This window comes from Flavobacterium sp. Leaf82, from assembly GCF_001422725.1.
In the GTDB taxonomy this organism is placed as follows: domain Bacteria; phylum Bacteroidota; class Bacteroidia; order Flavobacteriales; family Flavobacteriaceae; genus Flavobacterium.
Genome location: NZ_LMMA01000005.1, coordinates 1 through 115,343 on the forward strand (window position 1 = coordinate 1; position 115,343 = coordinate 115,343).

Annotated in this window: 109 protein-coding genes, 5 tRNA genes and 1 riboswitch (1 of these 115 running past the window's edge); of the genes, 44 read left to right on the top strand and 70 right to left on the bottom strand. The window is 33.4% G+C overall.

Features of this window, described 5'->3' with window-relative positions; genetic code table 11:
- Positions 1-163: 163 nt before the first annotated feature.
- The 3 genes from ASF10_RS05485 to ASF10_RS05495 all read right to left on the bottom strand — a co-directional run bounded on the left by ASF10_RS05485 (position 164) and on the right by ASF10_RS05495 (position 1,192).
- The gene (locus ASF10_RS05485) at positions 164-580 is read right to left on the bottom strand and encodes a helix-turn-helix domain-containing protein (RefSeq protein WP_056246468.1); all 417 of its coding nucleotides are present in this window, start codon (positions 578-580) and stop codon (positions 164-166) included.
- Between the two features lie 83 nt (positions 581-663).
- Positions 664-924 carry a hypothetical protein gene (locus tag ASF10_RS05490; protein ID WP_055091915.1) on the bottom strand — a complete coding sequence of 87 codons (261 nt, stop codon included), beginning with the start codon at positions 922-924 and terminating at the stop codon, positions 664-666.
- A gap of 194 nt (positions 925-1,118) precedes the next feature.
- Positions 1,119-1,192, bottom strand: a tRNA-Met gene (locus ASF10_RS05495).
- 154 nt (positions 1,193-1,346) lie between these two features.
- Between ASF10_RS05495 and ASF10_RS05500 the strand changes: the two genes are divergently transcribed.
- Positions 1,347-1,739, top strand: a complete 393-nt coding sequence (locus ASF10_RS05500) for an START-like domain-containing protein (protein ID WP_026984135.1) — start codon at positions 1,347-1,349, stop codon at positions 1,737-1,739.
- A 54-nt stretch (positions 1,740-1,793) separates the two neighbouring features.
- A complete protein-coding gene (locus ASF10_RS05505) occupies positions 1,794-2,633 on the top strand; it encodes an aminotransferase class IV (protein WP_056246471.1) in 840 nt (279 codons plus the stop codon).
- On the opposite strand, the gene ASF10_RS05510 is transcribed toward ASF10_RS05505, so the two are convergent.
- The 8 genes from ASF10_RS05510 to ASF10_RS05540 all read right to left on the bottom strand — a co-directional run bounded on the left by ASF10_RS05510 (position 2,630) and on the right by ASF10_RS05540 (position 9,785).
- On the bottom strand, positions 2,630-3,190 hold the full coding sequence (locus ASF10_RS05510; RefSeq protein ID WP_055091943.1) for a YqgE/AlgH family protein: 561 nt from the start codon (positions 3,188-3,190) through the stop codon (positions 2,630-2,632). The two genes, ASF10_RS05505 and ASF10_RS05510, sit on opposite strands and share 4 nt — an antisense overlap.
- Positions 3,191-3,318: 128 nt before the next feature.
- Positions 3,319-3,591: an HU family DNA-binding protein gene (locus ASF10_RS05515; protein WP_017498096.1), complete on the bottom strand. Its 273-nt coding sequence runs from the start codon at positions 3,589-3,591 to the stop codon at positions 3,319-3,321.
- 169 nt (positions 3,592-3,760) lie between these two features.
- Positions 3,761-4,708, bottom strand: a complete 948-nt coding sequence (gene fmt / locus ASF10_RS05520) for a methionyl-tRNA formyltransferase (RefSeq protein WP_056246475.1) — start codon at positions 4,706-4,708, stop codon at positions 3,761-3,763.
- Positions 4,708-6,603 carry an ATP-dependent DNA helicase RecQ gene (locus ASF10_RS05525; protein ID WP_056246478.1) on the bottom strand — a complete coding sequence of 632 codons (1,896 nt, stop codon included), beginning with the start codon at positions 6,601-6,603 and terminating at the stop codon, positions 4,708-4,710. Before ASF10_RS05525 ends, fmt begins: the two co-directional genes overlap by 1 nt.
- Before the next feature lie 64 nt (positions 6,604-6,667).
- Positions 6,668-7,201 carry an AAA family ATPase gene (locus tag ASF10_RS05530; RefSeq protein WP_056246480.1) on the bottom strand — a complete coding sequence of 178 codons (534 nt, stop codon included), beginning with the start codon at positions 7,199-7,201 and terminating at the stop codon, positions 6,668-6,670.
- A gap of 386 nt (positions 7,202-7,587) precedes the next feature.
- Positions 7,588-8,238, bottom strand: a complete 651-nt coding sequence (locus ASF10_RS05535; protein WP_056246483.1) for a hypothetical protein — start codon at positions 8,236-8,238, stop codon at positions 7,588-7,590.
- A 353-nt stretch (positions 8,239-8,591) separates the two neighbouring features.
- Positions 8,592-8,849, bottom strand: a complete 258-nt coding sequence (locus ASF10_RS24150; RefSeq protein WP_131726510.1) for a hypothetical protein — start codon at positions 8,847-8,849, stop codon at positions 8,592-8,594.
- 18 nt (positions 8,850-8,867) lie between these two features.
- Positions 8,868-9,785 (bottom strand): carboxylesterase family protein, encoded by a 918-nt coding sequence (locus ASF10_RS05540; protein WP_056246485.1) that lies wholly within the window; start codon positions 9,783-9,785, stop codon positions 8,868-8,870.
- Between the two features lie 288 nt (positions 9,786-10,073).
- On the opposite strand from ASF10_RS05540, the gene ASF10_RS05545 reads away from it, so the two are divergent.
- From ASF10_RS05545 to ASF10_RS05560, 4 genes are all read left to right on the top strand, one after another.
- Positions 10,074-10,370, top strand: coding sequence for a DUF493 family protein (locus ASF10_RS05545; protein ID WP_055091902.1), 297 nt, complete (start codon positions 10,074-10,076; stop codon positions 10,368-10,370).
- 3 nt (positions 10,371-10,373) lie between these two features.
- Positions 10,374-11,096, top strand: coding sequence for a DUF4290 domain-containing protein (locus tag ASF10_RS05550; protein ID WP_056246488.1), 723 nt, complete (start codon positions 10,374-10,376; stop codon positions 11,094-11,096).
- 94 nt (positions 11,097-11,190) lie between these two features.
- Positions 11,191-12,504 carry a UDP-N-acetylglucosamine 1-carboxyvinyltransferase gene (gene murA / locus ASF10_RS05555; protein ID WP_056246489.1) on the top strand — a complete coding sequence of 438 codons (1,314 nt, stop codon included), beginning with the start codon at positions 11,191-11,193 and terminating at the stop codon, positions 12,502-12,504.
- A 176-nt stretch (positions 12,505-12,680) separates the two neighbouring features.
- Positions 12,681-13,556, top strand: coding sequence for a cation diffusion facilitator family transporter (locus tag ASF10_RS05560; RefSeq protein ID WP_056246492.1), 876 nt, complete (start codon positions 12,681-12,683; stop codon positions 13,554-13,556).
- Positions 13,557-13,973: 417 nt separating this feature from the next.
- On the opposite strand, the gene ASF10_RS05565 is transcribed toward ASF10_RS05560, so the two are convergent.
- From ASF10_RS05565 to ASF10_RS05575, 3 genes are all read right to left on the bottom strand, one after another.
- The gene (locus ASF10_RS05565) at positions 13,974-16,463 is read right to left on the bottom strand and encodes a DUF5686 and carboxypeptidase regulatory-like domain-containing protein (protein WP_056246495.1); all 2,490 of its coding nucleotides are present in this window, start codon (positions 16,461-16,463) and stop codon (positions 13,974-13,976) included.
- A 70-nt stretch (positions 16,464-16,533) separates the two neighbouring features.
- Positions 16,534-16,947: a type II 3-dehydroquinate dehydratase gene (aroQ, locus tag ASF10_RS05570; protein ID WP_056246497.1), complete on the bottom strand. Its 414-nt coding sequence runs from the start codon at positions 16,945-16,947 to the stop codon at positions 16,534-16,536.
- A gap of 120 nt (positions 16,948-17,067) precedes the next feature.
- Positions 17,068-17,625 (bottom strand): porin family protein, encoded by a 558-nt coding sequence (locus ASF10_RS05575; RefSeq protein WP_056246500.1) that lies wholly within the window; start codon positions 17,623-17,625, stop codon positions 17,068-17,070.
- A gap of 570 nt (positions 17,626-18,195) precedes the next feature.
- On the opposite strand from ASF10_RS05575, the gene ASF10_RS05580 reads away from it, so the two are divergent.
- The 4 genes from ASF10_RS05580 to ASF10_RS05595 all read left to right on the top strand — a co-directional run bounded on the left by ASF10_RS05580 (position 18,196) and on the right by ASF10_RS05595 (position 22,181).
- Positions 18,196-18,774: a porin family protein gene (locus ASF10_RS05580; protein WP_056246773.1), complete on the top strand. Its 579-nt coding sequence runs from the start codon at positions 18,196-18,198 to the stop codon at positions 18,772-18,774.
- Between the two features lie 183 nt (positions 18,775-18,957).
- Positions 18,958-19,521: a porin family protein gene (locus tag ASF10_RS05585; protein WP_056246502.1), complete on the top strand. Its 564-nt coding sequence runs from the start codon at positions 18,958-18,960 to the stop codon at positions 19,519-19,521.
- Between the two features lie 79 nt (positions 19,522-19,600).
- Positions 19,601-20,497 (top strand): site-specific tyrosine recombinase XerD, encoded by an 897-nt coding sequence (gene xerD / locus ASF10_RS05590; RefSeq protein ID WP_056246505.1) that lies wholly within the window; start codon positions 19,601-19,603, stop codon positions 20,495-20,497.
- 163 nt (positions 20,498-20,660) lie between these two features.
- Entirely contained in the window at positions 20,661-22,181 is a 1,521-nt protein-coding gene (locus tag ASF10_RS05595) for a sensor histidine kinase (RefSeq protein WP_056246508.1), read from the top strand.
- 75 nt (positions 22,182-22,256) lie between these two features.
- On the opposite strand, the gene rny is transcribed toward ASF10_RS05595, so the two are convergent.
- The 3 genes from rny to ASF10_RS05610 form a co-directional block, all read right to left on the bottom strand.
- Positions 22,257-23,819: a ribonuclease Y gene (gene rny, locus ASF10_RS05600; protein WP_055091880.1), complete on the bottom strand. Its 1,563-nt coding sequence runs from the start codon at positions 23,817-23,819 to the stop codon at positions 22,257-22,259.
- Between the two features lie 209 nt (positions 23,820-24,028).
- The gene (locus ASF10_RS05605) at positions 24,029-24,322 is read right to left on the bottom strand and encodes a cell division protein ZapA (protein WP_056246511.1); all 294 of its coding nucleotides are present in this window, start codon (positions 24,320-24,322) and stop codon (positions 24,029-24,031) included.
- A gap of 6 nt (positions 24,323-24,328) precedes the next feature.
- A complete protein-coding gene (locus tag ASF10_RS05610; RefSeq protein ID WP_056246514.1) occupies positions 24,329-24,619 on the bottom strand; it encodes a hypothetical protein in 291 nt (96 codons plus the stop codon).
- A gap of 179 nt (positions 24,620-24,798) precedes the next feature.
- On the opposite strand from ASF10_RS05610, the gene ASF10_RS05615 reads away from it, so the two are divergent.
- The 3 genes from ASF10_RS05615 (at position 24,799) to ASF10_RS05625 (ending at position 29,818) form a co-directional block, all read left to right on the top strand.
- Positions 24,799-26,493 (top strand): M23 family metallopeptidase, encoded by a 1,695-nt coding sequence (locus ASF10_RS05615; RefSeq protein ID WP_056246775.1) that lies wholly within the window; start codon positions 24,799-24,801, stop codon positions 26,491-26,493.
- An 11-nt stretch (positions 26,494-26,504) separates the two neighbouring features.
- A complete protein-coding gene (locus tag ASF10_RS05620; RefSeq protein WP_056246518.1) occupies positions 26,505-28,964 on the top strand; it encodes a carboxypeptidase-like regulatory domain-containing protein in 2,460 nt (819 codons plus the stop codon).
- 131 nt (positions 28,965-29,095) lie between these two features.
- Positions 29,096-29,818, top strand: a complete 723-nt coding sequence (locus tag ASF10_RS05625; protein WP_056246520.1) for a hypothetical protein — start codon at positions 29,096-29,098, stop codon at positions 29,816-29,818.
- A gap of 471 nt (positions 29,819-30,289) precedes the next feature.
- On the opposite strand, the gene ASF10_RS05630 is transcribed toward ASF10_RS05625, so the two are convergent.
- The 5 genes from ASF10_RS05630 to ASF10_RS05650 form a co-directional block, all read right to left on the bottom strand.
- Positions 30,290-30,991 carry a DUF2971 domain-containing protein gene (locus ASF10_RS05630; protein ID WP_056246522.1) on the bottom strand — a complete coding sequence of 234 codons (702 nt, stop codon included), beginning with the start codon at positions 30,989-30,991 and terminating at the stop codon, positions 30,290-30,292.
- Between the two features lie 125 nt (positions 30,992-31,116).
- Complete coding sequence (locus ASF10_RS05635) at positions 31,117-32,946, bottom strand: ABC transporter ATP-binding protein (RefSeq protein ID WP_056246526.1); 1,830 nt, start codon at positions 32,944-32,946, stop codon at positions 31,117-31,119.
- Between the two features lie 193 nt (positions 32,947-33,139).
- Positions 33,140-34,867 carry a phospho-sugar mutase gene (locus ASF10_RS05640; protein ID WP_056246528.1) on the bottom strand — a complete coding sequence of 576 codons (1,728 nt, stop codon included), beginning with the start codon at positions 34,865-34,867 and terminating at the stop codon, positions 33,140-33,142.
- A gap of 130 nt (positions 34,868-34,997) precedes the next feature.
- Complete coding sequence (locus ASF10_RS05645) at positions 34,998-35,954, bottom strand: glycosyltransferase family 2 protein (protein WP_056246530.1); 957 nt, start codon at positions 35,952-35,954, stop codon at positions 34,998-35,000.
- Positions 35,955-35,962: 8 nt separating this feature from the next.
- On the bottom strand, positions 35,963-36,496 hold the full coding sequence (locus tag ASF10_RS05650; RefSeq protein ID WP_056246535.1) for a DUF4199 domain-containing protein: 534 nt from the start codon (positions 36,494-36,496) through the stop codon (positions 35,963-35,965).
- A 248-nt stretch (positions 36,497-36,744) separates the two neighbouring features.
- Here ASF10_RS05650 and ASF10_RS05655 point away from each other — a divergent pair, with 248 nt between their 5' ends.
- Both ASF10_RS05655 and ASF10_RS05660 read left to right on the top strand, forming a co-directional pair.
- Positions 36,745-36,999 (top strand): type B 50S ribosomal protein L31, encoded by a 255-nt coding sequence (locus ASF10_RS05655; RefSeq protein ID WP_029272307.1) that lies wholly within the window; start codon positions 36,745-36,747, stop codon positions 36,997-36,999.
- 677 nt (positions 37,000-37,676) lie between these two features.
- Entirely contained in the window at positions 37,677-38,852 is a 1,176-nt protein-coding gene (locus ASF10_RS05660) for a GlmU family protein (protein WP_056246538.1), read from the top strand.
- A gap of 213 nt (positions 38,853-39,065) precedes the next feature.
- Here the strand turns inward: ASF10_RS05660 and ASF10_RS05665 are convergent, their stop codons facing one another.
- Positions 39,066-39,509 carry a PepSY-like domain-containing protein gene (locus ASF10_RS05665; RefSeq protein WP_056246541.1) on the bottom strand — a complete coding sequence of 148 codons (444 nt, stop codon included), beginning with the start codon at positions 39,507-39,509 and terminating at the stop codon, positions 39,066-39,068.
- 244 nt (positions 39,510-39,753) lie between these two features.
- Here ASF10_RS05665 and ASF10_RS05670 point away from each other — a divergent pair, with 244 nt between their 5' ends.
- The 3 genes from ASF10_RS05670 (at position 39,754) to ASF10_RS05680 (ending at position 44,202) form a co-directional block, all read left to right on the top strand.
- A complete protein-coding gene (locus tag ASF10_RS05670; protein ID WP_056246544.1) occupies positions 39,754-41,388 on the top strand; it encodes an ABC-F family ATP-binding cassette domain-containing protein in 1,635 nt (544 codons plus the stop codon).
- A 209-nt stretch (positions 41,389-41,597) separates the two neighbouring features.
- Entirely contained in the window at positions 41,598-42,749 is a 1,152-nt protein-coding gene (locus ASF10_RS05675) for a porin (protein ID WP_056246546.1), read from the top strand.
- A gap of 22 nt (positions 42,750-42,771) precedes the next feature.
- On the top strand, positions 42,772-44,202 hold the full coding sequence (locus ASF10_RS05680) for an anion permease (RefSeq protein WP_056246549.1): 1,431 nt from the start codon (positions 42,772-42,774) through the stop codon (positions 44,200-44,202).
- Here the strand turns inward: ASF10_RS05680 and ASF10_RS05685 are convergent.
- A complete protein-coding gene (locus tag ASF10_RS05685; protein WP_241774912.1) occupies positions 44,199-44,510 on the bottom strand; it encodes a GNAT family N-acetyltransferase in 312 nt (103 codons plus the stop codon). The two genes, ASF10_RS05680 and ASF10_RS05685, sit on opposite strands and share 4 nt — an antisense overlap.
- Positions 44,511-44,798: 288 nt before the next feature.
- Here ASF10_RS05685 and ASF10_RS05690 point away from each other — a divergent pair, with 288 nt between their 5' ends.
- Positions 44,799-45,458, top strand: coding sequence for an alpha/beta hydrolase (locus tag ASF10_RS05690; RefSeq protein ID WP_056246552.1), 660 nt, complete (start codon positions 44,799-44,801; stop codon positions 45,456-45,458).
- Positions 45,459-45,744: 286 nt separating this feature from the next.
- On the opposite strand, the gene ASF10_RS05695 is transcribed toward ASF10_RS05690, so the two are convergent.
- Positions 45,745-46,260, bottom strand: a complete 516-nt coding sequence (locus ASF10_RS05695) for a hypothetical protein (protein ID WP_056246554.1) — start codon at positions 46,258-46,260, stop codon at positions 45,745-45,747.
- Positions 46,261-46,427: 167 nt separating this feature from the next.
- Between ASF10_RS05695 and rpmH the strand changes: the two genes are divergently transcribed.
- Positions 46,428-46,589: a 50S ribosomal protein L34 gene (gene rpmH, locus ASF10_RS05700; RefSeq protein WP_008464848.1), complete on the top strand. Its 162-nt coding sequence runs from the start codon at positions 46,428-46,430 to the stop codon at positions 46,587-46,589.
- Positions 46,590-46,734: 145 nt separating this feature from the next.
- The gene (gene carB / locus ASF10_RS05705) at positions 46,735-49,590 is read left to right on the top strand and encodes a carbamoyl-phosphate synthase large subunit (RefSeq protein ID WP_056246557.1); all 2,856 of its coding nucleotides are present in this window, start codon (positions 46,735-46,737) and stop codon (positions 49,588-49,590) included.
- A gap of 91 nt (positions 49,591-49,681) precedes the next feature.
- Here carB and yiaA read toward each other — a convergent pair whose 3' ends face one another.
- The 5 genes from yiaA to ASF10_RS05730 form a co-directional block, all read right to left on the bottom strand.
- Complete coding sequence (yiaA, locus tag ASF10_RS05710) at positions 49,682-50,077, bottom strand: inner membrane protein YiaA (protein WP_055091841.1); 396 nt, start codon at positions 50,075-50,077, stop codon at positions 49,682-49,684.
- A gap of 169 nt (positions 50,078-50,246) precedes the next feature.
- Positions 50,247-50,783 carry a DUF4252 domain-containing protein gene (locus ASF10_RS05715; protein ID WP_056246559.1) on the bottom strand — a complete coding sequence of 179 codons (537 nt, stop codon included), beginning with the start codon at positions 50,781-50,783 and terminating at the stop codon, positions 50,247-50,249.
- Between the two features lies 1 nt (position 50,784).
- Positions 50,785-51,312: a DUF4252 domain-containing protein gene (locus ASF10_RS05720; RefSeq protein ID WP_056246562.1), complete on the bottom strand. Its 528-nt coding sequence runs from the start codon at positions 51,310-51,312 to the stop codon at positions 50,785-50,787.
- A 16-nt stretch (positions 51,313-51,328) separates the two neighbouring features.
- On the bottom strand, positions 51,329-51,817 hold the full coding sequence (locus ASF10_RS05725) for a hypothetical protein (RefSeq protein ID WP_056246565.1): 489 nt from the start codon (positions 51,815-51,817) through the stop codon (positions 51,329-51,331).
- Positions 51,804-52,313, bottom strand: a complete 510-nt coding sequence (locus ASF10_RS05730; RefSeq protein ID WP_056246568.1) for an RNA polymerase sigma factor — start codon at positions 52,311-52,313, stop codon at positions 51,804-51,806. Before ASF10_RS05730 ends, ASF10_RS05725 begins: the two co-directional genes overlap by 14 nt.
- A 247-nt stretch (positions 52,314-52,560) precedes the next feature.
- Between ASF10_RS05730 and ASF10_RS05735 the strand changes: the two genes are divergently transcribed.
- Positions 52,561-54,024 carry a S41 family peptidase gene (locus ASF10_RS05735; RefSeq protein ID WP_056246571.1) on the top strand — a complete coding sequence of 488 codons (1,464 nt, stop codon included), beginning with the start codon at positions 52,561-52,563 and terminating at the stop codon, positions 54,022-54,024.
- 85 nt (positions 54,025-54,109) lie between these two features.
- Here the strand turns inward: ASF10_RS05735 and ASF10_RS05740 are convergent, their stop codons facing one another.
- From ASF10_RS05740 to ASF10_RS05775, 8 genes are all read right to left on the bottom strand, one after another.
- The gene (locus tag ASF10_RS05740) at positions 54,110-55,141 is read right to left on the bottom strand and encodes a YncE family protein (protein ID WP_056246574.1); all 1,032 of its coding nucleotides are present in this window, start codon (positions 55,139-55,141) and stop codon (positions 54,110-54,112) included.
- 4 nt (positions 55,142-55,145) lie between these two features.
- Positions 55,146-56,999 (bottom strand): TonB-dependent receptor plug domain-containing protein, encoded by a 1,854-nt coding sequence (locus tag ASF10_RS05745; RefSeq protein ID WP_056246577.1) that lies wholly within the window; start codon positions 56,997-56,999, stop codon positions 55,146-55,148.
- A 26-nt stretch (positions 57,000-57,025) separates the two neighbouring features.
- Positions 57,026-57,240, bottom strand: a riboswitch (cobalamin riboswitch).
- 67 nt (positions 57,241-57,307) lie between these two features.
- Positions 57,308-57,841 (bottom strand): alpha-ribazole phosphatase, encoded by a 534-nt coding sequence (gene cobC, locus ASF10_RS05750; RefSeq protein WP_056246578.1) that lies wholly within the window; start codon positions 57,839-57,841, stop codon positions 57,308-57,310.
- Complete coding sequence (locus ASF10_RS05755; RefSeq protein ID WP_056246581.1) at positions 57,826-58,623, bottom strand: adenosylcobinamide-GDP ribazoletransferase; 798 nt, start codon at positions 58,621-58,623, stop codon at positions 57,826-57,828. The genes cobC and ASF10_RS05755 overlap by 16 nt, the downstream gene beginning before the upstream one ends.
- Before the next feature lie 257 nt (positions 58,624-58,880).
- Positions 58,881-59,312 (bottom strand): IS200/IS605 family transposase, encoded by a 432-nt coding sequence (gene tnpA / locus ASF10_RS05760; protein ID WP_056246584.1) that lies wholly within the window; start codon positions 59,310-59,312, stop codon positions 58,881-58,883.
- Positions 59,313-59,355: 43 nt separating this feature from the next.
- Positions 59,356-61,035, bottom strand: coding sequence for a nicotinate-nucleotide--dimethylbenzimidazole phosphoribosyltransferase (gene cobT / locus ASF10_RS23885; RefSeq protein ID WP_082472387.1), 1,680 nt, complete (start codon positions 61,033-61,035; stop codon positions 59,356-59,358).
- Positions 61,036-61,085: 50 nt separating this feature from the next.
- Positions 61,086-61,595: a bifunctional adenosylcobinamide kinase/adenosylcobinamide-phosphate guanylyltransferase gene (gene cobU, locus ASF10_RS05770; RefSeq protein WP_056246587.1), complete on the bottom strand. Its 510-nt coding sequence runs from the start codon at positions 61,593-61,595 to the stop codon at positions 61,086-61,088.
- Between the two features lie 208 nt (positions 61,596-61,803).
- Complete coding sequence (locus ASF10_RS05775) at positions 61,804-62,166, bottom strand: DUF5522 domain-containing protein (RefSeq protein ID WP_056246590.1); 363 nt, start codon at positions 62,164-62,166, stop codon at positions 61,804-61,806.
- 172 nt (positions 62,167-62,338) lie between these two features.
- Here ASF10_RS05775 and ASF10_RS05780 point away from each other — a divergent pair, with 172 nt between their 5' ends.
- The 4 genes from ASF10_RS05780 to ASF10_RS05795 all read left to right on the top strand — a co-directional run bounded on the left by ASF10_RS05780 (position 62,339) and on the right by ASF10_RS05795 (position 65,946).
- The gene (locus ASF10_RS05780) at positions 62,339-63,481 is read left to right on the top strand and encodes an ABC transporter substrate-binding protein (protein ID WP_056246594.1); all 1,143 of its coding nucleotides are present in this window, start codon (positions 62,339-62,341) and stop codon (positions 63,479-63,481) included.
- Between the two features lie 5 nt (positions 63,482-63,486).
- Positions 63,487-64,515 carry an iron ABC transporter permease gene (locus tag ASF10_RS05785; protein WP_241774913.1) on the top strand — a complete coding sequence of 343 codons (1,029 nt, stop codon included), beginning with the start codon at positions 63,487-63,489 and terminating at the stop codon, positions 64,513-64,515.
- A 145-nt stretch (positions 64,516-64,660) separates the two neighbouring features.
- Complete coding sequence (locus ASF10_RS05790) at positions 64,661-65,074, top strand: GxxExxY protein (protein ID WP_056246600.1); 414 nt, start codon at positions 64,661-64,663, stop codon at positions 65,072-65,074.
- 95 nt (positions 65,075-65,169) lie between these two features.
- Positions 65,170-65,946, top strand: a complete 777-nt coding sequence (locus tag ASF10_RS05795) for an ABC transporter ATP-binding protein (RefSeq protein ID WP_056246603.1) — start codon at positions 65,170-65,172, stop codon at positions 65,944-65,946.
- Here ASF10_RS05795 and ASF10_RS05800 read toward each other — a convergent pair.
- From ASF10_RS05800 to ASF10_RS05810, 3 genes are all read right to left on the bottom strand, one after another.
- Positions 65,943-66,434, bottom strand: coding sequence for a hypothetical protein (locus tag ASF10_RS05800; protein WP_056246606.1), 492 nt, complete (start codon positions 66,432-66,434; stop codon positions 65,943-65,945). The genes ASF10_RS05795 and ASF10_RS05800 overlap by 4 nt on opposite strands.
- 482 nt (positions 66,435-66,916) lie before the next feature.
- A complete protein-coding gene (locus tag ASF10_RS05805; RefSeq protein ID WP_056246610.1) occupies positions 66,917-67,372 on the bottom strand; it encodes a tRNA (cytidine(34)-2'-O)-methyltransferase in 456 nt (151 codons plus the stop codon).
- A 106-nt stretch (positions 67,373-67,478) separates the two neighbouring features.
- On the bottom strand, positions 67,479-68,063 hold the full coding sequence (locus tag ASF10_RS05810) for a pseudouridine synthase (protein ID WP_056246614.1): 585 nt from the start codon (positions 68,061-68,063) through the stop codon (positions 67,479-67,481).
- Between the two features lie 140 nt (positions 68,064-68,203).
- Between ASF10_RS05810 and ASF10_RS05815 the strand changes: the two genes are divergently transcribed.
- The 3 genes from ASF10_RS05815 (at position 68,204) to ASF10_RS05825 (ending at position 73,198) form a co-directional block, all read left to right on the top strand.
- Positions 68,204-68,581, top strand: a complete 378-nt coding sequence (locus ASF10_RS05815) for a hypothetical protein (protein WP_056246617.1) — start codon at positions 68,204-68,206, stop codon at positions 68,579-68,581.
- Positions 68,582-68,726: 145 nt separating this feature from the next.
- Positions 68,727-69,479, top strand: coding sequence for an SDR family NAD(P)-dependent oxidoreductase (locus ASF10_RS05820; RefSeq protein WP_056246624.1), 753 nt, complete (start codon positions 68,727-68,729; stop codon positions 69,477-69,479).
- Between the two features lie 299 nt (positions 69,480-69,778).
- Entirely contained in the window at positions 69,779-73,198 is a 3,420-nt protein-coding gene (locus tag ASF10_RS05825; protein ID WP_056246626.1) for a T9SS-dependent choice-of-anchor J family protein, read from the top strand.
- Positions 73,199-73,258: 60 nt separating this feature from the next.
- Here ASF10_RS05825 and ASF10_RS05830 read toward each other — a convergent pair whose 3' ends face one another.
- From ASF10_RS05830 to ASF10_RS05850, 5 genes are read right to left on the bottom strand one after another with little or no spacing between them, the layout of a single operon-like run.
- Positions 73,259-73,780 (bottom strand): MepB family protein, encoded by a 522-nt coding sequence (locus ASF10_RS05830; protein ID WP_056246630.1) that lies wholly within the window; start codon positions 73,778-73,780, stop codon positions 73,259-73,261.
- A 51-nt stretch (positions 73,781-73,831) separates the two neighbouring features.
- Positions 73,832-75,808 (bottom strand): hypothetical protein, encoded by a 1,977-nt coding sequence (locus ASF10_RS05835; protein WP_056246632.1) that lies wholly within the window; start codon positions 75,806-75,808, stop codon positions 73,832-73,834.
- Positions 75,805-76,356 (bottom strand): RNA polymerase sigma factor, encoded by a 552-nt coding sequence (locus ASF10_RS05840; protein ID WP_056246634.1) that lies wholly within the window; start codon positions 76,354-76,356, stop codon positions 75,805-75,807. Before ASF10_RS05840 ends, ASF10_RS05835 begins: the two co-directional genes overlap by 4 nt.
- 51 nt (positions 76,357-76,407) lie before the next feature.
- Positions 76,408-76,809 carry a hypothetical protein gene (locus ASF10_RS05845; protein WP_056246637.1) on the bottom strand — a complete coding sequence of 134 codons (402 nt, stop codon included), beginning with the start codon at positions 76,807-76,809 and terminating at the stop codon, positions 76,408-76,410.
- Between the two features lie 7 nt (positions 76,810-76,816).
- A complete protein-coding gene (locus ASF10_RS05850) occupies positions 76,817-77,692 on the bottom strand; it encodes a protease complex subunit PrcB family protein (protein WP_056246639.1) in 876 nt (291 codons plus the stop codon).
- A 208-nt stretch (positions 77,693-77,900) separates the two neighbouring features.
- Here ASF10_RS05850 and rmuC point away from each other — a divergent pair, with 208 nt between their 5' ends.
- The 4 genes from rmuC to ASF10_RS05870 all read left to right on the top strand — a co-directional run bounded on the left by rmuC (position 77,901) and on the right by ASF10_RS05870 (position 81,145).
- Positions 77,901-79,277: a DNA recombination protein RmuC gene (gene rmuC, locus ASF10_RS05855; RefSeq protein ID WP_056246642.1), complete on the top strand. Its 1,377-nt coding sequence runs from the start codon at positions 77,901-77,903 to the stop codon at positions 79,275-79,277.
- A gap of 36 nt (positions 79,278-79,313) precedes the next feature.
- On the top strand, positions 79,314-79,862 hold the full coding sequence (locus tag ASF10_RS05860; protein WP_056246644.1) for an acyl-CoA thioesterase: 549 nt from the start codon (positions 79,314-79,316) through the stop codon (positions 79,860-79,862).
- A 29-nt stretch (positions 79,863-79,891) separates the two neighbouring features.
- A complete protein-coding gene (locus ASF10_RS05865; RefSeq protein ID WP_056246648.1) occupies positions 79,892-80,287 on the top strand; it encodes a VOC family protein in 396 nt (131 codons plus the stop codon).
- 288 nt (positions 80,288-80,575) lie between these two features.
- The gene (locus ASF10_RS05870; RefSeq protein WP_056246651.1) at positions 80,576-81,145 is read left to right on the top strand and encodes a YceI family protein; all 570 of its coding nucleotides are present in this window, start codon (positions 80,576-80,578) and stop codon (positions 81,143-81,145) included.
- A gap of 3 nt (positions 81,146-81,148) precedes the next feature.
- Here ASF10_RS05870 and ASF10_RS05875 read toward each other — a convergent pair whose 3' ends face one another.
- A complete protein-coding gene (locus tag ASF10_RS05875) occupies positions 81,149-82,060 on the bottom strand; it encodes a TIGR01777 family oxidoreductase (protein WP_056246652.1) in 912 nt (303 codons plus the stop codon).
- Positions 82,061-82,158: 98 nt separating this feature from the next.
- Here ASF10_RS05875 and ASF10_RS05880 point away from each other — a divergent pair, with 98 nt between their 5' ends.
- Positions 82,159-82,821 carry a TetR family transcriptional regulator C-terminal domain-containing protein gene (locus ASF10_RS05880; RefSeq protein ID WP_056246655.1) on the top strand — a complete coding sequence of 221 codons (663 nt, stop codon included), beginning with the start codon at positions 82,159-82,161 and terminating at the stop codon, positions 82,819-82,821.
- Positions 82,818-84,122, top strand: coding sequence for an ABC1 kinase family protein (locus ASF10_RS05885; RefSeq protein ID WP_056246657.1), 1,305 nt, complete (start codon positions 82,818-82,820; stop codon positions 84,120-84,122). Before ASF10_RS05880 ends, ASF10_RS05885 begins: the two co-directional genes overlap by 4 nt.
- A gap of 917 nt (positions 84,123-85,039) precedes the next feature.
- Here ASF10_RS05885 and ASF10_RS05890 read toward each other — a convergent pair.
- The 3 genes from ASF10_RS05890 to ASF10_RS05900 form a co-directional block, all read right to left on the bottom strand.
- Entirely contained in the window at positions 85,040-86,362 is a 1,323-nt protein-coding gene (locus tag ASF10_RS05890) for a peroxiredoxin family protein (RefSeq protein ID WP_056246661.1), read from the bottom strand.
- A 133-nt stretch (positions 86,363-86,495) separates the two neighbouring features.
- Positions 86,496-89,609, bottom strand: coding sequence for an FISUMP domain-containing protein (locus tag ASF10_RS24070; RefSeq protein WP_117611355.1), 3,114 nt, complete (start codon positions 89,607-89,609; stop codon positions 86,496-86,498).
- A gap of 407 nt (positions 89,610-90,016) precedes the next feature.
- Positions 90,017-90,232: a hypothetical protein gene (locus ASF10_RS05900; protein WP_056246665.1), complete on the bottom strand. Its 216-nt coding sequence runs from the start codon at positions 90,230-90,232 to the stop codon at positions 90,017-90,019.
- Between the two features lie 84 nt (positions 90,233-90,316).
- On the opposite strand from ASF10_RS05900, the gene ASF10_RS05905 reads away from it, so the two are divergent.
- Entirely contained in the window at positions 90,317-90,700 is a 384-nt protein-coding gene (locus ASF10_RS05905) for a hypothetical protein (RefSeq protein ID WP_056246668.1), read from the top strand.
- A gap of 183 nt (positions 90,701-90,883) precedes the next feature.
- Here ASF10_RS05905 and ASF10_RS05910 read toward each other — a convergent pair whose 3' ends face one another.
- The 8 genes from ASF10_RS05910 to ASF10_RS05945 all read right to left on the bottom strand — a co-directional run bounded on the left by ASF10_RS05910 (position 90,884) and on the right by ASF10_RS05945 (position 98,401).
- Positions 90,884-92,179: a cryptochrome/photolyase family protein gene (locus ASF10_RS05910; RefSeq protein ID WP_056246671.1), complete on the bottom strand. Its 1,296-nt coding sequence runs from the start codon at positions 92,177-92,179 to the stop codon at positions 90,884-90,886.
- Positions 92,180-92,302: 123 nt separating this feature from the next.
- Complete coding sequence (locus ASF10_RS05915) at positions 92,303-92,764, bottom strand: SRPBCC family protein (protein WP_056246674.1); 462 nt, start codon at positions 92,762-92,764, stop codon at positions 92,303-92,305.
- A gap of 133 nt (positions 92,765-92,897) precedes the next feature.
- A complete protein-coding gene (locus ASF10_RS05920; protein WP_056246679.1) occupies positions 92,898-93,338 on the bottom strand; it encodes a sterol desaturase family protein in 441 nt (146 codons plus the stop codon).
- A 147-nt stretch (positions 93,339-93,485) separates the two neighbouring features.
- Positions 93,486-94,325, bottom strand: coding sequence for a phytoene/squalene synthase family protein (locus tag ASF10_RS05925; protein ID WP_056246683.1), 840 nt, complete (start codon positions 94,323-94,325; stop codon positions 93,486-93,488).
- Positions 94,326-94,329: 4 nt separating this feature from the next.
- Positions 94,330-95,796: a phytoene desaturase family protein gene (locus tag ASF10_RS05930; RefSeq protein ID WP_056246686.1), complete on the bottom strand. Its 1,467-nt coding sequence runs from the start codon at positions 95,794-95,796 to the stop codon at positions 94,330-94,332.
- A 38-nt stretch (positions 95,797-95,834) separates the two neighbouring features.
- The gene (locus ASF10_RS05935) at positions 95,835-96,734 is read right to left on the bottom strand and encodes a MerR family transcriptional regulator (protein ID WP_055091763.1); all 900 of its coding nucleotides are present in this window, start codon (positions 96,732-96,734) and stop codon (positions 95,835-95,837) included.
- Positions 96,735-96,809: 75 nt separating this feature from the next.
- The gene (locus tag ASF10_RS05940; RefSeq protein ID WP_056246688.1) at positions 96,810-97,769 is read right to left on the bottom strand and encodes an ion channel; all 960 of its coding nucleotides are present in this window, start codon (positions 97,767-97,769) and stop codon (positions 96,810-96,812) included.
- Between the two features lie 131 nt (positions 97,770-97,900).
- Entirely contained in the window at positions 97,901-98,401 is a 501-nt protein-coding gene (locus tag ASF10_RS05945; RefSeq protein ID WP_241774915.1) for a tetratricopeptide repeat protein, read from the bottom strand.
- Positions 98,402-98,700: 299 nt separating this feature from the next.
- Here ASF10_RS05945 and ASF10_RS05950 point away from each other — a divergent pair, with 299 nt between their 5' ends.
- The 4 genes from ASF10_RS05950 (at position 98,701) to ASF10_RS05965 (ending at position 102,918) form a co-directional block, all read left to right on the top strand.
- A complete protein-coding gene (locus ASF10_RS05950; protein WP_056246692.1) occupies positions 98,701-99,492 on the top strand; it encodes an alpha/beta hydrolase in 792 nt (263 codons plus the stop codon).
- 20 nt (positions 99,493-99,512) lie between these two features.
- Positions 99,513-100,526 carry an alpha/beta fold hydrolase gene (locus ASF10_RS05955; protein WP_198529567.1) on the top strand — a complete coding sequence of 338 codons (1,014 nt, stop codon included), beginning with the start codon at positions 99,513-99,515 and terminating at the stop codon, positions 100,524-100,526.
- A gap of 30 nt (positions 100,527-100,556) precedes the next feature.
- A complete protein-coding gene (locus ASF10_RS05960) occupies positions 100,557-101,573 on the top strand; it encodes an MBL fold metallo-hydrolase (RefSeq protein WP_056246695.1) in 1,017 nt (338 codons plus the stop codon).
- Between the two features lie 364 nt (positions 101,574-101,937).
- Positions 101,938-102,918: a hypothetical protein gene (locus ASF10_RS05965; protein WP_056246697.1), complete on the top strand. Its 981-nt coding sequence runs from the start codon at positions 101,938-101,940 to the stop codon at positions 102,916-102,918.
- A 25-nt stretch (positions 102,919-102,943) separates the two neighbouring features.
- Here the strand turns inward: ASF10_RS05965 and ASF10_RS05970 are convergent, their stop codons facing one another.
- The 6 genes from ASF10_RS05970 to ASF10_RS05995 form a co-directional block, all read right to left on the bottom strand.
- Positions 102,944-104,608: a serine hydrolase domain-containing protein gene (locus ASF10_RS05970; protein WP_056246700.1), complete on the bottom strand. Its 1,665-nt coding sequence runs from the start codon at positions 104,606-104,608 to the stop codon at positions 102,944-102,946.
- 76 nt (positions 104,609-104,684) lie between these two features.
- On the bottom strand, positions 104,685-105,497 hold the full coding sequence (locus tag ASF10_RS05975; RefSeq protein ID WP_056246703.1) for a helix-turn-helix domain-containing protein: 813 nt from the start codon (positions 105,495-105,497) through the stop codon (positions 104,685-104,687).
- Between the two features lie 366 nt (positions 105,498-105,863).
- Positions 105,864-105,936: transfer RNA gene (locus ASF10_RS05980), tRNA-Lys, on the bottom strand.
- 18 nt (positions 105,937-105,954) lie between these two features.
- Positions 105,955-106,037, bottom strand: a tRNA-Leu gene (locus ASF10_RS05985).
- A 44-nt stretch (positions 106,038-106,081) separates the two neighbouring features.
- Positions 106,082-106,154, bottom strand: a tRNA-Lys gene (locus ASF10_RS05990).
- A 39-nt stretch (positions 106,155-106,193) separates the two neighbouring features.
- Positions 106,194-106,266 (bottom strand) — tRNA-Lys (locus ASF10_RS05995).
- Between the two features lie 127 nt (positions 106,267-106,393).
- On the opposite strand from ASF10_RS05995, the gene ASF10_RS06000 reads away from it, so the two are divergent.
- On the top strand, positions 106,394-106,912 hold the full coding sequence (locus tag ASF10_RS06000; RefSeq protein WP_056246706.1) for a shikimate kinase: 519 nt from the start codon (positions 106,394-106,396) through the stop codon (positions 106,910-106,912).
- Here ASF10_RS06000 and ASF10_RS06005 read toward each other — a convergent pair.
- Positions 106,904-107,404, bottom strand: a complete 501-nt coding sequence (locus ASF10_RS06005; RefSeq protein ID WP_056246709.1) for a phosphoribosyltransferase domain-containing protein — start codon at positions 107,402-107,404, stop codon at positions 106,904-106,906. The two genes, ASF10_RS06000 and ASF10_RS06005, sit on opposite strands and share 9 nt — an antisense overlap.
- A 94-nt stretch (positions 107,405-107,498) precedes the next feature.
- Entirely contained in the window at positions 107,499-107,888 is a 390-nt protein-coding gene (locus ASF10_RS06010; protein WP_056246712.1) for an RNA-binding S4 domain-containing protein, read from the bottom strand.
- Positions 107,889-107,967: 79 nt separating this feature from the next.
- Here ASF10_RS06010 and ASF10_RS06015 point away from each other — a divergent pair, with 79 nt between their 5' ends.
- Complete coding sequence (locus tag ASF10_RS06015; protein ID WP_056246715.1) at positions 107,968-109,143, top strand: FKBP-type peptidyl-prolyl cis-trans isomerase; 1,176 nt, start codon at positions 107,968-107,970, stop codon at positions 109,141-109,143.
- 197 nt (positions 109,144-109,340) lie between these two features.
- Here the strand turns inward: ASF10_RS06015 and ASF10_RS06020 are convergent, their stop codons facing one another.
- The 4 genes from ASF10_RS06020 to ASF10_RS06035 all read right to left on the bottom strand — a co-directional run bounded on the left by ASF10_RS06020 (position 109,341) and on the right by ASF10_RS06035 (position 112,832).
- Entirely contained in the window at positions 109,341-110,294 is a 954-nt protein-coding gene (locus ASF10_RS06020; protein ID WP_056246718.1) for a transketolase family protein, read from the bottom strand.
- Positions 110,295-110,368: 74 nt separating this feature from the next.
- Positions 110,369-111,220 carry a transketolase gene (locus tag ASF10_RS06025; RefSeq protein WP_056246722.1) on the bottom strand — a complete coding sequence of 284 codons (852 nt, stop codon included), beginning with the start codon at positions 111,218-111,220 and terminating at the stop codon, positions 110,369-110,371.
- Positions 111,221-111,473: 253 nt separating this feature from the next.
- On the bottom strand, positions 111,474-111,794 hold the full coding sequence (locus tag ASF10_RS06030) for a hypothetical protein (RefSeq protein ID WP_056246725.1): 321 nt from the start codon (positions 111,792-111,794) through the stop codon (positions 111,474-111,476).
- 177 nt (positions 111,795-111,971) lie between these two features.
- Positions 111,972-112,832: a polysaccharide deacetylase family protein gene (locus tag ASF10_RS06035; RefSeq protein ID WP_056246728.1), complete on the bottom strand. Its 861-nt coding sequence runs from the start codon at positions 112,830-112,832 to the stop codon at positions 111,972-111,974.
- Positions 112,833-113,284: 452 nt separating this feature from the next.
- Here ASF10_RS06035 and tgt point away from each other — a divergent pair, with 452 nt between their 5' ends.
- Together tgt and ASF10_RS06045 are read left to right on the top strand one after the other, a co-directional pair.
- Positions 113,285-114,415, top strand: a complete 1,131-nt coding sequence (gene tgt, locus ASF10_RS06040; RefSeq protein WP_055091740.1) for a tRNA guanosine(34) transglycosylase Tgt — start codon at positions 113,285-113,287, stop codon at positions 114,413-114,415.
- An 89-nt stretch (positions 114,416-114,504) separates the two neighbouring features.
- On the top strand, positions 114,505-115,343 hold the 5' portion of the coding sequence (locus ASF10_RS06045; RefSeq protein WP_056246729.1) for an LptF/LptG family permease. 250 nt of this gene lie beyond the right edge of the window; only the first 839 of its 1,089 coding nucleotides appear in the window; its start codon is at positions 114,505-114,507; its stop codon lies off the right edge, out of view.

The window sequence follows — 115,343 nt, forward strand, 5'->3', positions numbered from 1 at the left end:
ATTTGAAAATAATTTATTTTTATAGCTAAATACTTATAATTTATCTAGTTAATCGAAGAAATAAAAAGCCAAAAGATTCCTGAATTGTGATTTATAAGGTAAAAAAAAACGCAAAGTCATTTGACTTTGCGTTTTACAAGGATAGATTTTTAGAGACCAGAATTTATTTTGCTTGTAATAATTTTTCTAAATATTCAATTTTATCTTTTTCGGATTGCAACAAACGTTCGTAAAGTTTTTTATTTTCTTCAACAGATTCCATTAATTTATCTAATGGATTAAAAGTGCAATGATTTGCATGATTGACTAAACCATTAGCAGTACTGTTATCATTAAAAGTATTAAAATAACTAACCATACTTTCTTCAGAGAAATTTTTAATTGCTTCAACACTAACACCAAGTGCTTTTGCTACTTCTACAAGTCTTTCCTCTTCTATGGTTTCGCTGTTTTCTATTGCAGATACAGTTTGTTGAGATATTCCTAAAGCTTGTGCCAAAGCTTCTTGCTTCATGTCTTTCAGTTCACGAATACGGCTAATTTTTCGTCCTATATGATTTTGTTTTGTTACTGTGCTCATAGCTCAAAGATATTCAAAATTCTTTAAAATTTTTCTTATTTGGTAAAACACATTTCTGTATCTGTAAAATACTTTTTAAAATTTTAAAGTTTCTCTTCTTCTAAACCATCAACAGCAGAAATCTGATCCAGTATATTGGTTTGATTCGGCGAAATATAGTTTTTTACTTCGCTTGGAGTTTCTTTCTTAAAAAGAATATCTAATGCATTGTACAGTTTTAATAAAACATCTCTGTCTTCTTTTTGGATATCTAAAGCAGTATTAAAATTAAAAACATAGTTATTCGAATTTCGTACTTCTACTTTTATCGTTTTTGATGTGATTTTAAATTTGACTATATCCATATTTATAAGGTGTTAACTTTTTTGCTTTTTTGAATATGATACTTATTAGATGCTTTAATAAGTATTAAAGATATTTAATTATTTAGAGTTACAACTTAATTATTTAAAGTTCTTAACTGTAATTTTTTAGACAATGAGTAATTATTCTCAATAAAAAACCCCTAATCAATTGATGATTAGGGGTTTGTTTTTTGTAGCGAGGACGGGAGTTGAACCCGTGACCTCAGGGTTATGAATCCTGCGCTCTAACCAACTGAGCTACCTCGCCAAGATTGCAAGTGAACCGTGTTCCTCATTGCGGGTGCAAAGATAGAAATATTATTAAAGCTTCCAAGAATAAATTGAAGAAAAAAAAATATTTTTAAAAATGCATTGTTTTTGGACATATATTCTTATATTTCCAAAAAAATTAAAAGTAGCACATGGATCCAAAAATACGTTACGAAATCGAGTTTCCCATAAATTCTTCGCCGCAATTATTATATCAATATATATCAACGCCTTCAGGATTGTCAGAATGGTTTGCAGACAATGTAAACTCAAGAGGCGAATTCTTTACTTTTATCTGGAATGACTCGCAGGAAAAAGCGCGTTTAGCTTCTAAAAAAACAGGAGAGAAAGTTAAATTCAAATGGGTAGATGAAAGCAGCAAGGATACAGAATATTTTTTTGAACTTCATATTTTAGTCGATGAGTTGACTAAAGATGTGTCATTAATGGTGGTTGATTTCGCAGAAAAAGAAGAAGTAGGAGAGGCTAAACAATTGTGGGAGAATCAGATCTCTGACCTGAAACATCTTATAGGATCTGTTTAGTAAAATTCTATTTTATACCTTATATTTGCCCTGAACAAAATTCAGGGTTTTTTTATGATCAATTTTAACGGAAACATAGCAGCGCAAGACGATAATGTATTAACTCAAAATCGTGCTTTTTTGTATGGAGATGGAGTTTTTGAAACACTTAAAATAGTTAATAATAAAATCTTGTTTCTTGAGGATCATTATTTTAGGTTAATGGCTTCGATGCGTGTCGTGAGAATGGAAATCCCGATGAACTTTACAATGGAATTCTTCGAAGAGCAGGTTTTAAGCCTGGTAAACCAAAAAGGTATTTCTGGATCAGCAAGAGCCCGAATCACTGTTTTTAGAAACGATGGAGGTTTATATTTGCCAAAAACCAATGAAGTATCTTATTTAATTCATGCAACCTCGCTTGAAAGCACAAATTATGCTATAAATACAAATGAATACGAAGTAGATTTGTATAAAGACTTCTATGTGACCAAACAGTTATTATCATCTATTAAAACAACTAATAAAATGATAAACGTTACCGGAAGCATTTTTGCTCACGAAAATGGTCTTGCTAATTGCATTTTAGTAAATGATACTAAAAATGTTGTAGAAGCATTACAAGGTAATTTATTTATGGTTGTGGGTAAAAAGCTAATTACGCCACCAATTTCTGAGGGTTGCCTTAATGGTATTATGCGCAAGCAAATATTAGCTCTTGCTAAAAAACTAGAAGGCATAGAAGTACTTGAAGAAATAATTTCGCCATTTGATTTACAAAAAGCTGACGAATTATTTCTGACAAATGTAATCACGGGGATACAACCGATAACTAAGTATCGAAAAAAGGAGTTTACAAACGATCTGGCGCATTTATTAGTGCAGAAACTAAATGAATCCATTTCTGAAAATTAATTCAGATATGGATTTTCAGGTGCATTCGACCATATAACATAATCTCCGCCGAGCTCAATAATTTGCTCTTTCCAAAAATGGGTGGTCGATTTACCGATAATTTTGTTTTTATAACTATTATCAGTAATGATCCAGGAGTTTCCCTGCATTTCATTCTCAAGCTGATTTTCGTCCCAACCGGTATAACCTAAGAAAAAGCGAATATTGTTTTTACCAATAGATCCGTCGTTTATTAAGTCTTTAGTCGATTCAAAGTCACCTCCCCAATAAATACCGTTAGAAATCTCAACACTATTTGGTATCAACTCCGGTATATTATGAATAAAATAAAGGTTGTCCTGTTCTACCGGGCCTCCGTTATATATTTTGAAACTGGCTTCAATTTCAGGTATCAAATCATTAATAGTATACTTTAAAGGCTTATTAATGATGAAACCTATTGATCCTTCTTTGTTATGGTCTGCTAATAAAATTACCGATCTATTAAAAGATAAATCTCCAATTATAGAAGGCTCGGCAATAAGCAGGTGTCCTTTTTTTAATTTTTCTGAAATCATACGGCTACAATTTTTATTAAATTTAATCATAAAATTTTTAAAAACCCAAATAAAATCGATAAACCGCACAAAAAAACCCTCCATGAGGAGGGTTTTAATTATATTATAAGTTTAGAGAACTTTCTTACTTAGTTCACTGCACCTTCTAATTCAGCTCCAGCTTTGAATTTAACTACATTTTTAGCAGCGATTTGAATAGTTTTTCCAGTTTGAGGGTTTCTTCCGTCTCTTGCAGCTCTAGCAGATACTGACCAAGATCCAAAACCTACTAATGAAACTCTACCACCTTTTTTCAAAGTAGCTCCTACGTTTCCTAAAAATGACTCTAAAGCTAATTTTGCCGCAGCTTTTGTAATTCCTGCATCAGCAGCGATAGCATCGATTAATTCTGATTTGTTCATAATAATTAGTTATTAATTGTTGGTTAAAAAAAATTGTTAATACACAAATTTAGTAGGAAATCCGTTCCTTGCAAGTGTTTTCTTTAATTTTAGCAAAAATTGTTAATAACTTGCTTTTTTTGTTCATAACGCAAGTCGTTAATCTACACAAACCCCTGTTTTACTGACGTTAATAGACCTTTGCACTATCAGAAAAAGTTATACCGTTTAGCAATTCCGCTACTTGCATTCTCTTTTTTCCGGGTAACTGCAAACTTATTAGTTGAATGAAACCATTTTTGACCGCAATTTTGATTTCTTTTTTGCTGCTAATCAAACTTCCAGCCTCATAAGAATGTGCTTCGTCTATTAATTTTGCCTCATATATTTTGATGCTTAATTCTTCGTTTTTGTCTTTTAGAAAACACCAGGAAGCAGGATATGGACTTAAACCTCTAATTAGATTATTGATTTCGTCTCCGGATTTTGTCCAGTCGATCTTACAATTTTCCTTATTTAATTTATAGGCTGTCTTAATTTCGGCATCATCTTCCTGAATGGTTGTTGTTACATTTCCGTTTTCAATAACTTTTAAAGTATTAATTACGGTTTCGCTTCCTAATGACATTAATCGATCGTGCAATTGTCCCGCGTTTTCTTCCGGTTCAATAGCAATTTCCGAATTTAAGATCATCGCACCGGTATCGATTTTGTCATCAATAAAGAAAGTGGTAACGCCTGTTTTGGTTTCTCCATTAATAATTGCCCAGTTAATAGGCGCAGCACCGCGATAATTGGGTAAAAGAGAAGCGTGAAGATTAAAGGTTCCTAATTTTGGCATTTCCCAAACTAATTTTGGCAACATTCTAAAAGCAACTACTATTTGTAAATTGGCATTTAGTGTTTTTAGTTCAGCAAGAAAACCTTCGTCTTTTAAATTTGTAGGCTGTAATAAAGTAAGATTGTTTGCCAAAGCATATTCTTTTACTGCCGAATATTTTATTTTTTGTCCGCGTCCCGCCGGTTTGTCTGCGGCTGTAATTACGCCAACAACATCATATTTGTTTTTAATAATGGTGTCCAGAATGCCTACGGCGAATTCCGGAGTTCCCATAAATATAATTTTCAATTTTTCCATTATAGTTTTAAAGTGTATTTATTATTTGCCTGAATGGTTATATAATTGTTCTCCAGTAATTCCTGAAGTGCCAAAATTACATCATTCGTATCTAATTTTATTTGAGTCTGAATTTCTCTTGATGTCAAAGCAGCATTTTTTAATACTTGCAGAATTTTATCAGCAATTGAATCCGCTTCGGTTATTTTGCCTTTTTGCGTAATGCAATAAGAGCAAACGCCACAATTTTGGGTTGTTTCTTCGCCAAAATAATCCAAAACCAGTCTGTTCTTGCACGTTTTGTTGTCCTTTATATAGTAGAGCACAGATAAAAGCTGTTCTTTTTTAAGCTGATTCTGTTTTTCCAGATATTTTGCAACTCGGTTTATTGTAAGATCATCTTCGCGAACTTCATTAAATAATATAGTCGCGTCATTATTTTTTGATTTATAATCGATGATTTCTTTTTCTTTTAATTTTTCTAAAACAGCAGAAACCTGTTCTTCGGTACGATTGGATTTTTTTGCAATTAGCGAAATATTAAAAGGTGTTTTCATTTCGTAAATTCCGGGATAGGTTCTTAAAATCGCCAGAATAACTTCTTCGTCATTAGAATTCAGACTCATGTATCTGATAACTTCTTTTGATTCGATTAAAAACTGCATCGTAATTTTTTCTGAAAATTCCTGAGACATCGTAATAATTCCCTGCTGATTCAAAAATTGTAACGCATTATATGTTTTGAGGGTAGGGAAGTCATACTTCTGGCAAAAATGATTTAGTTTAAACGAAAATGAATCATCTAAACCTTCGCCATAAGCAATCTGAAAATAATTGCAAAGCTTCACATACATGGTATTCAGAAACTTTTTATCCGGTAAAATGCTTAAAAATTGTTGCTCAGACTGCATACTGTCTGATGAATTGGTCAATACAACAGAGAAAGCTTTCTCGCCGTTTCGTCCCGCTCTTCCGGATTCCTGATAATAATTTTCTATGTTTTCCGGAAGCTGGGTATGAATAACTGTTTTTACATTGTCTTTGTCAATTCCCATTCCAAACGCGTTTGTGGCTACAATAACCTGCGCTTGTTCAGACATCCATAATTGCATGTTTTTGTCTTTTTCTTTAGCCGAAAGGCCACCGTGATAATAGGTAGCTTTGAATCCTAGAGATTGCAATTGCGTCGACATGTTCAGGCACGATTTTCTATTTCGTACATATATAATAGAAGGCTGCGGGTTTTTCTTTAAAATTTGTTCTGTTCGGTACAATTTGTCTTCGACTTCAAAAACCATGTACGCAATATTTTTTCTTTCAAAAGATTGCTGGAAAAGTACCGGATCTTTCAAGCCTAATTCTGTTTTGATATCTTCAATAACTCGTGGAGTTGCCGTAGCAGTCAAAGCTAAAAACGGAATTTTAACGAAGTATTTTTTAAGTTCTGAAATCTTTAAATACGCCGGACGAAAATCATGTCCCCATTGCGAAACACAATGCGCTTCGTCAATTGCAATTAAATTTATAGGAAGATTTTTAATGCGTTCCAAAATCCAGTCAGACTGAAGTCGCTCCGGAGAAAGATATAAAAACTTATAATTACCAAACTGGCAATTGTCCAGAAGATCGATAATTTCTTCAGTATGGATTCCGCCAGTCAAAGCAATGGCTTTAATATCGCGTTTTTGCAAATTTGCCACCTGATCTTTCATCAAAGCGACCAAAGGTGAAACAACCAGGCAAATACCTTCCTGCATCATTGCCGGAACCTGAAAACAAATCGATTTTCCGCCACCTGTTGGAAGCAATGCAAAAGTATCCTTACCGTCTAAAACCGAGTCAATAATCTCCATTTGCAACGGTCTGAAACTTTCGTGTTTCCAGTATTTTAAAAGAATTTCCTGAGCTTCTGGCATTGGTCTCGTTTTAAAGTTAAAAAATTTAGAAATCAGTTTCTAGTTTTACAACTTTAAAACAGGTCTAAATTTTATCTAAGATATAAAGAATTCTGTTCTCAACGGTATCTTTAGGCACTTCAATTAAGTCGTAACCGTATTTTTGATACGTTTGAACAAGGTGTTTCTGGATTGTTAATGCCTGTTCAAAATTTTCGTAACGCTCTGTATCGCATTCGTAAATTTCTTCCCAAGGCGGTAAAATAAAAGTTTTGGTATATTTAAAATCCTCACAAGCTTTTGTGAAATGTGCAGGATAATCATCGCCAATATAATCCATATATGCTACAACATCCGGGATTCCGCGATCTATAAAAACTACATTATCCGGTTCTTCAAGAGCATCTTCAAATTGTTTAATGCGTCCTTCCAGCAGCATTTCGCTAAACAATAATGGTTGTTCGAGAAACAATTGATCGATACCTCGTTGTTGTGCTTCGAGAGTAACTTGTCTTGAAATTTCAGGGTAACAACAGTAGCCACGAGCTACTAATTCGTTGATAAGAGTAGATTTTCCCGTTCCCGGGCCACCAATGAGAACTATGATTTGTTTTTGCACTTTCTTAAAATAAAGCGCAAATTTACCTAAACTTATTCGTATTTAAAAAGATTATTTTACGTTGAGCGAATGATTTCGCAATTTTAGGTAATATCGTTTGTTGTTTCGGTTAAAACTTTGGCGCTATATTGCTTCAACTGGACTAAAGTCCAGCCCTACAATATTTGCCAAGCCTATGGCATTTTTTCGTTTGAGTTCCAGAGGAACAATTCATTTTGTAGAGCTGGACTAAAGTCCAGCCCTACAATATTTACCGCGCCTATGGCTCTTCTTCATTTGAGTTCCAGAGTAACAATTCATTTTGTAGAGCTGGACTTTAGTCCAGTTTAGGCAGTATTTAAGTTTTTTAATTCCATCTAACAAGATATTTTAAAATATTATAACTGCTAAGGTTTTTTCTCTTTAAATATAATCTTTAAATCAGAGTATAAATAAGTTCCAATAATTCCAAGTATTAGAATTGCTATTAGAAAGCCTCCTTCTGGGATAATTAAAAAAATAGTCAGTAATATTAATGCAAAACAAAATGGGTAAGTAAATAATCTTGTTAGTGTTTTAGATTTAGACCATTCTCTTTCTTGTTTGTCTTCAGTTTTGATGCCAAGTGTTTTGTAAAACTCATTTAATTGCTCTTTTTTTTCATATCTAAATATTTTATTGCTGACCAAATAACAAACAAAAGTTAAAAAGAGAAAAGCACTTATGCAGGCTAAGGAACGCTTGAACTCAAAATCAGTAAAAGCTTTTAAGAGTAAAGGAAAGAAGTAGAATAAGGGAAATAATAATTGTGAAAATTTGGCAATTGGATTTAATTTTTCACTTGTTTTTATAAGTTTGTTTTCTGAATTAAATTCAAAAGTAAAAATAGGATAGTATATGCCTGTCATATTTGTTCTTTGCCAGACTTTAATTGTATTTTCTTTAATTTCTCCAAATGATTTATACTGCTTTGTAGTTGAGTAAAGAAAATGATTCTTGATAGTGTCCTCTTTTTTGACTTCTATCAACTTTTGAATATCTGACTTAGTTATTTCCATTTTTCTAATATAGAGATTACTCACAAAATAAATATTTCCCAGAACCCGCACTTTTCTTTTCCGAAGGAATAATAATATGCTATTCAAACTTTTTTCCTTTCAAAACATCATTTACAAAATCTAATACATATTGTTGTCCCTGATGAAAAAGATAACCTGAGAATTCATGTCCGCCACTGGACTAAAGTCCAGCTCTACAAAATGAATCGTTCCTCTGGAACTCAAACGACAAAATGCCATAGGCATGGCAAATATTGTAGAGCTGGACTTTAGTCCAGTTTAAGCAATATTTAAGTTTTTAATTCCATCGAACGAGATATTTAAAACGATAATGTGTTAGGGTAATATGGTTTTTATTTAGGATAATTATAGAGCATATAACATGTAAATAAAACCATTGAAATGAAGGAAACCAGAGATCCGTATAAAATTCCCCAACCTGCATGACTTAGATTGGTATTTCTGTTTTTGAAGAAAAATTTAATTGCCAATCCAATTATTATTCCCGAAAAGCAAATAATACAAGCGGGACTAAAATTATCAAAAAGTTTTAGGTTTACGATAATTAAATAGTGAATTATAAGAGTGATTATAAAAGATATACTTTTCATTTTTACTTAGGATTTTCTTTACTCACAAAACAAATATTTCCCAGAACCTGCACCTTTCTTTTCCGAAGGAATAATAATATGCGATTCAAACTTTTTTCCTTTCAAAACATCATTTACAAAATCTAATACATATTGTTGTCCCTGATGAAAAAGGTAACCTGAGAATTCATGACCACCGCCACAAAAAGTGATCAGTTCAATATCTTTATGAAAATCATTCATATGATTGTAAACGGCATAAGATCCAAAAAGAATCAACCAACCCGATGCATTTGTTGGGCAAGAACGATGTGAACCTGCATTGTATGGAACTGTATCATCGTTATTTCCGTGTGACAATAACATTGGGATTGCTTTTTCTTTTGTAATTAAATTAATATCCTGAATTGCGCCTGATCCTCCAATAAAACCAGCATATTTAAAAGTTGAAGGCAGATTGTTTTTGTATAAATTCATGAGTTTATAATCCCAAAAGGAGGCGTGAAAACCAATTTCTGCACCTGCGCTAATTCCGGAAATGAATATTTTTGAAGTATCAAGATTATATTTATTTGCGTTTTCGATCAAAAACGAAGTCGCTTGCCACATATCGCTAACACCAATTTGAATTGCTTTTATCTTTTCGGGTAAAGTTCCTTTGCAGCCAAAATCTTTTCCTTTCATATATAAACTGTACGAAATACTCGCAACGGCATATCCATTTTTTGCCATGAAAATCCCAAAGTCTTTTTCGCTGGTACGTTCTCCGCCAGAAAATCCTCCACCAAAAGCAAAAATAATCAACGGAATTTTCTCGCTCGTTTTTTTTTGAGGTAAATATAAATCCAGGTCCAGTTTGATTGTATCATTCTGAAAATAAGTCATCGTCTTGATTTCCTGTGCCTGAATATTGTGAAAAGTGAGAATAGTAAAAAGTAAGAGGATAATTTTTTTCATTGTGGTGTAATTTAATCTCGCAATCCCAATAGCTATTGGGAGCAAAGACGCAAAGTTTTTCAAATATAAAAGTTTGCTATGGATTTCTCTAATTTACACTAATTTTTAATTTCTTTACTTGAACTAAATGGTATGAAAAATAAAAATTTGATTGGTAATTTTTAATTAGTGAAAATTAGTGGAATCCTTGGTGAAAAAATAATCATTATTTCCTTCTAAAAAATCTAAAATCTAAACTCTAAAATCTAAACTCAAAACCGTATATTTGCCTTCTATTTTAATGTGCAAATGGAGAACGATAAAGAAAAAAACACCGCCGAATTTTACGAAAGATTAAAGGTAGAGCTGGATAACTCAAATACTTGGCCTGCAGAATATTTGTATAAATTTATAGTGCCTACGGTCGACGATAATGTCGAGCGAGTTGAAAAAGCTTTTGACAGTATGGGCGCGGTTATTAAAACAACAAAATCTAAAACAGGAAAATTTACCAGTGTTTCTGTAGATGTTACAATGCATAGTGCTGACCAGGTTATTAGCAAATACAAAGAAGTTTCTACTATAGAAGGTATAGTTTCATTATAAATTATGGTCGAAAAATATAAAAAAGAAGTCGCGAATGACGTTGTTTTTAACTTAGAATATAATTCTGAAAGACAGCGCTTACTTATTCCGGAATATGGTCGTCATTTGCAAAAACTGATCGATCAGGCAACTCATATTGAAGATGATGAAACGCGCAATAAAGCTGCGAAATACATTATTCAGGTTATGGGAAGTCTGAATCCGCATTTGCGTGATGTACCGGATTTTCAACATAAATTATGGGATCAGCTTTTTATAATGTCTGATTTTAAATTGAATGTAGAATCACCATATCCAATTCCGTCAAGAGATGTATTGCAACTAAAACCAGATGTTTTACAGTATCCACAAAACTTTCCAAAATACAGATTTTATGGTAACAATATCAAATATATGATTGATGTTGCCAATAAATGGGAAGAAGGCGAAATGAAAAATGCATTGGTATTGGTAATTGCCAACCATATGAAAAAATCATATTTAAGCTGGAACAAAGACACGGTAAAAGATGATGTTATTTTCGAGCATTTATTTGAATTGTCAGGAGGAAAAATCAATTTATTGCAAAGCACAGAAGAGCTTTTAAATACAACTGATTTATTGCGTACCAACAAACGTATGTCAAACAAAATCACGCCTCCGGGACAGCCAAAAATTCAAAGCAACAAAAACAATAAAGGCCCGGGAAAACCAAAACCATTTCAAAAAAACAATAATCAGAAGTAAATAAAAAAGAGGCTAAGATGATAAGGAACTAAGACGCTATGATATTTAGCTTAGAACCTCAGAATCTCAGAACCTCAGAACCTAAAAGAGATCTATGGGAATTTTTAAAATCGAAGGAGGAATTCCTTTAAAAGGAGAAATCACTCCGCAAGGAGCAAAAAATGAGGCATTACAAATTTTATGTGCCGTGCTTCTAACGGGGGATAAAGTAAAAATTAATAATATTCCCGATATTATTGACATCAATAAATTAATCACATTGTTGGGTAATTTAGGCGTTAAAATTCAACGAAATGAACCGGGTTCGATTACGTTTCAGGCTGATGAAGTTAATGTTGGATATTTAGAAACCGAAGCTTTCAAAAAAGAAGGCGGGGCACTTCGTGGTTCTATTATGATTGTTGGACCATTATTGGCTCGTTTCGGAAAAGGGTATATTCCTAAACCGGGAGGAGATAAAATTGGACGTCGTAGATTAGATACTCACTTTGAAGGTTTTATTAACCTTGGAGCAAAATTCAGATACAATAGAGAAGATCACTTTTACGGAGTAGAATCTCCTGCAGAAGGATTACAAGGAACAGATATGTTGCTTGATGAAGCATCTGTAACCGGAACTGCAAATATTGTTATGGCAGCTGTTTTGGCAAAAGGAAAAACTACGGTTTACAACGCAGCTTGCGAACCTTACCTGCAACAATTGTGTAAAATGTTGAACTCAATGGGAGCAAACATTACAGGAGTTGGGTCTAATTTATTAACAATCGAAGGTGTTGAAAGCCTTGGTGGTTGTGAGCATACCATTCTTCCGGATATGATCGAAATTGGTTCTTGGATTGGTCTTGCGGCTATGACAAAAAGCGAAATCATGATCAAAAATGTAAGTTGGGAAAACTTAGGTTTAATCCCAAATACTTTTAGAAAATTAGGAATTACAATCGAAAAACGTGGTGATGATATTTATATTCCTGCTCACACAGATGGATATGAAGTAAAAACCGATATTGATGGTTCTATTTTAACAATCGCAGATGCGCCTTGGCCAGGATTTACGCCTGACTTATTAAGTATTGTTTTGGTTGTGGCAACACAAGCAAAAGGCGATGTTTTGATTCACCAGAAAATGTTCGAAAGCCGTTTGTTTTTCGTGGATAAATTAATCGATATGGGAGCAAAAATTATGTTATGTGATCCGCACAGAGCAGTGGTTATGGGACATAATTTCGAATCTCAATTAAAAGCAACAACAATGTCATCTCCTGATATTCGTGCGGGAATCTCATTATTGATTGCTGCACTTTCAGCAAAAGGAACAAGTACAATTCAAAATATTGAGCAAATTGACCGTGGATACGAACGTATCGACGAGCGTTTGAGAGCAATTGGAGCTAAAATCGTAAGAGCTTAAAAACTTAGCCACGAATTACACCAATTTACACGAAAAGAAATGTTTTTAAGTAGACTATTTTTAGCGTAATTAAGGTTTGTGTGATTCTAGTTTTTTTAAAGATTATCTAATTTGTGATAATTCGTGCAATTCGTGGCAAAAAAATATAATATAAATGTCGTGCTAAAAATTCGCAAATGACAGATGAACAAAAAGCTGTAAAAGCTACTATATTCAGTATAGTTGGGAACACCTGCTTAGCCTTGATAAAAGGTTTGGCAGGTTTTTTTGGCAATTCTTACGCCTTAATTGCAGATGCGATAGAATCAACAGCAGATATATTTTCTTCGTGTTTGGTTTTATTCGGTATTAAATATTCGAATAAGCCCGCAGATGAAAATCATCCTTACGGCCACGGTCGTGCAGAACCATTAATTACCTTTTTGGTTGTTGGATTTTTAATCACTTCGGCAACAATTATTGGTTACGAAAGTATTGCTAATATTCAGGCTCCGCATGGATTGCCAAAATCATGGACTTTGTATATCCTGGGTGCCATTATTATCTGGAAAGAATATTCGTTTCGTTTGGTAATGAAACGCAGTAAAGAGACCAATAGCTCCTCTCTGGCGGCAGATGCCTGGCATCATCGCAGTGACGCTATTACATCGATAGCAGCATTTATTGGAATTTCGATTGCGTTAATAATGGGAAAAGGCTATGAGTCAGCAGATGATTGGGCGGCACTTTTTGCTGCTTTTTTTATCTTATACAATAGCTATAAAATTTTCAGACCTGCGCTTGGCGAAATTATGGATGAAAATTTAAATGATGATCTTGTCGAAGAAATTCGTGTTGAATCCCTAAAGGTTCCGGGTATTCTGGGAACCGAAAAATGTTTCATTCGTAAAGCCGGAATGAAATATCATGTTGATCTTCATGCTATAGTTTCAGCGCAAATTTCTGTAAAAGTAGGTCATGATTTGTCACACAGACTGCAAGATACTTTAAAAGAAAAAATACCCCAATTAGGGAATGTATTGATTCATATTGAACCAGATGATTATCATTGATTTTTGAGGTTCAAAGAGGCAAAGGTGCTGAGGTACTAAGGTACTAAGGTTTTCTTTAGCAACGATAAAAAATAAAATCCGTTTATTCTATTAGAGTAAGCGGATTATTTATTTGGGCGTTCCCTACGGTCGGGCTATCCGCTAAATTCCCAATTAACAAAATCTACGGCTAAAAAGCCTTGATTTTCTAAATCGGGAGATACCGCTTCTATCCCTAACGCAAACTCAGGGAAAGAGAAGTTTTAAGGATTTTAATTTTTTAGTTGGCGTTTAGTTTGTCACTTCGACGAAGGAGAAGTCACATATAATGATCGTCAACAGGACATTTTTTCTATTGTGATCTCTGCTTCGTAGAGATGACAAGATTGCAAAAAAATAAGACTTAGCAACTTAGAACCTTAGTGACTTAGCATCTTTCTAATTCAATACATTCAAAATTTTCATCCCCAATACAACACCATTTTGCTGAATTCCGCCTTGATACGAATGAACATAATCTAATCTGAACAATTTAAATTTACCAAATCCCAGATTGTCCAGACCAACAGTAAACTCCGTATATGGTTTCCTATCCGGAATCGCCAGAGAATGGAAGCCAATATTCATAGTCGATTTTAAGAGGTTCAATAACGGAATTTTATTAGTAATAAATCCAGTATCGTTATGTTCTAAATGCATTTCAAAATAACTATTGTTTGTGCTATTTTCATAATAAGGCATTAAATTAAAGACATTCAAATAACGATCACTTGTTCCAATATGTGTTTGGTTTCCGTTAAAATGTCTGTAATCAATAAATGAAATATTCTCCGCATTAAAGAACTTTCCTGCTCTTAAGTTCATTCCCAGGATTCCTTTATTACCTAAGGACAAATCATAAAGTACAGAAGCTCCAATGCGTTCAAACTCGTATTTTTTCTCGCTGGCTGCAAATGCTTTTTCAAAAGCTAAAAATACAGTTGGATATTTATCATCTTTAAAATTATATCTTCCGTCTGGTCTTGAAATGTATTTATTGCCAAAGTTAATTTGGGTACTTAAAGCAACTTTAAACAAATGATGAGGATCAAATGCCAGGGTCGTAAAATCATTTGGTGCTACCGGATTATTAGATGAATATGCATCATCTCTTTTAAAGAAAGAATAGTCAGTTGTATTAATAAGAGGTTTTCTTTGTTCGTAAGCTGCTTTTCCAATCAATTTTACACCATTCAAAATGTCTTGTGAATAGTTTATCTGAGCGAACTCAAGATTATATAATTTCATATAATTATCTTTAAAAAACAAAGAACTTATAGAATTGACAAGTTTGCTTATAGGTTCGAAACTATTAAACTGCGCCACTTTTGTTCCTCCTAAAACTCCAATTGTAGCGTAATTTATGTTGTTGAATTTATGACTGAATTCACCAACAACCCGAAAACCTTCATCTGAAAAACCATAATTAAAAGTTGTGCTTACAGAAGTGCTTTTGCCTTTTTCTTCATTCCATTTTTTAAAAGAGAAACCAGAATCTAAATTAAATCCCTGAACAGTATTGAAACTTAAAGAAGAGATATTCAATAAACCTTTATAATCAAAAGAATATTTTTTGAAAGTATTCTTATAATCATAACCCATCAGGATATCCGTAATTTTGAACTTATTATTTTTCGCATCTATCGAATCCGCATATTTTTGAGATTTTCTAATAGATTGCAAACTATCTTTTTTGGTATAATCCGTACTTTCTTCAATGGTTAAAGGAATTGGACGAATTTGATTCCAGAAAGCATCATCTTTTTTATTTGCATTAACTTCAAAAGCAACAATTTCATTTCCAAAAGTTTTCTTCTCAAAAGAAACAGGGAATTCATAATTTGAATAGACATAATTAAATTTTCCGGAGAATTTCACGCCAAATATACCAGCAGTAAAATCAAGTGTTTGGGCATTTTTTGTCCATATTTTATTTTGTGTATTATAGCTAAAACTTTGTTTCAGGGTCATTACTTCGGTAAACTCATTTTTCATTCGATACCCTTTTATGTCTAAATCCAGCGCATAAATTGCAAAAGTGTCGTCGACTATATAAATGTAACCTTCAAAAACGGGTTCTTTATCTCGTTTTGGAAGTACTTTGATTTTATAAACCTGTTGATTGTTAGCGTCATAAAAACTACCTTCAAGTTTGTATTTATAATAATTGAAAGCATTATCTGCGATAGGCGAAATGAGTTTAACGTCAAAGTCCAGTGTATTATCATAAAAATCATAAGTCGACAACGAAGCTGTATTGTAACTGTAGCCTTTGTTGTTTCCGGAGATTTTCGAAGCAATAATCTTCTCTTTTAATTTATTGGGCTTTTCAAAAGTAATTTTCGAGATAGTTTCAGACAAATATAAAATTCCTGTTCCGGTAGAATCCAGGTTAGAAGCCATATCATCGCCAAGATCTACTTTTTTGCCAAGGATTTTTTTTGGTAAATCCTTAACTTTAAACATTCCCTTCGAATAAAAATCTGCTGTATATCGGGCGGTTTTGTCTGAGTTGTCTTTTTTCTCTGCAATTGCATTTTTAATAATAGCATCGGCAGGATTGTTTTTAGGATCAATAACAACTTCATTTAATGCAAAGCTTTCCTCCAACATTTTTACATCCAGAGTAATTGTTTTTGAATCAGCTGAAACCGCTATTTTTTGAGTTTTGAATCCTAAATACTGAAAAGTAATTTTGTTTTTACGAACTTCTTTTACGTTAAGTTGGTATTTTCCCTGTTCGTTAGAAGTTGTTCCGCTATACGTATTTTCTTCAAAAACGGAAACAAAAGGCAGCGGATTTCCTTTTTCATCTGTTATAGTTCCCTTTATTTGGGCAAAATTTGAAATCGAAAAAAACAAAAAGGCGAGTAAAATATAGTTTTTCATGAAAAAGGTTTCTCTAACAAAAATAGAATAAGTTAAAAATGAGCTTATTAAAAATTTGTTAAAAAAAGACCTACAAGAAAGATTGAATAGCCAATTCATAACTTTTTAATCCAAAGCCCAAAATGACTCCTTTTGCGTTTCCGGACAAATATGATTGATGTCTGAAACTTTCGCGTGCATAAGTATTCGAAATATGAACTTCGATAACTGGAGTTGTAACTGCTTTCATAGCATCGCCTAAACCTATCGAGGTATGTGTGTAAGCTCCGGCATTCAAAATAATTCCGTCATAAGTAAAACCGCATTCCTGAATTTTTCCAATTAATTCTCCTTCAATATTACTTTGGTAATAAGAAAGTTCAATGTCTGGAAATTTTGTTTGCAACGTTTCAAAGTAATCTTCAAAAGTTTGACTTCCGTAAACTTCCGGTTCTCTCTTTCCTAAAAGATTCAAATTTGGTCCGTTGATAATGCAGATTTTCATATTATAATTTTGATTTATTTAAGCGTATTGGTTTTATTTTTACATTCTACAATGCATGTAAAAATAAAAAAACCGTTCTAATTAATAGAACGGTTTTTATAAAAGTATGTGATATATTTTTTAGAACATAAATCCAGCAGAAATCTGGAATACAGAGTTTTTAACATCTGCATCTTTAGAAGCTTCTGTTAATCCTAAACCATAACGTCCTTGAACAAATATGCTTTCAGTAATTTTAAATCCTAATCCGGCGTTTAAACCAAATTCAAAAGTTTCACCATTTTTAACATCAAAATCATTTCTTTCGCTTACTAAGAATGAAGCTTGTGGTCCAAGTTCTAAACTAAATGATTTAGATAAATAAAATTTAGCCATTACAGGAATAGATATATATCCTAGTTCATTTTTAACATCTTCACTTACACCGCTAAGTTTATATGATGCACCTGTAGTAGAATATAAAAGCTCTGGTTGAATAGAGAATTTTTCTAGTAATTTTACTTCGGCAACTAAACCAGCATGATAGCTAGTGATACCTTCTTTGTCTATTTGATCTGGAAAATCTCCAGTTTGGTTAGCAAAGTTAACCCCTGCTTTAACTCCAATTTTTAATAATTGTGCTTGTATTGTAGCTGAAGTTGCGATGAACAGAACAGCTGCTAAAATTATCTTTTTCATAAAAGTGTTTTTTAAAATTTGGTATTTTTTAAATGTTATTTATAGTCAAAACTACAGAATTAGGATTTTATTGTTTTATATTTTGGTTTAAATAATTACTAAATTTCTCATGTTTTTTTGTTTCTATTGCTTAATACGCTCTATTTAAGTGGATTGTTAACGCTTCAAATAACTCTGAAACAAGTTTAATTAATCAGATTTTTATTTCAAATTTATTAAAGAAATATTTTCTTTTAATAAGGATATTTTGATGTTTGATTATTTTATATATCGAATTATTTGTTGGTGAAGGTGAAATTTTAACTTCTAACAACGTCACCTTTTCATGTTTAAAAGTTGGTTTTAATTAACATTCTAATTTTATATATTCACTATAAGAAGAAGCCTTTTCCTGTTTAGGTGACGTTTTTTTGTTTTTTGTATTTGTTTGATATATAACAATTTAAAATTTTATAGTTTATTTTTAACAGGATTAAGTTTCTAATTACCACTTTATTTGTTAAAATGCAAATTATTTTTTATGAAGTATATTTTTATATTTGTTTATTAAATTTAATCAAAACAAATAAAATGAAAAAGATTATTTTATCTGCGATCGCAGTTATGGCATTTGGATTTACTAATGCGCAATCAACAAGATTTGGAGTAAAAGGAGGTCTTAACCTTTCAACAGTAGTTGGAGGAGATGTCGAAGACACTAAATCTTTGGTAGGTTTTCACGTTGGAGGTTTTGCGGAAATCAAAGTTGTTGAAAAATTCTTCATTCAACCAGAGCTTTTATACTCTGCTCAGGGAACTAAATTTGATGGTCCTTTTGGAGAAGATTTTGATACTAAATTGAACTATTTGAACATTCCGGTTTTAGCGAAATATTATATTGTTGAAAAATTCAGTGTTGAGGCAGGTCCACAATTAGGTATCTTATTATCAGCAAAAGCTGATGGTGAAGATATCAAAGATTATACAAGATCAGTAGATTTTGGTTTCAATGTAGGTGCCGGATATAATTTTACTGATAATCTTTCAATCGGTCTTCGTTATACTATTGGTTTATCTCCTATTTCTGATAAAGACATTGATAATGAAGATGATTATTATGATAGTGCAAAAAATAGTAACCTTGCATTGTCTTTGGCATACAAGTTCTAAAGATATTTAGTTTATGCAAATAGAGCCTTCCATTTGGAAGGCTTTTTTCATTATAATTAGTTAACAATAATTTTATTTTAACACAATTAATGTAACTATTAAATTATTTGTTAAAAAACAAATCCTTTTTTCTTTTCTATAGTTTTATATTTGGCTCATTAATTTTAACCATAAATAAATAAAATGAAGAAGATTATTTTATGTGCTATTGCAATAATGGCATTCGGGTTTACAAATGCTCAAAAAACTAGATTTGGAGTAAAAGGTGGTCTTAATATTGCTACTATTGGCGGTGTTGATGAAGCTAATGCATTAGTAGGTTTCCAATTAGGTGGTTTTGCTGAAATCAATATTTGGAAAAAATTATACATTCAGCCAGAACTTTTGTTTTCTGCTCAGGGAGCTAAATTTGATGGGTATGGTGCTGAGCGTGACTACACTGTAAATTTAAACTATATCAATGTTCCTGTATTAGCTAAATATTATATTACAAAACAATTTAGTGTTGAAGCTGGACCACAACTTGGATTTTTAGTTTCAAGTAAAAATATTGAAGATGAAAAATCAGTTGATGTTGCCTTTAATTTAGGAGCAGCATACAATTTTACAGATAATTTTTCTGTAGGTGCTCGTTATACTATTGGTTTATCTAATGTTTACGATTACCACGATCGTTATGATGGTTATTACTATGATAACAGATATACAAACAATGTTTTGGCTTTGACTGCTGCATATAAATTCTAATAATTTAGAATAAAACATTTCTAAAACCTTCCCTAATCCGGAAGGTTTTTTTATGCTAAAATTGTTTTACTTTGTAAGTATGAATTGGGACAGATATATAAAAGATTATCAATCGTATTTGCGTATCGAAAGGGGAATGTCTAAAAACACAATCGAAAACTACAGTTTTGATATCGAGAGATTGTGTCTTTTTTTGGAAACAAATAAAATTGAAGTTTCGCCTTTAAAAATCACTGATGAAACCGTGCAGAATTTTATCTACGCTGTTGCAAAAGAAGTAAATCCAAGATCACAAGCGAGAATTATTTCTGGTTTAAAAAGTTTTTTTAATTACCTGATTTTTGAAGATTATAGAAATGATAGTCCTCTGGAATTAATCGAAACGCCTAAAACAGGTCGTAAATTGCCGGATACATTGTCTCTTCAGGAAATTGATGTCCTTATTGCGGCAATTGATTTAAGCTCTAATGAAGGCGAACGAAATCGAGCGATGTTAGAAACTTTGTACGGTTGCGGACTTCGGGTTTCTGAATTAGTTACGCTCAAAATATCTGATTTGTTTTTTGATGAAGGGTTTATTAAAATTACCGGAAAAGGAAATAAAGAACGCTTTGTGCCCATTGGAAAACTGACTCAAAAATATATTCAGATCTATCAAAAAGAAGTTCGGGTAAGTCTGAATATTAAAAAAGGGCATGAAGATACTTTGTTTTTAAACCGAAGAGGAAATCAGCTGACACGCGCAATGATTTTTACGATTATAAAGGATTTGGCTGTCAAAATTAATTTGCACAAAAATATAAGTCCCCATACTTTGCGTCATTCTTTTGCAACACATTTACTCGAAAATGGTGCCGACTTACGATCAATTCAATTAATGTTGGGACATGAATCTATAACCACGACTGAAATTTATGTACATTTAGACAGAAGTTTCTTAAAAGAAGTGATGCATTCGTTTCATCCGCGAAAATAATTTTTAATGTAAGTATCTCATTTTAAGCGAATATTTAATATATTGTGTGATATTTTGTATTAATCAGGAAATAAAAAAAACATGAATTAGGTCTTTTTTTTATTCTTTTTTTGTTGAGATATTATTTTAAATAATTGAATCTAAATAAAAAAATAAGTGATATATGGTTTTTGATTTATATGGAAATGAGGATTGCTTAGAGGTAAATAATTTTTATAAGAAGTTGTTTGCAGAAATGCCTGATTTACTTTTTCAGTTTGTAATCGATTGCGATAATAATTATACTTTTCCGCTTGTCAGTAAATCTGCTGATGAAATTTTTGAGCTTACTGCCGAAATATTTTCTACTGATCCCAAACTTATTATTTTTGAGAGAATTCATCCTCAGGATCGGGATTTCTTTTTTGAATCTTTAGTAAAAGCCAGAAGAGAAGTAAAACCCTGGCATGTAGAGTTTAGGGCCATTTTACCTAAAAAAGGATTGCGCTGGTTTAAGGTTTCTTCTAAAACCGAATTATCCGCAGATGGTTGTGTTAGTTTTTACGGACACGTATCTGATATTACAGAACTAAAAGACAAAGAAGAGAAACTGCGAATATCCGAAGAACGCTTTCAGTTTGCCCTCGACGCATCTACTGCTGGAATTTGGGATTGGGACATGGTAACCAATACGGTTTTCTATTCTTCATTATCATTAAAGATTTTAGAATTGGATTCAAGTGATGTAATCGATGACCCCGAGCGTTGGGATAAAATTGTTCATCCGGAAGATCTTCCCAAATACTATTCAGATATTCAGGAGCATTTTGAGAATAAGATTCCTTATTACGAAAATTACCATCGGGTAATGACTTCAAGTGGTAATTATAAGTGGATTCTTGATCGTGGAAAAGTCATCAAGAGAGATGAAAATGGAAAACCATTGCGTGTAATTGGTACGCATACGGATGTTTCTTTGCAGAAGGAAAAAGAATTGGAACTTATAAAAACCATGAAATTATACAGCGATCAAAATAGCCGGCTGGTTAATTTTTCGCATATCGTTTCGCATAATCTAAATACTCAGGCAGGTAATATTAAGTCGATTCTGGATTTTATCGATGCAGATGTTGAGAAGCAGACTGTCGATGAAATGTTAGAGCATTTAAGAACTGTGTCTAATGATTTGAACGATACCATTACAAATCTAACTCAGATTGTAAAAACACAAAGTAATATAAATATTGCTGTTATCCCATTAAAGCTGTGTGATTATATTGATAAAACAATTTCAACGATTAAAGGATTTGATAAACAAAAGAATGTTCGAATCATAAATAATGTTCCTAAATATCTCACGGTCAATTTTAATCCTGCTTATATGGAAAGTGTTTTGCTGAACTTTGCAACCAATGCCATAAAATATGCGCATCCGGATCGGGACCCGATTATTGTATTTGATTTTGGAATTGAACCGGAAGGTTTTAAATCCTTAAAAATTACAGATAATGGTTTAGGAATTGATCTTGATGTTTATGGGGATTTATTGTTCGGAATGTATAAAACATTTCATAAGCATCAGGAAGCCCGCGGAATAGGATTGTATATTACCAGAAATCAAATTGAAGCTATGAAAGGAAGTATTTCTGTAGAAAGTGAAGTTGGAGTAGGGACGAGCTTTAAAATCATCTTTAATGATGTTTAAAACAATAAATGATATAAAAAGAATAAAGGCTATCTTGTTTAAGATAGCCTTTATTGTTTTTATGAGGTTTGAGAATTACTTAGCAATATTAACTGCTCTTGTTTCTCTAATTACAGTAACTTTTACCTGACCCGGATAAGTCATTTCAGTTTGAATTTTTTGTGAAATCTCGAAAGATAAGTTTGCTGCATTGTCATCAGAAACTTTTTCACTTTCTACAATTACACGAAGTTCTCTACCAGCCTGAATTGCGTATGCATTTTTTACACCGCTAAAACCATAAGCCACTTCTTCAAGATCTTTTAAACGTTGAATGTAAGAATCTAAAACCTGACGTCTTGCACCTGGTCTTGCACCAGAAATAGCATCACAAACCTGAACAATAGGAGAAAGTAATGATTTCATTTCGATCTCGTCGTGGTGAGCTCCAATTGCGTTGCAAACTTCTTCTTTTTCGCCATATTTCTCTGCCCATTGCATTCCTAATAATGCGTGAGGTAAATCACTTTCAGTATCCGGAACTTTACCAATATCGTGTAATAAACCTGCTCTTTTAGCCAGTTTTACATTTAATCCTAGTTCAGCAGCCATAATACCACAAAGCTTAGAAACCTCTCTTGAGTGTTGCAATAAGTTTTGTCCGTAAGAGGAACGGTATTTCATTCTACCAACAACTTTAATCAATTCCGGGTGTAAACCGTGAATTCCTAAGTCGATAACAGTACGTTTACCAACTTCGATAATTTCGTCGTCAATTTGTTTGGCTGTTTTAGCAACAACTTCTTCGATTCTCGCTGGGTGAATACGTCCGTCAGTTACTAATTTGTGCAATGACAAACGGGCAATTTCTCTACGAACAGGATCAAAACAAGAAAGGATAATAGCTTCTGGTGTATCATCAACAATGATTTCTACTCCGGTTGCAGCTTCAAGCGCTCTGATGTTACGACCTTCACGACCAATAATTCTACCTTTTACATCGTCAGATTCAATGTTAAAAACTGAAACGCAATTTTCAACTGCTTCTTCAGTTCCAACTCTCTGAATTGTATTAATAATAATTTTTTTAGCTTCTTGCTGAGCAGTAAGTTTTGCTTCTTCAATAGTATCCTGAATATGAGACATTGCTTTGCTTTTAGCTTCGGCTTTTAAACCTTCAACTAATTGCTCTTTTGCCTCTTCTGCAGATAGTCCTGAGATTACTTCAAGCTGTTGCAATTGACTTTTGTGTAATTTGTCAACCTCGGCTTGTTTTTTATCTAAAACTTCAATTTTATTATTGTATTCGTTTGTTTTAGCTTCAAAATCATCATTTACTTTTTTAGCTTTTGATAATTCGTTTGAAATTTGAGATTCTTTATCACGAACTCTTTTTTCTACTTCGGCTACTTTTTTATCTCTTGCAAGAATAACTTGTTCATGCTCTGATTTTAATTCAATGAATTTTTCTTTTGCCTGAAGGATTTTATCTTTTTTAATATTTTCAGCTTCTAAATTGGCGTCTTTTAATATGGAAGAAGCTTCTTTTTTTGCATTTTTGATTAAGTTAGAAATATTGCTTTTTTCGATAATTTTAGCGATTGCAAAACCTGCTGCAATCCCTATTATACCTGAAATAATGATCGTTATGATGTCCATGTTTGTTAAAATTTATATATAAAAAAAGCCTACATTAATTGCTTGAATAAACTCGTAAAGACAAGTTTTGAGCTAACTCACTGTTCAAGTTTCCCCAATAAAATCGGGGCATACTATAGTAGCGAAGATTCACTCACTTTAATTTGTTAGTGTTGAGTTTACCAATTGTGAACTAATGTAGGCAGTATCTTAGTTTCTGTAAAGAACGTTTAATTTTCGAGATATTGATCTAATAGCGAATTTAATCTTTTAATTCTTTCGATGGTTTCTTCGCCATCGATTGCGTTGTCAATTTGTTTTTGTTCTACTTGTGATGCAAATTGCAAGGCACACATAGCCAGAACATCTTGTTTATCACGAACCGCGTAACTTTCTTCGAATTGCTTGATCATAGCATCAATTTTTTTAGAAGCACTTCTAAGTCCTTCTTCCTGAGATGGTTCAACCGTTAACGGGTAAACTCTGTCTGCAATTGATATTTTAATTCTAAGCTTTCCGTCCATGTCTTTCTAGTCTGATAGTTGTGCTATACAGTAATCGATTTCGCGAATTAATGAATTTATTTTAAGCTTTGTCTCTCTCTTGTTATTGTCGCTGCCAAGCAACGAATTGGCTATCTTAAGTGTATCATATTGCTTTTTCAAAGCTTCCATTTCTTCAGATTGTTTCTGGATGATTTGCGCAGCTTTGGTTAGTTCTAATCGTAAAACCTGATTGTTTTTCTCCAGGCTCTTTGACTTCTCAAAAAGCTTTTCGACTTTATATTCAAGAGTATCAATTATTTCTGCAATTACACTCATTGTAAATCCTATTCATTACTTAATCATACAAAGTTAGTATTCCTTTTTATTAATGCAATTTTTTATCGATTTTTTTACATTAAAAATAACCAAATAAATGAAATTCAATCAATTGTATTTTTGTAGCTTTTTCCTCGTTTTTGGCTTCTTATTTTTTTATCTTAGCAAAAATGTTGCTTATGAAATTCTCACTACTCACCCTGTTTTTTTGCCCTTTTATTTTTGCACAAGCCCAATATCCCAAGGAAGATTTTCGTCCGCCACTGGATATTCCTATGCAGCTTTCCGGTAATTTTGGGGAACTGAGACCCAATCATTTTCATGCCGGTTTCGATTTAAAAACAAATCAAAGAGAAGGATTAAGCGTACATGCAATTGCTGATGGATATGTTTCGAGAATAAAAATTTCAACATTTGGTAACGGTAAATGTATTTATATTACTCATGCAAACGGATATACTTCGGTTTATGGACATTTGCAGACAACTGTAGGCGAAATTCAGGATTATGTAACTAAAACGCATTATAAAGAGCAGTCGTATGAAATTGAAATGTTTCCAAAACCTTTTGAAATTTCGGTTACAAAAGGACAAATAATTGCGCTTTCAGGAAATACTGGTTCGTCTGAAGGACCGCATTTGCATTTTGAAATTAGAGATACTAAAACCGAATTTGTAATAAATCCGATATTTTTCGGATTTGATAAAGAGATAAAAGATTCTAAAAAACCAACCGTTTCCAGTGTTTATGTTTATCCGTTAGACAATGCGACGGTTAATCAATCTAAACAGCCTTTATTGTTGAATTTAACGCTGCAAAAAGACGGAACATATTTGGCTGGAAAGGTAAAAGCAAACGGAAAAATTGGTTTCGGAATTTCTGCTGTGGATTTTGATGATGTTTCGTTTAATAAAAATGGTGTTTTTAATGTTTCAACCTTTTTTAACGGAAATCAAAATTACAACTACCAATTCAATACCTATTCATTTGATGAAATGAGGTATATAAATGCATTCATTGATTATGCTAAATATAAAAAATCAGGTCAGCGGGTTCAGAAACTTTTTATGAAAACGCCTTTTGCTTTAAGCATTGTTAAAACAGATTCGCTTCGCGGAATTATTCCGGTCGAGCCAAATCTGGCTTCTACGTACCGAATTGAAGTTTCGGATTATTTCGGGAATTTAAATTCAATTACGGTCCCAATCGAATATGATGCAGCAACTCCAATTGTCAGTGCAGAACCTGTAGTCTCAAAATATTTTATAAAATTTAATAAAGATTCTAATTTCGAAAAAGACAATATGTCCGTATTTTTTCCTGCGGGAACTTTTTATGAAGATTTCAATTTAAATTTTGATGTAAAAAATAATCGCATTTATATTCATGACGATACTGTTCCGGTTCATTCTAATTTTACCATTACAATAAAAGACAGTGTTTATCCGGAATCAGTAAGAGATAAACTTTTTATTGGAAGATTAAGTGGTAATAATGCGAGTTATAATGGTACAATAAGAAAAGGAGATGTTTTTGCCGCCAAGTCAAAAATATTAGGTCAATACGGTTTGGTTTTGGACACAATTGCGCCAACAATAAAAATTACGAGTCCCGTTGAAGGTAAATGGATAAGCGACCAGAAGAAAATTTCATTTACGATTAATGACAGTTCTTCAGGGATTAAATCCTACAATGGATATTTAAACGGAAAATGGGTTTTGTTTGAATATGAAAATAAAACCAGGAAAATCACTCACACTTTTGATGATTCAATTGTTGCCGAAGGAGCAAATGATTTAAAAATAGAAGTTGTTGATAATGTAGGTAATTCTGCTATCTTTGAAACTCATTTTTTTAGAAGTCAACAAAAATAAAACCAAAACAGTTGAATCAAAATAAGCTACTATTCGTTTTTCTTTTTTTATGCATTACTTGTGTTTCATTTGCTCAAAATGCTCATATCAAAGGTGTTATTTTAGATGATCTAAATCATCCTGTTGCTGATGTAAACGTTACTTCTTTGGGCAATAGCGCCCGATCAGATGCTAATGGGTTTTATGAAATTGATGTTCCCTCAAAGAAAAAAACTTCTTTGATTTTTACGCATGTTTCATTAAAAATGATGAGTCTTACAGTAAGTTTAAAACCAAATGAAGTTTTTGTTTTTAATCCGGTAATGAATAATTCTGAGGAGCAAATGGGAGAGGTTTTTGTTTCTTCCGGAAATAAAAAACGCGTTCAGGGAATCACAACTGTTGATGCTGCTACAATTAAAAAAATTCCCGGGGCAAATGCCGGAATAGAAAATATATTAAAAACGTTGCCCGGTGTAAATTCAAACAATGAACTTAGTACACAATATGCGGTTCGTGGCGGAAATTATGACGAAAATCTTGTCTATGTAAATGAAGTCGAAGTGTATCGCCCTTTTTTAATTCGTTCCGGGCAACAAGAAGGATTAAGTTTTACGAATACAGATCTGGTTCAGAATGTAGATTTTTCGGCTGGAGGATTTCAGGCAAAATTTGGTGATAAATTATCTTCTGTATTAGATATTACGTATAGAAAACCAACAGAGTTTGGTGCTTCCTTAGAGGCTAGTTTACTGGGCGGGAGTGTTTCTGTAGATGCCGTTTCCAAAAATAAAAAATGGTCTGCAGTTACCGGAGTTCGGTATCGAAATAATAGTCTGCTTGTAAATAGTCAGGATACACAAACGAATTATACGCCTACTTTTGCGGATATTCAGACCAATGTTAATTATGATATTTCAGATAAATGGCAAGTGAGTTTTTTAGGGAATATTTCTCAGAACAAATATTTATATCAGCCTTTAACGCGCGAAACAAAATTTGGAACTATCGATCAGCCCATGTCGCTTGCGGTTTATTATGAAGGGAAAGAACGCGATCAGTATGATACTTATTTTGGCGCCTTTAAAACCACATATAAAGCTTCGTCAAGTTTAACCTTAAAATTTATTGGATCACTTTTTCATACAATGGAAGAGGAGCATTTTGATATTTTGGCACAATATCGTTTAGGTAATGTAGGCGAGGATCAAGCAACAGAAGTTGATTTTACAAGAGGAATTGGTTCACAGCTTAATCATGCCAGAAATGATCTGGATGCTTTAATAGCAAATGCAGAAATTAAAGGATTTAAAGAATGGAAAAATGACAGCCAATTAGAATTTGGCTTAAAATATACCAGAGAATCTATTCGTGACAGAATTGTAGAGTGGGAGATGATCGATTCTGCGGGTTTTTCTATAAATCCTCCAATTGTTGTTTTACCGTCAAATAATCAGCCTTACCAACCATATACGGGACCTTTATTGCCGTATCAGGATGTTCGTGCCACAAATTATAACACGATTAACAGGTTTTCCGGATATGCACAATACAATAAAAAATCAGAGTTAGGATCTAGTCAGATTTGGTATAATCTGGGAGCACGTTTCCAGATTTGGGATGTTTCCGGAGCTGCAGTTGAAGGAAAAAATCAAATTGTTTTTAGTCCGCGTGCGCAATTTGCCATAAAACCGGATTGGGATATGGATATGGTTTTCAGACTTTCAGGCGGATTATATTATCAGCCGCCTTTCTATAGAGAACTCCGTGATCTTGATGGCGTCGTGAATCCAAATGTAAAAGCGCAGGAATCTGTACATATTGTTTTGAGTAATGATTATAATTTCAAGATGTGGAATCGTCCTTTTAAATGGGTAACAGAGTTATATTATAAATCACTTTCTGATGTAAATGTATATTCGATCGATAATGTCAGAATTCGTTACGTGGCCAATAATAATGCAACAGCTTACGCACAAGGTTTTGATTTTAGATTAAACGGAGAATTTGTACCGGGAACGGAATCATGGATTAGTTTTGGATATCTAAAAACCGAAGAAAATTATGAGAACAAAGGATATATCGCCAGACCAACAGATCAACGTTTGAAATTTGCGATGTTGTTTCAGGATTATATGCCAAATATTCCGAGTGTGAAGTTATATCTTAATTTAGTTTACAATACAGGTTTACCAGGCGGTGCTCCGGCATATTCTGACCCGTATTTGTATCAAAGCAGATTAAATGATTATCGTCGTGCAGATGTTGGTTTTGCTAAAGTTTTTGTTGATAGCAGTACGAAAGTGCCAAAAGCAAAATGGTTAAAAAACTTCAAGGAATTATCTGTTGGACTGGAAATTTTTAATCTTTTCAATAATCAGAATGCGATAACCAATACATGGGTTCGCGATGTTTATTCTAAAAATCAATACGCAATTCCAAATTACATGACTTCAAGAGTTTTTAATGTAAAGCTGAATGCGAGATTGTAAATATTGATTTCGTTTTTTTTACAATAAGAAAAGAATTATTTACGTTGAAAGTAAGATCGTAGTAAAATTCAATAAAACTAGATAATACAATCAAAAATACTATATTTGATATCCTAATATAATTAGCATACATGAAAAAATCCTTAACATATATAGCGTTGGCAATCGTTGGTACATTAGTGAGTTGTAAAGACGAAGTTCAGAAACCTAAAGTAATTTATGATGCTGCAAACAAAACAAGTGTTGTATCAAAAACAGATTCTACGCAGATTGAAATCGCAGATTTGCCAATTCAGATGGAAGGAACGAATTATTTAATTCATCCTGTAGGAGATTTACGTGTTTTTGAGAGAGGAACTAAATCACGTTACGGATCATCAAGTGTGAATGATGTGAGTTTTACAATTTCGAACTTAGGAGAGTATGAAATTACCGGTTATTTACAAAACCTAAAATTTCAAAAAGTAGATTCTGATTCTATTCGCCCTTTGACAGACAAACCGGCTTTGATTTTAACAGCCACTTATTTAAAGGCGGTTGCAGACAAAACTCAAAACCAAATTATGGTATATACTCTGGCAGATTCAGATACCAATAAAGACGGAAAAATTGATTCAGGAGATATTAAAACATTGTATTTAAGTAATATTAGCGGAGAAAATTTCACAAAAATTTCTGAAGATTTTCAGGAATTAGTAGACTGGAGTTTAGTAGAATCTAAAAGCCGTTTGTATTTTAGAACAATCGAAGATACCAACCAAAACGGACAATTTGATAAAAACGACGTTTTGCATTATAACTACATAGATTTGGCTTCTAAAAAATGGGAAGTTAAGAGTTATAAACCTATTTAAAGGTTCTAAGATTCTGAGGCACTAAGTTGCTACGGTTTTTAGTGTCAAAAGAAAAGCCCTTTAAAAAGTAATTTTTAAAGGGCTTTTCTTTTTTATAAAATCACAAACGACATTGACACAGATTGGCTAAATTCTATAAGGAAATTAGTGATTTGTCAATCTTTGGTTAGACGTACTGCAGTGAGTCTCTGCATTAAATCTTTGTCGATTTGTATGGCGCAGGTTGTAAAATTTTATCAATTTAAATATCCGTATTGTTAATCGTAGAGACGCACCGCAGTACGTCTACGCAAAGATATTCGATTCCAATCTGGACGTAAAGCCCGCTTTTTGTCATTTCCTACATAAACAAAAAATAACCGTCAGGTTCGATCGATATTGTAAGGCAGGACTTTAGCCCAGTTTAAACGAAATCAGGAATCTCTGGCAAGAAAAAACTTAGAACCTTAGTATCTGAGCACCTTAGCACCTTTATATCAATATATCGCTTTCCAGATCAGATTTTTCGATTTCAAAACCAAATCCTAAACGTTCTACTAATTCGATTACCAGTTTTTTATACCAGTTTTCAGATTTAGGATGAATGTATATCTTCTCAATTAATTGTTTAAGATCAACGTTGATTTTTAAACCGTCATTCAGTTTTAGATTACTTTTTGAAGTATCTGTAATAATACGAACTTCGCGTTCGTATTGAAAACTTTTTCGTTTAAACAAAAACGGAAAAAACAAATCATCAAACGGAATGTATTCTTTTTTATAATCGATATAATTGACTTCGCCAATATACTGATCAAAATTATTCTCTGGATTTAATGCTTTTTGCAACCTGCCAATAGTAGACTGAATCGCCAGTCCTTCGCTATTTTGTGTAAATATCTGCCACATTGCAAACGATTCATATTCGTTTATATGCCAGCTGCTTATAGCAACTTGTTCGCGATGGGTTTTGTAGTAATTTAAAAAGTCAGGATTGTCAATCGCAAGTTTTTTGATCTCTTCAAAAGTAGGTTCGCTAAATGTACCTTCATATTGATCTTCGAATTTATCAGATCGGGACATGAATAATTTTTTAGACAATAATAAATCCAGAAATTTAGACAAGTCCAGATATTTCCAAACAACTGTATCTGGATCATCAGGAAGTTTTATGTTCGGATTGTTGAGATACATTTCTTTGTGTTTTAAGATTTATTAAAAAAAGAAGCCACAGATTATAAAGATTAAATGATTTATTTCGTTAAAAAAAGAATCTGTGTTAATCTGTATAATCTGTGGCTAAAAGTATATTCTTTTATCTACGATTCAAATGATTGCATAGTAACCAATTTATTGTAGGTTCCGTTTTGTGCAATCAATTCATCATGTGTGCCTTGTTCAACGATTTTTCCTTTTTGCATTACAACTATTTTGTCAGCTTTCTGGATAGTCGAAAGTCGGTGAGCGATAACAATCGAAGTCCTGTTTTGCATCATATTTTCAAGAGCAACCTGAACAAATTTTTCGCTTTCCGTATCCAATGCTGATGTGGCTTCATCCAGAATCATAATAGGAGGATTCTTCAATACCGCACGAGCAATCGATAAACGTTGTTTTTGACCGCCTGAAAGTTTGTTTCCGCTGTCACCAATGTTTGTATAGATTCCTAAAGGCAATTCTTTTACGAATTCAAAAGCATTTGCGATTTTCAGTGCCTCGATAATTTCATCATCTGTAGCATCCAATTTTCCTAACGCAATATTAGCTTTAATAGTATCATTAAATAAAATGCTGTCCTGAGTTACTAATCCCATCAAACCGCGAAGCGATTGCAGGTTCATATCTTTAATGTTCACGTTATCAATAGAAATTGTTCCGTCGTTTACATCATAAAAACGAGTCAATAAGTTGGCAATTGTACTTTTTCCGCTTCCGGATTGTCCAACCAGAGCAACAGTCTGGCCTTTTTTAATTTGAAGCGAAAAGTCTTTTAAAACCGTTTCGTCTTCGTATTTAAAGTTAATGTTTTGAACTGTAATAGTATCATCGAAAGTTGTTTTTTCGATTGCATTTTCTTTCGATGTAATGGTATTTTCCTGTTCCAGGATTTCAAGAACACGTTCAGCAGCAGCATTTCCTCTTTTTACTCCGTAAGAAGCCTTAGAGATTGCTTTTGCAGGAGTCAGAATGTTATATGCTAAGCCCATGTAGGCAATAAATGAAGGTCCGTCAAGCGTTTTTTCGATCAAAACCATCTGACCACCGTACCAAAGTAATATTGCGATTACAGTGATTCCCATAAACTCACTTGCAGGCGAAGCTAAGTTCTGGCGATTCCCGATACTGTTTGATAATCTGAAAAAACGTTCTGTCGAATTTTGAAAAATACTGTTGAAATAATTTTCAGAATTATAACCTTTTACCACTTTCAATCCGCCAATTGTTTCTTCGATAGTTGATAAAAAACTACCTTGTTCCTGTTGTGCTTTGCTGGATTGTTTTTTTAATTGTTTTCCAATTAATGAGATAATATATCCGGAAACAGGAATAAAAATAAATACAAACAAAGTAAGTTTAGCGCTAATAATTAACATGGCGGCTATTGTAAAAATAATAGTCAAAGGTTCTTTTACAATAAGTTCTAAAATTGCCAGAAAAGAAGTCTGAACCTCATTTACATCAGCAGAAATTCTTGAAATAACATCTCCCTTTCTTTTTTCAGAATAAAAAGCAAGAGGCAATTCCAGTGTTTTTTTATAGAGTGCATTTCGCATGTCCCTTAAAACACCATTTCGTAAAAAATTGATAAAAAACATAGCTAAATAATCTGCTAAGTTTTTTAATAAAAATATCGAAATGATTAATGCAACCATTATCGAAAGTACATAACCGGGATTATTAGCGTCTGTATGTGTTGTAATGTAATAACTTAGATAGTTTTCTCCGTATTCTTTTACGTGAGTAAGTCCTTCGTAAGTTGGCATAACATAATTTTTCTTCGTTTTATCAAATAAAACCTGAAGCATAGGAATCAATGCCATGAAAGAAAGTGTACTAAAAAGTGCATATAAAACATTAAAAAAGATGTTTAAAAATGCATATTTTTTATACGGATATATAAAAGGAACTATTTTTTTGAAATTACTCATTTATTTGTAGATGTTATTTTCTGCTATAGCAATGGCTCTTTCGAGTTTTTCTAGCAATAATTTTTTCAGATTACTGAATTATTGTGAATCTAAAACTCATGCGCAATAATGGTTTAGTTTTAGTCTTAACCTAATTGTGCACACAGTGTGTGCACAATTGTAGAGGTTAATATTTTCTGTCACTCATTATTTATTACTTCAATTGCATTCCTGCAATGATATTTTGAATTTTTTCGTCTAAGAAACTTTCAGCAGCATCAAAATTAGTAACCGAATCTAATTCTGCATTTACACTAATGTAGAATTTAATTTTAGGTTCAGTTCCGCTTGGTCTTGCACAAATTTTAGAACCATCTTCAGTATAATAAATCAATACGTTAGATTTTGGGATATCCATAGTAGATTCTTCACCGCTCAATAAATTCAAAGCAATCGATGATTGATAATCTTCAACCATTATTACTCTTTGTCCGCTAATTTCTTTCAAAGGATTTTGACGTAAATCAATCATCATCTGATTAATTTCCTGCAAACCTTCCATTCCTTTTTTGGTTAACGAAACCAAGTATTCTTTGTAGAAACCGTTTTCAACATAAAGCTGTAAAAGTTCTTTGTAAACACTGCTTCCCGCTGCTTTTGCCTGAGCTGCAACTTCGCAGATTAATAAAGTTGCTGCAACAGCATCTTTATCTCTCACGGCGTCACCAACCATAAAACCAAAGCTTTCTTCACCACCTCCAATAAATTCGAGTTCCGGGAAATCTTTGATCATTTTGGCAATCCATTTAAAACCAGTCAAACCCACTTTGCATTCTACGCCATAACTTGTGGCTAATTCCATCATCATAGGCGTCGAAACAATTGTAGAACCTACGAATTGTTTTCCGTTGATTTTACCTGCCTTTTTCCATTGTTTCAATAAGAAAGAAGTCATCAAAATCATGGTCTGATTTCCGTTAAGCAAAATCATTTTACCATCGTTGTTTCTAACTGCAACACCAAGACGGTCGCAATCAGGATCTGTTCCTACAACAATATCAGAGTTTGTTTTGTCTGCCAGAGCCAGAGCCATAGTTAATGCCTCAGGTTCTTCAGGATTTGGAGATTTTACCGTTGGAAAATCTCCGTCCGGAACCGCTTGTTCCGGAACGATATGAACATTTTTGTATCCTGCCTGAGATAAAGTATCAGGCACAGATTTTATAGAAGTTCCGTGAAGCGAAGTAAAAACAATATGTAAATTATCTTTGGCTTCAGCCGGAGTATTAAAACTTGCGTTTTCGATCGATGATTTTACAAAAGCCTTGTCAATTTCAGTATCGATATATTCAATCAGACTTTCGTTTGCATTGAATTTAATCTTATCGTAGCTTAAATTTTCAATTACATTTATAATTGCAGCATCTTGTGGAGGAACAATTTGTCCGCCATCTTCCCAATACACTTTATATCCGTTATATTCCGGTGGATTGTGAGAAGCCGTAAGTACAATCCCGCATTGGCAGCCTAAATGCTTAAGAGCAAAAGACAATTCAGGCGTCGGGCGTAAATCAGAAAACAAATAAACATGAATTCCGTTTGCAGAGAAAACATCCGCAACCACTTTAGCCAGAGTGTTACTGTTATGACGACAATCATAAGCAATAACAACTTTTAAAGGTTGATTAGGGAAAACTTCATGCAAATAATCAGATAATCCCTGTGTGTTTTTTCCAAGTGTATATTTGTTGATTCTGTTGTTTCCAACGCCCATAACACCGCGCATTCCGCCAGTTCCAAATTCAAGATTTTTATAAAAACTTTCCTCAAGTTCTTTTGGCGACGTAGTCATTAATTCCTTCACCGCAGCTTGTGTATCGTTGTCAAATGTAGGGGTCAGCCATTCGTTTACAGCATTCAAAATATTAGGTGCTATATTCATCATTCGTATATTTTTTTATATTTAAATAGTAATAATTTTCAGGAGCTATTTCCTGCTATCATTCCAATCTTTTTTATTGTAGAAAAAACAATAAAAAAGGATTTTCCCTTTTATCAGGGCTAGAGCTTTGTTAAAAATTTACCTCTCGGGCTACTTTATAACGTGCTTCATTGCTTTTAGTTCTCAAAATAATTTCACCAAGAAAACCTGCCAAAAATAATTGAGTTCCTAAAATCATGGTAGTTAAAGCGATAAAAAACCATGGATTGCTGGTAATTAAGCTGTATTTCATTCCGTTGTACATATGGTACAATTTCGAAACACCAATATAACCCGCCAATAAAAATCCGATAATAAACATTAACGAACCCATTGCGCCAAATAAATGCATTGGTCTTTTTCCAAATCTTGACAAGAACCAAATCGTAATCAAATCCAGGAAACCGTTTATAAAACGCTCCATTCCAAATTTGGTTTCACCATATTTACGTGCCTGGTGAATCACTACTTTTTCACCAATTTTATTAAAACCGGCATTTTTCGCCAAAACAGGAATGTATCGGTGCATTTCGCCAGATACTTCAATGTTTTTTACAACCGTATTTTTATAAGCTTTTAATCCGCAGTTAAAATCATTTAATTCAACTCCGGAAGTTTTTCTTGCTGCCCAGTTAAAAAGTTTAGACGGAAGATTTTTTGCCACAACAGAGTCATAACGTTTCTTTTTCCATCCGGAAACCAAGTCAAATTTCTGAGCCGTAATCATATCGTATAAACCAGGGATTTCATCCGGGCTATCCTGCAAATCTGCATCCATTGTGATAATAACATCACCTTTTGCTTTTGCAAAACCAGCATGTAAAGCCTGAGATTTTCCAAAGTTCTTCATGAAACGAATTCCTTTTACATTAGGGTTTTCGTTAGAAAAACTTTCAATAATATTCCAAGAATCATCCGTACTTCCATCATCTACAAAAATGATTTCATAAGAGTAATTATTAGATTGCATCACTTTGATAATCCACGAATAGAGTTCTTTCAGTGATTCCTCCTCATTAAGAAGCGGTATAAGTATAGATAGATTCATTTATATTTTTATTCTTGTGTAGTAGTTTTGCTTTTAAAAAATGCTGCGAAAATTAATCCAAAAATTGAACTGACAACAATCGCAAAAACAGATCCTTTAAGTAATTCTATAGTAGAGTACGGATTTGTTTCTTTCATTTTTTCAATAGTTTCATTAATTGCTGAAGCCGGTGATCCAAATTTTTGCATCATAGTTGCAGTATATTTAATGATTAATTCGTTCAGAGTATCTTTTGCTGCGGGATCAATAAAATTGAATAAAATAATATTAAAAAATGTAGAAATCAGAATTCCAATTACTGCAGCTATAAAATAAGTAGTAAAAGCTTCTTTAAAAGGAAAAATACCTCTTAGGTCTCTCTTTGTTTTAGAAAGTAAAACAATACATATAGTAAGGTTGATCGCCAGACTTAAAAGTCCAATCCACCAGGAAGTGAATAAATTTAAATCAACCGCATATATAGTACTGGTAACTAATGCAGATGCAACTCCAATCATTACACCATATGTAATACCGTTCTTTTTTATAACTTCATTAATCATATTTCTATATGTTTTAAAATTAATCCACAAATATAGCAATTCCCAATATATGAGAGATAAAAAAGCTTTTTGAATTTAACTAAAAAAAAGTGAGCTAAAGATTTGTAGATTAAAAAAGAATTGTAAATTTGCAAACTGAAATAATAAAAAGTTTTAAACAAAAAAAGAGTATCCTTTGTTTACACCTTTTTCTAACCATGAAAAAGCTTCAAAATAAAAATGCTCTAAACAATAAATAAAAAGAAAAGATGAAAAAAGGAATTCACCCAGAAAATTACAGATTAGTTGCATTTAAAGACATGTCAAATGACGAAGTTTTTATCACTAAATCTACTGCAGATACAAAAGAAACAATTGAAGTTGACGGAGTTGAGTATCCAGTTGTAAAAATGGAGATTTCTAGAACATCTCACCCTTTTTATACTGGTAAATCTAAACTTATCGATACTGCAGGACGTATTGATAAATTTAAAACTAAATATGCAAAACACGTTAAAAACTAATAACTGTTTTTATTTATACAAAAGCCTTCCAATTTGGGAGGCTTTTTTTATGGAATTATAAGATTAACATCAAAGTGCACAAAGATTATTATCTGGTATTATATTTAGAAAACACATCCCCAAGCCAGTGCTATTAAGTTAAGATATTTTATATTGTGTTCCATCGGAATAACTCATCGGTAGAAAAAAAATGCATCATGAGAAACATCGTCCCATTGGACAATGTCATTAAGTTAAGCTTTTAGAAAATAAAATCCGTTTTTATCCGCGTTTTTACGAAGTAAATCTGTTTTATCCGCGTCAAAATTAGACGCTGATTTTACTGATTCGCTAAAGCGAAAACGCTGATAAAAACAGATTTTTTTAATTACTTTCTTAATTAAGCTGTTCAGTAATTTTATAGATTTCCTCTTAATTTATTGACATTGCCCGAAGCCTCGGGATGCAAAGCTTAATCTATACAAAGCTTTGCGAACTTTGTGTTTTTTTTTAATCCAATAATAAAAATCTTTGCGCACTTTGCGGTTAAATGATCATCAATTTAAAAAATGTGTTAACCAAGAAGCAATTATTTTCTTATTTTGAATAAGAGTACTTTTAATAGAACAAATAAAATATTTGTAACTTTGATCTCGATAACCAAATCAAGATTTTAACAAATTTCAAATTTCAGATTTATGAATTACATTCTTTTTGACGGTCCCGTCCGGAATGCTTTATTACCTTTTACATTTACAAGACCTGTTGCTGATATATTAATTGGAATCATGACGATTCGCCAAAAATGGGAAGCGCGTTTAGGTTCGACTATTACCACGATTACCGAAGATTACTTATCAACCAAATTTCCAATGGTTGAAATGGAAGAAAATGTCATGATCAATGCGGCGTATTTACCAAATGATACACTTGCAGAATTGGTTTCTGATTTAAAAGAAAATCAGGCAATCTTTAAAGGTGATGATGTTATTGCTTTTTTTACAACTGAAAATCAGGAAGAAGTTGATTTTGATGTGTACGAAATTATTCAGTACAACGAAGGTACTCTGACTGTAGAACATACCTGGGATATTTTCTCTAAAAATGATGCTGCAATTCGCGAAGATTTTATTTATCTGACCGAAGACAGAAAATCACAACCCATCCCAAAAAGCGTAAATGTTATTGCGCCTGAGAATATTTTTATTGAAGAAGGGGCAAAATTAGAGTATGTAACTCTTAATGCTTCGGCAGGACCTATATATATAGGTAAGAATTCTGAAATTATGGAAGGAACCGTAATTCGTGGTCCTTTTGCTTTATGCGAAAATGCTCAGGTAAAACTAAATGCTAAAGTTTACGGAGCTACAACTGTTGGTCCAGGATCAAGAATAGGCGGAGAGGTTAAAAACTCAATTCTTTTTGCGAATTCAAATAAAGGACACGATGGGTTTTTAGGAGATTCGGTTTTGGGTGAATGGTGTAATATTGGAGCTGATAGTAACAACTCGAACCTGAAAAATAATTATGAAGAAGTAAAATTATGGAGCTACAAAACAGAAGGTTTTGCTAAAACCGGACTTCAGTTTTGTGGTTTGATGATGGGAGATCATAGTAAATGCGGAATCAATACGATGTTTAATACCGGAACTGTAGTAGGAGTGAGTGCTAATATTTTTGGGAGTGGTTTTCCTCGCAATTTTGTACCAAGTTTTTCTTGGGGTGGAGCAGCAGGTTTTACAACTTATGTAACCAAAAAAGCTTTTGAAACTGCAAAATTAGTAATGGGAAGACGAAACATAGATTTCGATGACACAGAATCAGCAATATTAGAACATATTTTTGAGGAAACTAAGAAATGGAGAAAAGATTAATTTTAATTAGATAATTAGTCAATTTGAAAATTAGATAATGTAAAAAACCCGACAAGTCTTAGAATTTGTCGGGTTTTATTTTTGTTTTTTTTGCCACAGATTATAGGATTAAAAAAGATTCTTTTGAAAGGACTATAAACTCTTTTCAGAGAAATAATCAGAGAGAATCCTTTAATCTGTGGCTGAAAATCTAACGTAAGATTTTAGTCAATGCTATTTATCGATTTTAGTAAAATCTCCTTTCAGGTTAAATTTTAATTCTAAACCATTCGTAAGTTTTGCTTCATAACCAGAAGATCCTATTTCTATTTTGATTATTTTTTCTTTGCGGAAATTTGTTTTTATATACGAAGCGACTTTTTTCGGGATAATAGACGAAGGGATTTTAGAACCGTTCCCATCTACTTCTTTCCAGTTTCCTTTTTTGTCAAATTCTATTTCCGTTTTATTATCAAACTGAACTTTGTATTCTGTAGAGAGAATTTCTTTGTCTTCTAATATATAGCTCGGCTTTTTTGATCCAAAGTGAGTTTTTAAGAAAGTTTGTGCATTTGCCGGTAAAGCTTCTTTTTTTATTACAGTTTTTTGTGCGCTTGCAGAAAGTCCAAATATCAATCCTGCAATTAGGCTGGCTATTAAGTTTAATTTCGTTCTCATATTTTCCTGATTTTTAATTATTATACAAGATAAGGCTAAAATTTTAAAATATGAAAAGACTAATGGTGTTTCGTTCGTTACGATTAAGATGTAATTCAATTCGTATATTGTCTAATTAACACATTTTCAAAATTATCTAATTATCTCATTGGCACATTATCTAATTAAATCTATCTTTGCGCCTTGAAAAAACACTTGCTGAGAAGTCTAAAAATCGAAGCAGTCTAAAAATCTAAAAATCTAAATGATTACAGTTAACGATATTTCGGTTCAGTTTGGTGGAACTACATTATTTAGCGATGTTTCTTTTGCTATAAATGAAAATGATAAAATTGCCCTTATGGGTAAAAATGGTGCGGGAAAATCGACACTTTTAAAAATAATTGCAGGTCAGAGCAAACCTTCAACCGGAAGTATTTCGGCTCCAAAAGAAGCTGTTATTGCTTATTTGCCTCAGCATTTATTGACAAGAGATGGTTCTACTGTAATGGAAGAAGCATCAAAAGCTTTTGGTGAAATTTTTAAAATGAAAGCTGAAATCGACGAAATCAACGAGCAATTAACCGTTCGTACTGATTATGAAAGTGATGCTTACATGAAATTGATCGAAAGAGTTTCTGACTTAAGTGAGAAATTTTATGCCATCGAAGAAGTAAATTACGAAGCTGAAGTAGAGAAAATATTAGTTGGTTTAGGTTTTGACCGTGAGGATTTTTCACGTCAGACTTCTGAGTTTTCCGGAGGATGGAGAATGCGAATTGAATTGGCTAAAATTTTATTGCAAAAACCAGACTTAATTTTGCTGGATGAGCCTACCAACCACATGGATATTGAAAGTATTCAATGGCTTGAAGAGTTTTTGATTAATTCAGCAAAAGCAGTTGTAGTAATTTCGCATGATAGAGCGTTTGTAGATAATATTACCAATCGTACTATTGAGGTTACAATGGGAAGAATCTACGATTATAAAGCAAAATATTCTCATTATTTAGAGTTAAGAAAAGACCGTAGAGTGCATCAGCAAAAAGCTTACGATGAGCAACAAAAAATGATTGCTGATAACAGAGCTTTTATTGATCGTTTTAAAGGTACTTTTTCTAAAACAGATGCTGTTCAGTCTCGTGTTAAAATGCTTGAAAAACTGGTTATTGTACAAGTTGATGAAGTAGATAACTCAGCATTAAAATTAAAATTCCCGCCAGCAGCGCGTTCCGGACAATATCCTGTTGTGGTAAAAGAGCTTTCTAAATCATATGGAGATCATGTGGTTTTTAAAGATGCTAATATTGTGATCGAAAGAGGCGAAAAAGTAGCTTTTGTAGGTAAAAATGGTGAAGGAAAATCGACCATGATTAAAGCAATCATGAAAGAAATTGGAATCGATGAAGGAAGTGTAGAAATTGGGCATAATTCTCAAATTGGATATTTTGCACAAAATCAGGCTTCATTATTAGATGAGAATGCTACAATTTTTGAAACTATTGATAATATTGCTGTTGGAGATGTTCGTACACAAATAAAAAATATTCTTGGCGCTTTTATGTTTCAGGGAGATGATATTACGAAAAAAGTAAAAGTACTTTCAGGAGGAGAAAAAACTCGTTTGGCAATGATAAAATTATTGTTGGAACCTGTTAATTTATTGATTCTGGATGAGCCTTCGAATCACCTTGACATGAAGACTAAAGATATTATTAAAGATGCATTACGCGACTTTGACGGAACTTTGATCCTGGTTTCTCACGATCGTGATTTCCTTGACGGATTAGCAACTAAGGTATTTGAGTTTGGAAACAAACGTGTGAAAGAACATTTTGAAGATGTAGCTGGATTCCTGGCGCACAAAAAAATGGATTCTATGAGAGAGATCGAAAAGTAATTTTTTACTTTAAAAATATAAAGGTATAAGCTAGTTCTTATACCTTTTTTTTGTTTCATGAAGATTGATGATAAAATTTTATTGCAGATTTTTTTTACAATACAGCTATATTTTGCTTAATTTGGTAAGATATTTTGTAGGAGCGTGTATATTTTTAAAGCCACTTTAAAAAAATAATACGCTAAAGTCTCATTTTATTTCTGATATGTATGAATCGACCTTTCCTAATAAAAATCCTTTTTGTCTTAGTGTTTATTCCGTTTTTGATTAATGCTCAAAATGCTGAATCTCAAAAGACAGTAGATCCTGAAAGTGATATTAAATATCCTCAGTTTCAGTTTAAAGGACTTTTGCAGGCAAGGTATTTAGAAAGTTTTGGTACGAATGTAGATGTTTCAGGAGTGCAGCATTCTACTGGTGAAGTAACTCAAAGTTCGTTCGATATTAAAAGAATGCGTGTTGGTCTTAATACTAAATTAAGTGAAGCCACAGAGGTTGTGATTTTAGTAAACCTTGCTGATTTTAAATCAGATCCTAAAGGCAAAGTTCTTGAAAATGCTTATGGAAAATATACTTTCAATAAATATATAGCCTTAACAGGTGGTCAGTTTCGTCCTGCATTTGGTATCGAAGAATTAGTTCCGGTAGATATCATTAAATCATTTGATTTTTCGAATCAGTATTATGAATTTGGAAAAAATGGCTGGACAAGTTTTCAAATAGGAGCTTCTGCATCCGGAGCTTTTGATATTGGTAAAATTCCGGTGAGTTACGCAGTTTCCGTCCTGAACGGAAACGGAAAAAACCAGGAAATGGATAATGACAATGGAAAACAATATTCGACAAGATGGGTTTTTGAATTGTCAAAAGTGCGTAAAATAAATTTAGGGTTGAATGGTGGTATCGGCAAAAGATCAGATCAAAAAGTGTATGCTTTGGGCGCTGATATTACAAGCGATTTTAAGCTTACTGACCGATTTACTTTTGATTTGCAAATAGAATATAAACAAGGTACGAATCATAATTTGTATTTTTCTTTGCCTGTAGATTCCAGAACTTCAAATGTTGATGATTATCAAATGCGCGGAGTTTACTTTTTGCCTAATTTGAGATATGTTGTTGATTATAAAAAATTGACTTCGCTGGAATTGTCCTGTAGATTTGAATCTTTTGATAATAATTATAAAGTGAATTCGAATGTACGAAAAACTTACACGCCAATGGTAAGCCTTGAATTTGGTAAAGCTTATTTAGGTCGTATAGAAATGGGGTTTGAGATAGATCGATACGATAAAAACATTCCGGATACCTCATTTTATAATGATGATTTATTCTTGATTCAGTTACAACTTCGCCTTTAGTTTAATTTTAATTCTTGTTCTTATGAAAGAAGTAAAAAATCCGCAATCCCTTATAACGCTTGCAATTGGAATTGCAATTTGGTTTATTCCTGCTCCCAATGGTGTAGTAATTGAAGCGTGGCATTTATTCGCCATTTTTGTAGCTACTATTTTAGGAATTATTCTAAAGGCAGCGCCAATGGGTACGATGTGTATGATTGCCATTGCCTTAACTGCGTTCTTTCAGGTTTTAGCTCCTGGTGATGCGGGTAAGTCAATTACACTGGCATTGAGAGGTTTTGGTGATAAGGTAATCTGGCTTATTGGGATTTCGTTTTTTATTGCCAGAGGTTTTATTAAAACTGGTTTAGGAAACAGAATAGCTTTTTTGTTTATTAGGATATTCGGTAAAAGTTCGCTTGGTCTGGCTTATGGTTTAGGTCTTGCAGATTTGGTTTTGGCTCCGGCAGTGCCAAGTAATACGGCAAGAGGAGGAGGGATTATTTATCCTATCATGAAATCGATGTCAATGAGTTTTGGCTCAATGCCGGATCAGCCGGAAACCCATAGAAAATTAGGAGCGTATCTTACGCTGAGCAGTTATAATGCAAACCTGATTGCTTCGTCAATGTTTTTGACCGGAACGGCAAGTAATCCAATGTGCCAAAAATTTGCCCTTAATTTAGGAATTAAGATCAGCTGGATTTCGTGGGCAACGGCGGCAATAGTTCCGGGTTTGGTGGCATTTTTTGTGATTCCGTTTGTGTTGTACAAAATTTATCCCCCGGAACTAAAAAAAACCGGAGATGCTCCGCAGATTGCTGCTCAAAAACTAAAAGAAATGGGAGCAATAACCCGTAATGAATGGATGATGCTTTTTACTTTCTTTATCTTATTGTTTTTGTGGATGACAGGAGATTTATTTTCTATTGATGCCACAACAACAGCATTTATAGGTTTGGTTGTTTTATTGCTTACGTCAGTTTTAACGTGGGAAGATGTAAAGGCCGAAAAAGGGGCTTGGGATACAATCGTTTGGTTTGCTGTTTTGGTAATGATGGCGAGTTCGCTTAACGAATTAGGATTTATAGGCTGGTTTAGTAATTTGGTAAAAGCCGAAATTGGAGGTTTAAGCTGGCAAATGGCTTTTCCTATTATTATATTGGTGTACTTTTTTAGTCATTATCTTTTTGCAAGTGCTACCGCACACGTTGCTGCAATGTATGCGGCTTTACTTGGTGTAGGTGTTTCGCTTGGAATTCCGGGTTTGCTACTCGCCTTTATGCTTGGTTTTGTAGGATCAATTTACGGAACTTTAACGCATTATGGTCACGGGCCGGCACCTGTTTTTTTTGGGAGCGGCTACGTAGATTTAAAAAGCTGGTGGGTCAAAGGGTTAGTCACCGGATTAACAATGTTGTTTATTTACATGGTTATCGGTGGACTATGGCTAAGACTTATTGGGTATTTTTAAATTCGGATTCCTGGAGGAAGTAACTCTTTATACTCAGGATTCTTTTTAATGAATAATACAATTCTGGGATGAATGGGCATTAATCTAAATTTCTTTTCAATGATAATTTCCATGATGTTCTTAAGTACTACATCGATTAAAGCTTGATTTTCAAAACCTTCAGGTGTGTTGATTTTAGTTAGGAAAATTTTCTTTTCCTGAAACGAATATTCAACAGTTAGTAATCCTTCAGGGACTATGGTTTCAAATTGTCTTGCAAAAGTGTTGTCTTTGATTTCCATAGTTTCAATAGGTTCCATATAAGTCATGTTTTGGGGATTGAATTAAAAAATAATAGAAAAAGAACGTTAAAACATTATCTAAAACGATCGTGGATAGATCTATTAAATAATGGTAATAATAACTACAAAGGTAATCAATTGATTTTCAATATAAAATTATTTTTTGAACCGCTGGTTTTCTCTTACTATTATAGGTGTTTTGTGATTTATTTTGCTTTAAAAATAATTATGGTGTAAGATTTGCTGGGCATATTGCTAAAAAAGGTATTTTTAGCTTAAAATTAAGCGCTGTAACTATAATCACTTTTCTAACAAATGAGTAAAATTCCTGTATATTTTATGCCTGGTCTGGCAGCTAGTCCGGCTATTTTTGAAAGAATCAAATTAGATGAATCTGTTTTTGAGGTATGTTTATTAGAATGGGAGATACCAAAGCCTAAAGAATCTTTGTCTGATTATGCGTTTAGAATTTCGGAAAATATTAAACACGAGAATCCGGTTTTAATAGGGGTTTCTTTTGGAGGAATCCTGGTTCAGGAAATTTCTAAACATATCAAAGTCCGAAAAGTAATTATTATTTCGAGTGTGAGAAGTAATGCAGAATTCCCAAGAAGAATGAAAATTGGGAAAACGACAAAAGCCTACAAACTGATTCCGATGAAGTTGATTTTGAATATCGAAAATCTTGCGAAATATTCTTTTGGCGAAAAAATCAACAAGCGAATTAAGTTATATGAGAAGTTTTTAGCAGTTCGTGACCTTAAATATTTGCAATGGGCTGTTGAATCTGTTATTTTATGGAATAGAAATGAAATCGACGCTAAGGTCGTTCATATTCACGGAGATCAGGATGATGTTTTTCCTATTAAGTACATAAATAGCTGTATTGTAGTAAAAGGAGGAACTCATATTATGATCCTGAATAAATATAAATGGCTAAATGAGAATTTGCCTTCTATTATATTGGAAGAATAGTTTTTGATTTATTTTAGGTTTAAAGTTTCAGGTTTCAGGTTTTGATCTCAATAACTTTTGTCAAAGTATAGTAAACCCGACAGGTTTTAAAACCTGTCGGGTTTCGTTTGTGTAATCTTTGCCTGTTAACTAGAGTGATTTGCTTCGTCTGTTCGCTATCGCTTGGGTCTCATTCTTTGAAATGACAAAATTTGGACGAGGCTTCGACTCCACTCAGGATGACAATAAAAAAATCCCAAACTCTTTTTAGAATTTGGGATTTCGAATATGTAATTTAAAGAAATCGTTAGATTTTCTTCATTTGGTCTTTCATCATTGTGATTTGCTCTTTCAGCATTCCTTGTTTGTCTAATTTCTTAGCTTCATTCAATAAATTGGTTGCTTCAAGTTTTCTTCGGCGTGACATAGCAACTCCGGCAAGGTTTAATTTTGCTACGGCTAAATCCATATCCATTGATAGTCCAAGTTCGATAGCTTTCTTAAAATGTTTCTCTGCCTGATTGATATTAGTTTGAGATAACATGATTCCGTGAAGGTAATTAAAGTATCCTTGTTGTTTTCTAACTAAGGCTGCTTCGGGGTTTTTGATGTATGCCAGCCATTTTTTAGCCCCTTCAAAGTCTTGTTTTCTTAATTTAAGGAAGGCTAAAAGGATAAATTCATTTTTAAAGTAAAGAAAAATTGGAATTGCAGTTAGTAAAATAAGGAAAATTCCATTCCCGATATTACTTTCTGTAAATTGGTAAATGCCTGCTACTACAAGAAGTCCGGCCAAAATAAGTTTAATATTTTTGTGAAACATAATAGATGTATATTTGTGATTGCAAAGATAGTAAAATGAATTAAAAATATTTTTATAAAACTACTTGCGAGAAAAAAAAGTCTTTGTATATTTGCACTCGGTTTTGGAACAACGATATTCAAAACAGAAAAAACAGAAAATAGACACCATTTTAAAGATACAAAGCAATGAGCAAAAGAACATTTCAACCATCGAAAAGAAAAAGAAGAAATAAGCACGGATTTATGGACAGAATGGCTTCTGCGAATGGAAGAAAAGTTCTGGCGCGTAGAAGAGCAAAAGGAAGACATAAATTAACTGTTTCTAGCGAGCCTAGACACAAAAAATAATGTTTGTATAAACATACATAAGGCGATTACTTTTTTAGTATCGCCTTTTTTTATACCTTGTCGGTAAAAAATTTGTAACATTCTAGTTTCTAAAGCACTGTGAATGTTTTTTGAATGCATATAATAACTACACAATACATACAAAATGCCTAAAGACACATCAATAAAATCAGTTTTAATAATAGGGTCAGGTCCTATTGTTATTGGTCAAGCTTGCGAATTTGATTATGCAGGTTCTCAATCTGCACGTTCTATTCGTGAAGAAGGAATTGAAGTTATCTTGATAAACTCGAATCCAGCGACTATTATGACCGACCCAACAATGGCCGATCATGTATATTTGAAACCACTAACTACAAAATCGATTATTGAAATTCTGAAAGAACATCCACAAATTGATGCTGTTTTGCCTACAATGGGTGGACAAACAGCTTTGAATTTATGTTTGGAAGCTGAAGAAAAAGGAATCTGGCAGGATTTTGGAGTAAAATTAATTGGAGTTGATGTAAACGCAATTAATATTACAGAAGACAGAGAGCAATTTAAACAGCTTTTAGAAAGAATTAATGTACCAACTGCACCTGCAAAAACTGCTACTTCGTACTTAGAAGGAAAAGAAATCGCTCAGGAATTTGGATTTCCGTTAGTAATTCGTCCTTCATTTACACTTGGAGGAACTGGAGCTGCAATTGTTTACAAAAAAGAAGATTTTGATGAGCTTTTAACTCGCGGACTTGAAGCGTCTCCAATTCACGAAGTTTTAATTGATAAAGCTTTAATGGGATGGAAAGAATATGAGTTAGAACTTTTAAGAGATAAAAATGATAATGTGGTAATCATTTGTTCGATCGAAAATATGGATCCAATGGGAATTCATACAGGAGATTCGATTACGGTTGCACCAGCAATGACATTATCTGATACAACATTCCAAAAATTACGTGATTATGCAATCTTAATGATGCGTAGTATTGGTAATTTTGCCGGAGGTTGTAACGTGCAATTTGCAGTTTCACCAGACGAAAAAGAAGATATCGTAGCGATCGAGATTAATCCTCGTGTGTCTCGTTCATCAGCTTTGGCATCAAAAGCAACGGGTTACCCAATTGCTAAAATTGCTTCTAAACTGGCTTTAGGATACAATCTTGATGAATTGCAAAACCAAATTACAAAATCAACTTCGGCTCTTTTTGAACCAACTTTAGATTATGTAATCGTAAAAATACCACGTTGGAACTTTGATAAATTCGAAGGTGCTGACAGAACTTTAGGTCTTCAGATGAAATCTGTTGGTGAAGTAATGGGAATTGGACGTTCGTTCCAGGAAGCATTACACAAAGCAACTCAATCTCTTGAGATTAAGAGAAATGGTTTAGGTGCTGACGGAAAAGGATATAAAAACTACGAAGAGATTATCGAGAAACTAACTTTTGCAAGTTGGGATCGTGTTTTTGTAATTTATGATGCAATCGCAATGGGAATTCCGTTGAGCCGTATTCATGAAATTACAAAAATCGATATGTGGTTCTTAAAACAATACGAAGAACTTTATACTTTAGAGAAAGAAATTTCGAACTATAAAATTTCTACTCTTCCAAAAGAACTTTTGCTTGAGGCGAAACAAAAAGGTTTTGCTGACAGACAAATTGCTCACATGTTAAATTGTCTTGAAAGCGAAGTACATACTTTGCGTATGGACAAAAATATTAACCGTGTGTTTAAACTGGTTGATACTTGTGCGGCTGAGTTTAAGGCAAAAACGCCTTATTATTACTCCACTTTTGAGGCTGAAATCGAAAAAGCAAATGGCGAGCGTTATGTAGATAACGAGAGTATTGTAACTGAGAAAAAGAAAATTATAGTTCTGGGTTCTGGACCAAACAGAATTGGACAAGGAATTGAGTTTGATTATTCTTGTGTACACGGAGTTTTGGCTGCTAAAGAATGTGGTTACGAAACGATCATGATCAACTGTAATCCTGAAACGGTTTCGACTGATTTTGATACAGCGGATAAATTATACTTCGAGCCAGTTTTCTGGGAACATATATATGACATCATTCAACATGAAAAACCAGAAGGTGTTATTGTACAGTTAGGTGGACAAACGGCTTTGAAACTGGCTGAGAAATTATCTAAATACGGAGTGAAAATCATCGGAACTAGTTTTGATGCACTTGACTTAGCGGAAGACAGGGGACGTTTTTCAGATTTATTAAGAGAATTACATATTCCTTTCCCACAATTCGGAATAGCTGAAACTGCTGACGAAGCTTCTGCTCTTGCAGATACTTTAGATTTCCCATTATTGATTCGTCCTTCTTATGTATTAGGAGGTCAGGGAATGAAAATTGTAATCAACAAAAAAGAATTAGAAGAGCACGTTATCAATTTATTGAAAACGATTCCAGGAAATAAATTACTTCTTGATCACTATTTAGCCGGAGCAATCGAGGCTGAAGCGGATGCAATTTGTGATGCTGACGGAAATGTGTATATCATAGGAATTATGGAGCATATCGAACCTTGCGGAGTTCACTCTGGAGATAGTAATGCTACTTTGCCTCCTTTTAACTTAGGAGAATTCGTAATGCAACAAATAAAAGATCATACAGTAAAAATTGCGAGAGCTTTAAAAACTGTTGGATTAATCAACATTCAGTTTGCGATAAAAGATGATACAGTTTATATTATCGAAGCAAATCCTAGAGCTTCAAGAACGGTACCTTTTATTGCAAAAGCTTATGGAGAACCGTATGTGAACTACGCTACGAAAGTAATGTTAGGTCATAATAAAGTAACTGACTTTGATTTTAATCCGCAATTAAAAGGATACGCAATCAAACAACCGGTTTTCTCTTTCAGTAAGTTCCATAATGTAAACAAAGCATTAGGACCAGAAATGAAATCAACAGGAGAAAGTATCTTGTTTATTGATGACTTAAAAGACGATCAATTTTACGAATTGTATTCTAGAAGAAAAATGTATTTGAGTAAATAATCTCAAATCCTGATATTAAAAAGCTCCATGAAAATGGAGCTTTTTTGTTTTTAACCTGGAAGTTGGTTTATTTAATATTTAAAAAAAAATATTACTCATTAGAGATTGACATATTATCTCTTGTATTTTTTTGTACTGAAATAGCACCAAACAAAGCCAATAAAAAAGCAAATGCATAAAATCCTTTTTCGCTTGGTAAAATTGTAGCATTCCAAAGACCAACTACTAATAATACGATTGATAAAAGCGTTCCAAACCAGCATATTCCGTAGTATATATCAGTTACAGGAAGTTTTTCAAGTCTGTCTCTAACGCTCTTTTGTAATGAAACAACGGCAAATAGACCAAACATTAAAACGGTGAAATAATATCCTTTTTCGTTTAGCAGCATTTCGGCTCTTGCAAGTCCAACAATAAATCCAACTGTTCCAGCTCCAAGAGCTACCCAAGATGCCGCAATAAAGGCATTCGATGTTTTTTGTACCATATTAATTTATTTTTCATGTTTTGGTTAATGACAAATATAGATAAATTAGGTTCATATCAAAACAAATGAAATGAAGTATTATTCAGTATAATCTTCTAAAAATGTTATATAAAAAAAGCTCCATAATTATGGAGCTTTTAGTTTGAAAAATAAAGTAAGATAGATGTTGTTATTTGATCAATTGCTGCAAAGGCTTTAATTGTTCCATATCAATTTTTGATTCTTTTAAAACGGACATTAATGTCATAATATTGTTCGGGTTCATGTTTTTTCCTAATACACGAACAACTGCAAAGCCGTTTTCTTTTCGGTTGGCAAAAACTACAAACTCCTCAATGTTATCATCAGTTCCTACATAACTTATTGATGCGCCATCTTTACCAGAGCCAAAACTCATTAATTGCTGGTATTTTGGATCTTTAAGAATCGCTTTGACTTTAGCTCTCTCGGATTCAAATTGAACCTGATTTGCTGTATTTGCTTTAAAGGCTAAAATATTCATTTTGTCAAATGATTTTAAAGCTTCGTTTTGTTCTGCAGATAATTTTGTTTTCTCAACGTTCAAAATACTGGGTGAAACATCAAGTGCAATAAAATCTTTGTTATCTGTATTCTCTACAAAATACTTTTGCAATGAAGGATCAGAATTACAACTTACTAAAGTCATTATTAGTAAAAGTGCCGAGGTAAAAAAGCTAATTTTCATCTTATTTTTTGCCTTTAGAGGCTTTTTTTAAATCAGAACCACCAGGAAGTTGCATCTTGTCTGTAAGTACTGAAATTTCGTTAATGTCAAAATTACCAGTTAATGATAATAAAACAGTTTCATCGTTTTTTGCTCCGTCAACATACATTAATAATTCTCTTACCTGAGAATCTGTTGCTCCGGATTTTACAGATATTCTAACGTTTCTGCCGCCTTCGTTAATTCGCATTAATTCTTCTAAACCGGCAGTTTTTACATATTTGTCAGCAGAAGCTTTCATATCTGCTTCAATTTTCGGGTTTTTAGTAGTAAACACTTTTAGATAATCTAATTTTTTAATCAGGTTAATGTATTGTTGCGTTTCTTTGTCAGAAGCATCAACTTTTACTTTACTCATTAAATCGAACATCTTTTTGTTTACGATTACTGAGGTCACATCGTCCTGACCATCAAATTTGTCAAATGCTCCCTGTGCATAAAAAGCGTGGCTAACGAATGCGAAAACTAGTGTTATGATGAAATTTTTCATTTTTGATTGATTTTAATTACTGTTTAAAAATTTTGTTTTTTGATTGCTCGTATTCTTTAATGTATTGTACACTTTCGATACCTACATTAACATTGTTTGATAATAAGGCTAAAGCTTTTTGCGTTGCTGCAAGTGCTTCTTCCGGATCATCATAGGTTCCTAATTCTGATTGCGCTACAACCGGAGCTGCATTTTTTTCGCTCACGTAAAAATAGGTTCCAACTCCTAGTAAAACAACAACAGAAGCTGCAATAGATAACCACGCCACATTTCGTTTTTTAGTTTTTAGTGGTATTGCTTCGTCTGTTCGGGCAAGATTTTTGAATTCCTGCGTCGATTTTTGTTCTTTTACCTGAGAGAAATAACCAAACATAGGTTTGTATTGTTCTAAATGCTGCGCAACATTTGGTGAAGAAAAATAGTCTTTTAATTCTTTTTCTTCTGCAATACTGGTTTCTCCCTCAAAGTATTTTTCTAATATATCTTCTATTTTATTGAATTCCATAACGGTGTGTATTAAGCATTGATTCTCTTATTTTTTTTCTCGCTCTCGAAAGTGCTACCCGGATAGCCGTTTCATTCATGTTGACAATTTTCGCAATTTCATCAAATTCATATTGTTCAACATCGCGTAACTGAATTAGTATTTGTAATTGTTCCGGCAACTGGCTTATAATTTTTTCTACCCATTCTAAACTATTCGAATCCTCTAATTTTTTATCCAGTTGAGGTTCCCTGTCTGTATAATTATTATGAACAAGTTGAAGATTTCCGGCTCTTTTAGATTTTAACTGATCGAGACAATAATTTTTTGTCATTGTCATTGCCAGAGCTTCAACGCTACTGTACGAGTCTAAATTCTCTTTTTTGTTCCATAATTTAACCATTACTTCCTGAGTTGCATCTTCTGCCTCTTCGGTACTGGTTAACAATCTTTTTGCCAGACGAAAAACTTTGTCTTTAAAAGGATTTATTAATTCTATAAACACAATTTGGTTCATCTGTGGTTATTTTTTGGTTTTTGGTTAGAAATGATAATCCTTAGTTTTAAATCTTTTTTCAGATAAAATTCAGGGCTGTTTTCATTTCATAAACAAACCATTATTAGTTCGTTTATATAGTCAAGACGAGACACGATTATTTTTGTTACAAGGCAGATGTAAATTTTAATAAAAAAAACTCTTTAAAATAATTAGAGTTAAAACTAAAGATACTATTTTTACGTTAATACTACATAGATACCACTATATGAAAACAATATTAAAGAGTGTACTGTTATTATTTTTGCTTGCATTTTCTTTGCAATCATGTGAAGATCAGGATGATGTTGAGTCTCCTGCAGCTTTACAGGTAAATAACTTTATCTGGGAAGGATTAAATGATTATTACCTGTGGCAAGCTGATGTACCTAATTTAGCTGATGATCGTGCAGAAGGAATCAATTCTTTTTTAAGCGGTTATTCGAAACCGGAAGATTTATTTCAGGATTTATTGAATAAACCAATAAGCAAATTTCCTAAAGGTCAGGCAATCGATCGTTTTAGCTGGATTGTTGATGATTATACTGTTCTGGAACAAGAACTTCAGGGAACCTCGAAAAATGATGGAGTAGATTTTAGATTAAGTTATAAGCCAGGAAGTTCTACAGACCTTGTTGGTTATGTACGTTATATTATTCCTAACTCTGATGCTTCGAAAAAAGAGATTAAACGTGGTGATCTTTTTACAGCAGTAAACGGAACCCAACTTACAGTTTCTAATTATCAATCACTTTTAGCAGCTGATAGCTATACACTGAACATGGTTTCTTATAACGGAACTACTTTTGAATCTAACGGAAAAACAGTTTCATTAGTAAAAACAACTTTAGATGAAAATCCTGTGTTTATCAATAAAGTGATCACTTCAGGAAGTCATAAAATTGGTTATTTAATGTATAACGGATTTTATGCTTTTTATGATACGCAGCTTAATGCAGCTTTCGCCGAATTGAAAGCACAGGGAATTACAGATTTTGTTTTAGATTTAAGGTATAACGGAGGAGGTTCTATACAAACAGCAACCCGTTTGGCTAGTATGATTACGGGGCAGTTTACAGATAAGATTTTTGCTAAACAAAAATGGAATGCGAAAATTAATGCATATTACGAAGGTAAAGATGCTGAATCGCTTAACAATAGATTTGTAGATAAAATAGATGGGACACCAATTAATAGTCTTAATTTGAGTAAAATTCACATCCTAACTACTACTGGAACAGCTTCTGCAAGCGAATTAGTAATAAATGGTTTAGCGCCTTATATTTCAGTAATTCAGATAGGAGAAACTACTGTTGGTAAAAACGTAGGTTCAGTTACTTTATATGATTCTCCAACTTTAGGAAAAGCAAATGTAAATCCAAATCATAAGTATGCAATGCAGCCATTAGTGCTAAAAATTGTAAACGCAGCAGATTTTGGCGAATATACAGATGGTTTGAAACCTGCTATTGAGCAATCAGAGCGCATTAGTAATCTTGGGGTTTTAGGAGAGACATCAGAGCCATTGCTAAACGTTGCTATTTCGCAAATAACCGGAGGTGGCGCTAGAAAATCACAAAATGATAAAGGGATAGCGTTAAAGACCTTTACAGATGTTAAGGCTATAAACGGTATAAGAAACGAAATGTTTCTGGAAAAAGCACCGGAAGACCTCTTAAGAGCATTAAAATAAGAATATTAAAAAAGGCTTTCATTTCTGAAAGCCTTTTTTAAATTAGAATATTCCAAAAACTAATTCTAAAAAAATTAATGATTATTTAGTCATTAAAATAAAACCCATTGGTACCTACACCCGTAGTTAGTTCTTTTTGTAATACCCCGGTTAAGTTGTAAATGTAAGCTTTACCGTCTGTCGTGAAGCTTCCTTGTGAAACATAAATACGATCATTTTTTACAGCAAATCCGTATAAATAAGTTGCAGGAGACGTTAAAATTGGTGTTGCTGATGCAACAGTAGCATTTGTATTTATCGTATAAACAGAACTTCCTACTGTGTAATAAATTTTACTGTTTTCAAGATCCATAAATCCTGCACCACTTAAGCTTTCCGGAAAAGTAATTTTAGTAGTTGTTTTGTCTGCTATTTTTACCTTTACAAGTTCACTTTCGTTTCCAAAACCTCCTTTTAAAATATATAAAATTCCATTTTCTTCTTCGATACAATCTGCATTAAAACCAATTTGCACAGGAGCATCGAGTTTTTTTGTAGCGATATCTACAACCAATAATTTATCATTATAAGAATCAGTGATGTAAAGTTTTCCATCTTTTAATACCACTCTGTTTGCAGTAGCATTTAAGTCGATTTTTGATTCAATAGTATTAGTTGCCAGATTAATTACAGCAACATAATCATCTGTATCTCCTGTTGCTGCATTTTCGTATGAATATGTATTTGCGTTCGTAACATACGCTTTACCATCTTTTACAACTCCATATCTTGGATTTAATAAACCGGTTTCGATTTTCGTAATTAATTTAAAAGTGTATCTGTTAACTACTGTAATATTGTTAGCTCCGCCAGAAATAATATAAGCATTGTCTCCGCTAAAAAATATGTTTTGTGCATATTTTCCAAGTATATCATTGCCATTTACAGTTGAGTAAACATCTTTAGTAAAAGAAGTTAAGTCATTACTTGAAAATGAAACGGTACCTTGTGAAGTTCCTTCGTTCAAAATGAAAAAACCATTGTCATACACCCCTTTTGGAGCATCTTCATCGTCATTTGAACACGAAACGAATAACGAAACGGTAAGTGCTATTAAAAATAATTTGCTAAACTTCATTATATTAAAATTTTAAGGTTAAATACATATTAAAATTGCGACCGGGCATAGGTCGATATTCCAGACTTTCGTACTCCTTGTTAAGAAGATTCAGTACCTGAAAACCAAGTTTGAAAGTTTCGAGAAATTTAAAATCATAATCAATTCCTATGTTAGAAACGTTATAATCATTAATAATTTCTGTTGGATCATTATCTGCTCTGGTATAAACAAAACCGTTAAATAAAAACTGATAATAAGCAGAAATCCTGTTTCTGGAATAAGAAACAGATCCTGTTACTTTATTTAAAGGAACATAAAAAAGCTGCTTTTTAGTATCTTCATTTTTTGAAGCCGTGTAAGCATAAGTTGCATTTGCTGCAAAGTGATTTTTGCCATACTGTTTTTTCCAGCTTAACAGTGTTTCAGTGCCATAGCTGTTTACCTTGTCTGTATTTTGTGGAGACCAAATACCGTTGCTTCCCGGGATCCATTGCAATAAATCTTTTATTTTCATGTAATAAAAGGTTTGTGTCAATGAGATATTTTTGAATGTGAAAACATTTCCAATTTCCGCCTGATAAGAACTTTCAGGTTTTAAATCCGGATTTCCTCCTGTTTCCCAATACAAATCATTAAAAGTTGGTATTCTGAAATTTCGGGATAAATTCAATTTCAAATTATACAATTGGCTAAATTGATACGAAGATCCCAAAGAAAATAAAACAGGTGATTCGTAATTGTCTGTAAATTCTTTTCGGATACCAAATTCATTTTTCCAGTCTGCAGAAAGTTCTTGTTTTGCCAATAATGCAGCAGAACTAATTTCTCTGACATGATTACCAAATCCGCTTCCGTATCCTTTAGTTCTGTTATAATCTAAAATAGCATTTACTTGTGTTGTTTTAGAAATCTGATAACCCAAATCTGCTTTTGTGATCAGGCTTTCTGTTTTTCCATAGGTAAAATTATTTGTCGAAATATTACCATAATATTGGTAATTTTCGAATATATATGCGCCTTTTATATTGGTAGTAAATTTCCCGAAATCACCATCATATTCTAATAAGTTTCGGTTAAAACCATTTACATATCTGGTTTTAGTTTCAGATTCTGATATTAGGGAAGTATTTCGATCTGTGTTCGAAGTCTGACTGTATAATTTCAGGCTGTTTTTGGCATCAAACTTATAACCAACATTGGCATTGATGGTAATAATATCATACTGACCATTTTGATTCCAGCGTTGTTCGCCTTTCCAGTTGCGTTTATGAATGTATTTATAATCGTTTGTAGAACTGTTTTTAGAAAAGCCAATTTGAGCACTCCATTTATCGTTCGAAATGTTAGTTTTATAATTGATTCCAATCGTATTAAAACTTCCGTAATCTAGTTTTAAATTGTTTTCAAATCTTTTGTAAAAGCCTAAATCATTGTTTAAGTGAACAGTTCCTCCAACGGCACCACTGCCATAAATAACACTTCCTCCTCCGGCTTTTACACTTACAGAATTATAATCAGAACCTGAAATAGTATTAAAATCAGTACTTCCGTTCATTTGCGAATTGATATTTATTCCGTTCCAGATTACTGCCGTTTGTGATGCCGTAGTTCCTCTAAAAGCAACTGTAGAAAGCATTCCGCGTCCGTATTCTTTAAAATAAATAGTCGAATTAAAATTTAATAAATCCGTAAGTAAGGCTTCGTTTTTGCCAATAACAGAATCATTGAGTTTTAGGACAGATTGTGAATTGGAGTATTTTTTAAGATTAGCATCAGAAACGATAACTTCTTTCAAACTGGTAATAGAATCTTTCTGCGCCGATATAATCTGGCACAACAGCAATAAACAAAAAACAGAAAGTCGTTTTAAAGTCATAATTTCTACACTCTTTTTCCCGAGAGCTCGATATTTGTTATAAAGGCAGGTCTCCTGGCTTGCGTTTTGTTGTTTACCTTCCCATTCGCGGGGGCGAGCAGTGGTTTGTAGTTAACAACAAACATTCCTTCTTTCAGAACTTAGCATACAGTTGCGGGTACAGCTCAAGATTTTTATAATAATTACTTGATTCCCTTTTAATGTGTTTGAAATAAACACAACCTTAATTTTGTGCAAAGATAAAGTTAAAATTATCGATTTTTCAAATTTGTTTACCTTTTAAAGCAAAATTCTAACCAAAATGGCATTTAAAGTACTATTTTTATTACCTGACCAAAATCTACTTTATTGTTAAAAGCATCTTTTAATGGTAATAATGTATGATGACATAAGATGCTTCTGACAACTCCGGCATGTGCAACGATAATTATTGGTGTGGTTGTTTTTTTTGAAAATTGAGAGAAAAAATCACCAACTCTTTGATGTAATTCGATAAAGGATTCACCATTTGAAGCATTAATATTTACAAAATCTTCCATCCAGGGATTTAGTTTCTCAGGGTTAATATCATTCCAGTTTTTCATTTCCCAATCTCCAAAATCCATTTCCATCAATCGCGCGTCTTTTTGTAATGAAATTGCGTTTGTATTTTTCTCAATATATTGGGCTAAAATAACACAACGCTTCAACGGGCTCGAATATACAATTGCATCATGTGGTAATTGCAAAACGATATTTTCAAAAACAGTTTCAAAAGGTTCAGCCAAACCTACATCAGATTGTCCGTAGCAAATTCCTTTTTCACAAATTGTTTCGGTATGCCGAACTAGATAAATTTCCATATAAAAAGAATGCTTAAATAATAAACCACTTCACAAACTTGTTGTGTCGCACCTAGACAATCTCCGGTATAGCCGTCGATCCATTTTTGAAAATAACGAGCCAGAAAATAACGCATTATAAAAACCGGAATTAATGCCAAAAGAAATTTATATTGAAAATAACAGAAAACAAGCAACGGAAGTAATCCGAAGAAAAAGGAACCAAAAATTTCTTTCCAGGTATGGTTTTTAGCAATTGGTTTACTTTTGCTCGAAGCATCATCTCTTGAATATTCATGTGTAAAAATAATCGAGATTGCAGCCAAACGGCTTAAAGCATGAGCCGAAACGAACAAAAGAAAAACGGAAAAAATTGCAATAGAATTATCTCCTTTGAAAAGTGAAACAGATTCTGAAAGTAATTTGAATTTTAATAAAAAAAGTAAAACCAGACCAATTGCTCCATAAGCGCCAATAGCGCTATCTTTCATAATGATCAGGATTTTTTCTTTAGTCCAGCCTCCGCCAAAACCATCACAAACATCAGCAAAACCATCTTCGTGAAATGCTCCGGTTGTTAATACAGAAACAATTAGCGCAAAAATTACAGCTGTTTCTGTTGATAGAAAAAGGGAGCAAACGTAAAATGCCAAGAAAGAAATACTACCAACAATCCATCCAATCAAAGGAAAATATCGAGTTGCTTTGTTTAAATAGTCAGGATTGTGATCAATGTTTTTTGGACAAGGAATTCTGGTGTAAAACATTAAAGAGGTAAAGAAAATATGTAGTTCTTTTTTCATTCTGAGGATGTAGAGTTATTTGGCTAAAGCCAAGTAATGTTTATTTATTACCTCCAGATAAATCTGGAGGCAATTCAAAGTTATAGATTGTGTATAAATTTTATTTTTGAATTAAATGTTTTAAATTTAATTGGTTCCTGAAATATAATGTTGGCTTTTCAATTTTAGATTGTCCATGATTTTTTTTTTTGAATAGCCCCCAGATTTATCTGGGGTTTAAAAATTTATAATAAGAAAAGGCTTTAGCCAAATTTTATTTATTGTTTTTGAAAACCAAATTTGCTAATAATTTCATCGTATTCTTCTTGAAACGTTTTTTTCTTATGGTGATTTTCTTGATTTTTAATATAATCTCTAACTTTATCTATTAAAGATTCTGAAACTGAAACTGCAAAATATTCATCTTGCCATTCAAATTTTTCTTTTGTCAATTTATTTTTATTAATCCAATATGAAGATTCGCCTTTAATTAACTGGATGATTTTTCCAACATTTTGATCTACTCCAAGAGAGATAACACAATGACAATGATCTGAATATCCATTGATGAAATCAATGTAAATCCCTTTCTCTTTTGCGTTTTCTTTTATGTGATTCCAAACTTTTTTTCGTAATTCAATTGAGTCTAAAAATGGGATTCTTTTTTTTGTACTCCATACAAAATGGATGTATATTTTTAGGAACGGCATATAAATAGTGTTTTTCTTACTTAACGAAGAATAATCACTTTAATTACTTCCTGCTAATCCCGGCACTTTCAAAACTAGCCATTTCATTCAAAAAAGTTTCAGCAGATTTTAAAACAGGAAAAGCAATCGCACAGCCCGTTCCTTCTCCCAAACGTAAATCCAGATTTAAAATAGGTTTTGCGCCTAAATATTCCAGTAATTTTTGATGTGCTTTTTCTGCAGAGCAATGACAGAAAACGGCATTGTTCTTAATATCAGGATTAATTTTTGAAGCGATTAAAAAGGCAACACTGCAAATAAAGCCATCGACTAAAATCAGCATTTTATTATCAAAAGCCGTTAGCATTCCGCTGGCGATTTGTATGATTTCAAAACCACCAAAATAGGCGAGTTGCTGCTTTAATTCGGCTTGACCGGAATAATTTTCAAGAGCATTTTTCAGGATGTTTTGCTTTTGTAAGAGTTTTTTATTTTCGACTCCGGTACCTTTTCCAACACATCCTTCGATAGGTAAATTTGTTAAAAGACTCATTAAAACCGAAGCTGTAGAAGTATTTCCAATTCCCATTTCGCCAAAACCTATGCAGTTTGAGCCTGATTTTGCAATGTCTTCGACAACCAATTTTCCTTTTTCGAAACACAATTGCAATTCCGTATCGCTCATGGCAGGAATATGCAGGAAAGACTGCGTTCCTTTGGCAATTTTAGCATTTATTAAATTGGCATTTGTGGGAAAGTCATAATTCACTCCGGCATCGACAATAGATAATTTGATATCATTTTGTTTGCAGAAAACATTTATTGCTGCTCCGCCTTCGAGAAAATTACCAACCATTTGCCTGGTAACATCTTGTGGATAAGCACTCACGCCATGATTAGCGATTCCGTGATCTGCTGCAAAAACAACAATATTAGGTTTTGCTATTTTTGGATTTAAAGTTTCAAAAACCGTTGCCATCTTAAAAGCCAGTGTTTCTAAAGTTCCCAAAGCGCCGATAGGTTTTGTTTTAGAATCTATTTTTTCCTGTAAAAGTCTGCTAAATTCATTTTCCGTTTTAACTTCAGATTGAGGTTTTGTATTAAAATCTAAAACAGGATTTTCAACAATGCTTTTAATCTCTTTACAATCCGGAGCTTCAGATTTTTGTTTCCAATGCAATTGTTGCAACATGGGTTGATTGTCGTAATTAGTGGCAGGTTTTCCTATACAGAAATATCCAAGAGGTTCAATATTTTCCGGTAAATCAAGAATTTTTTTAAACTGATAATAGTTCAAAATCGAAACCCATCCCATTCCATAACCTTGTTCCGTAAGGGAAAGCCAAATATTTTGAGCAGCACAAACCGAACTGAATTTTACAGCTTCGTTACTGCCAACAGTTCCAATCGTAAACTGATTTAAAACAGATCGATCGTAGGCAATTATAAGACCGATTGGCGCTTCTTCAATCGCTTCTAACTTCAGGGATTTATAATGTTCTTTTTGTTCCGGATTATCAGTAAGTTCTTCTGCTTTTTTATTATAATCGAGAAACAGATTTTTTACAGCAGTTTTTACTTCTGTAGATTTTATGATAAAATATCTGGTAGCATCAGTTAATCCCACAGATGGCGCCCAATGTCCGGCTTGTAGCGCTTTTTCGATCACTTCATCAGGAACTTCATCTGTTGTAAAATGGCGAGTGTCCCGGCGTGATTTTAAAATATCGTCTAAGTGACTCATTTTAATATAGCTTTAGAATTTGGAATTTTTTATTGATGATTGTTGCATTATTAGCCTTTTATCTTAACCGGAATACCTGAAACCATCAAAACCACTTCATCAGCATTTGAAGCCAGAAACTGATTCATCCAACCTTGTAATTCGGTAAATTTTCTGCCAATATGAGTTTCAGCATGAACCCCCATTCCAATTTCGTTTGTGACAATAATCAACGTCGCATTTTCCTGATTGGCAATCGCAAGGAATTCTTTCTTAGCTTCTTCCAGACTTAAAGTTACATCATATTTATGGTCTGTAAAAAAGTTTGTTAACCACAGCGTTACACAATCAATTAGTGCAACTTTTTGAGTAAAATCAATTTTGCTTAAGTATTTTTCTTCTTCGATATTGTTCCATCGTTCGTCACGTTCCTTCTGATGGCGATCGATTCTGTTCTCGAAATCAGCATCCCACTTTCTCGCGGTCGCTACATATATAGGTGAACCGGAAAGCTGCAAGGCTAAGTTTTGGGCATAACTGCTTTTTCCTGATCGTTCGCCGCCGGTAATTAAATAAATCATTTATTGATTGTTAATTGTTAGTTGTAAAATATAAATTGTTAGGGCGTTCCCTCCGGTCGGGCTATCCGCTTTATTCCCAATTTAAAAAACTACGGCTAAAAAGCCTTGTTTTTTTAAATTGGGAGATATCGCTCCTATCCCTAACGTAAATGACCAATCATATAAAAAATAGATATAAACTTATAACTAATAATTTATAATTAACAATTCAATAAGGACAATGTCGGCAATCATTTCCGCAACAATTTCCTCTTTTTAGGTGAAACCAGGCTTTGAAAACATACTTGTTGTTTTCGAGATAATAGTCAATTCCTTCAATTAGTTTTTCTTGTTTTGGTAAAAATATAGCTTTATTAACTAAAGCTTTTTGAGGTGTAATTGTTTCTACATAAGCGTCTATTTTGTCTTCGCAGGCTTCTTTAAAGCAAACCGGACAAAGACAATCACCTCCTTCAGAAAGATTAAAAATAGGAGGAAAATCATTGCACCAACATTTGTTTTCGATTGAAATATCCCCACAATTAAAAGAAGATTCACAACCAGAACAAACTTTTGTTTTTATGGTATTCATAAGATAAAGGTGGTATTTGTTGGATTTTGTAAGAATAAAAGTAAACAAAAAAAATAGAAATTGCGTTACCTTTGTCTCTTTCAAAATCTAAATTATTAAATTAAAATGATTCAGATTATGAGCTAAAATCGAGAAAGCAAAAACTATTCCCTAAAAATAAGATAACCTTTTTATGAAAAATTTATTACCTAAATTAATTTTTATTTTACCCTTTTTTATTCTCGTTGGATGTAAAAAGAATGAAACTGCGGAGATTGCAACAACCGAAATTGCAAAAAATAGTATAGAATATGCTTCCGGACTTTCTATTGTAAAACACGAAGGATATTCAGTAGTGACAGTTTCAGATCCATGGCCAAATGCAAATGCAAAATTTACTTATATCTTAAAAGAAAAGGACGCTAAAGTTCCGGACAGCCTGCAAAAATATACTACGATAAAAGTACCGTTAGAGTCTGTTGTAGTAACCTCAACAACTAATATTCCGTTTCTTGAAATGTTAGAAGTCGAAGATAAATTAGTTGGTTTTCCGCACACAGATTATGTTTCATCAGAAAAAACCAGAGTTTTAATAGATAAAGGATCCGTTAAAAATGTAGGTCAGAACGAAAAATTAAATATCGAGCAACTGATCGATTTATCTCCGGACCTGATTGTAACTTTTGGAGTTGATAATAACAATCCGATGTTGGATAATTTGAAGAAAAGTGGATTAACTATTTTAATTCAGGCCGATTGGATGGAGCAATCTCCACTAGGAAAAGCAGAATGGATTAAATTATACGGAGCATTATTTGGTAAAGAAGAAAAAGCGAAGGAGCTATTTGATAAAATTGTTTTGAGTTACAATCAGGCTAAGAAATTGCTAGCCGATAAACCAGCTACTGCAACTGTTTTGTATGGTGCTATGTATGAAGATGTTTGGTATGTTGCTAAAGGAAATAGCTGGGTGGCACAATTTATGAAAGATGCGCAGGCAAATTATTTATGGGCAGACCTGAAAGGAACGGGAAGTGAAGGATTATCTTTTGAAAAGGTTTTAGTAAAGGCAAAAACGGCTGATTTCTGGATTGCTTCAGGTTCGTTTAAAACCTTGGAGGAATTTGGAAAAATCAATACACATTACAGTCAGTTTGATGCTTTTAAAAACAAAAATGTATATACTTTCGAAGGCAAATCAGGAGCAACAGGAGGAACTGTTTATTATGAACTTGCACCAAGCCGTCCTGATTTAGTATTAAAAGATTATATCAAAATATTTCATCCTGATTTATTGCCAAGCTACGAATTTACTTTTGCATCAAAATTAAACTAAAGGCATTGAACAATAAAAAACGAAATATAATCCTGTTTTCAATACTTGGTTTAGCGCTATTATTTATGTTTTTTCTGGACATTAGTTTGGGATCAATAACAATTCCGTTCAAAGAAGTTTATACGAGTTTAACGGGAGGTCAGGCCAGCAAATCGACATGGGAATATATTATTATTAATTATCGTTTACCAAAAGCCATCACGGCTGTTTTAGTAGGCGTAGGATTATCTGTAAGCGGATTGTTGATGCAAACCTTATTTAGAAATCCTTTAGCAGGCCCGGACGTTTTAGGATTAAGTTCCGGAGCAATTCTGGCGGTTGCAATTGTAATTTTAGGTGCAGGTTTTTTACCTTCATTTCTAAATGTAATTTTATTATCTCCGTATGGCATCGTATTGGCTTCTACATTAGGAAGTGTTTCGGTTTTGATGTTGGTTTTATTAGTAGCACAGCGATTGCGAAACACAATGGCAATTTTAATAGTTGGTCTTATGTTTGGTAGTTTTACAAGTGCTATTGTTGGTGTTCTTACTTATTTTAGTTCAGCTGAACAATTGCAGAAATTTACTTTTTGGTCTTTGGGCAGTTTAGGTAATCTTTCCTGGACATCAATTGCCATTTTATCGGTTTGTATTATTTTAGGTTTGCTTTTAAGTGCCAGTAGTATAAAACCTTTGAACGCATTGCTTTTAGGAGAGAATTATGCCAAAAGCATGGGATTGAACTACAAAAGAGCGCGACTGACAATTATATTTGCAACAAGTATTTTAGCCGGAAGCGTTACAGCTTTTGCAGGACCAATCGCATTTATTGGATTAGCAGTTCCCCATATTGCAAAACTAACATTCCAGACCAGTAATCACGCCATTTTATATTGGAGCACTTTTTTTTATGGCGGAATAATCATGCTCTTTTGCGATATGGCATCACAATTACCCGGATTAGAAACAACTTTGCCTATCAATGCTATCACGTCTATTATTGGCGCTCCGGTTGTAGTTTGGTTGTTAATGCGAAAAAGAAATTTTCAGTAAAAGCTTACAAAAAATAGTATCTTAGTTTTTTAACACATAGGGACATAGTTTTAAAATATTTGAAAAAGGCGTTTCACTTTATGTAAACAATCATAGTGAAGCCGATTCATATGTAAAGTATGTCTTTATTTAATTAAGATATTTAATGATTACACAAAAATATTTAGATGAACTTACTTACGAGGTTATTGGTGCATCAATCGAAGTTCATAAAGTTGTTGGAAAAGGATTACTTGAAAATGTTTATCATCAATGTTTAAAAGAAGAACTTTTACATAGAAAATTGGATTTTTTTACGGAAATGAAAGTGCCTTTAATTTATCGAAATAAAGAGTTACAAGCAGATCTTCGATGTGATCTTTTTGTCGAAAATTGTTTGGTTGTAGAATTAAAAGCAGTTTCTGAAATAAATCCAGTTCATCAAGCACAAATTATGACTTATATGAAGCTTTTAAAAGCACCAAAAGGAATAATAATTAATTTTAATTGTTTTAATATATTTAAAGAAGGTCAAAAAACATTTGTAAATGAATACTTTAAATTACTGCCAAAGTATTAGAACTCAAGCTATGTTTAATTTACCAGTAAATTTCAAATCTCTTTTTTAATTAGACAAAGAAACCTATGTTTCTATGTGTTTAAAAAATAACCGCAATGAAAACAATCTTAGAAACTTCAAACTTAAACATTGGCTACAAGTCCAGGAAAGAAACTGTGACCATTGCTGAAAATCTAAATCTGAATTTAAGTTCCGGTAAATTAATCTCATTAATTGGAGCAAACGGAATTGGTAAATCAACTTTATTAAGAACGATTACAGGAATTCAGCAACCTTTAGCAGGAAATGTTTTTTTGAATGATAAAAATATAAAGACCTACAAACCTGTAGATTTAGCACAGAATTTAAGTTTGGTTTTAACCGAAAATTTGCCGCCAAGTAATCTTTCTGTTTTTGAGTTAGTAGCGCTGGGTCGTCAGCCTTATACAAACTGGATTGATACTTTGACACCAACCGATATCGAGAAAGTTCAGGAAGCATTAGAATTGACTCAAATCGAACATCTGGCTCAAAAAAAACATTATGAGATTAGCGACGGACAATTGCAAAAAGTTTTAATAGCAAGAGCTTTAGCGCAGGATACGCCACTAATTATTCTGGATGAACCTACAACACATCTTGATTTATTGCATAAAGTTGCATTGTTTAAATTGTTAAAAAAGTTAACGCAGGAAACCCAAAAGTGTATTTTATTTTCGACCCATGATATCGATTTGGGGATTCAGTTAAGTGACGAAATGATTATTATGACGCAAAATCTAGTAGTTCAGGATGAACCTTGTAATTTAATTACAAAAGGAAGTTTTGCTACTTTATTTAAGGACGAACATATTATTTTTGATGCAGAAAAAGGGAAGTTTATAATTACCTAAACGATATTATTTTCTTTATTAAATCTATTTCTGTGTATTCTAAGCGTGATCGATAATTCGCTGATATCTGTGCTTAACTTTGCAAGATCAAATTTCATTACTTTGCCTGAGTCAATAATATTGTAGACAAAATAATATGTGGCATCTTCATTCTTATTAGTATTGCCAGAATATTCAGTAACAACTCTTTCATTTTCAATATTACTCCACGGAACTAAAATTAGATTTCTATATTGAATTCCTTTAGAGTTAATTCGGAATTGAACTTCATCAATTCTTTTTATTTCTTTGATTAAATAAGGAATTTGAAATAGAAAAATACCGCCTAATACAAGCGATATGATAGATTTATCCTGATTTACGAAATATATTGCAGCAACGGCAAGTCCTATTAAAAGTAATATCCTTAAAAGAATATTTGTTCTTGTATAGTAAATTAAATTTTCTTCAGAATAGCTTAAGTTGTTACTGTCAATAATTGGTCTCATACTAAATCTTTTTTAAACCTTTAATGCAATTTTTCTTTTAGTTTCAGCAACATACTTTCAAAAGGAAGTTTTGCCACTTTATTCAAAGACGAATATATTATTTTTAATGCAGAAAAAGGGAAGCTTATACTTACGTAAAAGTTGGAAGTCCCAGCGGGACGTTATATTTATAGGAATGTAAATTACATTCAATAGAGCCCCGTAGGGGTGATATATATATCGCTCCGCTGGAGCTTTGCGTTAGAAATTTAATATGAGCTATAAATATAATGCACCTCCGGAGCTTACAATTATCTTAAACCTTTAATGCAATTATAATTGCCTAAAAGTTGGAAGTCCCAGCGGGACGTTATATTTATAGAAATGTAAATCACATTCAATATAGCCGTGTAGGGGTGAAATATATATCGCTCCGCTGGAGCTTCGCGTCAGAATTTAATATTAGGTATAAATATAACTCCTCCGGAGTTTACAATTATATCTTAAACCTTTAATGCAATTTGTCTTTTAGCTTCACCAACTACAAAAGCAACTGAATTGGCGATATTAAAACTTCTGATTAATTTCGACATCGGGATTGTTAAATGATTTTCAAAACGAGCCAAAACTTCGGAACTTAAACCAACGCTTTCTTTACCAAAAACCAACCAGTCTCCATCTTGAAAATCGGTTTCCAGATATGATTTTTCTGCATGGGAACTCATCAGGAAAACGCGTGATTGATCCGGAATCTGATTGATCCATTCTTCTATATTTTGGTATTCGGTAACATCAAGATGAACCCAATAATCCAAGCCGGAACGTTTCAGGTTTTTATCATTAATCACAAATCCAAAAGGATGAATTAAGTGCAGTCTACTTTCAGTGCCTACACACAAGCGACCAATATTTCCGGTATTATTTGGTATTTCCGGTTCTACAAGAACAACGTTTAGCATTACTGTTTATTTGTTTAAGTGGTTAATAGTTAATCCGTGAAATTGTTAGTCAATCAATCTTTAATTTATACTAATCCAACAATCCAGAAATCGAATTATCTAATTTTCAAATTGACTCGTTATCTAATTTAAAAAAATCCGAAACTTCTAAAACCTCACCGGCTTTTAAGTCTTGCAAATATACATTTCCTATGCGAACCCGAACCAATCTTAAAGTAGGAAAACCAACTGCGGCAGTCATTTTTCGAACCTGTCGAAACTTTCCTTCATTTACCGTAATCGATGCCCATGAAGTTGGACCATGTCGTTCGTCCCTAATTTTTTTTGCTCTTGGGCCAAAATCCGGAATTTCAGTAACTATAAAAGCGGTACAAGGTTTGGTTTTGTATTTACCACCATCAAAACCAATTTCTACACCTTTTTGTAATTCTTCGATAGCTTCTGGTGTAATAACGCCGTCAACCTGAACATAATATTCTTTGTCGACTTTTTTGCTTCTTATTTGCTCGCTTACTTTTCCGTCAGTGGTTAACAAAAGCAACCCTTCAGAATCTTCGTCAAGTCTGCCAATAGCCATTGTGCCAATTGGAAAATTGTACAATTCGCCTAAAAGCTTTTTCTTTCTTTTTAATTCATATATAAATTGGCTGAGATAGCCGTAAGGTTTAAAAAGAATGAAATGTTGATGCATGTTTGATTTTTTGGCAAAGATAGTTTTGTTTGAGATGGAATTAAAAATATTGATCAAATAAACCAAAAGCAATGTTAAAGCACTTAGTTTTCAGCTTTAGAATTCGTAATATTATAATACTAACACTAAAATACAAAATTATGGAAACTAATAATTTAGGATCAAAAAAGATAAATGGAGTTCAAAAAGATATAGATGAATCTAAAGGAAAAAATATTTCGCATGAAGGAAAATCTGATGATGTCAATTTAAAAAAGGAAGTGGTAACAGATGCTGATGGAAATAAAAAAGTTGTAGACAGAGCCCGAAATGAGAACGAGGATATTAAGGAAGTGAAAGGCGACGTAAATTCAAAAAATGCAAATTCTAATCGAGGGGTTGATACAGAAGAAGAGGCAAAGAAAACGGTAGAAAACAAAGACAGAAACTCAGATATTACGCCAAATCGTTATTCTAATTCTAATCCCGAAAGTCATAAGGATCGCGGAAATATGAAATTAGATGATGATAGTAAATAAGGAAAAATTAATGGATTCTCGTGATCTTAATGTAAAATAACATATGATTATGAGAAAGTCTTAATCTTATTGTAAACTCTTAATTTGTTATGGTCGTCCCTGAAGATCTTCGTAAATTGTAGTATAAATTTTAAATACATTAAAGATGGCACTTTTAGAAAACAAGGTTGCTTTTGTATCCGGCGGAGGTTCAGGAATTGGACGTGCGGTGGCAGAAGCTTACGCTCGAGAAGGAGCAAAAGTAGTACTTTCAGATATTAACGTAGATCACGGCGAAGAGACCGTAAAAATTATAAAGGATAAAGGCGGAGAAGCTTTTTTTGTAAAAGGAGATTCATCAATCGCAAGCGACAATAAACATATGGTTGAAGTAACCGTATCTAAATATGGCCGACTTGATATTTCCTGCAATAATGCAGGTATGGGCGGTCCGGCAAAACCAACGGGAGAATATGAACCGGAAGCCTGGGACAAAGTAATTGCCTTAAATTTAAGTGGAGTTTTCTATGCTTGCCGCTATCAATTAGAACAAATGGAAAAAAATGGTGGAGGAAGTATTGTAAATATTGCTTCTATTCACGGTCAGGTTGCGGCGCCTTTAAGTCCGGCTTATACTGCTTCTAAACATGGAGTAGTGGGGTTGACTAAAAATATTGCTGCTGAATATGCACAAAAAAATATTCGTTGTAATGCAGTTGGTCCCGGTTATATCGAAACGGCTTTGTTAAAGGATAATCTAAATAAAGAAATGATGACAGCCATTGCTGCAAAAGCACCAATGAACCGTTTAGGAACTGCTGAAGAAATTGCCGAACTGGTAGTTTTTCTAAGTTCGGAAAAATCTTCTTTCACAACCGGAAGTTATATCATCGCCGATGGTGGATATACTGCGATTTAAAGTTTTTCACTATAAATACAAAGGCTGTTTTAATTTTAAGACAGCTTTTTTTATGTCTTTATTTGAAAATAAATAAAGTTTTATCTTGTTAAAGTATATGGATAAAGTAAATTCTTTCAATAGTATATAATTGTTTAAAGTCGCTATAAGTTTGGTAAATATTCAGGTATTTGTGCAATAAATTGATATTTATTATGGAATGTTTACAAAATTGAAAACAATAACTTTATGGTTTCACAATATTCCCTTAACTTTAAAGGATATAAATTTGATTTCTAAAAACTCTATTTTTTAAACACATGAAAAACATTTACTCTGCTCGCCATTTAGTGGCTTTTTTAAGTTTTTTTTATTGCTGCTCGGGGAATCTTTTTGCGCAAACGATGCCATCTCCCAGAGTTTCGCTTCCTATCACTGAAAATTTTGATGGATTATTAGCTTCTTCTACAACTTATCCGGCTGGATTTCAAGGCTGGTTAGTAAGCGCTACAGCAAATACAGCTACTTATGGTACCGGATTAACCGGTGACAGAGCTCTAATAGCAAACAGTACTGCAAATACTAATAGTGGTAATATTCATAATTATAATGGTAAAATTGGTTTTTTGAATACTACTTCTGCCGATTTCTCTTTGGGTTTTGCTTTTTCAACCCTTAACAATACGGCTATAAAAGTAAAGTACGATGCGATGCTAATTCGTAATCCATATGACGGAAGCGCTAACAATCGTCTTCAGGAAATGGCATTGCAATATCGTGTAGGAAGTACAGGTGCTTTTATCACTTTGCCATCTACAGCCTATTCAAATGCTAGTACAGTACAGCAAACAACTGCTGTGACAACACCTTTTAATTTACAAACGATAACTGTAACACTGCCATCAGATTGTGATAATCAAAATCTAATTCAGATTAGATGGATTGCAAGATTAATTTCAGGTACAGCCGGTTCAAGACAATCATTTGCTATCGATAATATCGATATTAGAAGTGATGTTCTTGCTCCTGTAAATGTTGCAGGCTATCCAAAAGCTGAAAATATTTACGGAGAAAGTTTTGATTTTTCTAATAAAATAGATGAAGTTGGTAAAACATATTATGTTTTATTGCCAGGCGGAAGTGCAGCACCAACAGTTGCACAGTTAAAAGCTGGACAGGACGCAAACGGAATCGCTGCTTTGCAATCCGGATTTTTGAATATTACGAATCCTTCTCTGGCTTATGTGAAAAATTTTGCAGGATTGAGCCTAAGTACATCTTATTCAGTTTTCTCTATTTCTGAGGATCCTTACAGCAATATTCAATCAACTGTAAATAAGGTTGATGTTACAACTTCAAGCGTTGCAACTCCAATTGTAACAACGACAGTAAATTCATTAGATTTAGGTTTTTCTCAGTCTACATTTGATTCAGATACTTTCGAATATAAAATTCAGGCTGTAAATCTTACGAATGATGTAATTTTAAATGCTACGGCAAACTTTACAATATCTAAGGATAATACAAACTTTAGTTCGTCTCTTGCTTTTACTGTTGCTGATTTTGTTTCTAATCCAACACCTACAGTATACGTAAAATTTACACCAAATGCAGTAAATAACTTTACTGGACTAATAACACACGAATCCGTTGGTGCAACTACAAAAACAGTAACATTGACCGGAGCCGGAATTGATCCTTACAAGCAAGGATTTAATGACGCAAATGTTTTAACAAATAGTGGCTGGACACAATTTAATGTTGCCGGAACATTAAATAAATGGACATCAACAACAGTTGCCAGAAATGTAAATTCAGGAACGGGAGCAGTTTTGATGAACGGATATTCTGATACCGGAGCAAGCAAAGATTGGTTGATTTCGCCTAAATTGCATTTAGATACTTTTGGACAATTTCCGTTATTATCTTTTTACTCTCGTAAATTTTATACAGGGCCAGGTTTAAAATTAATGGTTTCTGTTGACTACGACGGAAAAAGTAATCCTGAAACGGCAAACTGGACAGAAATACCAGCTGATTTTCCTACTACAACAGGAACTTACACAAAATCGCAATACATCAAACTAAATAGTTATAAAACAAGTCATACGTATTTGGCATGGGTTTATGAAACCACAGCAGGCGGAAATAATTTTGCTGCAGAATGGTCATTAGACGATGTAGAAATTACTAACGAAGCGGGTTATGTAGCTTCTAATCCTGTTTTAGATTTTGGAGATGTAAATCCAAGTGCAGTTTCTGCAAGCCAGTCTTTTAGTTTTAATGCAGAAGGTCATGGTGATATTACAATTACTGCTCCGGCTGATTACTTATTGTCTTTAGATGATAATACATTTCAATCGTCTATTGTTGTAAGTCAGGCTGATGCTGCGGCAGGAAAAACGCTTTACGCAAAATTCGCACCTTCTGTAAAAGCTTTGACTATTTCAGGAACTTTAACAGTAACGGGAACTTCATTAAGCAAACAAATTGGTTCTTTGACAGGATCTTCTATACCAAAAGCAGATACTTTTGATGTTGTAACATACAATCTTGAGTTTTTTGGTACTGCGGTAAAAGGTACAGACGGAGTTGAATTTGGACCTACGGATAATGCACTTCAGATTGAAAATGTAGCCAAAGTAATGAACAAACTAAACGCAGATGTTTATGTTGTTCAGGAAGTATCAGACGAACCGGCTTTAGATGCTTTAATTCAAAAGATTAGCATTAACGGAAAAACATTCGACAAAACAATTTCAACATCATGGTCTTATTCATTTAATCCGGCTGACCCTAATTTTCCTCCTCAAAAATTAGTAGTGATTTATAATACTCAAACTGCAACAGTAACAGATACTCGTGTAATGTTTAAGGATTTATACGATGACGTACGTGCAGGAACTAAAACTTTACCTAATTACCCTGGAGGTAATGGTGCAAGTTTTTTCTCATCAGGACGTTTGCCTTACATGGTACAAATAGAAACAAATCTTGGCGGAGTAAAAAAACTGCTTAATTTAGTAGATGTTCATGCACGTGCAAACAGCGGAACAGATATTGCCAGATATAATATGCGTAAATATGACTCTCAAGTATTAAAAGATAGTTTGGACCTTTATTACGCAAATTCTAATTTAATTATTTTAGGAGATTATAATGATGATGTAAAAGCATCTGTTATTACGCCAAATCCTTCATCTTATAAAATGTTTGTAGATGATACGGTAAATTATAATGCACTTACTTTAGGTATTAGCCAGGGTGGAGCTTACAGTTATTTAAGTTCAAGCGGATTTTTAGATCACATCATGATTTCTAATGAATTGAATGATCAATACATACCAAATTCAATTGCAGTTTATGATCCTCGTAACGATATTGCAAACTACACGAATACAACATCTGATCACGGACCGGTAATTGCTCGTTTTGAGTTAAAATCTTCAAACTTATCTACAATAGATTATGAAACCAAGAACGGTTATTTTGTTCAGGCATTCCCTAATCCAAGTACAGATGTTTTGAATATTATTGTAAAAACGAATAATGATAAAAAACTAAAATTAAACCTGTATGATATTTCAGGTCATTTAGTTGCAAATCCTATTCAGATAAATGCAACACAAGATGTAAGTACAACAGCAATTCCGGTAAATTATTTAGCATCAGGAATCTATGTTTATACATTAACAGAGAATAATAAAGTTGTTTATAAAAGCAAGATTGTAAAAAAATAAGCAATTATTACAAATTTTAAAGAGACATCCGCAGTTTGTGGATGTCTCTTTTTTTATGTTTTAAAATAAGCTTTTAAACTTATTTAAATCCAGATCAGGAGTTATGGTGTAGAAATAATCTAACTGCCATTTTTGAGTTTTCTGAGCCTGTTTACTCGTTGTTTCATCCCAGGGCGGATAAACTCTCGTAGCTCTTTTTCCTTCTTTGGTTACCGTAGAGAAAATTGCTTTTTCTAAAAGGATGTTTTTAGGAAAAATAAACTGTCCGGATAAATCATTTTTTCTAACACTGATAATGACAAAATCTATTGCGTCAGAAAAATCAAAAGGTTCGATGATTCCGTTTTCATTCCGTTTCCATAATGTTACAAACTGACCGGTTTTAGTAGGCGTTATTTTTGCCGTTCTGTAGCAAATATACTTTCCGTTCAAATTAAAACGGTACGCATCATAATCATTACTTTCAGCTTCGGGTTGAGGTTCAGTAACTTCAAAATCGCAGCAATCATAAACTAATTCTTTGGCAATAATTAAATTCTCAGGAAATGATTTTTGATTGTTCCACTTGTTTTTGATTGTCATTTTTGGGAGTTTCTATTCTGTTATTTTGGTAAAAATACCACAAAAACAACTTTAAAAAGAAACATTCAACCCAAAATTTAATCCCCATTGAAACTGGTTAAACGATTGATTGTTCAATGGATTTATATAATAATTCATCGCAGGCTCAACAAAAACATTCGTCTTTTTATAAACACGATATTGCAACGTACTACTTAATGTAGAACCGTATACATAATCATTTGCATTTATATTCTGACCAAGCGAATTGCCATCCAGCGCTACATTATTAGAAATCAATTTACCTACAAAACCTCCCGTATTCAAATTGATACTGGCTTTGTTTTTACTAAAAACCGAATAAGAAACTTCTACAGGCATTTCGATATATCGTAAATTCTGATCCAGATTTCCGGTTTGAATATTATTGCTTTGAATATCGTTTTCTTTTATGGCATTTGTAGTAGAGTTAGGAACAAATACATAATCAGCATTAGTTGTAATTTTTGGTGCAGCCGCCGTCGTATTTAAATTAAAATAATCATTAGAACTAAAAAAGGCAGCATTTTTCGTGCTTAAATATGAAACGTTTGCCACGCTCTGACCTAATTCATTAATTTTAAAACCAGAACCCACAGCCCATTTCTTGTTGATTTTGTATTTGGTTTTTACACCATATGTATTACTTTGTTTCGAATCATTTGAATTGCCAAAAGTTTTGTCATTTTTATAGTTTTCAGAACTGGCAACTCCGGCAAAAACTTCAACAGCCCATTTCTCGCCTTTAGAAATTTTATTGTCTTCCTTCTCTTTTTTTGTTTCCGGAGTAATAATTCCTTTTTCTAAATTTTGAAGTTCAGCCAGTTGAACAGAATCTTGTTTACTCAGAACATCATTAAATTTTGAATTGCTTTTTTGAGTGCTCGCTAATTCTTTACTAAGCAAAACACGTTCGTTATCTTGTTTTAATGCACTTTCATTTACAACAGCATTATTATCTTTTAAATAGGAATTTGAAGTATTAGAAGCGATGTTTTTATTGTTTTTTGAAGCCGATTGCTCTTCAAAAATAGATTTCGACAATTGATTTTTCGAACTTGGATTAAATGGATTTACAGTACCGGCAACAAAAGTTTTTTCGGCTAAAATTTTATCAGTAGACTTTTTATCAGCATTTGCAAATTGGTTTTTTGAAGCTGTATTAAAAGAATTTGTTTTGGCAGAAACTGCAGCTTTTTCAGCCAGAGTTGGATTAGAAACCTTTTTATCCGCATTTGCAATTTGATTTTTTGAAGCTGCATTAAAAGAGTTTTCTTTACCAGAAACAATAGCTTTTTCAGTCAGATTTTGATTAGAAACCTTTTTGTCCGCATTTGCAATTTGGTTTTTTGAAGCCGAATTAAAAGAATTTTCTTTGCCAGAAACAATAGCTTTTTCGGTTAAATTTTGATTGGAAACCTTTTTATCCGCAGTTGCAATTTGACTTTGAGAACCTGAATTAAATCCGTTTTTTTGATCTGAAACAATTGTTTTTTCTGCTACAGCCTGATTAATATTTTCGTTTGCTTTATTTGGTTTTAAATCTAAGCCATCCGGATTATTTGAAGTCTTAGCATTTGTATGAGCAACTGTCGTTTTTTGATTTTGATTTTTTACAGCATTGTTAAGTTGATCCGGTGTATTTTTTAAAGATGAACTATCTTTAGGATCAGCAGGTTGATTTTCTATTGCAATTTGTTCCGGATTATTCTCCTGTGTTGAGGTTGTTTTAGTTGGGTTTAGATTGTCTTTTACCTTATCAAGAACAACGCTGTTTTTTTGAGAATCTCCTTGTATTGTTTTGATTCCTGAAGTAGAGCTAAAATGTAAAATAGATGGGAGTAATAAGCCTAATAATAAGCATGCTGCAGCCGACCACCAAAGAATAGCTCTCTTTTTCTTTTTTGGTTTGTCTAATTTTTCCTCAATCTGACCCCATAATTCCGGAGGCGGAACACTTGAAAAGTTTTCCATTGATGAAAAAATATCTTCTATATCTTGCTTTTTCATGCTATCTTAAAATTTTTTATACTCAGTATTCTTTTTTGCAAAATGTGCTTGGCCCTGTTTAAATTTGATTTTGATGTTCCTTCTGAAATCTTTAGTAACTCTGCAATTTCCTTGTGTTTCATTTTTTCAAAAACATACAAGTTAAAGACTGTCCTGTACTGGTCCGGTAAATCCCTTATGTATTCCAGTAATTTTTCTTGTTCAATGGGTATCGTGTCCAGTTCTTCTTCTTCGACAAAATCAGTATCAGGATCAAAAACGTCTAAAAAGAAACTTTCTTTCTTCTTTTTATTTAAGGTTTCAATCAGTTTATTGATGAAAATACGTTTTAGCCAGCCTTCAAAACTTCCCTCAAATTTGTATTGGCTTATTTTTTGAAAAACAATTACAAATGCTTCCTGAAAAACATCTTTTGCATCGTCTTCATTTTTCATATACTTTAGGCAAATACCATATAAAACAGGAGAGAACAACTGATATATTTTCAGTTGTCCCTCTCTGTCATTTTTTATGCACAGCTTAATGTATTTTTCTAAATCGTCTTTCAAAAAAGTGGTATTGTTTGGTTTTGCAAAAATAGTTCTTAAATGCTTATAAAACTATCTTTTATAAATAGTACGGGTTGCATCCTGGTTGTTGCTAACAATTGTTAGGTTTTGATTGTCAAGGTTTTCTATGATATAAGTCTTGCCTTCAAAAGTAATCAGGTCATTTTCTGACTGGTCAAAAATGCTAACGCCTTTTGCTATCTGATACGTACTATTTCTAATTTCTACATCATTCTTGTAAGTGATCACACGCCCTTCAGGAGTAAAAACTATCTTCTTTGTAAAACCAATAGTTTTTGGGGTTGCCGTGTAAGGATTGCTGTTTCCTCCAATCGATTTTTCCCAAATCCAGGTATTAACGATAGAACCGGATTTTAGGCCTGTTGATTCTAGTGAGTATGCTGTAGAAAAAAGACAACACACAACAATAAATAATAAGAAATGTTTTTTCATAATTAGATTATTTTAGAGCTGTAATTTTAGCCTGAATTGCTTTTTTGAAAACTTTTACTTCTGCACTTTGATCTGCAGTATCTACATTATCAATAATAACCTTAGTTGTTGCAGTGCCTTGACGAAGTTCAACATATACACCACCATGATTTACTTCATCCGGAGTTCCGTAAGTTTTAGTTTGTCCTTTTAAGTTCAAGATTTCAGTTGGAACCTCTTTTAATAAAAGAGTATAATCCCCTTTTTTAGTTGTTGCAGTATATCTGTACTGATTAAAATCATAACCTCCGGCAACAACATTTTGGAATTTTAAAATATTGAAATCATTGATTTGAAAGAATTTTTGGCAATCAGCTCCCGTACATTGTTTGCTAAAAGTTCCCACAACAATATTATCTGTATTTTCCGTGACTTTGTTAAAAAGAACAGCTTTTGAGCTTCTTGGAATTAAGATAAAATCTGACGGATAACTTGGCGCAGAAACAAGAGTTTCACCAGCCTGAGGTGCTTTTTCGTAATAGTTGATTAAAATTTCGCACTTGTTTTCTACAATCGTTGTTATTTTAATAGAGTATCCATTTGTTGGTTTTAGACCTGCAAAAATCCCAACCAGCATATCTTTAGAGAAATCGATAGGAATTTCAGTGCTATTTGGGCAAGAATTTTCATGCTTGGTAAAAAGTGTTTTCATTCTTTCTTCTGATCCAACTAAAATTGCATTTGGATTAGTAGGTAATGTATTGATGCTGTATGAACATAAAAGTGGAAATCCTGTAAAAGCTTTGTCTTCATTAGCTCCGCAATCGACTTTTAAATCGTCATTATTAATAGAGCAGGCACTGAATCCAAAAGCTATAAACAAGCTTAACATTAATTTTTTCATGATAATTTTTTAATAGGTTTATATACTGTAGATGAGCATCTTTTGAAAAGGTTGCGTGAACAAAAAATATTTTTTTAGTTAATTTTAAATAAAGAACTTTTTAAAATGGGTATTAAATTCAGAACAATTACTAATTGTCGAAATTTTGATTTTAAAAATTAAGTACTACGTATTATTGCTTACTTTTACTTTAAAAATAAATTTAATTATGTTCGAATTTCTTCCCTATTTGCTCGCTTTCGTAGTAGCTTTATTTTTAGGCTTATACTTAGGAAAGTTGTTGTTTTCAGCAAGATCACAGTCAGAAAAAGTAAGTTTAGAAGAAAGGCTGAACGCTAATATCAATCAATTGCAATTGCAGAAAGAGCAGTTTGAAAGAGAAAGAATCAATTTTGAAAAACAACTTCATTTTATTGCTTCTGAAAAAGAAAATATAAGAACTGAAAAAGATAGTATCGCCATCCAGCTTTCTAAGAAAGAAGTCGACTTTGAGAATTTATGGGAACGCCATAAAGAACAAAAAGCAGAAGTAACGGAATTACAGGAAAAATTCACGAAAGAATTTGAGAATTTAGCCAATAAAATCCTTGAAGAAAAATCAGCAAAATTTACAGAACAAAATAGCGTAAACATGAAAAATATCTTGCTGCCTTTGCAGGATAAAATTCAGGGTTTTGAACAAAAAGTAGAGCAAACACACAAAGAAAGTATCGATTACCATGCAGCACTTCGTCAGCAAATTGTTGGGTTAAGCGAAATGAATGCACAAATGAGCAAAGAAACCCTAAACCTTACAAAAGCCTTAAAAGGCGATAATAAAATGCAGGGAAATTGGGGCGAATTAGTTCTGGAACGTGTTCTTGAAAAATCAGGTTTAGAAAAAGGACGCGAATACGAAGTACAGCAAAGTTTTACCAATAGTGAAGGAAACAGGGTTTTTCCGGATGTTGTAATCAATTTGCCGGATGGTAAAAAAATGATTGTCGATTCTAAGGTTTCTTTGGTTGCTTACGAAAAATGGATCAACGAAGAATCAGAAATTCTTAAAATCGATTATTTAAAAGAGCACGTAAATTCTATAAAAAGACACGTAGAACAATTGGGTAATAAAAATTATCATGATTTGTATCAAATAGAAAGTCCGGATTTTGTATTGCTTTTTATCCCAATAGAACCCGCATTTGCCATAGCATTAAATGAAGATTCGGCACTTTATAACAAAGCATTCGATCGAAATATTGTTATTGTTACACCAAGTACCTTACTGGCCACTTTAAGAACGATTGATAGTATGTGGGCAAACCAAAAGCAACAGGAAAATGCTTTTGAAATCGCCAGACAAGCCGGAGCTCTATATGATAAATTCGAAGGTTTTGTGGGTGATCTGGTAAGAATTGGAAATAAAATTAAAGATACGAAAACCGAATATGAAAGCGCCATGAGCAAACTTGTAGATGGTAGGGGAAATTTGATTTCGAGTGTCGAAAAATTAAAGAAAATGGGAGCGAAGGCAAAAAAATCACTTCCCGAAAATATAGTTGCAAGAGCAGCAAATGAAAATGATGATAATCAATTATTAAATTAAAATTCATCTTATTATAATCACCTATTCCAAAAAAACATGACTACAGATTTTAAACCGGTTTCTTCATCAAAAATTAGTATTTCAGAACTAATGCTGCCTTCCCATACCAATTTTAGCGGTAAAATTCATGGAGGTTATATTCTGCAATTACTGGATCAGATTGCTTTTGCTTCGGCATCAAAATTTAGCGGAAATTATTGCGTAACCGCTTCTGTTGATACTGTGAATTTTTTAAAACCAATAGAAGTTGGTGAATTGGTTACCATGAAAGCTTCTGTAAATTATGTAGGCAGAAGTTCCATGATTGTGGGCATTCGCGTTGAAGCCGAAAATATACAGACAGGCGTAATAAAACATTGTAATTCGTCTTATTTTACAATGGTTGCCAAGGATAAAGAAGGAAAAAGTGTGCAAGTACCGGGATTAATTTTATCTAATTTAGATGAAGTTCGTCGTTTTAGAAAAGCAATCAAACATATTGAACTTCGCAAGGAAGTCGAAGAACATGAAAAAATTACCAATGTAAACTCCATCGAAGATCTGGCGAGTTTAGATAAGTATAATGTATTATTAGAGATTAGTTAAAATATTTTATCACATTAAAATTAAGAGTTATGGTTAAGTTTGGTTATACTATTTTGTATGTTGAAGATGTCGAAAAATCAATTTCATTTTATGAAAATGCATTTGGATTTTCCAGAAAATTTGTAACACCAGAAAATGATTACGGTGAATTAAGCACAGGTGAAACTACGATTTCATTTGCTTCAAAAAAATTAGCCGCTCAAAATTTAAGTGAAGGTTTTATCGAAAGCAGTTTAGAAGATAAACCTTTTGCAATCGAGTTGGGCTTCATTACAGATAACGTTGGCGAATTGGTACAAAAAGCAACTTCGTTTGGTGCACTATTAATAAAAGAACCTGCACAAAAACCATGGGGTCAAATCGTAGCATATGTACGTGATCTTGACGGTTTTTTAATTGAGGTTTGTACAGAAATGCAGGGATAATCATCCTTTATGATTTTTTTCTAATTATCTGGAAGCTAAATATATTGGCAACAATAAAAGTATAAAGAGGTTTCTTTAAGATTTCAAACCCGGAAAACATTTCACAAATATTTAGGATAAACTGGCAACTTTGTCCGTGAAAAATTCGTAACTTTAAGTATAATGATTAAGTTATTAATTTTTCACGGAATATTGCCATTCTATTTTTAAATGTATTATTAAGTCCAGTTTTTTTTCTCTTCTTAAAATAAAAAATCGAATGACATAATTGTTTAAATGCTGACGATTATGAAAAAAACTACTGTATTAATTTTACTTTTTACTGCATTCTCTACATTTGCGCAAGACAAATTTAAAACGGCTACGGCAATTGTAAATTTTGAAGCTTCTGTTCCTTTTTTTGAAGAGGTAAAAGCAGTAAATAAGCTGGGAACTATTGTTCTTGAACCTTTAACCAGCACCTTAATATGTGCTGTTACCATAAAAGATTTTCGTTTTAAAATGGATTTAATGCAAGCCCATTTCAACGATAATTATTTAGAAAGTAATCGATATCCTAAAGCTGTTTTTAAAGGCAAAATTGAAAAATTTGATTTAAAAAATGTCGACGCTGTCGAAAAAGAATATGATGTAAAAGGTAAACTTTACCTGCACGGAAAATATAAGATAATAGATCTGAAAGCGCTTATAAAAAGAGTTCCAGAAGGTTTACAAATTACCTGTAATTATCCTATAGCAATCTCTGATTTTAATATTGCAATCCCTAGTGTTGTAGCAAGTAAAGTTTCGCAAACTGCCAATACTAATTTAATTGGTGTCGTGCAAAGCGAAGAGATAACGTATCTTACCTTAAAATAAAATTTATTTTAAACAGCTTACCAATGTGCGTTCTAAATCTGTAAATTGAAATTCGAAACCTGTTTTCTGTATTTTTTCAGACGAAACCCTTTGTCCTTCTAAAACAGCAACACTCATTTCGCCCAGCACAATTTTAAGTATGAATTTAGGCGCTTTAGGAAGCCAGATTGTATATCCAAATAAGTTTGCCAATGTTTTTGATAAACTAGTATTTGTAGTATTATCAGTTATACACGCATTATAAGGACCGTGCATTTCGCCCGTTACAATTGCTTTTAGATAAATATTGCACAAATCTGTAATATGAACCCAGGGAACATATTGCTTGCCTGTGCCTAAAATTGCGCCAAAACCAGATTTAAAACTCGGAACAATTTTTTTAAGGAAACCTTCGTCTCTGCCCAAAACAATTCCGGTTCTTACTTTGACAGTTCTAATACCCAATGTATTTATTTTGTCAACGGCTTTTTCCCATTCCTGACACGTTTGACCTAAAAAGTCGTTGGCTGGTGGTGTATTTTCAGTACAAATTGTATGATTCGTAAAAGCTCCATAAATCCCAACTGCTGATGCTGAAACAAAAGCGTCTAACGTTTTATTGTTTTTTTCTAAAACAGAAAAAATAAGAGCAATAGGTTTTATACGACTTTCAAGAATTGCTTTTTTTCGTTTTTTTGTCCATCGTTTTTCGACAATTCCTTCACCGGACAAATGAATGATATAATCTGCTTTTAAAACCGCTTCTTCATCAATATAATCATGATCCGGATCCCATTTGTAATACTGTATTGCAGAAGTGTTTTCTCTGGGAGAACGCGTAAAAACAGAGACAGAAAAACCATTTTCGATAAGCAAATCAGTTAAGTTTTTGCCTATAAATCCCGTTCCTCCGGTTAGTAGTATATTTTTAGCCATGATAGTTTATAATATATTTAACATCGTATTCTGTTTAACGATAAGTAAAGATACTTAAACATTGCTTACCTTTAAGGCAAAATTTAAATTTTAATAAGATGGTAGCTAAAAATAAGATAATCAGCAAAGAAGACATCGTTTCGATATATATGGAAGAGGTTTTGGAGAAGGGACAAAAGCCAAAATCGGTTTATCATTTTGCAAAAGAAAATGGTTTTACCGAAGCCGAATTTTATGCTTTTTTTGGAACATTAGAAGGTGTGGAAAAGGAAATTTTCAGATTGTTTTACGTTAACACAATTGATTTGTTGCATAAAAACACAGATTATTTAGAATATGATATGAAAAATAAAATGCTGAGTTTTTATTTCACTTTTTTTGAAATCTTAACTGCCAACAGAAGTTATGTTCTGCAAGCATTAAAATTTGATAGAAATCCGCTAAAAAATCTGGTACAACTTACCACTCTTCGAAATAGTTTTAAAGAATATGTTTCAGAAATCCTGACTGATGATTACAGATTAGAACAGGAAAAACTACAAAAATTTCAGGAAAAAGGTATTCAGGAGTCGGCTTGGCTACAACTAATGTTGACCATAAAATTCTGGGTTGATGATGAATCAGCGGCTTTTGAAAAAACAGATATTTTTATCGAAAAATCAGTAAACGCTTCATTTGAGTTAATGAATGTTGCACCGCTAAATCATCTGATTGATTTAGGTAAATTTCTTTTTAAAGAAAAAATATACAGCAAACAATGAAAACAATCGATTATATACCAACATCAAAAATAGAAAGAGCCAGCAAATTAGTACAAACTGGTGCAAAAGTAGGAGTGAACTATATAAAGCATTATGCCGAAAAAATGGTAAACTCTGACCTGACGCGTGATAAACTCAACGAAAATAATGCCGAGGATATTTACGACGGATTAAAAAGCCTGAAAGGAAGCGCGCTAAAAGTTGCGCAAATGTTAAGTATGGACAAGAATTTTTTGCCTCAGGCTTATGTCGAGAAATTTTCTTTGTCGCAGTTTTCTGTACCGCCACTTTCAGCACCATTGGTTTTAAAAACGTTTAAAACGAATTTTGGTAAAACTCCATATGAAATTTTCGATGAGTTTAATGCCAATTCTGTAAATGCTGCCAGTATTGGTCAGGTACATCTTGCGGTGAAAGACGATAAAAAATTAGCCGTAAAAATTCAATATCCCGGCGTTGCCAATAGTATTTCATCAGATCTTGCTTTGGTAAAACCTATTGCGATCAGAATGTTTAATCTTCAGGGAAAAGACTCAGATAAATATTTTAAGGAAGTCGAAGATAAGCTTATCGAAGAAACTAATTATTTACTGGAATTAGAACAAAGTCAGGAAGTTGTTGAAGCTTGCGGTAAAATTGATAATATACTTTTTCCTAATTATTATCCCGAGTTTTCATCACAGAAAATCATTACCATGGACTGGATGACCGGAATTCATCTTTCTGAATTCACGGCTAAAAATACAGATAAAGAAGTTGGAGATAGACTAGGGCAGGCGCTTTGGGATTTTTATATGTACCAAATTCATGTTCTTAGAAAAGTACATGCAGATCCGCATCCCGGAAACTTTTTGGTCGACGATCAAAACAATCTGATTGCGTTAGATTTTGGATGTATGAAACAAATTCCGGAAGAATTTTATGTGCCTTATTTTGAACTAATCAATAAAAATGTGATTACAGATAAAGCACTTTTTAATCAAAAATTATTCGAATTAGAGATTCTTCGTCCGGACGATTCTCCTTCAGAAATTGAATATTTCACCGAGATGTTTCATGATTTGTTATCTCTTTTTACGAAACCTTTCCAAAACGAAACCTTCGATTTTGCCGATGAAACGTTTTTTGACAGCATCGCTAAATTAGGTGAGCGCTTCTCTAATGATACAAACCTTAAAAAAATGAACGGAAACCGTGGTTCAAAACACTTTATTTATATGAACCGTACTTTCTTTGGTTTGTATAATTTAATGTTTGATTTAAAAGCGAAAATTAAGGTTACGAATTATTTGAAATATTAAGAATTGTTTTTGTTTCAGGTTTCAAGTTTCAAGTTGTTTGAGGTTAAAGCTGAAGATAAAAAATAAACACAAAGTATGTCTTTGCGAGGAACGAAGCAATCACACTCGCTGCTCCACAAAGATTTTACTTTCTATGCAGAGTTTCTTGCTAAGATTTTCTCCTTTATCGAAACGACATACTTTACGTAAATAATAAACCCGACAGGTTTTTAAAACCTGTCGGGTTTGCTTTTAGGAACGGAGTTTCTGGTGTGATTTACTTCGTTTCTTAGTATGACAAATTGGTGGTTAGAACTTTGTACGTAATCTTTAAAAGTAAAGTAACCATAAAGTATGTCATCCTGAGCGAAGTCGAAGGCGTGCCAATTGTAGCGGGTCTTCGACTTCGCTCAGACTGACAAAACAGCTCAGACTACAAAGTCGTTCAAAACAAAAAAAGCATTTGCCACAACGAATGATTTTATTTTCAATTACCAAACGACTTTTTTTTTGTCATCCCGAGGAACGAGGGATCACACATAAAACTCCACAAAGATTGGTGATTTTCTATGCAGAGTTTCTTGCGAAGATTTCTCCTTTATCGAAACGACATACTTTACGTAAATAATAAACCCGACAGGTTTTAAAAACCTGTCGGGTTTGCTTATAGGAACGGAGTTTTTGGTGTGATCCCTCGTTCCTCGGGATGACAAAATGGTAGAGATTATTATTAGTGTGGTTGCTTCGTTCCTAGCAACGACATACTTTACGTAAATAATAAACCCTACAGGTTTTTAAAACCTGTAGGGTTTGTTTATAGAAACGGAGTTTCTGGTGTGATCCCTCGTTCCTCGGGATAACAAATTGGTGATATTATTAGTGTGGTTGCTTCGTTCCTCGCAATGACATACTTTACGAAAACAACAAACCCCATTTTCTTATTTTTTTTCTAAAGTAAAATTATTACTCAGAATCCCTGTTTCGGTTAAGGCGGCATACTTGCCAGTTATTTTTCCTTTTTCGTCTATGGTAAAAAAAGTTGGAGTTCCTATAATACCATAATTGATAAAGTTTTCTCCTTTAAAACCTTTATAATCGCAAAGCTGATCTTTCCATGGAAATTCATGACCGTGACCGTCTCCGGCATCTTTGGATAAATCTGCGGCTACGCTGATTATCTCGTATCCTTTATCTTTTACGATCTGGTAATTGCCCAATAACTGGTGTATTTCGTTCTCGCAATTGTTGCAGCCTGATTCGAAAAAGAATAATAGTGTGTTTTTAGTAATGATTTTTTTACCTGTTGGTGTTTGCAAAACTGGAGCTGTGGCGCCAACATTCAAATCGTTCATTGCACTTATTACCCTGTTGGTAGGTTTTTCGATCATGCCGGATTTTGCGACATATCTCCCCAGGTCGCTTACCATATAGTCTTTACCGGCTTTGGCAAACATACCTACCATTTTGTCTGTAAAGGCGGTGTATACGGCTTTGTTTTTAATGCGCGACAGGATTGTTTTGGTATCCTCAAACAATACCGCATCGTCTTTTACAGCGTATTGCTGCATTTGTCCCCAGGTTTCTATTACCGGACTCCATAAACCGCTGGTGTAGAGATTCTCAAAATCGAGTTTGTCTTTTATAAAAGGCCTGAACTCTTTTATGACTTCTTCCTGAGTCATATCTGGGTTGCTTCCTTTTGCCATTAAAAAGTTGGTCATTTCGCGTACTCGCGCAGCATACAATGGGCTTTTTGCTATTGCGGCTTGTTCTGCGATATAGGTAACACCTAACTGCTGTTTTTCTTTTTCGAAAACCGAATATAAGGCATCTTCCTTTTTATAGATCTGCAAGGCATCTTTTATCAGCCCTAATTTTTCAGTTTCTGATTTTTGAGGTTGTGTTGCCTGCAGCAACTCATTCTCGGCAGAACCGGTAAACTTTATATTCTCAATTGCAGGGACAGTAGCTGTAGAGGCCACAGAGAAATTTTCATTATTTACAATTAAATCGATTGCTGTGCCATCCTCCAGAGCGAACTTCGACATGCCTTTGTAATTCTTTTGAGCTTTTGGCAGAGCAAGTACTGCTTTGCCTGTGGCATCAAGTTTGCCTTGAGCAATGGTATCTTTTTGATCTCCTTTTGCCAGGATATAGGCATACTTTTTATTGGCAAAGCCAGAAAAATCAAACTTTACCGTTTGTGCCTGTGCTGTAGTTATTCCCACAACAGTAATAGCAATGGTTATTATTTTTTTCATCTTTTTTTGTTTTTTTTTATCGAATGTTTTATAAATGCCATATGCTTCTCATTTTTGCCCAAAGGCAAATAATGAAAAGCATATAAGCATTTTTAATTTTAACGCTATTTAGGGATTAATGCCTAAAAAAGCTTTAGTTATCTGACATACAACGAATATTAGCTCTAATTCTAGACATAGATCCAGGAGAAATATCACCTACAATAGATACACCCGCAGCATTTATGTATGCCAAAAGATGATCTGACGTCCAGTAAATACCATAACCAGATCTAGATGCAGATACATAGACATTATTATCATAATAACCTCCTAAAGGCAAATATAATGTAGATCCCAATCTTAATCCATCCATCATTTTACTAGGATTAATATTATTAGAATTATATTGGGTTATATATACCCACTCACCACTATTAGGAATACGATATCCTGCAGGACATGGATTGTTAGTTGTAGTCCAATTACCCCATGAATAATAATTACCATACAAACCAGAATTAGAAACAAAAGGATCCAGATTCTGGTCGGCCCCTAAGTTATGACACATAAAATTCTTCCACACTTGAGGAATTCCTCCAGGTCCTACAAATGCACCACAACAAGCACAGTCTTTTATTTCTGCTCTTAACTGCACTTTAACATCCGTTCCAGTTCCGTCTGCTTTATTGTTATAAATTACATATATATTTACAGAAAGTGCATTTTCAGTAGTTTTTCCGTATGCTGCACCTTGTACACCGCCATTGCTGCTTAAGTTATTTTTGTATACCACTGTTGCCGTTACAGCTCCGGATACATTTTTTGCTGTAGGATCTCCATTGTTGGTAATCGATTTGATAATCGCCCCGCCAAGAGATTCCACATAAGCAAAACGAATATTACTTACTGCACTGCTTGGAGTAAAAGTATAAGTTTGGGTATTAGTAGCTGCAAGGTTAAAATCAGCTTTATTGCTTGTACGGCTTGTTAAAGTACCACAATTAGCATTATCATTACTTTCAGCAATATCAAAACAAGTTTTACCACGCAAAGTACCAGAACCTGTTTCCAGAGAATCAGGATTAATCGCTGCTGTAACGGTAAATAAAGATGATGTTGCTTTTAGATTTCCTGCACAACCATTGGTTACTATACAATATAAATAAAACGTACCTGAAGATGCAGGGCTGTAAGTGTATGAAGCTGTTGTTGCACCGCTTATAATACTACCACCTGAAGTATTAGCTGTTGTAGTAAGATACCACTGGTAGGTTGGGCTTACCCCTCCTGTTACTGATACTGCTACTGTAGCACTAGAACCTTGTGTTATACTTTGAGACAAATCAGATTGTGCTGTAAGTGTTGGTGTAGGACAGGCTGCATTCATCGCAATCGATTGGTCTATCGTAACTGATTTACCACAGCTGTTCTCTGCCAGTACTGTAACTTTTAAAGGAGTACCCTCTGTACCACTAGCCGGAAGCTTCACTGAAACACTTGCTCCTGAACCTGTAACTGTTGCTCCGTTATCTGCAGTCCAGGTATAAGAACTTGCAGGACCAAACTCAATAGCAGTCTGCAGGGTAATGGTTGCGCCATAAGTTGCCGAAGCAGGCTTAGTTACCCATGAAAGTACCGGTAAACTAGAAACATTTACCGCTATTTTTTTACTTACTAGTGTACTGGTACAACCTGTTGCATTGGTTACACTACCGCTGTAAGTTACACCCGGTGTAGTTACTGTGATAGTTGCTGTTTTTTCGGTTATTTTTACACCATCTTTATACCAGGTATAAGTGTAAGTACCCGCAACAGCCGGAACAATAGTTAAATCTGTAGTACCATCGCAAAGTACCGGATTACCCGTAATATTAGGTTCAGCCGGAGCATTATCTGATGTTACTGTTTTTGTTCCTGAACTTACTTCTGTAGAACACTTAGTGTTTGTATTATCTACAGCAATTACTCTAAGATTAATAGAGGTTGCCTCATTAGGTATCACAAATGGGTTGGATGTAATTACATCATTTCCGTTGTACCAGGTATACGTAACACCAGCTACTTTGTTAGCCACACTTAAATCTAAGGAACCACCCTTGCAAAAACCTGTAAAAGAGCTTAAAGCTGTACCGTTTACCAATACATCAGTACCAGGAAGACTTACTTGTCCTGTTGCTGTTCCTTTTGTAACTGCAATTATATTAGAAGGCATAGAATAACAGCTTCCGTTTTTTACTACGGCAAACCAGTTTCCTACATTGCTGTCTCCGGTAATAGTATAGGATGAAACCCCTGATTTTACCTCTATACCGTTCTGGAACCAGGCAATAGTACCTGTACCAGCTGCTGTAAGAGTAACCGAATTGGTACCGCAAAGTATCCCGTTGTTTGAAGCCACTATAGTAGTACCGCTTCCTGCTGCAGAACCTGATTCTGTAATAGTACGCTTGTTTGCCGTGTTGATATTACAGCCTACAGCTCCCATAGAGATGTTATATTCTCCTTTTTGACCAGCTACAACATAATTAACGCCACGAGCAATCTCGATACCATTACGGGTCCAGATTAATTTATCAAGATTAGCACTGTTAGCAGGAACTGATAAATATACCGCTCCGCCACTGCATAAAGATAATGATGTAGCTGATGGGCTAATTGTTGGCGCAGCATAAGTAAGAGATTTACAATCTACAGCATTTTGAGAAAACAAAAACTCTTTGTACATACTTGTACAAGTACTCGTAACACGTACCAATACGGTATGAGTATCTACTGTAGTGTTTTCTCTAAAATCAATTTTAAACTTTCCGTTTCTCTCATCAACATCCGTTAAAGAAGCGTAATCTGCTCCTGCTACAATAGCAATTGTAAAAGGTCCGTTTGGACAATCAGGATCTGTAATTGAGAACGACTGGTCACAACCTGTACCGTCTGCGGCAACATTTGTACAAGGCGCCGGGCTAATAGTAGTTTGAGAAGTACCATCACACAAACTTACCCAACGGGCTTTGTTCCAGTACTCTACACAACCTGTCGTTTTATTATAAATGGTAAGACCTTCTCCTTTGTCGTTACCTTTTACAGCAAAAGCATTACGCTCTGCCGTGGTCATTTGAGGCAGTCGAAGTCCTCCTTTATTAAGCAGTTCTAAAACCGAGAATGGTTCAGGTGCTTTTTTGCCGCCCACCGTCATTTGTGCCTGCATGTTTAACGATAGTAATATAGCCAACAATGCGAGCCACTTACAAAATAATTTTTTCTTCATTTTCTAATCTTTTTAAAATTTTTGTTTTTAAATCTTTAAATAGGTTACCCTGCAGCCAGTATTAGAAAATATAGCTACAAGAGAAGGCGAATGAATATCTCTGGAGATTTTCACTTGCATGTATGGTTGGTGGTATTGTTATAAAAATTGCCTTATTGCATTTTGCCAATCAGGACTTATTGAGGTTGAAACTGTTTGACAGTTCTTGTTTGATTACAATGCAATTTGGGAAAGTGCCTTATTTTAGAAAGGGTAATTCTAACGGCTTATTTGCATGTATATCTGTGGCTTGTAATGGGGAACTCTTTTGCAATCTTTTCAGATTTTATATAAAGAGTTTTTTCTTTAATTGTAGTGGTATTCTTTATTCTGAACTCATTTCCTGCATCATCATTTTTGTTGTTTTATTATTTAAGTGTCTTTTGGAGAAGATAACTAACGGTCTCTTTATTTGCTTTTTCCATTATTACATAATCTTTTTTAATGTTATCCGGAATTACTCCTTTTACAGATCCATTAATACTCTGGCGTATGTAATATTTTGACAAGCCATATTTTAAAAACAATGCTTGCAGTATGTTGGAATCGTAGGATTTATAGATTTTTGTCTTACTTTTGTCCATTGCCTAATTTGTTTTAAAATTTGAAACAAAGGTAGGGGATAATTTTCAACTTTCAAAATTTTTAGGAAATAATTTCCTACGCAAATGAGTATCATATTAGAAAATATAAAGCAAATAGCTGATAATGAAGGCGTTACAATAACAGGTCTAGAGAAGGTTCTGGGCGCCAGTAAGGGTGTTTTATCTCGTGCATTAGCAAATAACAGCGATATTCAGGCTAAATGGATTCTTAAATTGGTTGAAAATTATCCCCAGTACAATTGCGAATGGCTCATAAAGAACGAAGGGCCAATGATTAAGGAATTGAATATTGATAATTTTCAACTTAATACAAGTGAGGTTGAGAGCGAATTAAGTTATAAAGAGCTTGCTGCATCAAGAAAACAGACAATTGATACCTTACAAAAGCTTATATTTTATATGGAAAAACAGATTGAAACTCACGAAAAAAGCGAGAATAACAGTTAGGTTTAGTTTTTTTAAGATGCTTTTATCACTTTTATTGAGGTAAAACTTTGTGTTAGCTACTAGTGTGATCCTTCCTTCGTCAGGATGACAAAACAATTATCTATCTGCTCAATCTGCGAGAAACAAAATTGAAGGTTCAGTAAAAACCTGAAACTTGAAACCTGAAACTTCAAACAAAAAAAATTATTTCACAATTCCTGCTTTATAAGTAGCAATTGCACGATCTCTTGCAAAAGCGTGCTCAATCATTGGTTCACTATATCCCAAATCAAATTCTGGAATCCATTTACGGATATAGATGGCTTTTTCATCGAATTTCTTTTGCTGGATTTCCGGATTAAAAACCCTGAAGTATGGCGCAGCGTCACAACCTGTTCCGGCTGCCCATTGCCAGTTTCCTACGTTTGATGCTAATTCGAAATCTAAAAGCTTTTCGGCAAAATAAGCTTCACCCCATTGCCAGTTGATCAATAAATGTTTGCACAAGAAACTTGCAACAACCATACGAACACGATTGTGCATATATCCGGTTTCGTTTAGTTGGCGCATTCCGGCATCAACCATTGGATATCCGGTTGTTCCGGAACACCAGCGTTTAAAATCGTCTTCGTTATTGCGCCATTGAATACCATCATAAGCTGATTTGAAATTATGATTGACACAATTAGGAAAATTAAACAGGATCTGAATAAAAAATTCTCTCCAGATTAATTCGCTTAAAAAGGTTTGGTTTTTCTTATTTGCCCAATTTACTAATTTACGGATACTAACGGTTCCAAAACGTAAATGTGGCGAAAGATAGGATGTGCCATCCAAAGCTGGAAAGTCTCGGATTTCTTTATAATTACCAATTTGGGTTAAGTCGTGCGGAAGTACTTTTATTGTACTTCTTTCGAAACCAATTACAGCTAATGCAGGAAACTCAAAATTATTTTTAGCAAAGTTAGGGAACAATGGTTTTGTGTCGTATTCATGAGCCTGGCCTGAAAGATGGTATTTCTCCAGCCATTTATTTTTATATGGTGTGTAAATAGTGTAGGGAAGTCCGTCGGCTTTTGTGATTTCTTTTTCTTCGAAAATTACGTGATCTTTGAATGATGTGGCTTCGATGTTATTTTGTTTTAATAAATCAGAAACTGCAATATCACGTTTTATGGCGTAAGGTTCGTAATCTTTATTGAAGAAAACGTTTTGAATTTCGAATTCTTCTACAAGTGATTTCCAAACTTCGAAAGTTTTTCCTTTTTTGATTAATATAGAGCAACCAATTTCCTGAAGCTGTTTGTTTATTGCTTGGAGTGAATCGTAGATAAAACTAACGCGTGCATCATTTTCAGGAAGATTTTCTAAGATGTCTTCGTCAAAAATAAATAACGGAATTACAGGAAAATCAGATTGTAGGGCATTGAATAACCCAATGTTATCATCAAGACGTAAATCACGTCTAAACCAGAAAAAGGTTGCTTTTTGTTTTGTCATTATAAAGGAAACTTGTGTTCGCCACGAATTCACGAATTTATTTTAACCAATTAATTGAATTCAATATTGTAATTCGTGAATTCGTGGCGAAAAAACTTTTAATATGTGAGATCGTGGGAAAAATTATTTTGAATTGAATATTTCTTCGATTTTTTTATGGCGATATTCGAAAATGGATTTCAGTTTATTGCTGACCATTATTTTATTGGCGAGTTGTCCTAAAATGCCAAATGGTAAAGCATAATGTACAACATCGGTCATTTTTGTACCATTTTCCGTAGGTTCAAAAAAGTGTTTGTGATGCCATAATGCATATGGACCAAAACGCTGTTCGTCTACAAAATATTGGTTTTCTGATGAAACGGCTATAATTGTCATCCAATTTATTTTAATACCCAAAAGCGGTTTTAATGTATAGGTAATAACTTGTCCGGGATACATGCGTTTACCATCGAAATCCTGAATTACAAAACTCATATCGTCAGGTGTTATCGTTTTAAGGTTTTGCGGACTTGAAAAAAAATCCCAACATTCTTCGATACTAGCATTTAAGTGCTGTACGGTTTCTAACTTATATACTTTCATAAAATCAATTATTACGGATGGTTCTTGAAATACGTTTGCGTTAGGGATTATAGTGGAGCTCTCCCGATTTTTCATCGGGAAGCGGGAACGGAAAGCCCGACCCGCTTTTTCTGCGGGTAACGCCCAAATTGTGCTACATTTTATAATATTTGAAGGGAACGAATAACATCCCGAAACATTCTCCGTGTTGTTTTCCTAAATGTTTGTGGTGAATTTTATGCGCTTTTCGTAAACCAATCAGGTATTTGTTTTTAGTGTTTTTGAACCATTTAAAACGTTGATGAATTAAAACATCGTGAATTAAAAAATAGCAAATTCCATAAGATGTTACTCCGCAGGCAATAAAAAACAAATAATTGAAGCCGCCCTGAACACCAAAATAAAAAAGTACAATACTGGGAATCGCAAATATGACAAAGAAAATGTCGTTGCGCTCAAAGGTATGTTCGTATTTGGGCTGATGATGGTCTGCGTGAAAATACCACATAAGTCCGTGCATGATGTACTTGTGCGTAAGCCAGGTAACACATTCCATGAAGAGAAAAACGCCTAAAAAGATTAAAAAAGAAATCATTTTTTATGTTTTGAATTGTTATGATTATTGTTTGTTGTTGGTTGGTCATTGCGAGGAACGAAGCAATCTCACTATCTTAAGACGTAAAGTTTGATGTAGAAAATGCGGTTGCTTCGTTCCTCGCAATGACAAAAAAACGTGTAAATTTTAAACCAGCTTTAATTTGTAAGTTACAAAAGATTGCGCTAAAAGCCCCGCTTTTGTGTAATTAGAAACTCTGATTCTGGAGCTTCCGATTTCGTAATACGGTGTGTTTTTTAGTTTTTTAAGCAGTTTTTTGTAATAAATATATGCTGTGTAAACGCCAAATTGTGCTTCTATCGGTAATTTTACAATTCCCTGATAAGCAACTCTAAAGTCTTCTTCGATTTCGTTGATGATCGTGGTTTTTGCATTTTCATCGAAAGAATTTAAATCGACTCCGGGAAAATAATTTCGGTTTAAAACTAAATTATCATCTTTTAAATCCCTCAGGAAATTTACTTTCTGAAAAGCAGAACCCAATCTCATGGCTTCGGTTTTGAGTTGCTCGTATTTTTGATCGTTTCCTTTTACAAAAACTTTCAGGCACATTAAACCAACTACATCTGCAGATCCGTAGATGTAATCTTCATACTCAGTTTGTGAGTTGTAAGTTGATTTTATAAGATCCAGTTTCATGCTTTTTAAAAACGCCTGAACAAGATCATCTGTAATATTATATTCTTTTACGGTATGTTGAAATGAGTTGAGAATAGGGTTTAGGCTAATCCCCAATTCAATGGCTTTGTAGTATTCTTTTTCAAAATCATTGATGAGATTTTCTTTGTCGTACTCGTGAAATGAATCGACAATTTCGTCAGCAAAGCGAACGAATCCGTATATGCTGTAAATCGCTTCGCGAATGCTTGGTGACAGCATTTTGACCGCTAGCGAAAAAGAAGTGCTGTAGTTTTGGGTGACCAATTTGCTACATTTGAAAGAAACGGTATCGAATAGTGATTTCATTTTGTTAAGATCTAAAAGATTTTTGAATTAACTCGGCTACTAGTTTTCCTGAAATTAAAGCAGGCGGAACACCTGGACCAGGAACAGTTAATTGTCCTGTAAAATATAAATTCCTGACTTTTTTACTTTTTAGTTTTGGTCTTAAAAAAGCCGTTTGCAATAATGTATTTGCCATTCCGTATGCATTTCCTTTGTAGGCATTATAATCTGTTACAAAGTCATTTTTGCAGAATGATCTTTTAAAGATAATATTATTTTTAATTTTTTGCTTTGTAAGTTGCTCAAAACGAGTGATGATTTTTTCAAAATATTCTTCTCTAAGTGCTTCATTATCATTAATTCCCGGTGCTAATGGAATGAGGAAAAAGCCGCTTTCCATGCCGTCTGGCGCTGCAGTTTTATCTGTCTTTGAGGGGAAATTAGCATAAAATAAAGGGGCATCTGGCCATTTTGGCTTATCGTATATATCTGCTGCATGCTGATTAAAATCGACATCAAAGAATAATGCGTGATGCGAAATGTTTTCTATTTTTTTATTGAATCCCACGAAAAATAAAAGTGATGATGGGGCAAAAATTCTGCTTTCCCAATATTTTTCAGAGTAGGCGCGATGTTCTTTATCTAATAAAGTTTCAGTATGATGATAATCGGCACCGCTTAAAATAATATCAGCTTGTATTGTTTCGCCGTTAATGACGATTCCTGTTGCTGTTTTATTTTCTACTATTATTTTTTCGATGGGAGAATTGGTTTTGATTTTTACGCCAAGTTCTAGTGCCAGTTTTTCGATTCCGCGAACAACATCGAACATGCCGGTTTTAGGATGCCAGGTTCCAAGACCAAAATCGGCATAATTCATGAAATTATAAAAAGATGGTGTTTTTGTAGGTTTTGCACCTAAAAATAAAACAGGAAATTCGAGAATCTGAATAAGTCTTTCGTTTTTAAACTTCTGACGAATGTCTGTACTTACGGTACTAAAAAACTGATTGAGTTTTAAGGTTGTTTCGAGCGTAATTAATTCGAGAGGAGAAACTCCGGGACGATAAACCAATTCTTTAATCGCAATATCATAATTGCTTTTTGCTTGTTTGATGAAAGTGTCCAGCTTTTGACCACTTCCTTTTTCGATGGTTTCAAAAGTGGCTTTTATTTCTTCGAGATTGTCATATATATTAATGAAATCATCTACGCCAAAATAAACCCTGTAAGCAGGATTTAGCTTTATGAGTTCATAATAATCGGTTGTGTTTTTATCGAAATCAAGAAAAAAGCGTTCAAAAACATCGGGCATCCAATACCAGCTTGGTCCCATATCAAAGGTAAAACCTTCGTTTTTGAATTGTCTGGCTCTTCCGCCAATAGTTTCATTTTTTTCATAGATTGTCACTTTGTTTCCTTGTTGTGCCAAGTAACATGAAGCGGCTAAAGCAGAGAAGCCTGATCCTATTATTGCTATTGTTTTTTTCATTTGTTTAACAAATGTACAAAAACTTTAAACAAAATATATTATAGCATGCTAATTGTTTCTTCCATAGAATTGAAAATTTGTATTCTTTCGGATAAAATTTTCGGATCGATGTGTTCGACCATATTCCCCATAAGCCAAATTTCATTATTTTTTTGAAGTAATTTTTGTCCCATAGTTTTTACATATTGGTTGATAACGCTTCTGTCCGGCTGAATTGTCATGAAAGATACAAACGTAATATTCTCAAAATGCTTGGTCAGGTCATGCAGGTTTTCTATTGGCATGCTTTCGCCCAGATATATCGTTTTGTAGCCGTGGGACAAAATTTCGTATTGCAGGTATAATAATCCTATTTGATGAATTTCGTTTAGTGGTAACGAAAGCACAAAAATTCTATTGGTCTTTGTTGGCTTTTGTATTTGAAGGCTTTCTGTGTAAATTAATATTTTTTGCTTGATCAAATGACTCATAAAATGTTCATTTGCAGGAGTTATGGTTTCAGATTGCCATAATAATCCCAACTCTTTCAATAAAGGAAGAAAATGATCCTTGAAAACTTCCTTGAATGATTTTTCAGAAATAAGCCAGTCAAAAGTATTGAAGAATATTTCCTGGTCAAAATTCATCATTGCCATCTTAAAAGAAGTTATAGCGTAGTTCTGAGAATTTCTTTTGGAAATAATTTCACGAACTAATTGCGGAATTTTTTCTTCTGGGTAAGTTGCAATCTTAGAAATTTTATAACCGTATTCGTGTAATAAAGTAATATTTAAAAGCTTCTGGAGGTTTTGCAGGTTATAGAGCCTGATGTTGGTGTCAGTACGCATTGGTTCCAGAATGTTGTATCTTTTTTCCCAGATACGAATGGTGTGTGCTTTTATTCCTGATAAGTTTTCGAGATCTTTTATGCTGAAAACAGTTTTAATATTGTTTATCATTAACTGGCTATTTGGTGAACAAAAATAGGATAAAATCTGAAAATATGTTTACAACTTGACTAAAATGATAGATTGCTAGAAGTTTACGGATTCATAATGGTTTAATTTATCTAAATGGAGTATCGTTTTAGAGCCATCTTTACTTCGATTGTACATGGTTTCGAATTTGGCTCCGTAAATGATTTCACTAAAAGTATAAGATGTTCTGGCGGCTACGGTATTGCTATACATGTTATCAAAAGTGGTAATGAATACTAATATTTCGCCCTGTACTTTTTGTAAATCTTCCTGACTAAAATTGTACAAAGGACTATCTTCTGTAATTGGGTGTACTAAGGTCCAACTTAAAGTAAGTGCATTTATCTTGTCCAGCTCCAGCTCTAAATTATAAAACTTAATCGTGTGCTTACCGTTTTCTTCTAAGCTCATTCCTAGCATTACTTTTGCTGTTGCATCTGTAAAATTGGTATTTTTAAAAGGTACAACACGTATCATAAGTCCTTTGCTTTCTCCGTATGGAGAAATTAAGGCATTGTCTGCAAATTTTAAAAATGCTGTAGGTTTGCTAAATCTTCCAAAAAATAAACCTGTTGCAATAGCAAAACTTAATAAACCAATCAAGGCTTCAGCAGAGGAAAGTGCACTTGTCAAAAAACCGGTTGGGCTAATGTGTCCGTAACCTACAGTGGTAAAGGTTTGTGCGCTAAAAAAATAAGCTTGTCCAAATTGGGTTAATATGCTTTGTGATTGTGCGATTCCGTCAAGATGCTCAATCCCGATTGCGTAATAAATAACAGCAAAAATAAAATTAATGACAATGTAAAAAATAAACAAAATAGACATGAATTTCCAGTTTGGCATATCGATCATAGTGTGATACCAACTAATGCGTCGAAACAAATGCATGCCTCTTTTTTCGATATTGGCAGTTCCGTCCTTGTTTACAAATCTTCCTCCGTAGCTGTTTGCATTAGTTCCAAAACCTGAGTTTCTATCAGTTTGTGCTTTTTGGTTTATTTTTTTGATAAGTGCCATTAAGATTTGGTTTAAAGGACAAATGTAAGGATAACTATTAGATGAAATTATAGCAGTTTTTAATAAAAAAAAAGCAATCTGTAAAATGGATGTTTACAAATTGCTTTCGTATTTAATTGCTTTAATTTTGGTTATTTACAAAATGTAGCTTTGTTTTTAATGGCGCTCTGACTGCCTAATTCTATTGCTTTAGAAAAATCTTTGCAGGAATTTTTTTTGTCTCCCATTTTATTATAAGCCAAACCTCTCAGGTTATAAGCAATATAATCTTTTGGGTTTAAACCAAGCGATGAAGTACAATCGTCAACAGTTTCCTGAAAGTTGTTTAGTTTGTAATTTACATTTGCTCTGCCTGTAAATGCATCAGCATTCATACTGTCTAAATCGATTGTTTTGCTAAAATCTGCCTGAGCGCCTTTTAGATCGTTTAGCTTAAATTTTGCAACACCACGATTTTGGTACGCTTCTACAAATTTGGTATTCATGCTAATTGCTTTTGTATAATCAGCAATTGCTCCTTTATGGTTGCCGGCTTCGGCTTTTTTCATGGCTTTATCAAAATAGCCGGTTGCAGATTGTGCCCATGTAGAGCAAGTTATCATAATAAATGACAGCAGTAATAAATGTTTCATAAACCAATTTGGGATTAGTTAGTAGGTTAATTAATTCAGAGACGAATTTAGTAAAGTTTTGTTTTGAAAGTCCTATTCTTTTGTAAAATAATAGTTAGTAATTCAATTTTTTTACTGACTTGTCCAGACTTGTGTATAATAATCTTCTTTTAGCGAAATGTCGCTTTTTTTATTTGTGTACAGCGATATAAAATAAGTATTGTTGGGTTTTGTTTTGGTTAAATAATTGATTTTTAAATAGTTGAATATTTAGTACGGTTTTAGACTATTGCTCTCAAAAACAACTTAACAGCGTAATTATGCAAACCGAAAATTTAAAAACAATTCTTTTTATAACCGGGGCTTTTGTTGGTAATGAGTCTTGGAACGAGTGGCGGGATTTCTATGAAAGTAGAGGGTATAAAACCATTGCGCCGCCCTGGCCTTTTAAAGATGCTTCGCCGGAATCGCTTCGCAGGCGGCATCCGGATTCTAAAATAGCCTCAATAAGGTTAAAACAGCTTATTGAATATTATGAAGAAATCGTAAGGCTGTTGCCGGAAAAACCAATAATAATAGGACATTCTATAGGTGGTTTGATTGCGCAAATCTTAAATCAAAAAGAGATCGCGTCTGCTGTTGTGGCTATTCATTCTGTGCCTCCGCAAGGGATATTGAGTTTTAAATTTTCGTTTTTAAAAGCTGGCTGGGGACCACTTGGTTTTTTTACGCCTACAAAAAAAACTTTTTTAATGACTTTTAGCCAATGGCAATATGCGTTTACTAATGGACTTTCTCCAGAGTTGCAAAAGAAGGGATATGAAGAGTTGGCGATTCCGGAATCTAAACTTGTTGTTCGCGATACGATAACTTCAGTTGCAAGAGTAGATTTTAATCAGCCACACAGGCCTTTATTGCTAATTGCGGGAAGTAATGATAATACGATTCCGCAACAATTAAATTTTGATAATTACAAAAAGTATAGTGACAAAAAATCGGTTACAGATTATAAAGTTTTCTCCGGCAGAAATCATTTTGTTTTAGGACAACCGGGTTGGGAGGAAGTTGCACTTTATATTTTCGAATGGCTTCAAGTACAAAATAATAACTAACATTTTAAAAATTAAAAACCATGAATGCAACGCAAAAACAAAATGCCTGGACAAAAACAACAAAAGTTTTTTTAGGCGTATTTACAATTAGTTTTTTTATGCTCACAGCGTGTAATAAAAAAGAAGAAACTTCAAAAACTGTTGTTGAGGGATCAACTACTATTAAGGATTCGGCTGTAGTAAAACCGGCAGATCCACCGGCAAATTTTAAACATCAGACCGCTTTTGTAAACGGTGTCAATATTCATTATGTAATAGGAGGAAAGGGAGAACCTTTGGTTTTGGTACATGGTTTTGGGCAAAATTGGTATATGTGGAATCGTTTATTGCCGGAACTTTCTAAGCACTTTACTGTTATAGCGCCGGATTTAAGAGGTGTTGGTGAATCTGACAAACCGGAATCAGGATATGATAAAAAAAATATGGCAACGGATATTCATGAACTGGTTAAAAAACTGGGATATAATAATATTAATCTTGCCGGACATGATATTGGTCTTATGGTGGCTTATGCTTATGCGGCCCAATATGGTGATGAAGTTAAAAAAATAGCTTTAATGGATGCTTTGCTTCCGGGAATTGAGCCGGTTTGGTCACAAGTTTCGGCTTCGGCATGGTGGTTTGGTTTTTTTGCATGGCCAGCTTCGGGTGATATTGTTAAAGGGAAAGAAAAGGAGTTTTTAACTAATTTCTGGCCGATGGTAGGACATGTAAAAGATCCTTTTACTCCAGAGGAAACTGCTGAATTTATTAGGGCATATGCTGTAAAAGATGGCGCTAAATCAAGTTTTAAATGGTTTGGTAATTTCCCACAGGATGGTAAAGACAATCTCGTGTTTATGAAAACAAAACTTAAAATGCCTTTACTGGCAATGGGTGGAGAATATTTTGCAGCTGCATTTTTAAAAGAACATTCTAAACTGGTTGCTAATAATGTAACTGAATCTAAAATTGCCGGTTCAGGGCATTGGCTGGTTCAGGAAAATACGGCTCAGGTTCAAAAAGATTTGCTTGCTTTTTTTCTGGCAAAATAAATAGTAAAGGCAATTTATAAAAAATAAATTATGAAAACTGAGAGAATAATTCTGGCAACAGCAATCTTTTTATTGTGTTTGTTTGTAAATACAAACGCTTATGCACAATTTCCTATGCCGGATCATGTCCCAATTTGGGATGCTAATAAGGTGACTTTAAAATTGCATAAAATTGCAGAGAATGTATATGCGGTTTCTCCTGCTACAGACGAGGCTGAAACGACAAAAGGAATTGCTCAGGCAACTTCGGCAGGATTTATTGTAGGCGATAAAGGGGTTTTGCTTATAGAAACCATGCTTTGCAAAAGACTTTATGATCAGCTTTATAAATTAATTCGAACCGTGACAAATAAGCCAATTGTTTATGCAATAAATACAAGTGATCATGGGGATCATTGTTTTGGGAATTATTTATTGCCTAAAGAAACGATTTTGATTCAGAACGAATTTTGCAAAGAGAATTTATCTAAGAATTATGATAATATCAAACAGTTCATGATTATGCTTTTTGGTAAAGGACGCGGAATTGAGGAGAGTGTTTATCGTCCTGCTGATATTACTATTGCGATCAATCAGAACCTTAAAATTGATATGGGTAAAGGCAATGTTGTCGAGGTTATAAATGTGGGAACTGCACAATCGCCAGCTGATCTTTTTGTGTATTTAAAATCGAATAACGGAAATGTATTGTGGGCTGGAAATCCTTTTATTGCAGAGAGTCCAACGATTCCGTGGTTATTTGACGGTTACTTTTTAGAGCCGGTTAATAATCTAAATAAGATTTATAATATGATTGGTGATAAGGATATTGTAGTTCCGGGTCACGGACGTTTAACAAATAAAGCTGGAATTAAATTTACTATTGATTATGTAGAAGCATTGAAAACAAATGTTGAAAATGCCGTAAAAAAAGGTTTAACGCTCGACGAAACGAAAGCTGCGGTAACAATGAAGGAGTTTAATAAAGGATATGAACTTTTTAACTGGCTTCATTTTAATTTTAATGTTCCAAATGCATACAAGGATATAAAGCAAAACGGGAAATAATTAATTCACTTTTCTAGCTAATTTGACTAGGGTTATTTTTGGGGAAATAACTTCTAATGAAAATTGGTTTTTTAGCCCAGACAGAAATGGCATCCTTTGCCTGCTTTCTTTAAGCAGGTAAAGATAGAATGGATGGCTGGATTAGCTTCTTATAAAAATGGCACAAGTAAAAGCTCTTGTGCCATTTTTTGTTGCTATAATTTACTTCGATTTCTACTTTAATTTCTTTTCTGCTGTAATATTTTATGTAAATTTGATAGTATCCGGTTGTAAAACAATGTTATAGTGAACGGATAAAATTATTGAAAATGATGTTTTCGTGCAGTAAAATGGTTTAATTAGTAACGCCAAATTATTAAAAGGAATGAAGAAAAATTTTGCTATTGCTTTTGGAGCTCTTTATATGTTGTTTTTTGCAATTCCTTTTCCGATGCTTATATATTATGCGGTAAACAGCGAATTTGATGTTTCTACGCTAAAGGATAAAAATCCGTGGTTGGCTTTAAGCATTGTTTCTCTATCTGTGATTTTCTGGCTAATTGTTTTGATTGGATATTTCCGAAAATGGGTTCTTCAGATTTTTATTTCAAAAAGAAACATAGAGCAATTAAAGTCAAAAGGGATTTTAAGGGAAGCAAAAATTTTAAGCGTTATTAAAACTTCTAAACCAACTGCAAAGTTCAATACTTATGAACTTGAATTGTTGTTTAAAAATCTGGCAGATACTGAAATCACAAGCAAAACAAGTGTTACCGATGCTAAACCTCAGGAACATCGTTTTGAAGTTGGTAAAAAAATAAATTTAATCCTTAGTAAAGATGCAAAAGAGGATCCGCATTTTATTGTTGCAACTACTCAGGTTGGGATAGATATGATGAGGGTTTTAGGGGTAATATTGGGTTGGTTGTTATTTGTAGCTGCTGTAATTGGTTACTATATTTATTCGTATCAAACAGAAAGTTTTGGTATGGGCTGGTGTTTTATGAGTTTTGGACATCCGTTGATTGTATGTCCTGCAGTTCTTTTGTTTTTTAGATATCTTTTGAAATTTATTTATCGCAAACTAACAGGTTTAGAAGGAGATTCATCACTAATTAAGTTTAGAGGTATAAAAACCTGGGCGAAATTAATAAAGGTGACTCAAACCGGAATTTATATTAATGATCAGCCAGAAGTTCGTTTTGAACTCGAATACACGGATAATAAACATAATGTTCATCGTAATAGCTTAAAGAAAGTTATTGGTCTGCTTGAACTCGATATTACAAAGCAGGAGCAATTAGAAATTTTTTATCTGCCAGAAAATCCAAGTCAAATTGCATTTGTTAGTGACCTGGAAATATAGAGTAAGGATAAAAACTATGTTTTTTTTATTTTAAGATTGCTGGCAATAAGTAATCGTGTACTATTTTATCAGCCTGAGGATGTCCGTAAGGTTTATTAAAAGCCTTTGAGGTAATTATAATGACAATAGGTAAATCTTTGAAAATTATAAATTCATTTCCTCCGTTTCCGGCGCAGTAATACGTTTCGTAATTTTTGTTATTATAAGTAACGGTTTTGTTCCAGAATAAATAGCTGTAAAATTCTTTGTCTTTTCCGGGAATCTCAATTTGCCTTGTAAAAGTTTTTTCTATCCATAATTTTGGGACTATTTGTTTGCCCTTCCAGATACCATTGTTTTTGTATAATTGAGCATATTTTGCATAATCCAGTGAGGTCATTTGTAGGCTTCCTGCCGTATTTGCTACTTTTTGAGGGGTGTATTGCCACTGATAATTTGTGATATTTAAGGGACTGAAAAGTTTTTGATCTGCATATTTTTCTAATCCGTCCGGGACATTTTTATCCAGGATATCTCCTAAAAGAATAACGCCTGCTGTAAAATAATCCCATTTGCCTCCATTTGTTTTTGTTGGGTCTGTAGGGAGATCCAGCGTAAATTTCACCCAGTTATCTGTGGGATACATGTTCTCCTCATTTCCGGGTGAATCGCTATGTGCATCTGAACCTTCAAATGAAGAGCTCATCGTGAGCAGGTCTTTTATTTTTATACTGTCTTTTTTAGTGTCATAATTTGCATATTGGTGTAAGTTATAAAATGAACTAAGTGTTTTGTTTTCGTTTTTAATATATCCATCGTTTATAGCGATACCCATAAGTGTCGACGCAAAAGATTTTCCTGCAGAGCGAGTATCATGCAAAGTATTTCTACCGGCATCATTAAAATATTCCTCTATCAAAAGTTTACCATCATAAATGGCAACTACGCTTGTTATTTCTTTTAGATTATAAGATGCTATTTCCTTGTTTAGCATTTTGATTTTCTGACGGTTAATTTCATGATTAGAAATCTCCCATCCGCTATTGGGTAATATACTCTGTATTGCTATTTGCTCTGCAGTTACGACAGGTGTTTTTATTATGAGTTTAATTTGTCCTTTGGCAATTAGAGCTCCGGTTTTAATGTCGTTATTTTGATTAGTGATGATGTAAGGCCTAACTTCAATTTTTAAAGTATGTGTTCCGTTTGTTAACGCTGTTTCGCCGCCATTGAGTTTAAAACGTTCCCACATATGCAATGCCCAGAGGTTTTCAGGTTTAGAACTGGTAAGCGGAATTCTTATTGTTGTTGAGGTGTTTTTACTGCTGTCAGACCCAAAATTACAACCTGAATTAACGTTGTCTTTGTATATAAATTTATTATCTATATAAAAAGAAAACTGAAGATTGCCTATTTTTACAAGTTCTTCAGCTGATAAATTAGGTTCGAGTTGATGTAAATAGTTTGTTATTGAGTTATCAAGAAAAATCCTGATGTTAAGGTTTGATTTGTATGTGAGATTGAAGGATTGAAGAAAATCAGATTTTTTATATTGCTCTAACGGAATGTTTCCATCCATGAAAGTAATTTTTCCAATGTTTGATTTATGCAGTTCGCTTGTAATTTCCTGAGGTTTGAAAAGATTAGTGGTCTGACCTGAAGCGATCAAATAAAAAAGGTTGATTATTAGTAGAAATAATGTTCGTATCATTTTTTGATTTAATAAGGTTAAAAAGCAAAATTATTTGATAGCGGGGATTAAAAATTGTACAGGATTAACATTTGCATTATTTCATTAAAAGTAATTTTAAATGCGCAGAAGGATTTAATCCGTTTACCTCTCTGAAGCATCTCGTAAAATGGCTTTGATCTGAGAATCCACATTCATAAGCGATTTCGGTTAAGGATTGTTTTTGTGAAGACAGGAGGGAAAGTGCTTTTTCTACTTTTAACTTTCTCCTGTATTCGCTTAAAGTGCAGCCAAAGTATTTAGAAAAATCCCTTGAAAGGTGAACAGGATGTATTCCGGCTATTTTAGATAAATAATCCAGAGAAATTGCATCTCCCGTCTGATCATGAAGAATCTCATCAATAAGCTGTACCCATTTTGGGTTTTTGTAAAGCGATGTATTATTTTGTGTATTTAGTTTTGATAATATTTCTATCAGTAAAGTTTGTGCAGAAAAATCTATTGCAGAACCTTCAATTTTAGCAGCCCTGAATACTTTATACATTAAAAACTTAATTTCCGGTTTAGAGATGTTAATGCTTCCTTGTAAATTATGATCTTCTAGTGCTATGGTATCGAACCAGTGTTTTTCGATTTCTAGATGAAAACCTCTTGTGAATCCGTCCGGTTTAATATTGTAATGAGGTTCTTGACAATTATGAAAAAGTAAACTTCCGGGAGCGCAATTGTAGATTTCTTTTTTATTGCCCTCAATAACATTACCTTCAAGAATAAAGGTAAAATAGGCATTCTCATGATAATGCCAATCTACTTTACTGTGTGTGTATACAGTGTCTGTCAAGGTTATTCCGTCCAGAATAATTGTCTGATTGGTTTGTCCGTAAAACGTACCTTTTTTTAAATGTTCCATACAAATCGCATTGATTACCTTTCCAGGCAAGGATATTAGGATGATTTTGTATACAATAAATGAATACAACGACCTTAATAACTATTAGATGTAATAAAATGAAAAATGTTACAGGAAAGATATGGTTTTAATTGGTTTCGATTTGGCTCTGTAAAATTATCCGTTCTTATTGTGTGGTTGTGTAAAATAATAGGAAGTATGAAAAAAGGTAAAAATAAATGGTGTATTCTAACTTTTTGTTATTATTTATGATTTTAAAGTACTAAGTATTATGTAAACAATTCTCTAAACAATTTAAGTCTATTGTTCTGTATATAGCTTAAAAATCAAAAAGGTCAGGTAAATAAATACCTGACCTTTTCTTTGTGACCCGACTGGGGCTCGAACCCAGGACCCCATCATTAAAAGTGATGTGCTCTACCAACTGAGCTATCGAGTCATTATATGTTTTTTTGCGTGACCACGGTGGGATTTGAACCCACACGCCCTTGCGAGCACCACCCCCTCAAGATGGCAAGTCTACCGTTTCTCCACGTGGCCTAAAATGAAAAAGGTCAAGTAAATAAATACTCGACCTTATGTTGTGACCCGACTGGGGCTCGAACCCAGGACCCCATCATTAAAAGTGATGTGCTCTACCAACTGAGCTATCGAGTCTTGCTATCAAGGAAAGTATTTTGTAAATCACAAATTTTGTGACCCGACTGGGGCTCGAACCCAGGACCCCATCATTAAAAGTGATGTGCTCTACCAACTGAGCTATCGAGTCATATTCTTTCCTTGAATGCGGGTGCAAATATAAGGAGTTATTTTTGATATTTGCAAGCTTATTTATTATAAATTTGTCTTTTTTTAATCAAAATTTACAACGCCTTAATTTTTAGGCTATTATTAAAATGAAAAAAATCATATTATTAGGATATATGGGTTGCGGAAAGTCAACAATTGCCCAAAACTTGTCAAAAATTACAAATATTCCGTTTCTCGATTTAGATAAATGCATCGAAAAAAAAGCAAATTTATCTATAAATGAGATTTTCGAGCAATTTGGAGAGATCCATTTTAGAAAACTAGAACACAAAATGTTTGTAGAATTACTTCAATCTTCAGAAAATAGCATAATAGGTTTAGGCGGAGGAACGCCTTGTTATGCCAATAATCATGAATTATTAAAAAGAGATGATGTTACTTCTATATATTTAAAGGCATCTATTGATACTTTATATAATAGATTGATCAATAACAAAAGCAGCCGCCCGTTAATCGCTAATATGAATGAAGAAGAAATGCGAGAATTTATCGCAAAGCATTTGTTCGACAGAAGCTACTATTATAACCATGCACAACATAAAGTTGCAGTAGATAATAAAGCTGTCGAAGAAACAGTAGAAGATATTTTAGGGATTTTAGCTTAAAAAGGCATAATCATCGCCGTTTTCATCAAAAACAACCTGAACGTGCTCTAATAAGGATGTTGATAAGGAAATGCCTTTAAAATCTGCTTTTACGGGATACTTTTTGTGATTTCTGTCTACAAGTACTGCTGTTTTGAATTTCTTTAACGGAACGTCTAAGAAATGACGAACAGCATATATAAGTGTGGTGCCTGAATTTAATACATCATCAACAAGTACTAATCCTTTGTTTTCATACTCTTCTTTAGTCAATGAAGTTTGTATGGGCAATTGCGGATTTTGTTTGTCGACTCTGACTTCGCAAAGAGAAACCTTAAGAGTTGAGATCGTACTTAATGCCAATGCGATTTTTTGAGCAAAAATAGATCCGTTTGAAGCGATTCCTGCAATTACAACTTCTTCTTCGTCAACAAAGGTTTCGTATATCTGGTATGCGATACGTTTTATTTTATGTTCGATTTCCTGATTCGTTAAGATGATGTTTTTGCTCATGATTTATTTTTTTGCTAATTTACAAATAAGAATTTTAGATTATAGTCTTTAGAATTTAGATTTTTTGAGGGAATCTCATGTTTACACACGAAGTTTATTCCTTCTCTTCGTCATCAATAATGTCTTCACCATATTCATCAATATCTCTTCGGTCTTTTTTGGTAGGTCTTCCTGTACCGGTTTTGCGATAATGTTCTTTAGAGAGTTTTAATAGTTCTAAATGAGCATACGCTTCTGCAGGAGTTTCGTTTTTTCTATATATATCTACAAGTTTTGCGCCCACACGACTTTCCGGAATGTCGAGTACGGTAATAATTTGTGTAATCTGGTCTTTTCTAAAGGTGATTTTATCAGTAGGAAAAACCTCTTTAGAAGGTTTTGCAACTTGTCCGTTTACAGTAATATGGTTTTTTTTGCAGGCTTCTGTTACCATGTTTCTGGTTTTGTAATAACGCACGCACCAGAGGTATTTATCTATTCTCATAATTTTTCTAAAATCAAAGTTAAATTCTTTACAAAAATAAATCAATATTGTATCTTGCGCACCTAAAAAATTAACAATAATGAATAAATTTAAATATTATTTTATTTTATTGCTTGCCGGTATTTCTTTGGTTTCTTGTAATAAAAGTGATGATGATAATGTGGTGACTGTTCCTTTAAGAGATTATGCAGTACAATTTAAAGCAGATAATGATTCTATTGAAAAATATTTAAAGACTAATTATATTCAGGAAGTTACTGCTGATTTTGATGTTAAAATCGCAAAAATTCCCGCAGGAGGAACTCAAGCGTCTATTTGGGATCAAACGGTTTATCCTTTACAATCCAGAGATATTTATAGTGATGGTATTACTTATAAAGTATATTATTTAGCATTGAGACAAGGTACAGGTAGCTCTCCAACAAATACAGATAAAATTGTATCATCTTATTCGTGCTATTTATTAAATGGTACTCTTGCTGATACTTCTTATGGATTTCCGGGAACTTTTAATTTGTTTCCTTATGCAAATGAAAGTACTGTAATACAAGGCTGGTCAGAGATATTTCCTAAATTTAAAACAGGAACTTCTGCAACAGATGCAGGAACTGGTGTTATTACGTATCAGGATTATGGAGCAGGAGTTATGTTTTTACCGTCTGGTATGGCGTATTATGCTGACGGAAAAGGAACTATTCCGGCTTACTCTCCGGTAGTTTTTAGTTTTAAATTATTTGATCTTCAAAGAATGGATAATGAATATACTATTTCTGCCAGTACAGGAGGAAGAGTATTCCTTGGAGATGGTGTTCCTGATTATTTAGAAGATGTAAATGGTGACGGTTATCTTTATGATTTTAGAGATAAAACAAAATATCCTAATCCACCGGTTGAATTAGTTGATGATACTGATAAAGATGGTGTTGCTGACTTTGTAGACTTTGATGATGATGGAGATGGTTTTACAACCAGATTCGAGCTTACTAAGCCAACAAGCGAAACCGGTATTGTAAATGGTATTAATTACGGAACAAGATTATATTATCCTTGGGAGCCTTTGGTGGATAATCCTAATACTCCAAATACAGATGAAACAGAACCTAGAGGAATTCCAAGAAGACCAACGGGAGCACTTGCGGATCCTACAAAACCGGAATCTGCTACTAATGTTAGGAAATATATAGAAACAGATTATACAGATAATCCAAGATTAAGAATTCATCTTGATAATACATATCCTATCAAACAGAATTAAACTGGATTTTAAATATAGAAAACCTCGAAAGTAATTTCGAGGTTTTTTTATGTTCTAGTTTTAAAAGAAATTCTTCTTTGTGATATAAAATTTTAAAGTGTACCAGTTGCTAAAGAATTAAATAATATTTAGACTGGGTACAAAAAAACCTCGAAAAGTGATTTTCGAGGTTTTTTTTATGTTAGAAAATCTAAAGATTATTTTCTTTTGATAACTCTTTCTACAGCTTCAACAATCGCCTGATTGTTTAGTTTGTATTTCTCCATTAATTGCTCAGGAGTTCCAGACTCACCAAAACTATCGTTTACAGCAACAAACTCTTGCGGAGCAGGAGTATTTAAAGCTAATACTCTTGAAACGCTTTCTCCAAGACCTCCAAGAATGTTATGCTCTTCTGCAGTTACAACACATTTTGTTTTAGCCAATGATTTTAGAATCGCTTCTTCGTCAAGAGGTTTAATAGTGTGAATGTTGATTACTTCAGCAGAAATTCCTTTTGCTTCAAGTGCTTCAGCTGCAATAAGGGCTTCCCAAACTAAATGTCCTGTTGCTACAATTGTAACATCAGTTCCTTCGTTTAATAAAATTGCTTTTCCAATTACGAAAGGTTCGTCAGCAGGAGTAAAGTTAGGTACAACCGGACGGCCAAAACGTAAATAAGCAGGACCATGATGATCTGCTAATGCAAGAGTTGCAGCTTTAGTCTGGTTGTAATCACAAGTGTTGATTACAGTCATTCCAGGCAACATTTTCATTAAGCCAATATCTTCAAGAATTTGGTGTGTAGCTCCATCTTCACCTAGTGTTAAACCAGCGTGAGAAGCACAAATTTTTACATTTTTATCAGAGTAAGCAACAGATTGACGAATTTGATCGTAAACTCTACCTGTAGAGAAGTTAGCGAAAGTTCCTGTAAAAGGAATTTTTCCTCCAATAGTTAAACCTGCAGCAATACCAATCATATTAGCTTCTGCAATACCAATTTGGAAAAAACGCTCTGGGTGATTTTTTTTGAAATCATCAAATTTTAATGATCCAATTAAATCAGCACAAAGTGCTACTACTTTTTCGTTTTTTTGACCTAGTTCAGTCATTCCCGCTCCAAAACCTGAACGAGTATCTTTGCTTCCTGTATTTTCGTATTTTTTCATTTTGTTTTTTTGCTGTACGCAATAGGCTGTAGGCAATAGGCATAAAGCTTACTGCTTAAAGCTTAAAGCTTTTTTTAATAATCGATTTGATCTGCAGAATAGTTTTGAGCCAAAGCACTTGCCAATTGATCATTGTTAGGTGCTTTACCGTGCCATGCGTGCGTGTGCATCATGAAATCAACTCCGTTACCCATTTCAGTATGTAGTAAAATACAAACTGGTTTTCCTTTTCCTGTTCTTGATTTCGCATCATTTAATCCGGCTAAAATTGCATCGATATTATTTCCTTCAGCAATTTCTAAAACATCCCAGTCAAAAGCTTCAAATTTAGCGCGGATACTTCCCATTGCTAAAACTTCGTCAGTTGTACCATCAATTTGTTTTCCGTTAACATCAACAGTTGCAATAAGGTTGTCTACTTTTTTAGCAGAAGCATACATGATCGCTTCCCAGTTTTGACCTTCTTGTAATTCACCATCTCCGTGTAAAGTATAGATTAAATGATTGTCGCCATTTAATTTTTTTGCTTGTGCAGCACCAAGAGCTACAGATAAACCTTGTCCTAATGAACCAGAAGCCATACGAACTCCAGGCAATCCTTCGTGAGTTGTTGGATGTCCTTGTAAACGTGAGTTTAATAATCTGAAAGTTGCAAGTTCTGAAATAGGGAAATAACCGCTACGTGCTAATACGCTATAAAATACAGGAGAAATATGACCATTTGAAAGGAAGAAAATATCTTCTCCGATTCCGTCCATATCAAAACCTTCTTTGCGCTCCATAATGTTTTGGTATAGAGTTACCAAAAATTCAGTACAACCTAGTGAACCACCTGGGTGACCTGAGTTGACAGCATGTACCATTCGAAGAATATCTCTTCTTACTTGGATAGTTAAATCGCTTAATTGTTGTGTGTTAGGCTTCATTTTATATGTAAAAGTTAAACTGGTGCAAAAGTAATTTTTATTTTGCGGGCTGACAAATGATTTTTCGCTTTAGTTTGATGTAATTGTTAAATTATACGCCTTTTTTTATTGGTTTAGAAAAAAAGTCTGAGATCTTGTTGCTAGTATATAAAAATTTTGCCACAGATTACAGGATTAAAGTGATTTAAAAAATCGTTCTAATCCTGTAATCTGTGGCAAAAAATAAATTTGTAAAAATTTGTGGCAAAAAGGGTTATTCAGTATCTCCTTCACTATAGAAGTTATTTTCTTCGTCTTCTGAACCAATTTCTTCTTGTTCGTCATCAAGTTCTGAACCCGGAATATCTAAGTCATTCCCAAGTTTATCACTATTTTGTTTCCATTCGTTATTGTTGCTTTCAGGATTTATGATTCTTTCACCTGATATTCCTTCCGGATCAATGTCTTCCAGATTATCTTCATTATTATAAATGTCTTCTGATGCAGGATAATCTAATTGTTCCAGGTTTTTCTGGATTTGATCATCTTTAATCTGATCTAAATCTGCAGAGTTTTTTTCTTCTGAATTTATCATGATTTCTAAGTTTTAAAGTATATATAAAGTTATGAATCAATCTTTTTAAAATGTTATATTTTTAGAATTACGATATTGTAGTATTCACATAAATTTAAAACACAAAAAATCAAATCTCAAATCCCAAATTGAAATTAAATGAAGATTGATATTTTGACAAATTATCTAATTAGTAAGTTACCAGATTCTCTGGATATCTCGCCACGTAATCATTTTAATGTTATTTTCTTTTAGTTTTGATTGGCATTCTTTACTTGTAAAAAAGTCAAGATCGATTTGACGCCAGGCTGAACCAAAATTGGGGTGGTTGATCGTGATACCTTGCATTTCTAGATCATCAAAAGCAGGATGAAGTAAAAACACGTTAAATCCTGGTTGAATATTGTCTAAAGCTTTAGCATAAGAAGATTTTAGTTCTCCTTTTTCGAAATCAGAAAAATAGCCAATTAAAAGATTATCGGTTAAAAGTGTGTTTTCGAAATTGTATTTTTCATCTGAAAGACTAATCGATTGTACAAAATCTTTATTGATGAAAACTGGTAAATTGTAGGTCTTGCCTAGTTCTTTGTAGATTTCTAAAATTTCAGGAGTTACGCCAACGCTGCACATATGCGAATCGAGATGGGTTGGCTGGATGCCAAATTGTAACGCTTTTTCGATTTGGGCGGTTAGTTCTTTTTTAATTTCGCCTGGTGTTGCATTGTTTTTAAAATCTTGTCTGGTTTTATAAAAATATCCGTTTTGATCTGTTAAACTTGAAACTTCTGGAATAGGAAGAACCGGACCGAATTTATAATTTTCCCACTCGCAAGTTAGTGTTAAGTGAATTCCGCAATCATAATCGGGATTGTTTTTGGCAAAGTTTGCCATTTCATAAAACCATGGGCAAGGCACCATTATACTATAAGAGTTTACAAAGCCGTTTTGTAGTGTTTGTATAGTGGCTTGATTTTCAGAATGTGATAATCCGGCATCATCGGCATGAATGATTAGGAGTTTGGTGTCTTGAGGATATCCTAGTTTTTGGGCTAAGTTCATTTTTATTTTGTCTTTTTGTGATGAATAAATGACACTTGGGCTTCGACTTCGCTCAGCCTGACAATGTTTAGAGTTTGCTCAGCCTGACAATGTTTTGACTTCGCTCAGTCTGATAATAACTTTATTCAAATTTAAAAATTTCTAATGTATATGTCACGTCATTTTTTGCGTTAGGGATAGAAGCGGCATCTCCGGATTTAGAAAAACAAGGCTTTTTAGCCGTTTTTGTTAATCAGGAATACAGCGGATAGCCCGACCCTTGGGTAACGCCATAATGATAAATATCAATTTTTAAATTCTAAATTTCAGTCTTGAAAAATAAAGTTTTTATCTGCACAACTCTTCTTTATCTGCTTATGTCATTGTCAAATTACCTAATTTTCTAATTGACAAATTAACTAATTAAATTTTCCTGAAATTAGCCTATCTTTGCCGACTGAAAAAAGAAACAGATGAAGTTTGATTTATTGAAAAAAGATCCGCAATCTAAAGCGAGAGCGGGAAGTATTACTACAGATCACGGCGTAATCGAAACGCCTATTTTTATGCCTGTCGGAACGGTTGCATCTGTAAAAGGGGTACACCAGCGAGAGCTAAAAGAGGATATTAATCCAGATATTATTCTGGGAAATACATACCATTTATATTTACGTCCGCAGACTGAAATTCTTGAGAAAGCGGGAGGATTGCATAAATTTATGAATTGGGATCGTAATATTTTGACCGATTCTGGTGGATATCAGGTTTATTCTCTTTCGAATAATAGAAAAATTAAGGAAGAAGGAGTAAAGTTTAAATCACATATTGACGGTTCATATCACTTTTTTTCACCAGAAAGTGTAATGGAGATTCAGCGTACAATTGGTGCCGATATTATTATGGCTTTTGATGAATGTACGCCTTATCCTTGTGATTACAGATACGCGCAGCGCTCTATGCATATGACGCACCGCTGGTTAGATCGTTGTATAAATCATCTTGATAAAGTACCTTATAAATATGGGTATGAGCAAACTTTTTTTCCAATTGTTCAGGGAAGTACTTATAAAGATTTGCGTCAGCAATCTGCTGAATATATTGCCAATTCAGGTCAGCAAGGTAATGCCATTGGAGGTTTATCTGTAGGGGAACCTGCTGAAGAAATGTATGCAATGACTGAAGTGGTTTGCGAAATTTTGCCAGAAGATAAACCACGTTATTTAATGGGAGTAGGAACTCCGATTAATATTTTAGAAAATATTGCGTTAGGTATTGATATGTTCGATTGTGTTATGCCAACCCGTAATGCCAGAAATGGTATGTTGTTTACTGCAAACGGAACAATTAATATCAAGAATAAAAAATGGGAAGCTGATTTTTCGCCAATCGACGAAATGGGACATACTTTTGTAGATACAGAATATACAAAAGCATATTTACGTCACTTATTTGCTGCGAATGAATATTTAGGAAAACAAATTGCAACGATTCATAATCTTGGTTTTTATATGTGGTTGGTTCGTGAAGCCAGAAAACATATCTTAGCAGGAGATTTTAGACCATGGAAAGAAATGATGGTTAAAAATATGAGCCAAAGACTTTAAAAAAAGTTTCAGGTTTTTTAGTTTCAGGTTTCAGGTTCCTTTGAGTAACCTGAAACCTGAAACTTCAAACAAAACAAACAAATTTATATATGCTGACGATAATAGATAAGTATATTTTAAAAAGATATTTAGCCACTTTCTCGGTGATGATCTTATTATTTATCCCAATTGGGATTGTAATTGACGTCTCTGAAAAGGTGAATAAAATGCTTGAAAACAAGATTCCGTTTAGTGCAATTGCGATCTATTATTACAACTTTACCGTTTATTTTGCGAACTCATTATTCCCGATATTTTTGTTTTTATCGGTAATCTGGTTTACGTCCAAACTGGCTAATAATACGGAGATTATTGCTATTTTAAGTTCTGGAATTTCATTTACACGTTTTTTAAGACCTTATATTATTGGTGCTTCTATCGTATCAGTATTTGTGCTTTTAATGGGATTTTTTATTGTTCCTGCTGCTAGTGAAGGTTTTAATAATTTTAGGTACACTTATCTAAAAGGAAATGGAAAACAGCTGATGCGCGGTGAAAACACCAATGTTTACAGGCAAATTAATGATAATGATTTTATTTTTGTAAATAGTTTTAACGAAGAGTCAAAAACAGCTTTTAATTTTACGTTGGAACATTTTGAAAAAGATCAGTTAACTTATAAAATTACGGCTAGTCGTATTAAATGGGATCCTAAAAAAAAGATCTATATTTTATATGATTATACCAAAAGAACACTTGGCGAACTAAATGATAAGATAGAGAAAGTTCCTGAAAAAAACGTGGCTTTTAAGTTTGAACTGGCAGATTTAACTCCTGTTGTTTATATTGCAGAAACGCTTCCGTTAGGTAAATTGATCGATTTTATCGAAAAAGAACGTAAAAGAGGTTCAGGAAATATTAATACCTATTTAGTAGTACTCTATAAAAA

Bases quoted from the DNA above. Each gene is read 5' to 3' on its own strand.
- ASF10_RS05660 (WP_056246538.1), top strand. From the start codon at position 37,677: ATGAATTACATTCTTTTTGACGGTCCCGTCCGGAATGCTTTATTACCT.
- ASF10_RS05610 (WP_056246514.1), bottom strand. From the start codon at position 24,619: ATGAGTGTAATTGCAGAAATAATTGATACTCTTGAATATAAAGTCGAA.
- ASF10_RS05920 (WP_056246679.1), bottom strand. From the start codon at position 93,338: ATGATTTCTTTTTTAATCTTTTTAGGCGTTTTTCTCTTCATGGAATGT.
- ASF10_RS05815 (WP_056246617.1), top strand. From the start codon at position 68,204: ATGGAAACTAATAATTTAGGATCAAAAAAGATAAATGGAGTTCAAAAA.
- ASF10_RS05780 (WP_056246594.1), top strand. From the start codon at position 62,339: ATGAAAAATTTATTACCTAAATTAATTTTTATTTTACCCTTTTTTATT.
- ASF10_RS05870 (WP_056246651.1), top strand. From the start codon at position 80,576: ATGAAAAAAACTACTGTATTAATTTTACTTTTTACTGCATTCTCTACA.
- ASF10_RS05595 (WP_056246508.1), top strand. From the start codon at position 20,661: ATGGTTTTTGATTTATATGGAAATGAGGATTGCTTAGAGGTAAATAAT.
- ASF10_RS06020 (WP_056246718.1), bottom strand. From the start codon at position 110,294: ATGAAAAAATACGAAAATACAGGAAGCAAAGATACTCGTTCAGGTTTT.
- cobT (WP_082472387.1), bottom strand. From the start codon at position 61,035: ATGAGTCACTTAGACGATATTTTAAAATCACGCCGGGACACTCGCCAT.
- ASF10_RS05950 (WP_056246692.1), top strand. From the start codon at position 98,701: ATGCAAACCGAAAATTTAAAAACAATTCTTTTTATAACCGGGGCTTTT.
- ASF10_RS05720 (WP_056246562.1), bottom strand. From the start codon at position 51,312: ATGAAAAATTTCATCATAACACTAGTTTTCGCATTCGTTAGCCACGCT.
- ASF10_RS05880 (WP_056246655.1), top strand. From the start codon at position 82,159: ATGGTAGCTAAAAATAAGATAATCAGCAAAGAAGACATCGTTTCGATA.
- ASF10_RS06000 (WP_056246706.1), top strand. From the start codon at position 106,394: ATGAAAAAAATCATATTATTAGGATATATGGGTTGCGGAAAGTCAACA.
- ASF10_RS24150 (WP_131726510.1), bottom strand. From the start codon at position 8,849: ATGAAAAGTATATCTTTTATAATCACTCTTATAATTCACTATTTAATT.
- ASF10_RS05915 (WP_056246674.1), bottom strand. From the start codon at position 92,764: ATGAAAGTATATAAGTTAGAAACCGTACAGCACTTAAATGCTAGTATC.
- ASF10_RS05740 (WP_056246574.1), bottom strand. From the start codon at position 55,141: ATGAAGTTTAGCAAATTATTTTTAATAGCACTTACCGTTTCGTTATTC.
- ASF10_RS05925 (WP_056246683.1), bottom strand. From the start codon at position 94,325: ATGAAATCACTATTCGATACCGTTTCTTTCAAATGTAGCAAATTGGTC.
- ASF10_RS05900 (WP_056246665.1), bottom strand. From the start codon at position 90,232: ATGGACAAAAGTAAGACAAAAATCTATAAATCCTACGATTCCAACATA.
- ASF10_RS05810 (WP_056246614.1), bottom strand. From the start codon at position 68,063: ATGCATCAACATTTCATTCTTTTTAAACCTTACGGCTATCTCAGCCAA.
- aroQ (WP_056246497.1), bottom strand. From the start codon at position 16,947: ATGAAAATCTGCATTATCAACGGACCAAATTTGAATCTTTTAGGAAAG.
- ASF10_RS05525 (WP_056246478.1), bottom strand. From the start codon at position 6,603: ATGCCAGAAGCTCAGGAAATTCTTTTAAAATACTGGAAACACGAAAGT.
- ASF10_RS05845 (WP_056246637.1), bottom strand. From the start codon at position 76,809: ATGAAAAAACATTTCTTATTATTTATTGTTGTGTGTTGTCTTTTTTCT.
- ASF10_RS05945 (WP_241774915.1), bottom strand. From the start codon at position 98,401: ATGAAACATTTATTACTGCTGTCATTTATTATGATAACTTGCTCTACA.
- ASF10_RS05975 (WP_056246703.1), bottom strand. From the start codon at position 105,497: ATGGAACATTTAAAAAAAGGTACGTTTTACGGACAAACCAATCAGACA.
- ASF10_RS05790 (WP_056246600.1), top strand. From the start codon at position 64,661: ATGATTACACAAAAATATTTAGATGAACTTACTTACGAGGTTATTGGT.
- ASF10_RS05965 (WP_056246697.1), top strand. From the start codon at position 101,938: ATGAAGAAAAATTTTGCTATTGCTTTTGGAGCTCTTTATATGTTGTTT.
- ASF10_RS05675 (WP_056246546.1), top strand. From the start codon at position 41,598: ATGAATCGACCTTTCCTAATAAAAATCCTTTTTGTCTTAGTGTTTATT.
- ASF10_RS05690 (WP_056246552.1), top strand. From the start codon at position 44,799: ATGAGTAAAATTCCTGTATATTTTATGCCTGGTCTGGCAGCTAGTCCG.
- ASF10_RS05650 (WP_056246535.1), bottom strand. From the start codon at position 36,496: ATGATTAATGAAGTTATAAAAAAGAACGGTATTACATATGGTGTAATG.
- ASF10_RS05540 (WP_056246485.1), bottom strand. From the start codon at position 9,785: ATGAAAAAAATTATCCTCTTACTTTTTACTATTCTCACTTTTCACAAT.
- ASF10_RS05630 (WP_056246522.1), bottom strand. From the start codon at position 30,991: ATGTATCTCAACAATCCGAACATAAAACTTCCTGATGATCCAGATACA.
- ASF10_RS06025 (WP_056246722.1), bottom strand. From the start codon at position 111,220: ATGAAGCCTAACACACAACAATTAAGCGATTTAACTATCCAAGTAAGA.
- rpmH (WP_008464848.1), top strand. From the start codon at position 46,428: ATGAGCAAAAGAACATTTCAACCATCGAAAAGAAAAAGAAGAAATAAG.
- ASF10_RS05615 (WP_056246775.1), top strand. From the start codon at position 24,799: ATGAAATTCTCACTACTCACCCTGTTTTTTTGCCCTTTTATTTTTGCA.
- ASF10_RS05625 (WP_056246520.1), top strand. From the start codon at position 29,096: ATGAAAAAATCCTTAACATATATAGCGTTGGCAATCGTTGGTACATTA.
- ASF10_RS05500 (WP_026984135.1), top strand. From the start codon at position 1,347: ATGGATCCAAAAATACGTTACGAAATCGAGTTTCCCATAAATTCTTCG.
- ASF10_RS05890 (WP_056246661.1), bottom strand. From the start codon at position 86,362: ATGAAAAAAATAATAACCATTGCTATTACTGTTGTGGGAATAACTACA.
- ASF10_RS05910 (WP_056246671.1), bottom strand. From the start codon at position 92,179: ATGACAAAACAAAAAGCAACCTTTTTCTGGTTTAGACGTGATTTACGT.
- cobC (WP_056246578.1), bottom strand. From the start codon at position 57,841: ATGGAAATTTATCTAGTTCGGCATACCGAAACAATTTGTGAAAAAGGA.
- fmt (WP_056246475.1), bottom strand. From the start codon at position 4,708: ATGGAAAAATTGAAAATTATATTTATGGGAACTCCGGAATTCGCCGTA.
- ASF10_RS05545 (WP_055091902.1), top strand. From the start codon at position 10,074: ATGGAGAACGATAAAGAAAAAAACACCGCCGAATTTTACGAAAGATTA.
- ASF10_RS05580 (WP_056246773.1), top strand. From the start codon at position 18,196: ATGAAAAAGATTATTTTATCTGCGATCGCAGTTATGGCATTTGGATTT.
- ASF10_RS05745 (WP_056246577.1), bottom strand. From the start codon at position 56,999: ATGACTTTAAAACGACTTTCTGTTTTTTGTTTATTGCTGTTGTGCCAG.
- ASF10_RS05605 (WP_056246511.1), bottom strand. From the start codon at position 24,322: ATGGACGGAAAGCTTAGAATTAAAATATCAATTGCAGACAGAGTTTAC.
- ASF10_RS05560 (WP_056246492.1), top strand. From the start codon at position 12,681: ATGACAGATGAACAAAAAGCTGTAAAAGCTACTATATTCAGTATAGTT.
- ASF10_RS24070 (WP_117611355.1), bottom strand. From the start codon at position 89,609: ATGAAGAAAAAATTATTTTGTAAGTGGCTCGCATTGTTGGCTATATTA.
- ASF10_RS05825 (WP_056246626.1), top strand. From the start codon at position 69,779: ATGAAAAACATTTACTCTGCTCGCCATTTAGTGGCTTTTTTAAGTTTT.
- ASF10_RS05970 (WP_056246700.1), bottom strand. From the start codon at position 104,608: ATGATACGAACATTATTTCTACTAATAATCAACCTTTTTTATTTGATC.
- ASF10_RS05730 (WP_056246568.1), bottom strand. From the start codon at position 52,313: ATGAACCAAATTGTGTTTATAGAATTAATAAATCCTTTTAAAGACAAA.
- ASF10_RS05670 (WP_056246544.1), top strand. From the start codon at position 39,754: ATGATTACAGTTAACGATATTTCGGTTCAGTTTGGTGGAACTACATTA.
- cobU (WP_056246587.1), bottom strand. From the start codon at position 61,595: ATGATTTATTTAATTACCGGCGGCGAACGATCAGGAAAAAGCAGTTAT.
- yiaA (WP_055091841.1), bottom strand. From the start codon at position 50,077: ATGGTACAAAAAACATCGAATGCCTTTATTGCGGCATCTTGGGTAGCT.
- ASF10_RS05485 (WP_056246468.1), bottom strand. From the start codon at position 580: ATGAGCACAGTAACAAAACAAAATCATATAGGACGAAAAATTAGCCGT.
- tnpA (WP_056246584.1), bottom strand. From the start codon at position 59,312: ATGCCGTTCCTAAAAATATACATCCATTTTGTATGGAGTACAAAAAAA.
- ASF10_RS05860 (WP_056246644.1), top strand. From the start codon at position 79,314: ATGACTACAGATTTTAAACCGGTTTCTTCATCAAAAATTAGTATTTCA.
- ASF10_RS05805 (WP_056246610.1), bottom strand. From the start codon at position 67,372: ATGCTAAACGTTGTTCTTGTAGAACCGGAAATACCAAATAATACCGGA.
- ASF10_RS05755 (WP_056246581.1), bottom strand. From the start codon at position 58,623: ATGAAAAAAGAACTACATATTTTCTTTACCTCTTTAATGTTTTACACC.
- ASF10_RS05505 (WP_056246471.1), top strand. From the start codon at position 1,794: ATGATCAATTTTAACGGAAACATAGCAGCGCAAGACGATAATGTATTA.
- ASF10_RS05515 (WP_017498096.1), bottom strand. From the start codon at position 3,591: ATGAACAAATCAGAATTAATCGATGCTATCGCTGCTGATGCAGGAATT.
- ASF10_RS05695 (WP_056246554.1), bottom strand. From the start codon at position 46,260: ATGTTTCACAAAAATATTAAACTTATTTTGGCCGGACTTCTTGTAGTA.
- ASF10_RS05800 (WP_056246606.1), bottom strand. From the start codon at position 66,434: ATGAGACCAATTATTGACAGTAACAACTTAAGCTATTCTGAAGAAAAT.
- ASF10_RS05940 (WP_056246688.1), bottom strand. From the start codon at position 97,769: ATGGCACTTATCAAAAAAATAAACCAAAAAGCACAAACTGATAGAAAC.
- ASF10_RS05680 (WP_056246549.1), top strand. From the start codon at position 42,772: ATGAAAGAAGTAAAAAATCCGCAATCCCTTATAACGCTTGCAATTGGA.
- ASF10_RS05575 (WP_056246500.1), bottom strand. From the start codon at position 17,625: ATGAAAAAGATAATTTTAGCAGCTGTTCTGTTCATCGCAACTTCAGCT.
- ASF10_RS05875 (WP_056246652.1), bottom strand. From the start codon at position 82,060: ATGGCTAAAAATATACTACTAACCGGAGGAACGGGATTTATAGGCAAA.
- ASF10_RS05850 (WP_056246639.1), bottom strand. From the start codon at position 77,692: ATGAAAAAATTAATGTTAAGCTTGTTTATAGCTTTTGGATTCAGTGCC.
- ASF10_RS06035 (WP_056246728.1), bottom strand. From the start codon at position 112,832: ATGAACTTAGCCCAAAAACTAGGATATCCTCAAGACACCAAACTCCTA.
- tgt (WP_055091740.1), top strand. From the start codon at position 113,285: ATGAAGTTTGATTTATTGAAAAAAGATCCGCAATCTAAAGCGAGAGCG.
- ASF10_RS05835 (WP_056246632.1), bottom strand. From the start codon at position 75,808: ATGAAAAAGCAAGATATAGAAGATATTTTTTCATCAATGGAAAACTTT.
- ASF10_RS05655 (WP_029272307.1), top strand. From the start codon at position 36,745: ATGAAAAAAGGAATTCACCCAGAAAATTACAGATTAGTTGCATTTAAA.
- ASF10_RS05865 (WP_056246648.1), top strand. From the start codon at position 79,892: ATGGTTAAGTTTGGTTATACTATTTTGTATGTTGAAGATGTCGAAAAA.
- ASF10_RS05735 (WP_056246571.1), top strand. From the start codon at position 52,561: ATGAAAACAATATTAAAGAGTGTACTGTTATTATTTTTGCTTGCATTT.
- ASF10_RS05905 (WP_056246668.1), top strand. From the start codon at position 90,317: ATGAGTATCATATTAGAAAATATAAAGCAAATAGCTGATAATGAAGGC.
- ASF10_RS05830 (WP_056246630.1), bottom strand. From the start codon at position 73,780: ATGACAATCAAAAACAAGTGGAACAATCAAAAATCATTTCCTGAGAAT.
- ASF10_RS06030 (WP_056246725.1), bottom strand. From the start codon at position 111,794: ATGATAAATTCAGAAGAAAAAAACTCTGCAGATTTAGATCAGATTAAA.
- ASF10_RS06015 (WP_056246715.1), top strand. From the start codon at position 107,968: ATGAATAAATTTAAATATTATTTTATTTTATTGCTTGCCGGTATTTCT.
- ASF10_RS06010 (WP_056246712.1), bottom strand. From the start codon at position 107,888: ATGAGAATAGATAAATACCTCTGGTGCGTGCGTTATTACAAAACCAGA.
- rmuC (WP_056246642.1), top strand. From the start codon at position 77,901: ATGTTCGAATTTCTTCCCTATTTGCTCGCTTTCGTAGTAGCTTTATTT.
- ASF10_RS05685 (WP_241774912.1), bottom strand. From the start codon at position 44,510: ATGACTTATATGGAACCTATTGAAACTATGGAAATCAAAGACAACACT.
- murA (WP_056246489.1), top strand. From the start codon at position 11,191: ATGGGAATTTTTAAAATCGAAGGAGGAATTCCTTTAAAAGGAGAAATC.
- ASF10_RS05640 (WP_056246528.1), bottom strand. From the start codon at position 34,867: ATGAATATAGCACCTAATATTTTGAATGCTGTAAACGAATGGCTGACC.
- ASF10_RS05885 (WP_056246657.1), top strand. From the start codon at position 82,818: ATGAAAACAATCGATTATATACCAACATCAAAAATAGAAAGAGCCAGC.
- ASF10_RS05715 (WP_056246559.1), bottom strand. From the start codon at position 50,783: ATGAAAATTAGCTTTTTTACCTCGGCACTTTTACTAATAATGACTTTA.
- ASF10_RS05565 (WP_056246495.1), bottom strand. From the start codon at position 16,463: ATGAAAAACTATATTTTACTCGCCTTTTTGTTTTTTTCGATTTCAAAT.
- carB (WP_056246557.1), top strand. From the start codon at position 46,735: ATGCCTAAAGACACATCAATAAAATCAGTTTTAATAATAGGGTCAGGT.
- ASF10_RS05955 (WP_198529567.1), top strand. From the start codon at position 99,513: ATGAATGCAACGCAAAAACAAAATGCCTGGACAAAAACAACAAAAGTT.
- xerD (WP_056246505.1), top strand. From the start codon at position 19,601: ATGAATTGGGACAGATATATAAAAGATTATCAATCGTATTTGCGTATC.
- ASF10_RS05930 (WP_056246686.1), bottom strand. From the start codon at position 95,796: ATGAAAAAAACAATAGCAATAATAGGATCAGGCTTCTCTGCTTTAGCC.
- ASF10_RS05535 (WP_056246483.1), bottom strand. From the start codon at position 8,238: ATGGAAATAACTAAGTCAGATATTCAAAAGTTGATAGAAGTCAAAAAA.
- ASF10_RS05820 (WP_056246624.1), top strand. From the start codon at position 68,727: ATGGCACTTTTAGAAAACAAGGTTGCTTTTGTATCCGGCGGAGGTTCA.
- ASF10_RS05725 (WP_056246565.1), bottom strand. From the start codon at position 51,817: ATGGAATTCAATAAAATAGAAGATATATTAGAAAAATACTTTGAGGGA.
- rny (WP_055091880.1), bottom strand. From the start codon at position 23,819: ATGGACATCATAACGATCATTATTTCAGGTATAATAGGGATTGCAGCA.
- ASF10_RS06005 (WP_056246709.1), bottom strand. From the start codon at position 107,404: ATGAGCAAAAACATCATCTTAACGAATCAGGAAATCGAACATAAAATA.
- ASF10_RS05490 (WP_055091915.1), bottom strand. From the start codon at position 924: ATGGATATAGTCAAATTTAAAATCACATCAAAAACGATAAAAGTAGAA.
- ASF10_RS05665 (WP_056246541.1), bottom strand. From the start codon at position 39,509: ATGAGAACGAAATTAAACTTAATAGCCAGCCTAATTGCAGGATTGATA.
- ASF10_RS05510 (WP_055091943.1), bottom strand. From the start codon at position 3,190: ATGATTTCAGAAAAATTAAAAAAAGGACACCTGCTTATTGCCGAGCCT.
- ASF10_RS05935 (WP_055091763.1), bottom strand. From the start codon at position 96,734: ATGATAAACAATATTAAAACTGTTTTCAGCATAAAAGATCTCGAAAAC.
- ASF10_RS05550 (WP_056246488.1), top strand. From the start codon at position 10,374: ATGGTCGAAAAATATAAAAAAGAAGTCGCGAATGACGTTGTTTTTAAC.
- ASF10_RS05585 (WP_056246502.1), top strand. From the start codon at position 18,958: ATGAAGAAGATTATTTTATGTGCTATTGCAATAATGGCATTCGGGTTT.
- ASF10_RS05795 (WP_056246603.1), top strand. From the start codon at position 65,170: ATGAAAACAATCTTAGAAACTTCAAACTTAAACATTGGCTACAAGTCC.
- ASF10_RS05645 (WP_056246530.1), bottom strand. From the start codon at position 35,954: ATGAATCTATCTATACTTATACCGCTTCTTAATGAGGAGGAATCACTG.
- ASF10_RS05775 (WP_056246590.1), bottom strand. From the start codon at position 62,166: ATGAATACCATAAAAACAAAAGTTTGTTCTGGTTGTGAATCTTCTTTT.
- ASF10_RS05635 (WP_056246526.1), bottom strand. From the start codon at position 32,946: ATGAGTAATTTCAAAAAAATAGTTCCTTTTATATATCCGTATAAAAAA.
- ASF10_RS05960 (WP_056246695.1), top strand. From the start codon at position 100,557: ATGAAAACTGAGAGAATAATTCTGGCAACAGCAATCTTTTTATTGTGT.